Annotated in this window: 97 protein-coding genes and 1 pseudogene; 53 read left to right on the top strand and 45 right to left on the bottom strand. The window is 67.1% G+C overall.

The window, feature by feature from the left end; genetic code table 11:
- The first annotated feature begins 232 nt into the window (after positions 1-232).
- Both ACPCXD_RS17945 and ACPCXD_RS17950 read left to right on the top strand, forming a co-directional pair.
- Complete coding sequence (locus ACPCXD_RS17945) at positions 233-616, top strand: hypothetical protein (protein ID WP_423660583.1); 384 nt, start codon at positions 233-235, stop codon at positions 614-616.
- Positions 617-1160: 544 nt separating this feature from the next.
- Positions 1161-1304, top strand: a pseudogene (locus tag ACPCXD_RS17950) (ZIP family metal transporter); the annotation flags it as partial.
- Between the two features lie 39 nt (positions 1305-1343).
- Here ACPCXD_RS17950 and ACPCXD_RS17955 read toward each other — a convergent pair.
- From ACPCXD_RS17955 to ACPCXD_RS17975, 5 genes are all read right to left on the bottom strand, one after another.
- Positions 1344-2087, bottom strand: a complete 744-nt coding sequence (locus tag ACPCXD_RS17955; RefSeq protein ID WP_145692128.1) for a VIT1/CCC1 transporter family protein — start codon at positions 2085-2087, stop codon at positions 1344-1346.
- A 400-nt stretch (positions 2088-2487) separates the two neighbouring features.
- On the bottom strand, positions 2488-2979 hold the full coding sequence (locus ACPCXD_RS17960; protein WP_423660585.1) for a Rossmann-fold NAD(P)-binding domain-containing protein: 492 nt from the start codon (positions 2977-2979) through the stop codon (positions 2488-2490).
- A gap of 385 nt (positions 2980-3364) precedes the next feature.
- Entirely contained in the window at positions 3365-3895 is a 531-nt protein-coding gene (locus ACPCXD_RS17965) for a flavodoxin family protein (RefSeq protein WP_026060854.1), read from the bottom strand.
- A 653-nt stretch (positions 3896-4548) separates the two neighbouring features.
- A complete protein-coding gene (locus tag ACPCXD_RS17970) occupies positions 4549-5349 on the bottom strand; it encodes an HAD-IIA family hydrolase (RefSeq protein ID WP_016690736.1) in 801 nt (266 codons plus the stop codon).
- A 78-nt stretch (positions 5350-5427) separates the two neighbouring features.
- Complete coding sequence (locus ACPCXD_RS17975) at positions 5428-5682, bottom strand: hypothetical protein (RefSeq protein ID WP_016690737.1); 255 nt, start codon at positions 5680-5682, stop codon at positions 5428-5430.
- Positions 5683-6703: 1021 nt separating this feature from the next.
- Between ACPCXD_RS17975 and ACPCXD_RS17980 the strand changes: the two genes are divergently transcribed.
- The gene (locus tag ACPCXD_RS17980) at positions 6704-6883 is read left to right on the top strand and encodes an ANTAR domain-containing protein (RefSeq protein WP_326602914.1); all 180 of its coding nucleotides are present in this window, start codon (positions 6704-6706) and stop codon (positions 6881-6883) included.
- Between the two features lie 91 nt (positions 6884-6974).
- On the opposite strand, the gene ACPCXD_RS17985 is transcribed toward ACPCXD_RS17980, so the two are convergent.
- Entirely contained in the window at positions 6975-8165 is a 1191-nt protein-coding gene (locus ACPCXD_RS17985; RefSeq protein ID WP_423660588.1) for a flavin reductase family protein, read from the bottom strand.
- A gap of 40 nt (positions 8166-8205) precedes the next feature.
- Positions 8206-9639: an MFS transporter gene (locus ACPCXD_RS17990; protein WP_120282741.1), complete on the bottom strand. Its 1434-nt coding sequence runs from the start codon at positions 9637-9639 to the stop codon at positions 8206-8208.
- Positions 9640-9829: 190 nt separating this feature from the next.
- On the opposite strand from ACPCXD_RS17990, the gene ACPCXD_RS17995 reads away from it, so the two are divergent.
- From ACPCXD_RS17995 to ACPCXD_RS18005, 3 genes are read left to right on the top strand one after another with little or no spacing between them, the layout of a single operon-like run.
- Entirely contained in the window at positions 9830-11122 is a 1293-nt protein-coding gene (locus ACPCXD_RS17995; RefSeq protein WP_423660589.1) for an amidase, read from the top strand.
- A 40-nt stretch (positions 11123-11162) separates the two neighbouring features.
- On the top strand, positions 11163-11447 hold the full coding sequence (locus ACPCXD_RS18000) for a hypothetical protein (protein WP_026060857.1): 285 nt from the start codon (positions 11163-11165) through the stop codon (positions 11445-11447).
- A gap of 1 nt (position 11448) precedes the next feature.
- Entirely contained in the window at positions 11449-12105 is a 657-nt protein-coding gene (locus ACPCXD_RS18005; protein ID WP_423660590.1) for a response regulator transcription factor, read from the top strand.
- A 10-nt stretch (positions 12106-12115) separates the two neighbouring features.
- Here ACPCXD_RS18005 and ACPCXD_RS18010 read toward each other — a convergent pair whose 3' ends face one another.
- From ACPCXD_RS18010 to ACPCXD_RS18040, 7 genes are read right to left on the bottom strand one after another with little or no spacing between them, the layout of a single operon-like run.
- Positions 12116-13066, bottom strand: a complete 951-nt coding sequence (locus ACPCXD_RS18010; protein ID WP_423660592.1) for a PDR/VanB family oxidoreductase — start codon at positions 13064-13066, stop codon at positions 12116-12118.
- A gap of 51 nt (positions 13067-13117) precedes the next feature.
- The gene (locus ACPCXD_RS18015; protein ID WP_006552106.1) at positions 13118-13870 is read right to left on the bottom strand and encodes an SDR family NAD(P)-dependent oxidoreductase; all 753 of its coding nucleotides are present in this window, start codon (positions 13868-13870) and stop codon (positions 13118-13120) included.
- Positions 13871-13879: 9 nt separating this feature from the next.
- Complete coding sequence (locus ACPCXD_RS18020; protein ID WP_006552107.1) at positions 13880-14374, bottom strand: aromatic-ring-hydroxylating dioxygenase subunit beta; 495 nt, start codon at positions 14372-14374, stop codon at positions 13880-13882.
- The gene (locus tag ACPCXD_RS18025) at positions 14367-15647 is read right to left on the bottom strand and encodes an aromatic ring-hydroxylating oxygenase subunit alpha (protein WP_423660595.1); all 1281 of its coding nucleotides are present in this window, start codon (positions 15645-15647) and stop codon (positions 14367-14369) included. The genes ACPCXD_RS18020 and ACPCXD_RS18025 overlap by 8 nt, the downstream gene beginning before the upstream one ends.
- A gap of 41 nt (positions 15648-15688) precedes the next feature.
- A complete protein-coding gene (locus ACPCXD_RS18030) occupies positions 15689-16186 on the bottom strand; it encodes a nuclear transport factor 2 family protein (RefSeq protein WP_033098188.1) in 498 nt (165 codons plus the stop codon).
- Positions 16187-16188: 2 nt separating this feature from the next.
- Positions 16189-16548 carry a hypothetical protein gene (locus ACPCXD_RS18035; RefSeq protein WP_006552110.1) on the bottom strand — a complete coding sequence of 120 codons (360 nt, stop codon included), beginning with the start codon at positions 16546-16548 and terminating at the stop codon, positions 16189-16191.
- 56 nt (positions 16549-16604) lie between these two features.
- A complete protein-coding gene (locus ACPCXD_RS18040; protein ID WP_423660597.1) occupies positions 16605-17777 on the bottom strand; it encodes an acyl-CoA dehydrogenase family protein in 1173 nt (390 codons plus the stop codon).
- A gap of 163 nt (positions 17778-17940) precedes the next feature.
- Here ACPCXD_RS18040 and ACPCXD_RS18045 point away from each other — a divergent pair, with 163 nt between their 5' ends.
- Positions 17941-19431: an ATP-binding protein gene (locus tag ACPCXD_RS18045; RefSeq protein WP_423660599.1), complete on the top strand. Its 1491-nt coding sequence runs from the start codon at positions 17941-17943 to the stop codon at positions 19429-19431.
- 42 nt (positions 19432-19473) lie between these two features.
- Here the strand turns inward: ACPCXD_RS18045 and ACPCXD_RS18050 are convergent, their stop codons facing one another.
- Positions 19474-19908 carry a VOC family protein gene (locus ACPCXD_RS18050; RefSeq protein WP_106199649.1) on the bottom strand — a complete coding sequence of 145 codons (435 nt, stop codon included), beginning with the start codon at positions 19906-19908 and terminating at the stop codon, positions 19474-19476.
- Between the two features lie 150 nt (positions 19909-20058).
- Positions 20059-20370, bottom strand: coding sequence for a hypothetical protein (locus ACPCXD_RS18055; protein ID WP_106199647.1), 312 nt, complete (start codon positions 20368-20370; stop codon positions 20059-20061).
- A 300-nt stretch (positions 20371-20670) separates the two neighbouring features.
- Between ACPCXD_RS18055 and eat the strand changes: the two genes are divergently transcribed.
- A complete protein-coding gene (gene eat, locus ACPCXD_RS18060; RefSeq protein ID WP_423660600.1) occupies positions 20671-22125 on the top strand; it encodes an ethanolamine permease in 1455 nt (484 codons plus the stop codon).
- Between the two features lie 30 nt (positions 22126-22155).
- On the opposite strand, the gene ACPCXD_RS18065 is transcribed toward eat, so the two are convergent.
- Both ACPCXD_RS18065 and ACPCXD_RS18070 read right to left on the bottom strand, forming a co-directional pair.
- Positions 22156-22995, bottom strand: coding sequence for a sucrase ferredoxin (locus ACPCXD_RS18065; RefSeq protein WP_423660602.1), 840 nt, complete (start codon positions 22993-22995; stop codon positions 22156-22158).
- Between the two features lie 66 nt (positions 22996-23061).
- The gene (locus ACPCXD_RS18070; RefSeq protein WP_226949834.1) at positions 23062-24198 is read right to left on the bottom strand and encodes a cupin domain-containing protein; all 1137 of its coding nucleotides are present in this window, start codon (positions 24196-24198) and stop codon (positions 23062-23064) included.
- A gap of 46 nt (positions 24199-24244) precedes the next feature.
- Here ACPCXD_RS18070 and ACPCXD_RS18075 point away from each other — a divergent pair, with 46 nt between their 5' ends.
- Both ACPCXD_RS18075 and ACPCXD_RS18080 read left to right on the top strand, forming a co-directional pair.
- Positions 24245-24697, top strand: coding sequence for a hypothetical protein (locus ACPCXD_RS18075; RefSeq protein ID WP_423660604.1), 453 nt, complete (start codon positions 24245-24247; stop codon positions 24695-24697).
- A 45-nt stretch (positions 24698-24742) separates the two neighbouring features.
- Positions 24743-24994: a DUF6480 family protein gene (locus tag ACPCXD_RS18080; RefSeq protein WP_423660606.1), complete on the top strand. Its 252-nt coding sequence runs from the start codon at positions 24743-24745 to the stop codon at positions 24992-24994.
- Positions 24995-25025: 31 nt separating this feature from the next.
- Here the strand turns inward: ACPCXD_RS18080 and ACPCXD_RS18085 are convergent, their stop codons facing one another.
- A complete protein-coding gene (locus ACPCXD_RS18085; RefSeq protein WP_423660608.1) occupies positions 25026-25727 on the bottom strand; it encodes a TetR/AcrR family transcriptional regulator in 702 nt (233 codons plus the stop codon).
- Positions 25728-25822: 95 nt separating this feature from the next.
- Between ACPCXD_RS18085 and ACPCXD_RS18090 the strand changes: the two genes are divergently transcribed.
- Complete coding sequence (locus ACPCXD_RS18090; RefSeq protein WP_423660610.1) at positions 25823-26407, top strand: dihydrofolate reductase family protein; 585 nt, start codon at positions 25823-25825, stop codon at positions 26405-26407.
- Between the two features lie 77 nt (positions 26408-26484).
- Here ACPCXD_RS18090 and ACPCXD_RS18095 read toward each other — a convergent pair whose 3' ends face one another.
- The 4 genes from ACPCXD_RS18095 to ACPCXD_RS18110 all read right to left on the bottom strand — a co-directional run bounded on the left by ACPCXD_RS18095 (position 26485) and on the right by ACPCXD_RS18110 (position 32416).
- Positions 26485-28332 (bottom strand): flavin-containing monooxygenase, encoded by a 1848-nt coding sequence (locus tag ACPCXD_RS18095; RefSeq protein WP_423660612.1) that lies wholly within the window; start codon positions 28330-28332, stop codon positions 26485-26487.
- 232 nt (positions 28333-28564) lie between these two features.
- On the bottom strand, positions 28565-29575 hold the full coding sequence (locus ACPCXD_RS18100) for a cyclase family protein (RefSeq protein ID WP_423660614.1): 1011 nt from the start codon (positions 29573-29575) through the stop codon (positions 28565-28567).
- A gap of 29 nt (positions 29576-29604) precedes the next feature.
- Entirely contained in the window at positions 29605-31164 is a 1560-nt protein-coding gene (locus ACPCXD_RS18105) for a long-chain-fatty-acid--CoA ligase (RefSeq protein WP_423660616.1), read from the bottom strand.
- Position 31165: 1 nt separating this feature from the next.
- On the bottom strand, positions 31166-32416 hold the full coding sequence (locus ACPCXD_RS18110; RefSeq protein ID WP_423660618.1) for an acyl-CoA dehydrogenase family protein: 1251 nt from the start codon (positions 32414-32416) through the stop codon (positions 31166-31168).
- A 171-nt stretch (positions 32417-32587) separates the two neighbouring features.
- Between ACPCXD_RS18110 and ACPCXD_RS18115 the strand changes: the two genes are divergently transcribed.
- Both ACPCXD_RS18115 and ACPCXD_RS18120 read left to right on the top strand, forming a co-directional pair.
- Positions 32588-33229 (top strand): TetR/AcrR family transcriptional regulator, encoded by a 642-nt coding sequence (locus tag ACPCXD_RS18115; protein WP_016690765.1) that lies wholly within the window; start codon positions 32588-32590, stop codon positions 33227-33229.
- Positions 33229-34587: a phosphotransferase family protein gene (locus tag ACPCXD_RS18120; protein WP_145692134.1), complete on the top strand. Its 1359-nt coding sequence runs from the start codon at positions 33229-33231 to the stop codon at positions 34585-34587. The genes ACPCXD_RS18115 and ACPCXD_RS18120 overlap by 1 nt, the downstream gene beginning before the upstream one ends.
- Positions 34588-34762: 175 nt before the next feature.
- Here the strand turns inward: ACPCXD_RS18120 and ACPCXD_RS18125 are convergent, their stop codons facing one another.
- Complete coding sequence (locus ACPCXD_RS18125) at positions 34763-36109, bottom strand: 2-hydroxycarboxylate transporter family protein (protein ID WP_016690767.1); 1347 nt, start codon at positions 36107-36109, stop codon at positions 34763-34765.
- Between the two features lie 212 nt (positions 36110-36321).
- On the opposite strand from ACPCXD_RS18125, the gene ACPCXD_RS18130 reads away from it, so the two are divergent.
- Genes ACPCXD_RS18130 through ACPCXD_RS18140 form a run of 3 tightly spaced genes read left to right on the top strand, consistent with a single transcriptional unit; the run spans position 36322 to position 39140 of the window.
- Positions 36322-37548, top strand: a complete 1227-nt coding sequence (locus tag ACPCXD_RS18130; protein WP_026060863.1) for a CaiB/BaiF CoA transferase family protein — start codon at positions 36322-36324, stop codon at positions 37546-37548.
- Positions 37548-38492, top strand: coding sequence for a hydroxymethylglutaryl-CoA lyase-like TIM-barrel protein (locus ACPCXD_RS18135; RefSeq protein WP_088898994.1), 945 nt, complete (start codon positions 37548-37550; stop codon positions 38490-38492). Before ACPCXD_RS18130 ends, ACPCXD_RS18135 begins: the two co-directional genes overlap by 1 nt.
- Before the next feature lie 24 nt (positions 38493-38516).
- Entirely contained in the window at positions 38517-39140 is a 624-nt protein-coding gene (locus tag ACPCXD_RS18140; protein WP_423660621.1) for a GntR family transcriptional regulator, read from the top strand.
- 19 nt (positions 39141-39159) lie between these two features.
- Here the strand turns inward: ACPCXD_RS18140 and ACPCXD_RS18145 are convergent, their stop codons facing one another.
- Entirely contained in the window at positions 39160-39852 is a 693-nt protein-coding gene (locus tag ACPCXD_RS18145; RefSeq protein ID WP_423660623.1) for a helix-turn-helix transcriptional regulator, read from the bottom strand.
- A gap of 92 nt (positions 39853-39944) precedes the next feature.
- Here ACPCXD_RS18145 and ACPCXD_RS18150 point away from each other — a divergent pair, with 92 nt between their 5' ends.
- Both ACPCXD_RS18150 and ACPCXD_RS18155 read left to right on the top strand, forming a co-directional pair.
- Positions 39945-40400 (top strand): hypothetical protein, encoded by a 456-nt coding sequence (locus ACPCXD_RS18150; protein ID WP_423660625.1) that lies wholly within the window; start codon positions 39945-39947, stop codon positions 40398-40400.
- On the top strand, positions 40397-41326 hold the full coding sequence (locus ACPCXD_RS18155; protein WP_423660627.1) for a patatin-like phospholipase family protein: 930 nt from the start codon (positions 40397-40399) through the stop codon (positions 41324-41326). Before ACPCXD_RS18150 ends, ACPCXD_RS18155 begins: the two co-directional genes overlap by 4 nt.
- Before the next feature lie 147 nt (positions 41327-41473).
- Here ACPCXD_RS18155 and ACPCXD_RS18160 read toward each other — a convergent pair whose 3' ends face one another.
- From ACPCXD_RS18160 to ACPCXD_RS18175, 4 genes are read right to left on the bottom strand one after another with little or no spacing between them, the layout of a single operon-like run.
- Complete coding sequence (locus tag ACPCXD_RS18160) at positions 41474-42772, bottom strand: MFS transporter (RefSeq protein ID WP_423660629.1); 1299 nt, start codon at positions 42770-42772, stop codon at positions 41474-41476.
- 31 nt (positions 42773-42803) lie between these two features.
- Positions 42804-44012 carry a CaiB/BaiF CoA transferase family protein gene (locus ACPCXD_RS18165; RefSeq protein WP_423660631.1) on the bottom strand — a complete coding sequence of 403 codons (1209 nt, stop codon included), beginning with the start codon at positions 44010-44012 and terminating at the stop codon, positions 42804-42806.
- An 11-nt stretch (positions 44013-44023) separates the two neighbouring features.
- Positions 44024-45484 (bottom strand): dihydroorotase, encoded by a 1461-nt coding sequence (locus tag ACPCXD_RS18170; RefSeq protein ID WP_423660633.1) that lies wholly within the window; start codon positions 45482-45484, stop codon positions 44024-44026.
- A 37-nt stretch (positions 45485-45521) separates the two neighbouring features.
- Positions 45522-46889 (bottom strand): FAD-dependent oxidoreductase, encoded by a 1368-nt coding sequence (locus tag ACPCXD_RS18175; RefSeq protein WP_423660635.1) that lies wholly within the window; start codon positions 46887-46889, stop codon positions 45522-45524.
- A gap of 264 nt (positions 46890-47153) precedes the next feature.
- On the opposite strand from ACPCXD_RS18175, the gene ACPCXD_RS18180 reads away from it, so the two are divergent.
- Genes ACPCXD_RS18180 through ACPCXD_RS18195 form a run of 4 tightly spaced genes read left to right on the top strand, consistent with a single transcriptional unit; the run spans position 47154 to position 51047 of the window.
- Entirely contained in the window at positions 47154-47948 is a 795-nt protein-coding gene (locus ACPCXD_RS18180; protein ID WP_423660637.1) for an IclR family transcriptional regulator, read from the top strand.
- Positions 47945-48787, top strand: coding sequence for an HpcH/HpaI aldolase/citrate lyase family protein (locus ACPCXD_RS18185; protein ID WP_423660639.1), 843 nt, complete (start codon positions 47945-47947; stop codon positions 48785-48787). Before ACPCXD_RS18180 ends, ACPCXD_RS18185 begins: the two co-directional genes overlap by 4 nt.
- On the top strand, positions 48784-49620 hold the full coding sequence (locus tag ACPCXD_RS18190; protein ID WP_423660640.1) for a cyclase family protein: 837 nt from the start codon (positions 48784-48786) through the stop codon (positions 49618-49620). Before ACPCXD_RS18185 ends, ACPCXD_RS18190 begins: the two co-directional genes overlap by 4 nt.
- Positions 49617-51047, top strand: coding sequence for an MmgE/PrpD family protein (locus ACPCXD_RS18195; protein WP_423660642.1), 1431 nt, complete (start codon positions 49617-49619; stop codon positions 51045-51047). The genes ACPCXD_RS18190 and ACPCXD_RS18195 overlap by 4 nt, the downstream gene beginning before the upstream one ends.
- A 149-nt stretch (positions 51048-51196) precedes the next feature.
- On the opposite strand, the gene ACPCXD_RS18200 is transcribed toward ACPCXD_RS18195, so the two are convergent.
- Together ACPCXD_RS18200 and ACPCXD_RS18205 are read right to left on the bottom strand one after the other, a co-directional pair.
- Entirely contained in the window at positions 51197-52855 is a 1659-nt protein-coding gene (locus ACPCXD_RS18200) for a class I adenylate-forming enzyme family protein (protein WP_423660644.1), read from the bottom strand.
- An 8-nt stretch (positions 52856-52863) separates the two neighbouring features.
- Positions 52864-53838, bottom strand: coding sequence for a cyclase family protein (locus tag ACPCXD_RS18205; protein ID WP_423660646.1), 975 nt, complete (start codon positions 53836-53838; stop codon positions 52864-52866).
- A gap of 68 nt (positions 53839-53906) precedes the next feature.
- On the opposite strand from ACPCXD_RS18205, the gene relB reads away from it, so the two are divergent.
- The 5 genes from relB (at position 53907) to ACPCXD_RS18230 (ending at position 58339) form a co-directional block, all read left to right on the top strand.
- On the top strand, positions 53907-54959 hold the full coding sequence (gene relB, locus ACPCXD_RS18210) for a type II toxin-antitoxin system RelB family anti-toxin (protein WP_315899253.1): 1053 nt from the start codon (positions 53907-53909) through the stop codon (positions 54957-54959).
- A 57-nt stretch (positions 54960-55016) separates the two neighbouring features.
- On the top strand, positions 55017-56270 hold the full coding sequence (locus tag ACPCXD_RS18215; RefSeq protein WP_145692004.1) for an acyl-CoA dehydrogenase family protein: 1254 nt from the start codon (positions 55017-55019) through the stop codon (positions 56268-56270).
- A 106-nt stretch (positions 56271-56376) separates the two neighbouring features.
- Positions 56377-56973 carry a hypothetical protein gene (locus tag ACPCXD_RS18220; RefSeq protein ID WP_088898981.1) on the top strand — a complete coding sequence of 199 codons (597 nt, stop codon included), beginning with the start codon at positions 56377-56379 and terminating at the stop codon, positions 56971-56973.
- A gap of 120 nt (positions 56974-57093) precedes the next feature.
- A complete protein-coding gene (locus ACPCXD_RS18225; RefSeq protein ID WP_088899020.1) occupies positions 57094-57534 on the top strand; it encodes a VOC family protein in 441 nt (146 codons plus the stop codon).
- A gap of 73 nt (positions 57535-57607) precedes the next feature.
- Positions 57608-58339: a DJ-1/PfpI family protein gene (locus ACPCXD_RS18230; protein ID WP_145692003.1), complete on the top strand. Its 732-nt coding sequence runs from the start codon at positions 57608-57610 to the stop codon at positions 58337-58339.
- A 13-nt stretch (positions 58340-58352) separates the two neighbouring features.
- Here the strand turns inward: ACPCXD_RS18230 and ACPCXD_RS18235 are convergent, their stop codons facing one another.
- Positions 58353-59420 carry a coiled-coil domain-containing protein gene (locus ACPCXD_RS18235; protein ID WP_229564878.1) on the bottom strand — a complete coding sequence of 356 codons (1068 nt, stop codon included), beginning with the start codon at positions 59418-59420 and terminating at the stop codon, positions 58353-58355.
- Here ACPCXD_RS18235 and ACPCXD_RS18240 point away from each other — a divergent pair.
- The 5 genes from ACPCXD_RS18240 (at position 59419) to ACPCXD_RS18260 (ending at position 62168) form a co-directional block, all read left to right on the top strand.
- The gene (locus ACPCXD_RS18240) at positions 59419-59604 is read left to right on the top strand and encodes a hypothetical protein (RefSeq protein WP_423660650.1); all 186 of its coding nucleotides are present in this window, start codon (positions 59419-59421) and stop codon (positions 59602-59604) included. The genes ACPCXD_RS18235 and ACPCXD_RS18240 overlap by 2 nt on opposite strands.
- Before the next feature lie 314 nt (positions 59605-59918).
- A complete protein-coding gene (locus tag ACPCXD_RS18245) occupies positions 59919-60479 on the top strand; it encodes an aspartate/glutamate racemase family protein (protein ID WP_229564880.1) in 561 nt (186 codons plus the stop codon).
- A gap of 15 nt (positions 60480-60494) precedes the next feature.
- Positions 60495-60641 (top strand): hypothetical protein, encoded by a 147-nt coding sequence (locus ACPCXD_RS18250; RefSeq protein ID WP_229564881.1) that lies wholly within the window; start codon positions 60495-60497, stop codon positions 60639-60641.
- A gap of 299 nt (positions 60642-60940) precedes the next feature.
- Entirely contained in the window at positions 60941-61396 is a 456-nt protein-coding gene (locus ACPCXD_RS18255; protein WP_059384457.1) for a nitroreductase family deazaflavin-dependent oxidoreductase, read from the top strand.
- Positions 61397-61466: 70 nt separating this feature from the next.
- On the top strand, positions 61467-62168 hold the full coding sequence (locus ACPCXD_RS18260; protein ID WP_226950123.1) for a LysM peptidoglycan-binding domain-containing protein: 702 nt from the start codon (positions 61467-61469) through the stop codon (positions 62166-62168).
- 27 nt (positions 62169-62195) lie between these two features.
- On the opposite strand, the gene ACPCXD_RS18265 is transcribed toward ACPCXD_RS18260, so the two are convergent.
- Positions 62196-62633: a carboxymuconolactone decarboxylase family protein gene (locus ACPCXD_RS18265; RefSeq protein ID WP_059384458.1), complete on the bottom strand. Its 438-nt coding sequence runs from the start codon at positions 62631-62633 to the stop codon at positions 62196-62198.
- 98 nt (positions 62634-62731) lie between these two features.
- Entirely contained in the window at positions 62732-63106 is a 375-nt protein-coding gene (locus tag ACPCXD_RS18270; RefSeq protein ID WP_059384459.1) for a winged helix-turn-helix transcriptional regulator, read from the bottom strand.
- A gap of 121 nt (positions 63107-63227) precedes the next feature.
- On the opposite strand from ACPCXD_RS18270, the gene ACPCXD_RS18275 reads away from it, so the two are divergent.
- The 5 genes from ACPCXD_RS18275 (at position 63228) to ACPCXD_RS18295 (ending at position 71156) form a co-directional block, all read left to right on the top strand.
- Entirely contained in the window at positions 63228-64073 is an 846-nt protein-coding gene (locus ACPCXD_RS18275; RefSeq protein ID WP_423660653.1) for an SDR family oxidoreductase, read from the top strand.
- Positions 64074-64123: 50 nt separating this feature from the next.
- Entirely contained in the window at positions 64124-66616 is a 2493-nt protein-coding gene (gene pepN / locus ACPCXD_RS18280; RefSeq protein ID WP_423660655.1) for an aminopeptidase N, read from the top strand.
- Entirely contained in the window at positions 66613-67743 is a 1131-nt protein-coding gene (locus ACPCXD_RS18285) for a site-specific integrase (RefSeq protein ID WP_160875356.1), read from the top strand. Before pepN ends, ACPCXD_RS18285 begins: the two co-directional genes overlap by 4 nt.
- A gap of 130 nt (positions 67744-67873) precedes the next feature.
- Complete coding sequence (locus ACPCXD_RS18290; RefSeq protein ID WP_423660657.1) at positions 67874-68575, top strand: DNA alkylation repair protein; 702 nt, start codon at positions 67874-67876, stop codon at positions 68573-68575.
- A 214-nt stretch (positions 68576-68789) separates the two neighbouring features.
- Positions 68790-71156, top strand: a complete 2367-nt coding sequence (locus tag ACPCXD_RS18295) for a phosphoketolase family protein (protein ID WP_423660659.1) — start codon at positions 68790-68792, stop codon at positions 71154-71156.
- 3 nt (positions 71157-71159) lie between these two features.
- Here the strand turns inward: ACPCXD_RS18295 and ACPCXD_RS18300 are convergent, their stop codons facing one another.
- The 4 genes from ACPCXD_RS18300 to ACPCXD_RS18315 form a co-directional block, all read right to left on the bottom strand.
- Positions 71160-71924, bottom strand: a complete 765-nt coding sequence (locus ACPCXD_RS18300; RefSeq protein WP_423660661.1) for an HAD family hydrolase — start codon at positions 71922-71924, stop codon at positions 71160-71162.
- Between the two features lie 16 nt (positions 71925-71940).
- The gene (locus tag ACPCXD_RS18305) at positions 71941-74358 is read right to left on the bottom strand and encodes a glycoside hydrolase family 65 protein (protein ID WP_183070707.1); all 2418 of its coding nucleotides are present in this window, start codon (positions 74356-74358) and stop codon (positions 71941-71943) included.
- A 49-nt stretch (positions 74359-74407) separates the two neighbouring features.
- A complete protein-coding gene (gene otsB, locus ACPCXD_RS18310; protein WP_423660663.1) occupies positions 74408-75259 on the bottom strand; it encodes a trehalose-phosphatase in 852 nt (283 codons plus the stop codon).
- 72 nt (positions 75260-75331) lie between these two features.
- Complete coding sequence (locus ACPCXD_RS18315) at positions 75332-76399, bottom strand: helix-turn-helix domain-containing protein (RefSeq protein ID WP_088898970.1); 1068 nt, start codon at positions 76397-76399, stop codon at positions 75332-75334.
- Positions 76400-76519: 120 nt separating this feature from the next.
- On the opposite strand from ACPCXD_RS18315, the gene ACPCXD_RS18320 reads away from it, so the two are divergent.
- A complete protein-coding gene (locus tag ACPCXD_RS18320; protein WP_088898969.1) occupies positions 76520-76981 on the top strand; it encodes a 6,7-dimethyl-8-ribityllumazine synthase in 462 nt (153 codons plus the stop codon).
- A 25-nt stretch (positions 76982-77006) separates the two neighbouring features.
- Here ACPCXD_RS18320 and ACPCXD_RS18325 read toward each other — a convergent pair whose 3' ends face one another.
- Positions 77007-77915: an SDR family oxidoreductase gene (locus ACPCXD_RS18325; RefSeq protein ID WP_088898968.1), complete on the bottom strand. Its 909-nt coding sequence runs from the start codon at positions 77913-77915 to the stop codon at positions 77007-77009.
- Between the two features lie 122 nt (positions 77916-78037).
- On the opposite strand from ACPCXD_RS18325, the gene ACPCXD_RS18330 reads away from it, so the two are divergent.
- Positions 78038-79054, top strand: coding sequence for an AraC family transcriptional regulator (locus ACPCXD_RS18330; protein WP_423660666.1), 1017 nt, complete (start codon positions 78038-78040; stop codon positions 79052-79054).
- Positions 79055-79207: 153 nt separating this feature from the next.
- Here ACPCXD_RS18330 and ACPCXD_RS18335 read toward each other — a convergent pair whose 3' ends face one another.
- Complete coding sequence (locus ACPCXD_RS18335; RefSeq protein ID WP_145691989.1) at positions 79208-80353, bottom strand: MFS transporter; 1146 nt, start codon at positions 80351-80353, stop codon at positions 79208-79210.
- Entirely contained in the window at positions 80350-81249 is a 900-nt protein-coding gene (locus tag ACPCXD_RS18340) for a PAC2 family protein (RefSeq protein WP_016690813.1), read from the bottom strand. The genes ACPCXD_RS18335 and ACPCXD_RS18340 overlap by 4 nt, the downstream gene beginning before the upstream one ends.
- Positions 81250-81300: 51 nt before the next feature.
- On the opposite strand from ACPCXD_RS18340, the gene metH reads away from it, so the two are divergent.
- From metH to hisG, 6 genes are all read left to right on the top strand, one after another.
- A complete protein-coding gene (metH, locus tag ACPCXD_RS18345; protein ID WP_423660669.1) occupies positions 81301-84870 on the top strand; it encodes a methionine synthase in 3570 nt (1189 codons plus the stop codon).
- The gene (locus tag ACPCXD_RS18350) at positions 84863-85570 is read left to right on the top strand and encodes an HAD family hydrolase (RefSeq protein WP_229564890.1); all 708 of its coding nucleotides are present in this window, start codon (positions 84863-84865) and stop codon (positions 85568-85570) included. The genes metH and ACPCXD_RS18350 overlap by 8 nt, the downstream gene beginning before the upstream one ends.
- A gap of 1 nt (position 85571) precedes the next feature.
- On the top strand, positions 85572-86432 hold the full coding sequence (gene trhO, locus ACPCXD_RS18355; RefSeq protein ID WP_229564891.1) for an oxygen-dependent tRNA uridine(34) hydroxylase TrhO: 861 nt from the start codon (positions 85572-85574) through the stop codon (positions 86430-86432).
- 4 nt (positions 86433-86436) lie between these two features.
- On the top strand, positions 86437-87324 hold the full coding sequence (locus ACPCXD_RS18360) for a pseudouridine synthase (protein ID WP_423660671.1): 888 nt from the start codon (positions 86437-86439) through the stop codon (positions 87322-87324).
- Between the two features lie 40 nt (positions 87325-87364).
- Positions 87365-87646 carry a phosphoribosyl-ATP diphosphatase gene (locus ACPCXD_RS18365; RefSeq protein ID WP_170318512.1) on the top strand — a complete coding sequence of 94 codons (282 nt, stop codon included), beginning with the start codon at positions 87365-87367 and terminating at the stop codon, positions 87644-87646.
- A 103-nt stretch (positions 87647-87749) separates the two neighbouring features.
- Positions 87750-88613: an ATP phosphoribosyltransferase gene (gene hisG / locus ACPCXD_RS18370; RefSeq protein WP_016690818.1), complete on the top strand. Its 864-nt coding sequence runs from the start codon at positions 87750-87752 to the stop codon at positions 88611-88613.
- Between the two features lie 48 nt (positions 88614-88661).
- Here hisG and ACPCXD_RS18375 read toward each other — a convergent pair whose 3' ends face one another.
- Positions 88662-89501, bottom strand: coding sequence for a thioesterase family protein (locus ACPCXD_RS18375; protein ID WP_423660673.1), 840 nt, complete (start codon positions 89499-89501; stop codon positions 88662-88664).
- A 47-nt stretch (positions 89502-89548) separates the two neighbouring features.
- The gene (locus tag ACPCXD_RS18380) at positions 89549-90400 is read right to left on the bottom strand and encodes a RecB family exonuclease (protein ID WP_423660675.1); all 852 of its coding nucleotides are present in this window, start codon (positions 90398-90400) and stop codon (positions 89549-89551) included.
- An 89-nt stretch (positions 90401-90489) separates the two neighbouring features.
- Here ACPCXD_RS18380 and ACPCXD_RS18385 point away from each other — a divergent pair, with 89 nt between their 5' ends.
- On the top strand, positions 90490-91341 hold the full coding sequence (locus ACPCXD_RS18385; RefSeq protein ID WP_060653154.1) for a tRNA (adenine-N1)-methyltransferase: 852 nt from the start codon (positions 90490-90492) through the stop codon (positions 91339-91341).
- Positions 91342-91362: 21 nt separating this feature from the next.
- On the opposite strand, the gene ACPCXD_RS18390 is transcribed toward ACPCXD_RS18385, so the two are convergent.
- Positions 91363-91842 carry an MTB12 C-terminal domain-containing protein gene (locus tag ACPCXD_RS18390; RefSeq protein ID WP_120282826.1) on the bottom strand — a complete coding sequence of 160 codons (480 nt, stop codon included), beginning with the start codon at positions 91840-91842 and terminating at the stop codon, positions 91363-91365.
- 187 nt (positions 91843-92029) lie between these two features.
- Between ACPCXD_RS18390 and arc the strand changes: the two genes are divergently transcribed.
- The 6 genes from arc (at position 92030) to prcA (ending at position 97832) form a co-directional block, all read left to right on the top strand.
- Complete coding sequence (arc, locus tag ACPCXD_RS18395; RefSeq protein ID WP_085470584.1) at positions 92030-93799, top strand: proteasome ATPase; 1770 nt, start codon at positions 92030-92032, stop codon at positions 93797-93799.
- Positions 93800-93877: 78 nt separating this feature from the next.
- Positions 93878-94264, top strand: a complete 387-nt coding sequence (locus tag ACPCXD_RS18400) for a nitroreductase family deazaflavin-dependent oxidoreductase (RefSeq protein WP_026060877.1) — start codon at positions 93878-93880, stop codon at positions 94262-94264.
- Positions 94265-94319: 55 nt separating this feature from the next.
- Positions 94320-95813, top strand: a complete 1494-nt coding sequence (dop, locus tag ACPCXD_RS18405) for a depupylase/deamidase Dop (RefSeq protein ID WP_006552172.1) — start codon at positions 94320-94322, stop codon at positions 95811-95813.
- A gap of 167 nt (positions 95814-95980) precedes the next feature.
- On the top strand, positions 95981-96172 hold the full coding sequence (locus ACPCXD_RS18410; RefSeq protein WP_006552173.1) for a ubiquitin-like protein Pup: 192 nt from the start codon (positions 95981-95983) through the stop codon (positions 96170-96172).
- Positions 96169-97023: a proteasome subunit beta gene (prcB, locus tag ACPCXD_RS18415; protein WP_423660679.1), complete on the top strand. Its 855-nt coding sequence runs from the start codon at positions 96169-96171 to the stop codon at positions 97021-97023. The genes ACPCXD_RS18410 and prcB overlap by 4 nt, the downstream gene beginning before the upstream one ends.
- Positions 97020-97832 carry a proteasome subunit alpha gene (gene prcA, locus ACPCXD_RS18420; RefSeq protein WP_229564896.1) on the top strand — a complete coding sequence of 271 codons (813 nt, stop codon included), beginning with the start codon at positions 97020-97022 and terminating at the stop codon, positions 97830-97832. The genes prcB and prcA overlap by 4 nt, the downstream gene beginning before the upstream one ends.
- Here the strand turns inward: prcA and ACPCXD_RS18425 are convergent.
- The gene (locus tag ACPCXD_RS18425) at positions 97733-99331 is read right to left on the bottom strand and encodes a bifunctional phosphatase PAP2/diacylglycerol kinase family protein (RefSeq protein WP_229564897.1); all 1599 of its coding nucleotides are present in this window, start codon (positions 99329-99331) and stop codon (positions 97733-97735) included. The two genes, prcA and ACPCXD_RS18425, sit on opposite strands and share 100 nt — an antisense overlap.
- 31 nt (positions 99332-99362) lie before the next feature.
- Here ACPCXD_RS18425 and pafA point away from each other — a divergent pair.
- On the top strand, positions 99363-100695 hold a 1333-nt coding region (gene pafA, locus ACPCXD_RS18430; RefSeq protein ID WP_423660682.1), incomplete at its 3' end, for a Pup--protein ligase.

Genomic DNA, 100695 nt, shown 5'->3' on the forward strand with positions numbered 1-100695 from the left:
GACCGGGACGCGGCCGCCCGGCCGATTACGCAGTAATCCTCATAGTCACGTCTCAACCGGTCGTTGCGCCGAACCGTTGCCTGTCACCAGGGCGCGTTTGTTCGGCCACCGTTGCGGGCGCGAAAGGGTAGCCCGCTTAGCGGGCAGGAGTCCCTCCGAGCGGGAACCGATCGAAGATCGGCGGGGTACACGCCGATGATGCCTGTGCTGCCGACCTTCGCGGCGCACGGGGGTGGCCCACCGCAGCGCCAGGTACCCACGTGTCACCGTCCGGACCGGCTTTGTGGCGATACGCGTCGACACCCACAGCATCGATGATCCGGTCGACGCCGATACCACCGTTCGACTCCAGCACGGTCTGCACCGGATCTTCGGTGCCGAAGTCGATGGGGTCGGCGTTCTGGGGGCGGGCCATCTCGAGGCGGGAGTCGATGCCGTCGACGACCACCCGCCGACGATCAGCGCCGCCCACAACACCGTGGCGATCATGCCCAGCGGTCCGGTCGAGCCGAGCGCCCGGCCGTGGCGGCGGATCTTGCCGGCGACCCACCAGGCACCCCGGAACACACCTCGGCTGAGCGTGCCCAACCCGTGCGGATGCTACAAAGTCGCATAGAGATCCCGTAACGCCATCGCGATGAGTGCCGCGCCGAGCACGCTGAGGATCCACGTCATCGATGCCGACCTTCGGGCGTTGTCCTACGCCGATCGAGCAACTCGCGCCGGTGTGCGAGCACCTTCGCGACCATGACGCTGTGACCCGGCGGACTCTCGAGCGCCACGCCACCGAGGTCCGCGCCGCCTTGACGCACCCTTGACGGGCGCCCGGGGTGCAACGCCCGGGTGCGTCGAGAGCCCGGCGCGTTACGCCCTCGCCGTCCGTGGATCGGCGCGGTACGGTGAGCGGCGGAGTGCCGGGAAGTCTGGTCGGCGATGGTGTTCGTGCTGTCCGACCCCTGGGAGTTGCCTTGACCGATCGGATCCTCACCGGCCGTGCGGTGACGCGGACCGCGGCGCTCACTCCGCCCTCGACCGGGAGGGACGTCTTCTGTGGCCGGTAGTCGGCGGATGGGCCGATGGTCCGATCTGCTCACCGAGCGCCCCGACTTCGCGTTGGTCGGTGTGCTGCGGGTGCCGCAGCAACAGCGCAGTCCGCGGCGGGCCTGATCCAGGCCTTCGCCGGCGGCGCCACCATCGCCGTCATGGCCGACTCGCTGATGCCCGAGGCCTATCGGGAAGGTGGCTGGTGGGTCGGTATCTGTACCGCGGCGGGATTCCTGATCGCCTTCGCGCTCGGCGCATGAACCGGCCTGCCGCACACGATCACGACGCGACGACCCGCGCTACAGGGCCACGTCGAACAACTGACCCACTGCATAGGTCACGGCCATCGCCAGCGCACCGCCGAGCACCACCCGCAGCACCGCCCGGCCCCGCCGCGCCCGACCGAGCCACGCACTGATCGATCCGGTCGCGGCCAGCGCACACAGCACCGCCACGAAGGTCACCGGGATCCGCACCGCTTCCGGCACCGACACGATCATCAACAGCGGCACCAACGCCCCGAGGGTGAACGACACCGCGGACGACAGCGCCGCCACCCACGGATTCGCCAGTTCGGTCGGATCGATCCCCAATTCCACCTCGGCGTGGGCCGCGAGCGGATCCCGGGCGGTCAACTCCTCGGCGGCGGCACGCGCCGTGACCGCCGACAAGCCCTTGCGCTCGAGCAACCCCGCGAGTTCGTCGAGTTCGGCCTCCGGCATCACGGCGAGCTCGCGCCGTTCGGTGTGCAGCGCCGCACGCTCCGTGTCGCGTTGCGTGCTCACCGACACGTACTCGCCCAGCGCCATCGACACCGCGCCCGCGGCAAGCCCGGCAACCCCGGCGGTGAGGATCGTCGACTCGTCCGTCGTGGCGGCAGCGACACCGACGACCAACCCCGCGGTCGAGACGATGCCGTCGTTCGCGCCGAGCACGCCCGCCCGCAGCCAGTTGAGCTTGCTCGCCAACCCGCCGGTGTGCGGTTCGACGCGCTCGTGCTGCCCGCCGGAATCCTTCGCCGACGGTGGGTTCGGTAGCGACATGTCGAGAAGCTAGCACCGAACCCCCGAGACGCGACAGGACGGACATCCTTACCTGACCCGGCCCCGAGGTCTCGGTCGTCGCGCCGGCGTATCCGCGCTCGGTGCCGCAAAGGGATACCCTGCGCCGAATACCGGCGGGCCTCCGTGGTGGCGCGACCGCCCAGTCCGGATCGCCGGGCAGTGGGTCCATCGGATCCCGATTCCTGTACGGGACGCTCGTGTCGGCGGGAAGCACCGCGCGCTGCAGCGCCCGCTCGATACCCAAGGGCCGGTGGTCCGACGCGACCAGGCCACCGATCCACCCGGAAGTCCCGGGCGGTCATGTCGTGACGCAGACTCTCCATCAGAGCCGCAACGGTTCCGGAGGGCACCTCCGTCAGCCACGACCCGATCCGACCGATCACCGATTCCAGCAGCCGGGAGAGGGTGACCTGTGCGCGCGGCATCCCCGTGATCCGGACACACCGGCCACCGCTGCGGTCAGATCGACGATCGCGACCGGTTCGACCTTCGAGTTCATCCAGTCGGGCACCACCGTCACCGGCAGCCGCCCCGCGAGCTGGCCCAGCACCTCGAAGCTCGTCGACCCGGATCCGAGCACCATTCCGGCCCGCAGGGTGATCACCGGTCGATTCGACCAGGACAGTTCCTGCTCGACCTCCCACCAGGAGAGCAGATGTTCGGACAACTCGTCCGGATCGCAGTCGGGGACGAAACCGGACACGTAGACGATGCAGGTCGCCGAGGACGCATCGACCGCGTGCCGCACCTCGTGAGCGGCCGCGAGATCGACCTCCCGGAAATCCGCCGAACGCATCCCGTGCACGAGATGGACCACGACGTCCACATCGTCGAGCGCGGCGGGAAGCGTGTTCCCGTCCGTGACGTCCACCTCGGTGGTCTCGACACTGTCGTGCCACCAGAAGCGCCGCAAAAAGAGGGGGCGCGGGCGACGACACCGCCCGGCGACAACGAAGTGCTCAGGGTCCACCGAATACTCAGTTGGCCGGGCACGGGCGTCGTGATCGTCCGGCCCGACGGCTATGTGGGATTCCGGGGCTCGGACAGCCGTCGCGCCGAGGCGTGGCTCGAGATGATCGGTGTGGATCGTGCCTCCCGTGCCCAGTGATGGTGCGGTGGGGTACGAACAAGTGGTGGATGCGCTCAGCATCGGGAGACATGACAGATTCACGTCTTCACGTTCGGCCTATGGCACCGTACCTGTCGGGACCGGGAGAATGGATGCACGCGCCGCAGGCTGGTAAGAGTCGTATGCGTCAGGTGTGTGCTGAAGTCTGCCTCGCCAGCCTCTCGCCCCATTGTTCCGCGCGTGCTTCCTCGTCCTCGACGAGTTGGGTGTGCGTATCGACCAGAAAGCTCTCTGGGTCGGCGACGATCGTGAAGCCCAGGTGACGTAGTTTTTTCGAGATTCCTTTCGACGCGCGCCCGGTGAGAAGGGCGGGCTTGTCGATTCGGGTGTCGAACGCGGCGGCGTTTCCCTTGCTTCGGGGAAGCCCGTCGAGCCATTCACGAATTCCCGCACTGGCCGCGTCGGGTTCGAGCGTCAAGTTGCTCTCCGGTTTCTCGGCGGCCTCGACGGCGCCGCGCCGGGTCGAGTCACGGCTCATTCCGTGCACGTGCGTGGGACCACCGACGATCAGCAGATCGTATGCCTGTACGTCCTCCTGGGATGCCTGGGACACAGGGATCGTGGCGACAGTACCCGTCGGTGCTATTCCTCGTGCAATTGCTTCTGCCACAGTGTGGGTATTGCCGTACATCGATTCGTAGACGATCAGTGTGCGCATGCCGCTTCCTCCTGACCCGAGTATCGGTGACACCGAACCGTAAGGGTGAGGTTCAAGCACCCGCGTCCGGTTCTCGTTCAGTCTTTCACCTCCTGCGGGGCACATCGAGCCTCGGGATGCGGATGCCAATCCCAGATGTTGTAGGAGTGAAGGTTGGGGCAACGGAGCCGCATTTTCCGAAGACAGGTCATTTACCAGTGGTGACACTGGTGGTTCCGAATGCCGGCGGGCAGGGCTTGCAGCGGGCACTTCGGCACGCAGGGCGGCAGCGGGACCAGCCATCTTGACGATGATGGTGGGGCTGGCAGAAACGTGAGTACCTATAGGCGGCGGCCGCGCTCGTACCCCTGCCGAGTGCGGCCGCGCTGTGGTCGAATGGTGTGTCATCGGGTGTCGGTGAGTGATCGTCGGCCACCCAATGCGGGGCCATCCGGATCGGACGCAGCCATAACGGCGCACCGAGCCCATCGACGAAGGGTTCGCCGTCGAAGCTGCCTGGTTCGCGACCACCGTTCCGACCGCAGGCGTGCGGAGCAGGTCTGGTGCACGGCGCGGCGGCGGACCAGTCAACGATGCCGATCGTCTGGTGCAGCTACTCGTCACCGGCGTCCTTGCCGGACCGGGTCGACAGGACCTATCCGACAATCTCGCAATCAGAACGGATCAGCTGTGGAGCCAACGAGATCCGCCACCGAATTGATGACGCGGGTCGGACGGTAGGGGAATCGTTCGACTGATTCACGGGTGGAAATACCCGTCAGGACCAGCAGCGTCTGCAGGCCGGCTTCGAGGCCGCAGACGATGTCGGTGTCCATGCGGTCGCCGATCATCAGCGTGTGTGCGGAGTGCGCACCGATCGCGCGCAGGGCCGAGCGCATCATCAAGGCGTTCGGCTTCCCCACGAAGTAGGGCTCGCGGCCGGTCGCGCGGGTGATCAGCGCCGCAACGGCGCCGGTTGCGGGAAGCGAACCCTCCCGTGACGGGCCGGTAGGATCCGGATTGGTCGCAATGAACCGGGCGCCGCGTTCGACCAGTCGGATCGCGGTGGTGATCGCCTCGAAGGAGTAGGTGCGTGTCTCTCCGAGGACGACGTAGTCCGGGTCGCTGTCGGTGAGGACGTAACCGATGTCGTGCAGCGCGGTGGTCAATCCGGATTCGCCCACCACGTAGGCGCTGCCGCCGGGACGTTGATTCGCGAGGAATGTCGCCGTCGCCAACGCCGAGGTCCAGATCGCCTTCTCGGGAACGTCGAGGCCGGAGAGCAGCAGGCGAGCCCGTAGGTCTCGGGGTGTGCGGATGGAATTGTTGGTGAGCACCATGAACGGCGTACCGGTATCGCGGAGTTCGGTCAGAAACGCGTCGGCGCCGGGAATCAGGTGATCCTCGTGCACGAGAACACCATCCATGTCCATCAGGTAATTCCAGACCGGCGCGGATGTGGGTTCTTCGCTCATTCTTCGAGTGTGTCACCGACTGTTCCAGTCGGTGGCCGATACAAGGTGATCACCCGGCGGCCGGTGTCGGCTCCGTACTCACCCGCCGAGGTTTGCGACGGTCGAGTCGAGCACGCCCGCCTGCAGTTCGAGGTCGCTCTCGTCGAAGTCGCGATCCTGCGGCAGTTGCTTCCGGAGGTCTTCCCTCGTGACCACGAGAAACGGTCGGTTCTGATCGGTCAGCTCCTGACCTCCGACAACGCGGAACCGTCCCTCCTCCAGAACGAGTGCGGGGTCGTCGAGCGTCGAATCGAGGAGTTCTCGAAGGTCGGTGGCGGTCAACTTGGTGGGCACATGTCCTCCTGCGCTTGCTCGTCTCTCGAACCGTTGTGTCCTCTCGGAGGTACCCGGTCGAGTGCCAGCTGAACCTGGTGTTTGTCGGGCGACGTGACGGGCCGGCAATCTCCTCGGGGAGGACATCGGCAGCGAATATTCCGTGTTGCGGTATGTGCCGCATCTAATTTCGAAATGTCAAGGGACCGGGTGCGTTCGGTCGCCTCTCGGCGAAAGGCGCAACACGGCTCCAGCCGAACGGAACTTCCGTGAAGGCAATGGGTTGAGCCCGGGGGACACGAATACGCACCCGATCCGCCCAGCACAACGCGACCCGATGGTTATCTATTCCCGGTGGGGACAAGCGTGCGGAAGCCGAACGCGTGCGTGACGGACTGTGACCGCGGACATCTTCGTTGATGCTTCAACCGGCATACGATCGAGACCACTCATGTACACAGACTTCGCCACACTCGGCGGAACTCTCATCTGGTTCGCCGCTCTCATCGCCCTTACCCACATCCTCGGCCATACCCTCTGACCTCCGACCCACCGTCGGCCACCCGATTCCTGAGGTGTCTGCCGTAGACCGCCGAGAGGACGGCACGATTTCGGCGAAGCGTTGCGCGCAGTAACCGCGGCTGCGGCTGCCACGATCGCGGGGGTCGAGTGCGCCGACATCGTCCTCATCGGCAAGGACACATTCGAATCCCACGGAGCGACCTCGTCGTTGTCCCGGGAACTCGGTCGGATCCAACGCGACGCCGGTGGCCCCTGTATCGATGCGGCCGGAGTTACGAGCGTGGTCTACAGCAGCGACCTCCGATCCGAGATGCGCGGGCCGCAGTTCACGGAAGAAGCCCTGATGGTCGGGGTCGGCAGCGTGTTGTCCTTCCAACTCCACACCCGCACCGACATTGCCGGTTCGCTGAACCTGTTCGCATCGAAACCGCAGGCCTTCGACGGTGCCGCGGTAGCGCTGGGCATCGCACTGGCGGCGCAGGCGGCCGCCGAGCGCACGGCTGCACGCGCGGAGCTGCATCTGCGCTCGGCGTTGGGCACCCGAGACACCATCGGCCAGGCCAAAGGTCTTCTGATGCAGCGCTGCGGTGTCGATGCCGCCCGCGCCTTCGTGATGCTGCGGACGCTGTCGCAGGATCTCAACGTCACCGTCGCTCGAATTGCCGAGCGAATCGTGGAGGACCACACCGCTTCTCTGTGATCGTTTGTCCGATCACGCACAGTCCGTCCGTCGGGCGGTCCACAGCGGTTCCCTCGAGATCGATGTAGGCACAAGAGGTGCATTCGACTGCCTACGAACCGTGGGGGTGTCTATCGCCCTCGAGTGCTGCGACGACGCTTCTGGCATGCGAAACCCATGCAGCGACCGTCGCGCCGGTGCTCCGAAGCGGGAGTTGAGCCAGACGCAAAGTCGAGGTGCAGCGGCCTTCCGGATCGCGTACAGGGAAGACGAGGGACCCGACATCGTAGCGACCGTCAGAATCGAGCTCCTGAACGCGATAGTCGACGTCCGACCCAGGGATCACGGTCCGGATGTCACGTTCCTCCATGGGTGTGAGCAGACCTGATTCGTAGCGTCGCGTCGCTTCGCACATCGTCTCGTAGGCGGTGCGGCCTTCTCGAGGAAGAAGCGAGAGCGCGTATCCGTGGGCGCGTACGAAACCGAGTCGCTGGCGGTAGACCCCCTTCGTGTCCTCGTCGATTCCGATGGCCCTGGACAGCCAGCGTTCCTGTTCGTCCTCGGACAGGTCGAAGACGATACTGTCGCCGATCGGAGGCACGATCGGGATACGTCGTGCGAGTCCGTTCGTCTGTTCCACGCCGGGACCGAAGGCCGACAGCACTCGGACCATCTCGTCCCGGCCGATCGTCGTATACAGCGCGATCTCGCAACCGATCGAGTGGGCGAGCGCTTCCACCTCCGGGCGGAGGGCCTCCGCCGCGCTGATCGAATCGGTGATCTCGTGCTGCAGCCGAGCGATCAGCGACGTACTCACGAAGCTGCCGTAACCGCCCTGGAAGTAGATCAGAGGCGCCACGGGGTTGGTGACCGCCAGATCGCTCACGGCGCAGAGGACGATCCAATGGTCGCCGGCATCGACCGTGTTCGTCACGCGTGCGTCGATCCAGGCGACCGATTGTTCGAGAACCGGGTTGCCGGACGGAGAGGTGGACCATTCGATGCCGTCGAGCTTGTTCTCCCAGCGCCGGGCGATCGTGGCGACAAGATCCTCCTGCTCGCCCCCGATGACATTGATGCATATCGACTCGCACCGCCGGAGTTTGTCGAAGGTCTGGGACGTCTTCATCGGCATGAACGAGACCAGGGGAGGATCGAGGGACACCGAACTGAAGGTCCCGACGACGAGGGCGAGCAGTTCGCCGTCGGCCGCGCGTCCGGTGATCACTGCAACGCCCGTGGGATAGTGGCCCATCACCTCGCGGAACAGGCCCTTGTTGATACTGGCGGTGTCGAGGGACATAAGCACTCCTTGGTCGGAACGACGATCGATCCGGCTCGGTTCAGCCTTTGCGGTGACGCGCCTGGAGGGTGCGTCCGAGGGCTTCGGGGCGGAGGAAGAGGATGCACAGCACGCCGCCGACGAGCAGGACGACACCGGTGATCGTGAAGGCTTGATGTACGCCTACGGCCATGTTGTTCGCCATCTCGGGGGTGAGGGGCGTGCCCGAGGGCGGCGAGACGTACCCCGCGCGCGTCATCAGCCATCCGACGAGGGTGGGGGAGATGATTGCGCCGATCGACGCGACACCGCCCAGCGTGGCCATCATGATCGGACGCTGCCGTGCGCCAACCGCGAATGCCAGCGCTGAGGCGGTCATCGGGTAGGCGAGGCTGCAACCTGCGGCGATGCAGAGCAACGCGACGGCGGCGACACCGGAGGCCGCCTGGACCAGGATGAAGCACACACCGGCAACGAGTGCTGCGATACCGAAGGGGATCGCGATGGACCGATGCGCGTTGTATCCCCGCTGCATCAGTCGGTGACCGAGGAATCCGAGGAAGAGAAGCACGAGCGCTCCCAGGATCCAGGGAATCGTGGTGACCGTCCCGACCTGGGACAACGAAAGTCCGACCACGGTCCCCAGGTACTGGGGTAGCCAGGTGGTCACGAACCCCTGCACCCAGAAGTTCGAACCTCCGCCGATGACCGCCGCGAGGAAAGTCAAGCTCGCGAATGCCCGCCAGAGCGAGACGGCCGGTTGTTTGTCGACATCATCCGTGGCGATTTCGTGAGCGGACTCGGCATCCGCCTCGGGGGCATCCTTGCCGGCGGAATCCTTCTTCCCGTGGCCCGCGTAGGGTCCGTCGCCGGCCAGGATCAACCAGGCGATCACCCAGACCAGACCGACGATACCGAGGACACCGAACGCCCAGCGCCATCCCCAAGCACCGATGACCCAGGCCAGGGCAGGTGCGGCGAGGACCGGACCGAGGGTCGAGCCCGCAGCGACAAGATTGGAGGGAAGCGCGCGACGTCGGGGTTCGAACCAGGAGTGGGCGGAGGTCAGTGACATCGCGGTGGCCGGGCCCTCGGCGCCGCCGAGAACGATGCGGGTGACCAGAAGAATCGCGGCGCCGCCACCGAGCAGCATGGGGAACTGCATCACGGCCCACACGACGCCCATCGTCAGGATGATCCACCGCACCGAGAACCGCGCTGCGAGAAATCCGGTAACGACCGAGACCACGGCGTAGAGGAAGAAGAACGCACTGCCGATGAAACCGAACTCGACGGCCGAGATTCCCAGGTCCGGGATCGCCTCTGACGCAACGAGTCCGAGTACGGCCTTGTCGGCGAACGCGACGATCTGAAAAAGAACGAGGAGTGCAGTGATCAACCAGGCCTTGCGGTTCATTCTGCCGAAGTCGATCTTCTTCGATGCCTTCGGATCGGAAGGATCGATGATCTTGTCCGGCGCCACGGTCGAAGCCATGAGAGGCCGCCTTTCTTGTGGGCTGGGAATGGGGCTGGAGTGAGCGGCGAGTGCTCCGTTGGTGATCGGAAGCCCAACGGTGTGGAAAACCTATGTCGCCTTGCGTCACTCGGGTAGGAGGGAAACCTTTACTGTCGGTACGTCCTTTTCCTGGGCAGAATGGGGAGGTCAGCGACTGCAGGAGGATGATGTGAACGCGCCCGTGGTTGACGTGTCCATCGAAGATCAGGTGAGGTCGGTCCGGACCGGTTCGACGACGGCGACGGAACTCGTGTCCCGAGCCAGAACGGCAATCGACGCTCAGGAACCCGTACTGCAGGCGTGGGTGCAAATGTCGAGCACTACTGCCGAGGACGTCGCGACGATCGATGCCGACCGCCGAGACCTGCCTTTGCGAGGGATTTCCGTCGGTGTGAAGGACCTGATCGACGTCGCCGGCATGCCGACCCGTGCGGGATCGCCGGTCACATCCGCCGCGGCAGCTGTCGCGGACGCGCCCTGCGTGGAACGATTGCGTTCGCTCGGCGCCGTCGTCCAAGGTAAGACCGTCACGACCGAGTTCGGTTACTTCCGTCCGGGTCCCACACGCAATCCTCATGCACCCGAGCACACGCCCGGAGGATCGTCGAGCGGGTCCGCCGCCGCGGTCGGTGCTGGCACCGTGCCGTTGGCGCTCGGTACCCAGACCGCGGGTTCCCTGACCCGACCGGCGTCCTATTGCGGCACGGCCGGACTGGTTCTCGCCCACGGCAGTACCGAGATGGCAGGAATTGTCGGCCTGAGCGACTCCCTCGATTCCCTGGGGCTGCTCACCCGCACCGTCGCCGATCTGCGTTACGTCCACGATGCGTTCCTCGGCTCAGCCGCCGCTGTTCAGTCCGGTCTTCCGGAATGTGCGTTCGTCTGGGGCGGAAGCTATCTCGGATATCTCGACCCTCCGATGATCGCTCTGCTGGGCCGTCTTCCGTCTCTTCTGGCCGGACTGGGCCTGCATTCGGAAATGCTCGACTGGGACGACCACGTGCAGACTCTCGCCGAGGACCACGCGACGATCATGGCCTTCGAGGCCGCACGCACCCGAGCTCGTGAGTTCGAACGGCAGCGGGACGATCTGAGCCCGCAGATCCGAGATCTGCTGCAGCAGGGACAGACAATCTCGGTCTCCGACCACACGGCTGCGTTGATCCGACGGGATCGCTCGCGGGAGTTGTTGGGCGAGATACTCGACGGATCATCCCTCATCGTCGGTCCTGCCGCGACCGGACCTGCACCGAAGGGATTGTCGGCGACCGGTTCGCCGATCCTCAGCCGCCCGTGGCAGTTGCTGGGCCTACCCGTGGTGATTGTGCCCGGAGCGCGCACCACTGCGGGACTGCCGCTCGGAATACAGCTCGTCGGCCTGCCAGGTAGGGAGGATGACCTGTTCGAGGTCGGGGAGAGACTCGAAGCAATTCTCCGCGAAAGTCCCCCGCTGGACGAGTGATTCGAAGACCATGCCCCTGATGACGACTGGAGAATTCTCGATGCTGAAACCGCGCCCGGTCAATCACCATCGGATGTTCCTCACCTGCTACGAGGACACCTTCAACTACGGATGGCATCACGTCGACCTGTTCGTCCACGACGAGTACGGACGCGAGGTCAACTGGGTGCATTGGACCGTGGAGGCGGATGGACCGGAAGCGGCCGACGTATCGATCCGTCGTGAAGAACCCCTGCTCCGCCGCACCACCGACTGGGAGCCGAAGACAAGCGCAGTCGGGGCTCCGTACTGGACTGCCGAAGCAGCGTGGGATGCGGACAGCTGACATGGCCGAGCATGTGACCGGCAACGATGCGCCGGCGTCCGAGGCCACCGTGTACGTCGTCGACGACGATCGAGCGTTGTGCGATTCCGTCGACTGGATTCTGGAGAGCATCGGCATCCGACCGGTCATCTGCCACAGTGCCGATGTCTTCCTCGATGCCTACGACGGCACGCATCCCGCTTGCATCGTGCTCGATGTGCGCATGCCGGGCATGAGCGGCACGAGGTTGCAGGAGCGGATCAACGAGTTCGCGCCGCATTTGGTGATCATCTTCGTCTCGGCGCACGGCGACATCAGGATGTCCGTCTCGACGCTACAGAAGGGCGCCATGGATTTCCTGGAGAAGCCGTACGATCCGCAACGGCTGCTCGACGCGGTTCAGTCCGGCGTCGAGCGCGCTCGGACGCGTTTCGCGGAGCATGCTGCACGCGTAGCGCTGCGGGAGAAACTCCAGGGGCTGACGCCGCGTGAGCGGCAGATCCTGGCCTTGGTCGTCGAAGGCCTGCCGAGCCAGAATATCGCCCGCAAGCTGGGGATGAGCGTGAAGACCGTCGATGTCCATCGGGCTCGGATCAAGAGCAAGACCGACTCCGACAGCATCGGCACCTTCGTTCGGGACCTCCTCCGCTACGGCGTAGAGGTCCCGAACGAAGCCTGACCACGGTCGATCAGTAGTAGTCGAGGACGAGTCGCTGCCCTCTCGTGCGCGACACGCACACTGCCATGACTTCCCCGGATTCCTTCTCGGCACGGGTGAGCACGTTGTCGCGGTGTTCGGGCGAACCCTCCAGGACCTGCATGATGCACGTTCCGCAGATGCCTTCCTGGCAGGAGGTGTCGACGTCGCAACCGTTGTCCTGGAGGACCTCGACGATGCTCTTATCGGCCGGAATCCGATAGGTCTCTCCGTCCAGCTCAACTTCGAATGCGGCGTTCGCCGACGCGTCGGGTTGCTCCGAGGCGTGGAAGTTCTCGAGGTGGATGGCGTCGGGGGAGACGTGCTCACGCGCGACGGCAAAGACCTTGTCCATGAACCCGGCCGGTCCGCACGTATAGATGTGAGTGTGTGGAGGCAATTCGGCGAATTCGTCCTTCAGGACATGCTCCTGGGCCTCGCGCGTCACTCCGAGATGCTGATGTAGCTTGTCCGGGCAGCGGTCGTTCAGCAGCGGCAGGAATGCCGCTTCGGATTCGGTGCGGGCGAAGTAGTGCAGTTCGAAGCTGATGCCGTGAACGTCCATGTAGCGGGCCATACTCAGCATCGGAGTGATGCCGATGCCGGCGGCGACGAGCACGTGGTGCTGTGCCTCTTCGGCGATGGCGATCAGGTTCCGAGGTGTGCTGATGCGGAGGGTGTCGCCGACAGAGAGTTCGTGCAGGGCAGCGGATCCACCGCGTGAGTTCGCCTCCTTCTTGACGGCGAAGACGAACGAGTCCGGTGCGTCCGGGGTGCTGCACAGCGAGTACTGACGTGTGATCGCTGTCGGGCCCTCGACGTCGATGTGTGCGCCAGGCAGGTACGGACCCAGCGGTGACCCGTCCGCCTTCACGAGCGTGATCGACTTGACGGTCGGTGTTTCCTGGGTGATGTCGGAGACGATGACGTCGATGAGTGTCATGTCAGGTTCTCCTCGTGTAGCGACGGGTGCGGGCCGATAGGGATGGAACGCTCAGCGCAGATACAGGCCGCCGTTGATGTCCCAGCAGGCACCGGTGACGAAGAAGGCGTCGTCGGAGATCAACAGCGCGACGGTGTCAGCGACGAACGATGCACTGCCGAGTCGCCCGACCGGAATACCGGCAACGATGCCGTCGAGTTTGTCGGCCGGAACCGTCTTGCGGACGACCGGCAAATCGTGTGGGCCCGGGGAGATCGCGTTGACCGTCACGCCTCGCGCGGCGAGTTCCCGCGCGAAGATCTTGGTGGCGGTCAGGATCGCACCCTTCGACGCCGCGTAGTGCCCGCCGGTGGCGGTGCCGCCGTTCTGGCCCGCGAGCGAAGCCATGTTGACGATGCGACCGAATCCCTTGTCGGCCATCGCCGCTCCGAACACCTGACAGCCGAAGAAGACGCTGTTGACGTTCGTGGTGAGCACGTCCGTGAACTCGTCTTCACCGAGTGTCATCAGGTCGGCCGCGCGGGTGACCGCGGCGTTGTTGACGACGATGGTGGGCGTGCCCCACAGGTCTTCACAGACTGCGAGGCCTTCCTCGAAGGCCGCCTTGCGGCCGACGTCCAACTTGATGCCGCGGGCTGTGGACCCGTCGGGGGACAGTTCCGCCGCGAGGGCGTCGACCGCGGCGGTGTCGAGGTCGGCGAGGAGCACCCGCCGGCCGTCGGTATGCAGTTTACGGGCGATGGCGGTGCCCATTCCGCCGGCGGCTCCGGTGACGACCGCGATACCCGGGGCATGAGGATTCATGGCGGCCTCTCAGAGCAGATAGCCGGACGCACTGACCGCGTCCTCACTGTCGATCAGACGGATCACCTTGAGCGCGATCCTGTCGTCGCCCTCGTCGTCGAACACGATCGTGTGCGTCAGATCCGCGCCGAGGGTCAAGAACTCGTTGCGTTTGAAGGCATTGACGATCTGCGCCGAGCGGAGGGTGACCGAGGTATCGGTGCGCTCCTGCACGGTGAAGCGGGAGATCACGCGGACGGTGCGTGCTGCGGCGACCGCGGACGGCGAGTAACCCTGGAGCATGCGTTGGACGCGCAGTCGGCGCATCCGTGCATCGTCGTAGACCATGTTGAGCGAGGACGCGAAGTCATCCGTGTCCGGGTCGATGGGGATCACGTAGATGCCATCATCGGTGTACATCTGCTCCCAGGACTTGTAGTCCTTCGCGTCGAGGGCCTCGGCCTCCTTCCACACCAGTTCTATGGCACGCAACACGCGGGGATCGGTCAGGCTCAGGTCAGTCATCGCTCATCAGCTTCTTCCACATTGCGTAGGCCTCGCGCATTCCTGTCTCGTCGGTGACATGTGAAGTGGGCCAACCTTCTTCGGTGAGGTATTCGCGCCCCTCGCCGCGGTTGACGAGGATGGGCATGTCGGGATTGCCGCCGGCACCGATCTGAACCCGGGTCCAACCCTCCGCATCGTCGGGGCTGCCGAAGCCAAACGGGCCCTGGAAGTGCTCGTGAATACGCAGACGCTCCCGGTTGACGGATTCAGGGCCGCCGTCCATGCCGATGGCCATGTGCCAGATCTCGGTCTCGTCGACGGAGATGGGAATCAAGACCCGGAAGAACGACGAGGACATCGCCACATTCGGAAAAGTGTTGAGGTTGAACCCGCAGCCGTGCATCGAGCGCATGTAGCGACGGATCCGCTCCGGACTCTCCCCGGCCTCGGTGAGTTCGTCGACGAGATGCTGGAAGCGTGGCTGGATCTCCTCGGTGCCGTCGTCAATATCGAGGTCGACGTGGGCAGCGGCCATGATCGCGACGCTGTGTCCGTTGCCGAGCGAATGTGTCTCGGCGGCCGGATCGTCCATGAACGACATCATGTCGGCGGTTTCCGCGTCGACGGAGGCCATCCATGACTTGTGCACCATCGGGAAGTGGTAGCCGTCCGTGGTGTTCTCCAGTTGGATCTTCCAGTTGCCCTTGAAGCGGAACTTGTGGACGCCGAGCACCTTGGTCGGCAGTCCGTTGCTCTGCTTGAAGAAGCGCTCCATCCAGAGCTTGGCGTCACCGAGGAAATCCTCGAGGGATTCGGCGTCCTGTTTGAAGGTTGCCCAGATCATGCCCAGGTAGCTCTCGGTGCGCAGCGTCTGGAGGGGGAAGTCCTTCTTGTCGATGACTCCCTCGTAGCCGTCCGGATAGGGGATACCGCGCAATCGACCGTCGAGAGCGTAGGACCAGTTGTGGTACGGGCACGTGAAGCCGTTGGCCTTGCCGCTGCGCTGGTCGCAGACGGTCGCGCCGCGGTGCCGGCAGCGGTTCAGGAGGGTGTTGAAGTTTCCCTTGCGGTCACGAGTGACGATCACCGGCTGATTCCCGACCTGAGTGGTCTTGAACGAACCGGGCTCAGGGATCTCGCTCTCGTGCGCGACCCACACCCACGTGCGGTAGAAGATCTTCTCCATCTCGACACGGAAGATCTCCGGGTCCGTGTAGAGCCGTCCGGCGACCCGATCGGTGCCGACGAGATCCCCGTAATTGTTCTGGATCGAATGTTCGATCGTCGTCATGTGTTTGCTTCCTTCGAACTCGTCACGTGCGGGTGTCCGCATCAGTGCAGATGACTCATCGCGTCGATGGGCAGGGGTGCCGCGAACATGCGCTGGGTGCGGAATCGGTGTATGCGGGCCGTGATGTCCGCCGAGCGGGTGATCTCGAAATCGATCTCGAGTCGGGCACACAGCAGTTCGGCCGTGCCGTCCGTGTACAGCGACAGTTGTTGCATGATCCATCGACCGTGAGCACTGTCGCGCTCGACCCGGATCCGTTCGCTGCCGAGCAGATGCGTGTTGCGAACGAAATGTTCGGCTGGTGGAAGATATCGAGAGACCAGAGCGACGATGTCCTCGCGCCCGTGAGCGATCCCGAACTTGTCTGTGTACTCCGATCCGATGCCTTCCCAAGTCGCATTGCCGGTGAACAGCGCGCCGATCTGTTCGGGATGCTCCAGGGAACCGGGGACGTCGCACAGGTCCATGTAGCGCATCAGGCATAGCCGGGCAGCGTCCTTGACTTCGAGCGCGGACAGTCGGTCCGACATGTCGGTCACGTCTACACGTCCACGTCGTCCCGAATGGTCAGCTCACGACCCATACGAGCTTCGATCTTGAAATACCTCCACAATGCAAACTCACCGATCATGGTGGTGCGCAACAGGTTGCACGCGTTCTTCACTGTCTCCTGGTCTTTGACGTCGGCGAGGACGTAGCACGTCCACGGCCACCCATCGGACGGTCCGACCATGTGGGCGTCGTCGTCGAAGGTGCCGATGATGTCGACGCCGTCCATGCGCTTGAGATCGGAGAGCATAGTGGAGATGCCGACCCAGACCGGGCCGATCTCCGCCTTGGGGAGATCGAAGAAGTTCTGGTTGTTGCCGATGCAGAACAAGGTGCGCAATGGTTCGGGCACGACAGGTGTCCTTTCGGTCGGGTGAGCCTTGCGGGCTCGCACGGTCGGAGAGGCGATCAGGGGAAGCTGGGGATATCGGCGTCGAGACCGAGCAGAATCGAACCGGCGGCCTCGAACGTGTTGGTCTGCAACATGGCGTGCTGGGCAGGAACGAGCGCATCCTGCAGATATCGCTGGAGAGGATGACTGTCGTAGATCGCGCCGGTGCCGGCGAGATCGAAGGCCGACAGCACCACGGTGCGACCGACATGCGCGGCATGTGTCGCTGCCAAGCGGAGCATCGCCCTGTGTTCGTCGGAGATCGGATCTCCCGCAAGCGCAAGACTCCACACTTCGTCGGTGACCTCGTAGAAGAATGCACGTGCCGACCGCAGATCGGCCTCGGCCCTGGCCAGACCGATCTTGTAGGCGGGACGGTTGCCCTTGGCGGCACCGCCGGTGATGCTGGAGCGCGCTGCACCGACCTCCTGCACGTAGTCGAGGGCACCGCGCGCTGCTCCGAGCGTGACCACCGCGAGCACCTGCGCGGCGTAGGGAAGCATCGGGTAGCGGGTGATCGGTTCGTCGACTTTCGGTGCGCCGCCGCGGACGAAGGTCATCTCCTCGGGCACGAAGAGTTGGTCAGCGCGTATCGAGTGCGAGCCGGTGGCTGCCATGCCCGCCACGTCCCAGTTCTCGACGATCTCGACGTCCGCTGGATACACCAGCGCGGTGAGAGGCATGCCGTTGGTGTCCGGGCCGCCGGCGAGACCGATCCCGAGGATGTCGGCGCCTCGGCAGCCGCTCGCGAACTGCCACAGCCCGCTGCACAGATAACCACCGTCGACCTTCTCGGCTTCCTGCATGGGGAACAAGCCGCCGGCGTAGGCGATGTCGGGGCCGTCAGCGTAAATCTTCGCCTGGGTCGCGACCGGGAGAGCGGAGAAGTACACCAGCGACGATCCGAAGCTGGCGACCCAGCCCGTGGCCGGATCGATCGCAGAGATCCGTTCGACGAGGTGCATGAAGGACGACGGCGCCATCGGTTCGCCACCGAACTGTGCCGGCGTGGATGCCCGGTACAGTCCGGCCTGTTTGAGCAATGCGATGTAGTCGGGGGGTACGAAGCGTTGCTGGTCGAACTCGTCGCGCCGGTCGCGGAGCACTTCGAGCGCGTGCTCGAACGCGCGATCCCGCGCCGGACCCGCCGGCGCTGCCTCGATCCGTTCGGTCGTGCTGGGGATGGTCATGCCGTCTCCGTTTCGGTACGTGTTCGCGCTGATGAACACGCTATGGACGAGCCGGTTACGGCGGTATCGGGACTTTCTCCCGAGGCCATAAAGTAATTCCTAATGGCGGTGACGACGTCGCTCGTCGGACGATGGACCGTCCTGCTCCCGGAGGTGTTGATCGATGTTCCCCACCCGACGTGACTTCCAGGCGATGGCGGAGCGAACGCAGACCGGCATCCTGATCCACGAGGCTGCGTCGAAGAACATCCTGTGGGCCAATCCCGCTGCGTGCCGGATGTTCGGTTTCACGCTCGAGGAGTTGCGGCCGCTCAAAGCGCACCACATGAGCAGTCAGGAACGTCAGTATCGCCGGGCCCTGGGAGTGGCGTGGCTGCAGTCCGCGGTCGTACATGGATCGAGTCGGCGGCAGTGGAAATATCGAACCAAGGAGGGGGTGGACTTCCTCACCGACGCCAACGCGTCCCTGGTGCAGTTCCAGGACGGTCCGGTGGTGATGGTCGAGTTCCGCAACATTTCCGAGGAGGTGGAGATCCAGCAGGAACTCAGCTGGGTGTCGCAGTCGTTGCAGCGGATCATGACGCACACCTCGGCCGGCATCCTGGTGCTCGACGACGGCAACTGCATCGACGACATCTCACCACTCGCGGCGCGGTTGTTCGGCTCGACCACCGACCAGTTGATGGGGGCCCACCTCGAGGGCCTGGGGCGATGCGATCCCTCGCTGGATTCCGAGCAGGTGGTGTCGAAGCTGGCGTCGGGCACCGGATCGGTGAAGATCCGGCAGAAGATCGAGAGGCCGGACGGCCGCGTCACCTGGCTCGCCGGTGAGCTCGAGGACGTGGTGCACGACGGCATGGTCTCGCGGGTGCTCGTGATCCGGGACGTGACCGACCGCGTCGAGTTGGAGCAGCGCCACGAATACCAGGTAGCGAACCTGCAGTATCTGAGCCGCTACAACGCGATGGGTGACATGGCGATGATCCTGGCCCATGAACTCGGGCAACCATTGGCGGCGTCGTCGAACTACCTGCGTGGTCTCCAAACGCGCGTTGCCGGTGGCACTCTCGACCGCGATCAACTCTCCTACGGTCTGGACATGGCGGAGAAGCAGTTGAGCCGTGCTGCGGAGATCGTGGCGTCGGTCAAACGGTATGTGCGGCGCATCGAATCGACGTCGTCGGCCATCGATCTCAACGACGTGATGGAGGAGAGCCTGTATTTCGTTCGGTTGCGCGCGGCTGAACGGGGCGTGCGGGTGGTGGTCGATCGGACCGTCGAGAGCTTGCCTGTGCAGGGGGAGAGCGTGTTGATCGGTCAGGTCATCATCAATCTGTGCTTCAACGCGATCGACGAGATCGTCCTGCCCACAACGGAGGCGAAGGAATTGAGGGTCACGACCTGCCGTGATGGTGACTGGGTATGCATCCGGGTGGCCGACGAAGGCCGAGGCATGGAACGAGCCCCGCGAAATCAACTCGTCTCAGGGGCGTTCTCCGCGAAGCAGGACGGCTCCGGGCTCGGCTTGATCGTGTCGGAGCACATCGTCGAGCGTCACGGCGGCGACATCGAGTTCTCTCCGAACGAGCCGCGGGGAACCGAGGTTCGTCTGCGGCTTCCGATCGCCGGTGGCACGCCATCGGTAGGTGTGTAGCGCCGTTCCTCGATCGCGACACCACCGGTTGCCGCGCGTCCTTCAGTCCAGACAGAACTCGTTGCCTTCGATGTCCTGCATGACGATGCAGGACTCGTCGACGCCGTCGGCATGCAGAACCTTCACCTGCGCAGCGCCGAGCGCGACCAGCCGGTCGGATTCGGCTTGCAGAGCAGACAGGCGTTCGTCACCCTCCAAGCCTGTCCCGACGCGGACGTCGAGATGCACCCGGTTCTTCACTACCTTTTCTTCGGGTACTCGCTGGAAGTGCAGCCGTGGCCCGGCACCGGTCGGGTCGGCGCACACGAACGCGCGTCCTTGCGACTCTGCGGGCAGGCCTGCGTCGTAGTCGGTCCGTGTCGCGAACCCGTCGGGCGGCGTGGGCACCTCGTAGCCGAGAACAGCGCACCAGAAGTGCGCGAGTCGCTCGGGTTCGGTGGAATCGAACGTGACCTGTACCTGCCTGACCGACGCCATGCGGGCCACCCTAGGGAGCAGTGCCGGAACGAGCAACCGCATTTTCGGACGCGATATCGCACTCGGTCGTCGAACCGAATGTCGGTGGTGGGCATCGATTCTCGCTACCACGGACGTGGACACCGACAGCTGACGGTCGTATCCGCAGTCTCAGCGCTCGTTCACGGGGTAGGCGAGGGTCTCACGAGTCAGATGGAACAAGCCAGGTATCAGCAGCGCAACGACGATCACCACGACCACCTTGTCCATTGTCGGTAGGAGCGCGATCGCCAGGCTCGGAGCTCCGACGACCAGTCCGACAACCGCAACATTTCGCCCTTTCTTCACCCGGGTACGCCCCGCGTCCGATAGCGGACCCTCGGATCGGCGCACGACACTTCGATGAGCCCGGTACACCACCGATGTGCCCCATCCGAACACAGCCACGGCCACGATCGCTACCGCCCACAGCAGCGCAGTCACTTCGAATCCTCCATGTGTCGTCGGTTGGTAGAAGACCGCCCGCAGGCTACATAACCGCGCGTTCCATTACGGGCTCGCAACAGAGTTGCAACAGTCTTCTCCGATACTCGAGAAACGAACAGACACCCTGTTCGCCCGGGAGGATGCTGGATCATCCGAGTTACACGGCTGCACTCCATCTCGTTGCGCGACTTCCACGACCAGGGGGTAGCCCATGAACGCCGGCCGCTGCTCGCGCGACGTTCCACCACCTCGGCGGCGTGACGCCGCCGTACGAACCGATCGCCTCAGGGAGACGGAATGTCAGTCGTAGAACCATCGAAGAGTTCGGGAACCCGTAAGCACCACGACGGCGCCGACTTCCACGCCGAGAAGAGCGAATACCTCGAAAAACGTTCACTGCGTAAAGGAACCGCAGGGTGGGTGCTCCTTGCAGGACTCGGTGTCAGTTATGTCATCTCCGGTGACTACGCCGGATGGAACAACGGACTCGCCGAAGGTGGATTCGGCGGCCTGCTCATCGCCGGCGTGGTCATCGCGGGCATGTATTTCGCGATGGTGCTCGGGATGGCGGAATTGTCGTCGGCCCTTCCGGCCGCAGGGGGCGGATACACCTTCGCTCGTCGCGCGCTCGGCCCCTGGGGTGGATTCGCCACCGGCACGGCCATTCTCATCGAGTACGCGATCGCCCCTGCGGCCATCGCGACGTTCATCGGCAGTTATGTCGAATCGTTGAACATCTTCGGGATCACCGACGGATGGTGGATCTACCTCGCTGTCTATGCCATTTTCATCGGCATCCACCTCACCGGTGCGGGCGAAGCGCTCAAGGCGATGTTCGTCATCACCGCCATCGCACTCGTCGGACTCGTGATCTTCGCGATCTCCGCGGTGGGACTGTTCGAGTCCGACAATCTCACGGACATTACGCCGACCGATGCCGTCGGTGCCTCGGGCTTCCTGCCGTTCGGCTACTTCGGTATCTGGGCCGCAGTTCCGTTCGCGATCTGGTTCTTCCTGGCGATCGAGGGCGTTCCTCTCGCTGCGGAGGAAGCGCGCGAGCCGGAGAAGAACGTGCCCCGCGGCATCATCTCCAGCATGCTGGTGCTCCTGGTGACAGGAGCGACGGTGCTGTTCCTCGCGACCGGTGCGTTGGGTGCCGAGGGGTTGTCGACCTCGGGCAACCCGCTCGTCGAGGCGCTGGGTGACGGGACAGCGGCGAAGGTCGTCAACTACATCGGGCTCGCCGGGCTGATCGCCAGCTTCTTCTCCATCATGTACGCGTACTCGCGGCAGACCTTCGCGTTGTCCCGCGCCGGCTACCTGCCGACGAGCCTGTCGGTGACGAATTCGCGCAAGGCCCCCATACTCGCGTTGATCGTGCCCGGCGTGATCGGCTTCGTCCTGTCGCTGACCGGTGAGGGCGCGATGCTCCTCAACATGGCGGTCTTCGGTGCCGCCGTGAGCTACGTGCTCATGATGGTCAGCCACATCGTGCTGCGCGTGCGCGAGCCCGGGATGCCGCGTCCGTACCGCACGCCCGGTGGTGTCGTTACGATCTCGTTCGCGCTGGTGATCGCCGCGGCCGCTGTGGTGGCCACCTTCCTCGTCGATCCCGTCGCGGCTCTGTGGACGTTCGCCGCGTTCGCGGCATTCATGGCCTACTTCGGTCTCTACAGCCGTCACCACCTCGTCGCGAACTCCCCGGACGAGGAGTTCGCGGCCCTCGCGAAGGCAGAGGAAGAGCTGGGGTGACGACCTGAAGCCGTCCGCGCGGCCGTGTGCTCACAGCGTGCGGACCGAGGTGGGTTCGTAGACCATGACCGAAGCCGTCGGCGCTCCACGGCAGGTCAATCGGCACGGGGGAGTGCGATGGGCCCGCAGTTCGACGTCGACACGCTCCGGGTGCGGTGCACGACCGGCGAGCCGGATCCGCCAGAGATCACCCTCGCGGGCACTCTCTGCGACTGTGTAATCACTGCGCCCGGCCGGACCGAAGCGTCGGAGCGTGGCAGCGAGCGCGGCCTGCTGAGGCGGCGACATATCGGTGTAGCCGCGTAGATGACGGTGGTGGATCCGGTCGAAGAAGTGTTCTTCGATCGTGAGGACGGACGACTCGGCGTCGAGACCGCCGTAGTAGACACCGTCGGGTACGACGACGACATTGGCGGCGAACCGGTCTCCGCCTACGTGCGAGCATTCCCAGACCTGGTCGGGCCAGCGCTCGGCCAAGGCGCGCGCGACCGGCCGTCCACGCACGGCGCAGCACGGGTCGTGGTGACCGTGAGCGCAGACCAGGAGGACGGAGTGGCCACCGAGGTCGCCGGGAGTCTCGAGGGCGGTGACGATCTGTGTCAGATCCTCCTCGCGATCCCACGTTCCCCATTGCTGACGCACCGCGCCCGAGGTCTCGCGGCGGAGCACCGCCCAATGGTCGTGTCCGCCGCGGCGGCGACGGCCCGGGCGCTTGACCAGCAGTATGCGTGCGCGGGCCGCCTGCGCGGCGGAGAACACGGCCGTCTTGGTCGCGGCGTCGAGCTCGAGCCCCTCGAACCCGTTCACCGGCCATCTGCCCCGGTATTCGACGAGGACCCAGGCGAATCCGCGCGGGGCCGTGCCGGCCATCGGATCACCCCGCAGGCGGGCATTGTCTGCGCAGAAGAAGCGTTCGGCTGAGACCACAGTGCACCGTCACTGTTCCGCGGGGACGAGGATCCCTGCGCGCAACAGCCGTTCGACCAGGTCGGTCCCGAGGGTTTTCGCCGGGTGGGATCCGCCGTCGAGCAGGCGCGTGACAGACGGCAGTTCCTCGTCCGCCACAGAGACACGGCCGACACGCGTGACCAGGTGTGAACCTTCCAGGCGCGCATACAGTGCGCTGCGGAGTTTCACCGTGGTGTCGGGGCCGAGATCGTGGACGGCGGCGAATTGGGCGAGCGGCCCCAGCGGTGCCGGACGGGCCTGCTCCCGCCGGGCACGATGGAACATGGAGGTGACGTCCGCTCTTGCAATCGCGGAGATGAGATGATCACGGACAGCGGCGATCTCGTCATCCGGGTCGTCGATGCCCATGGGCAGTGCGCCGCGCATCCCGGGATCGTCGCCGAGCGCAGCGAGTGCTGCCCGGGTCAGATGCTCGGCGAGTGCATGGCGCGTCCACGTGTGGATGCCGACGGTGAGGTGGATGGAGATCTCCCCTCGGGCCTCCGCGGCATGGATCCAGCCGCGCGGCAGATAGAGACAGTCGCCGGGTTCGAGCACGGTGTCGATGCACGCCGGCTCTGTCGCGGCTCGGGCGACAGCGGCGCGGTGATCGGTCCAGGGCTGATTGCGTAGCGGCGCCGGGTGGACGGGCTCGTGGATCACCCACCTCTTCGTTCCCTCGATCTGCACGACGAAGACATCGTGGACGTCGTAATGGTGGCTGAAACCCTGGTTCCGAGGTGGAGTGATGTACGCGTTGACCTGGACGGGATGTCCGAGTTCGTCGCTCAGAGCGGTGCCGAACTGCGAGATCGGTTCCCATGTGCGGTGCAGTGCCTGCAGGACGAGGGTGGCGCCGTCGGCGAGGTTGCGCCAGAGCATCGTGTCGTCGAGTTGGTCGGAGATGGTCGCTCCGACCCCGCCGGGGGAGGTGAACGACGAGTCCGGCAGTGTCGTCCCGTCCTTGGCGACGCGAAGGAAGGGCGTGCGGAGTCCTCGGCGCGAGATGAGTTCGTCGACCGCCTCGGCGGAGAACAGGTCGGTGAATGTGCCGGCGCGACGCGTCAGCAGTGGTGCACGTCCCCAGATTTCGGACGCGAACTTCTCCCGACCGATGTCGATCAAGCGTGTTTCCAGGACTCCGGCGTCCGTTTCGACGCCGGAGTCCTGGATGCGATATGAGGAGTCCTCATACCTAGCTGCCTCCGTCGGCTCCGCCATCGGCACCTCCGTCAGCCCCGCCATCGGCACCGCCGTCGCCACCGCTGTCGGCTCCACCATCGGCACCGCCGTCAGCTCCGCCGTCGCCACCGCTGTCGGCGCCCCCGTCAGCTCCTCCGTCGGCGCCACCGTCGTGAACGCCCGGGACGCCGACTGCGCCGCCGTCTGCCGGGCCTTCCTGGCCTTCGTCCTTGTTCGGATCCTGCTGTGGGTCGGTCATAATTCCTCCCGAGGTCAAAAGGCTTGGGAACAACGGCGTTACCGGCTCCCGGAGCCTGCAGCGGTGTATCGTTCGGCCGTTGTCAGCTTATCCGGGCGCATCGGTGGCCACGTCGATTCCGGGATCATCGAACCGTTGTCCCAGGCGTTGTACCCGCGCACTCACGCGCTCGGCGTCGCGTAGAAGAAAGTCGAGGCGTTGCGCGCCGATTATCGGGTACAGGAGAGTATGGCTGACGAGAATCCCGACGCGTCCGAGTTCGACCCGCAGAACCCCGATCCCGCGAACACTCCCGGTCTCGAACCCGGGGGCGGGGTGGCGCCCGGAGATACTCCGCCCGCCGAGACCTCTGTGGGCGGTCCGCAGCACGAACCGCCACAGCGCCGCAGTGCCGGCGCCCTCATCGCTATCGTGATCGCAGTGATCGTGGCCCTGATGGTGGCCGGTGGTCTGATCATTCGAGCAATCGGGCTGTTCTGAACAGTCGACCGAACGACGTCACGCCGCCGTATCAGTCGATTCGATGCGACGGCGGGTTCGGTGCGCCCCACGTTCCGAGCCAGATAGTCTTCACATTGGCCAGCATCCGTCTCGACTCGGCTTCGGACGGCCTGAGCGATCGGTCCTTGAAGAAGGCCATGACGATCATGTCGGTCAGTGTCGTGACGAGGCCTTCGTGGTCGTTCGACAGCGGGGTGATCTCCCCGGCGTCGGCATCCCGGCTCATCTGCGCCGCGAGTCGGCCGTTGAGATCGGTGACCAGCGACGTCCACCGAGCGCTGAGCTTGTCGTCGTAGTTGACCGCCTGCAGGCCGGCGACCATCACGCGGTCGCGCTCGACCCAGGCGCGATAGGACGTGCCGAAGAGCCGGTCGAAATAGTCGGCGTGGGACTCACCGGCGCGGCGGTGATAGCCGCCGATGCTGTCTGCCCAGTCGTCCCATGCTCTGCCGACCAGTTCGCCGAGAACCTCGTCCTTGGATTCGAAATAGAAGTAGAAGTTCGGGCGCTTGATTCCCGCAGCTTCGGTGATGTCCTTGACCGAGATGTCCACGGCCGGCATCTCGCGCAGGCACCGCTCGAACGCGTCGAGAATGGATTGCCGCTGGACCTCGCCGCGTGGAATCCGCCGCCGTCGCCCGACATCCTGGTCGGGTATCCGCGCTCCGGCATCCCCGCCGCTCACCGCTGACGGGGACTTGGTCGACTCCATGGCTCGCATCCTAGTGTCGCGTTGTGGTCGGATCGGGGCAGGCAGGACCGGCGCCGGGGGTAGCGTCGGGCACGTCGCGTGCCAAGGAGGGCTCCATGGGCAAAGTGGTCATGTACGCCTCGGTTTCGGTGGACGGCTTCATCGCGGACGAGAACGATCAGCCCGGACCGTTGTTCGACTGGTTGACCAGCGGCGACGTTTCGTTGGACGACAGCGGCTTCGTGAAGGTGTCCCGGACCTCCTACGACTACATCCGGCCGTACTGGGACGAGATCGGGGTGACGATCGCCGGTCGGCACGTCTTCGACATGACCGACGGCTGGGACGGAGAACCGCCGGCCGGGGTCGACCACGTGGTCGTCGTTTCGCACCGCCCGAGGCCCGATGGATGGCACCCCGAGGCGCCGTTCCACTTCGTCGACGGCATCGACGCGGCCGTGACCACGGCGCAGGAACTCGCGGGTGACCGCACCGTCGAGGTCGCGGCCGGCGAGGTCGGAGGACAGGTGCTCGCCGCCGGCCTGGTCGACGAGGTGCGCATGGATGTCGTGCCCGTTGTGTTCGGATCCGGGAAGCGCTACTTCGGTTCGGTCCACGCGCAGCATCTGCTGGAGGATCCCGATGTGGTGATCCAGGGCGACAGGGTTCTCCACTTGCGCTATCCGGTGCGCCGGCGGTAGCGCGTGTGGCCACTGCGCGGTCGACGACCGAACAGTGGCCACACGGCACAGCGCTTCACGTCCCGATAGAGACGGGATCAGGCCTGGACCTCGACGGGGACCGCCGAACGAGACGGCTCGAACGTCAGACCCTCGAACTCCCGGGCCTCCCACCAGTCCTCGATCATGTTCCAGAAGTCGATCTCGCTCGAGTTGTAGACCTCGTTGAATACCGCCTTCGACACGTCGCCCTGACCGTTGTAGTAGCCGGGCGTGCACGCCGCCCAGTACGCCACGCGCGGTTCGTTCGATGCGCGGACCTTCGCGACCCACGAGGACTCGGCCTCGACGGTCGGTTCGAACGCGCCGATCCCTTCGTCCAGCACGTGCCGGATCAGGCGCGCCGCGTGCCGGGCCTTCCGGTCGAGCATGTACACGAAATTGACGTAGTAGGCGGTCTGGCTCATGCCCAGTTCGACGAAGTTGGGGAAACCGTGCGTGAAGAAGCCGTGCATGGTCTTCGCGCCGTCGGAGAAGTACTCCTGCATGGACCGGCCGTCGCGTCCGAGGACGTCGTAGCCGTAGATCCCGGCGGGGCCGGAGCCGGTTTCGAATCCGGTCGCGAACACGATGCAGTCGACCTCGTAGTGCTTGCCGCCGACGACGATGCCGTCGACCGTGATGCCGTCGATGCCCGTCGGCGCGGCCGCGAGCGTCACGTTCTCACGGTTGAAGGCGTCGAGGTATTCGTCGTTGAAACAGGGCCGCTTGCACATGTATCCGAACCACGGCTTCAACCCGTCGGCGACGGCGGGGTCGGTGACGATCGAATCGATCCGACGGTGTGCGCTCATGAGCAGCTGCATGTCGGCGATCTCGGCGACGACGGCCTGGTCGGCCGGGGACAACTCCGCCATGGGCGTCTCGAGCAGATGCTGTCCCTTCAGAGCGGGGAACAGGTGTGTCCAGCCGTCGTCGACGTGGTTGCCCTCGACGTCGTGGCCGGAGATGATCCCGTTGAAATTGTCGTGTCGCTCGTACTGCCAGCCCGGCTTCAGCGACGCCGCCCAGGCGGGGTCGGTCTTCCGGTTGTTGCGGGGCTGCACGACGCTCGACGTCCGCTGGACCACGACGAGTTCCTTCGCGTCCGCGGCGAGGTAGGGGACGACCTGGACGCCGGTGGCGCCGGTGCCGACGACGGCGACGCGCTTGTCGCGCAGGTTCTCGAGGTTTCCGGCGGGCGATCCGCCGGTGTAGTCGTAGTCCCAGCGGCTGGTGTGGAAGATCTTGCCCGTGAAGTCGCCGATGCCGGGGACCTTGGGGAGCTGCGGCTTGGTCAGTGCGCCGTTCGAACGCAGGAGGAACCTGGTGAGGAAACGGTCGCCGCGATCGGTGGTCACCTCCCAGCGCTGCTCGGCCTCGTCCCAGGTGGCCTGCGTGGCGCGGGTCTGGAAGTAGGTCCGCTCGTAGAGGCCGTAGTGGCGTCCGATGCGCTGGGCGTGTTCGAAGATCTCGGAGCCGTCGGCGTAGCGCTGGGTGGGGACGTATCCCGTTTCCTCGAGGAGCGGCATGTAGATATGCGATTCGATGTCGCACTGCACACCGGGGTACCGGTTCCAGTACCAGGTGCCGCCGAAGTCGCCGCCGTATTCGACGATGCGGAAGTTCGTGATGTCGTTCTGCGTGAGGTAGGCGCCGGCGGTGAGTCCGCCGAAGCCGCCGCCGAGAACGAGGGCGTCGAGTTCCTCCGTGACGGGTTCGCGATCGATCGGCTCGACGAAGGGGTCGCGATCGTCGACCTCGAGCACGTCGGAGAGTCCCTGGAACTGGGCGAGGGTGTCGGGCCGGATCCGCTTCTTCTTGTCCACCTCGAAGCGCTCGCGCAGGTGGTGCGGATCGAAGTCGAGGTCGAGGGGGAGCTTCGAGTCGGGGAGGGTGAACGCCATGGGGGAGTCCTTTGTGTGCGTGCGTCCTGAGCCGAGTCGGGGCTGCAAATCGTGGGGAAACGCGGCTGGACGACCAGTCGAGATTACTTGACGGTGTGTCAAGTTGTGACCGAGGTTACGTCGAGTGTGTGATGGGCGCAACACCCGGAACGAAACGGCTGCGCCTCCGGCCAGGTTCTGTCGGCGAGAGGCGCAGCCGTTCGCTCCGGATTCGGAGGAGTCGAAGACAGCGTCAGAAGATGGCGGTCGGATTCACCGGCGTCCCTGCTCCACCGGTGATGTTCAACGGCGATGCGGTGAGGAAGAATTCGTAGCGGCCTTCGCGGGCGCACTCCGCGGCCAGTTCTTCGAGCCACCAGATCTCGCCGAGGGTGAGTCCGAGATCGCGGATCAGGCGTGCGTGCAGCGGGTAGACGCCGCCCTCCTCGGCCGGTTCCACCTCGACCGCGACGTTGTCCACGGCCAAAGCGGCGATCTCCTTCTCATGGATCCACGCAACCGTATCCGCGCCGAGGCCCGGTGCGCCGGCACCCCAGAACTCGCTCTTGTCGGTGAGCGAGTAGAACCACGGCACGTGTCCGGTGCGGATGGTGAGGATGTCTCCGGTTCGCACCTCCACGCCCTGGGCCTGCGCGCATCCGTCCAGTTGTGCGGCGGTGATCGGAACACCCGGTTCACAGCGCTCCACCCCGAGGTACTTCGGCAGATCGAGCAGGACGCCACGGCTGGTCAACGAGTCCTTGAGGTTGCTGATCGCGCACTTCTTCGCGCCGGCCACGCCCTCGACGTTGCCCATCCAGAACCCGTTGTACATGGCGTCGGAGCTGAAGATATGGGCGAGACCGTCCCACTGGGTGCTGCCCTGCAGCGGCATGAAGATGTAGTCGTCGGCGCCCTGGAAGCCGGGAGCGACGCGGCCGAGTTCGGTTCCGACCGTCCAGTCGGCGCCGCTGTAGCCGAAGAAGTGCACCACATTGGGGCGCGTCGGGTGCACGGGGCCGGTGGAGTCGAGGGGAACGGCGAGGCTGATGGACTTGCCGGATCGGATCAGTCCCGCCGCAGCGCGGACGACGTCGGGGGTGATGAAGTTCGCGGTGCCACGTTGGTCCTGGTCACCCCAGCGACCCCAGTTGTTCGGGGCGTTGTCGTTCGTCAGCCCGATGACCTTGCCGTTCTCGTCGACACTGAACACCGGCGGAGCCCAGGTCTGGTCGGTGAATGTGCCTTCGGCGGTTCTACCCATGAGATCGTGTCTCCGTTCGTGAAGCGGGATCAGTTCGCGGACAGGGATTCGCGCAAGCGGAACTTCTGGACCTTGCCGGTCGCGGTGCGGGGCAAGGAGTCGGTGACGACCACCGAGGTCGGCTTCTTGTAGGAGGCCATCCGGCTGCGGCAGAACTCGATGACGTCCTCCTCCGAGGGAGGATCGTTCGGATCGGTGGGCACGACGATGGCGACCGGGGTCTCCACCCACTTCGGGTGCGGCGCCCCGACGACGGCCACCTCCGCGACACCCGGATGCTGATCGATGACCGCCTCGACCTCGGCGCAGTAGATGTTCTCGCCGCCGGAGATGATCATGTCCTTCGCGCGGTCGACGACGAAGAGGAAGCCGTCCTCGTCCTGGCGCACAAGGTCACCCGAGTGGAACCAGCCACCCCGGAACGCTTCCTCCGTCGCGTCGGGTCGGTTCCAATAACCCTGCATGACAGTCGGTCCGCGATAGACGATCTCGCCGACGTCACCCTGCTGCACGTCGTTGCCGTTGCCGTCGACGACGCGGGCCTCGACGTTGACGATCGGTGTGCCGACCGACCCCATCTTGGAGATGGCGTCCTCACCGCGGAGGATGCAGGTCACCGAACTCATCTCCGTCTGCCCGAACACGTTGAGCGTGGGGATGTTCGGGAAGGTCTCGGCCATCGCCGAGAGCACCGAGGGCGGAGCGACGGATGCGCCCCACATGATGCGGCGCAGAGTCAGCTTCCGGTCGCGCACCCCGGGAACGGCACACAGTTCCTTCCACTGCGTGGGAACGAAATAGCAGGACGTGACCTGCTCCCGCTCGAGGGTGTCGATCGTCGAGACGGGATCGAAGTTGCCCGAGGGCGCGATGATCGACCGTCCGCCGGCCATGAGATAGATCAGGATGCCGTTGAGCCCACCGATGTGGAACAGCGGCAGACCCGAGTACCACACCTCACCTTCGGTCTTCACCTGGTGTTCGATCATCGAATTGACCGTGTTCATCGCAAGATTCAGGTGGCTGAGTACCGCGCCCTTCGGGCGACCCGTGGTCCCGGAGGTGTACATGATGAAGGCCGGATCGTGGTCGTCGACGACGATGTCCAACGAGGAGTCGTCCGGATCGAGCACCGACTCGTAGTCCAGCGCGGTCTCGGACACCCGGCTCGCATCACCGCCGGCGACCAGCACGGTCCGCACGAGCCGGGATGCGAGTTGCGCGGCGAGCGACGTCATCGGTTCGTCGACGACGAGCACCTCGGCGCCGCTGTCGGAGAGGATGTACTCGACCTCGGCGGCGACGAGACGGAAGTTGACCGGCACCACGATCGCCCCGAGTCGCAGAACGGCCAGATAGGATACGACCACCTCGAGCCGGTTGTGCATCAGGACGGCGACACGATCACCCTTCGACACACCACGAGCCTGCAGGGCCCGGGCCAGACGGTTGACCCGTTCGTCGAGTTGCCGGTAGCTGAGGTGACTGTCGCCGAAGCTCATGGCGATAGTCTCCGGCCGCTGTCGTGCCTGGCGGGCGAGCTGTTCACCGTGGGCGAGCGTGCGGTGCGCCGCGAGGGAATCGATCATGTCACTTCTTCTTTCCGGTGAATCCGAACAGGTGACCGGCTACCTTGCGGATCTGGATCTCCTCGGCACCCTCGGTGATCCGGTAGCGGCGATGGTGGCGGTAGATGTGCTCGAAGGGCAGGTGACGGCTGTATCCCATGCCGCCGTGGACCTGCATGGCCCGGTCGGCGGCATCGCACACGAGCCGGTTGGCGCGGTAGTTGCACATCGAGACGCGATCGGAGACCTCCATGTGCGAGCGTGTGTCGAGGTCACGTGCGGTGACGCGGATCAGCTCGCGCAGCATCGCGCCGTCGGTGTGCAGTTCCACCAGCGGCCACTGGATGGCCTGGCGGGCTGCGAGAGGCTGGCCGAAGGTCACGCGATCGCGGGCATAGGAGACCGCTTCGTCGATGCAGTACTGGGCTGCGCCGAGACTCGAGGCGGCCTGTCGGATCCTGTTCTCGTGCACGAAGTTCTGCGCGATCTCCAGTCCGCGACCTTCCTCGCCGAGGATCGCCGAGTCGGGTACCCGGACGTCGCGCAGTGACACGTCGGCGTGGTCGGTGGGCATGTTGAGCGTCCACCGGAACAGGTCGACGGAGAACCCGGGCGTGTCGACGGGGACGAGGAAGGCGGTGATGCCGCGGGCCTGTCCGGGTTCGCCGCTGGTGCGCGCGAAGACCAGATCATGGGTGGCGATGTGCATCCCGGTGTTCCACCGCTTGGCGCCGTTGATGATCCAATCGCCACCGGAGCGGACGGCAGTGGTCTCCATCCACGTCGCGTCCGATCCGTGGTCGGGTTCGGTGAGGCCGAACCCGAGGAAACGCTCGCCGGTGATCAGGGCTTCGGCGAACTCGCTGCGCTGGTCGCCGGTGCCGAACTTCCAGACCAGGTGGAAGCTGGGAAAGTTCCCGATGATCGACGATTCGTCCTGCAGGTCGTTGTGCAACCCCAGGCCGCGGTGCGCGAGGTGCTCGCGCACGACCGCCATCTCGAAGTTGCTCGCGTCGGCGCCACCGACCTCGGTGGGCAGGTCGCGGCGGAGGAAACCGGCCTTGTCGGCGCGACTTCGCATTTCGGAGAGCAGTTCGTGCCATTCGGGGCGGGGGAGGCCGCCGGCTTCGAAGTCGGTGCGCGCCCATTCGCGTCGATGGTCGAAGAAGCGTTCGTTGTCGTTCTCCGCCTGCAGGGGTGCGATCTCGGTGTCGATGAAGTGGTCGATGTCGTCGAGCAGTTGCTGCATGTCGTTCGGAAGATCGGATCTCATGCGTGGTCCTCGAATACGAAGTCGAATGAACGAATGTTCAGAGTGACCGTAACCACATCCGGAGTGATTTTCAACGCCTTTGGCGTAGATGAGCTCTGCGAAGATTGCCGAATCCGATTGACACCTCAGCGACCGTGAGCGATCGTTCATGGTGAATTCACCAGGAGGAACATGCCCCGCTCAACCGAGAAGAACCCGCCGCGCGCGATGTCCTTCGCCGTGCGCGAGACCGACGACAAGGTCGCCGCCACGCTGATCACTGCCGCGGTGGCGACGATGGCCGCCAAGGGCTACCACGGCACTTCGGTGCGCGATATCGCCTCCGAGGCCGGGGTGGCGGTGGGCTCGCTGTACAACTACTTCGGCTCGAAGCAGGAGCTGCTCGCGCTCATCCTCAACCGAGGGCTCGACGCCCTCGTGGAGGAAACCGAGGAAGCACTGCTCGCCGCGGGCAGTGATCCCGTGGACCGGCTGCGCGCGATCGTCGGCGTTCACGTGGGGCAGCACACGAAGGCACCCCGGGAAAGCCTGCTCGGGAACAGTGAATTGCGCAGCCTCGAACCGCAGCACTACGCCGTGGTGGTGACCAAGCGTGACGTGCAGCGACGAATGTTCGACCGCGTCGTCGTCGACGGCGTGGACCGCGGGGTGTTCACGACGAAGACCCCGGTGGACACCGCGCGCTTCATCGTCAGTGCCTGCACCGCTGTCGCCGGGTGGTTCCATCCCGACGGGCCGCTCACCGCACAGGAGGTCACCGCCCGCTACCAGGACATCGCTCTCGACGCTGTCGGGTACCGACAGGATCCGTGATGAGCATCGACGACCTGCGCGCGGCGCTGACCAGGCACCTCTCCGGACTCGACGGCGTTCGGGGGACGCTCACGGACCTGGCTCGTCTGACGGGCGGCGCGAGTCGTGAGACCTGGCTCCTGACCGTCACCGAAGATGCCGGCGCCGAACGTGACCTGATCCTGCGACGCGACCCGCCCGGGGCCGAGGATCCGGCTCGTATGGCCCGCGAAGCGACTGTTCTCCGCGAGGCCCACACCGCGGGTGTTCCCGTCCCCGAGCTGCTCGATCACAGCGACGGCCACCGGGTCGAGGGTCTCGGCGCAGCGTATCTCCTCATGGAGAAGGTCCCCGGCGAAGCGCTCCCGCAGCGCCTGCTGCGCGACGACCGGTACAGCGCGGTGCGCAAGAACCTCTCCTACGCATTGGGCCGCGCGCTCGCCCGCATCCACCGGATACCGATCGACGCACTGCCCGACTTCCCGGCCGGAGATCAACTCGACGAGCTCTTCGCCCGGTATGTCGAGACAGGGCCACCGCTGCCTAGCCTCGAACTTGCGTTCCGCTGGTTGCACGATCATCGGTCACCGTCCACGCGCACCACCGTTGTCCACGGCGACTTCCGCAACGGCAACGTGCTCGTCGACGAGTCGGGCATCCGGGCCGTCCTGGACTGGGAGCTGACGCACCTCGGGGATCCGATGGAGGATCTCGGCTGGTTGTGCGTGAAGACCTGGAGGTTCGGTGCCGCCGAGCCCGTCGGAGGTTTCGGATCCCGCGACGAACTGTTCCGCGGCTATGAAGACGAAAGCGGAATTGCGCCGGATCCCGAGGCGGTGCGGTGGTGGGAGCTCTACGGCACCCTGAGGTGGGCGGTGATGTGCCGGATCCAGGCCAACCGCGCTCTCGTCCACGGCGAGGAGAACGCCCTCGAACTCCTGGCCATCGGCCGGCGCATCGCCGAATGCGAGCACGATCTCCTGCAGATGCTGGAACCGGCCGAGGACATCGAGCCGGCCACCATCACTTTCGCCGACGAGCCTCGGCAGGATCTGTTCGGGATGCCCTCGGTTGCGGAGTTGTCGCGTGCGGTCAAGGCTTTCGTCGTCGACCATCCGGCGACCGACGCACCGACCCGTTATCAGGCGCGAGTGGCATCGAAGGTTCTCGATATCGTCGCTCGGGAAGCAGAACACGGTGCGCGTCTGCGGGCGCAGCATCGGGCTGCGCTCGACGCGGTTGGCGTGGTCGACGAAACCGAGTTGGCGCTGGCGCTGCGGGAGGGGAAGCGGACGATGTCGGAACCCTCCGTCGAGGAGGCGGTGCGGCAGGCTGTTGCAGCTCGTCTCGTGATCGCGAATCCCGAGTACGCCGCCTGACCTTCCCGGCCGGACGGCGAGCCCGCCCCGGTGGCATCGGTGCTCCGGCAACGGGCCGAGGACCGGCATGCATACGCAGAAGCACCCCGACACAGGCGGTATCCGGATCGGATATACCACTCGTGTCGGGGTGCGGTCGTGTCGACGGATGGTCGGGGTGGCTGCGGTGCCTAGCTCAGAGCAGTACCGGCCCGAGCAGGGAGAGCGTCAGAACGACGAGCCCACCGCCGATTCGCGAGGAGATGGACAGGAAGGGGAGCAGCTCCAGGCGATTGGCCGCTCCGAGGACGGCCAGGTCGCCGCTCGACCCGAAATCCGCGAGCCCCAGCCCACCGGAGATGGCGGATTCGATGAAGTACAGCTTCACCAACCAGCCGATGAAGCCGGCGGCGAGTGCGGCCACGAACACGACCGCGATGGTGGAGAGCATGTAGACGGGGTCGCCGAGCAGGGAGATCACCTGATGGAAGTCGATGGCCACGATGCTCACCGACACCAGGATGGCGGGGATGAAAGCGTTGGCCACCATGCGGTACCACAAGTCGGCTGCGTCGACGATCGCGTCGGGAATCGGCAGGAAGATCTTGGCGATCGCGCACAGCAGGATCAGGAAGACATAGGTGTGGATCGACGGCAGGAACCCGGAGATCGCGTCGGACACCATGAAGAGCACTCCGGCGGTGAAAAGTCCGATGATCGTGCTGTTGACGGCCTCGACAGGCTTGACCTTCGCCGGTTCGGGCTTACTGAGATCGGTCTTGGCGTCGGCGAGCTCGCCCTGGCCGTTGAAGTTGCGGAAGAGATCGGCTCGGCGTCGACCCAGCCATGCCAGGGTCCCCGCGACCACGATGCATACCGTGTTCGCCACGACGACGGCAGGCACGAGTTGGGTGAGGTACTGCTCCGATGTCCCACCGGAATTCGTGGCGATGAGCTCCGAGATCGGGATGGCGCCGGCCGCGACACCGCCGCCGAGTACGGGACCGACGACGAAGAACAGCATCTTGCCCGCACCATAACCGGTGAGATAGCCGATCACGCCGAACAGAGAGAAGCACACGGCGATCGTCGCGACGATGGGCAGGATGATGCGCGTGCCTGCCTTGATGAGCACGGATCTGTTCATGCCGAGGATGCTGCCGACGATCAGTGCGGCGACGACGAATTCGCCGAACTGGGACAGGCTGTAGAAGTTGTCGATGGCTTCGGCTGCGTGGTCGGGCATCACATTGTAGGTGTGCAGGACCGCCGGTATCAGGATCGCGAGAATGACTCCTCCACCGATCCTGTTGAGTCCGGGTATCGCGTTGCCGATCACCATCAGCAGGCCACCGATAGCCATCGTGATGGCGAAACCGCTCGTCATCCCGGGAGCCGGGGTGAATATGAAGGTCAAGGCGACCACGAGCAGCGCTGCTGGAGCGAACCATTTCAGTGGCAGGCCCAGCGTGGCGTTCATATCGGGCTTGCGTGTGGGTTCGGCGCGCTGGGCGTCGACCCGACTCTCGCGAGCGGTGGTCATCGTGCTCCCTTCGGATTGCGGTGCGGCCGACGCGGCCGGACGCCTCCGTCGTCGAGGCGGGATGCCGGCTGTGAATGGCACAGGGGGCAGGCTATGTGTCGTCCGTCACGAAAGTCAACCAGTTGTATACATCAGAGATCTTCATCTAGGGTTTTCTGTAGTCGATTCGGGCATAATGCATACACAACGCGATTGGTGGGGAGAACTCCCAGATGACGCAGCACATCCACGACACCCGCCCTACCGCCACGGGACCCCTTGCGGGACTCCGGGTGGTGGAGATGGGGCAACTCATCGCCGGCCCCTTCTGCGGGCAGATCCTCGGCGATCTCGGCGCCGAGGTCATCAAACTCGAACAACCCGGCTCGGGCGATCCGATGCGCGTGTGGGGCCGCAGTCTGCCGCAGGGTGAATCCATGTGGTGGTCCGTCGTCGGACGCAACAAGCAATCCGTCACCGTCGACCTGCGTACGCCCGAGGGGCAGGACATCGCCAAGCGCCTCATCGCCGAATCCGACATCGTGGTCGAGAACTTCCGGCCCGGCACGCTGGAACGATGGGGCATGAGTTACGAGGAGTTGTCGGCCGTCAACCCGGCGCTGGTCCTCACACGGGTGTCGGGCTTCGGGCAGACCGGTCCGTACTCCTCCCGGGCGGGCTACGGGGCGATCGGCGAAGCGATGGGCGGACTGCGCTACGTGGTGGGCGACCCCTCGACTCCGCCCTCCCGAATGGGTATTTCGATCGGGGACACCCTGGCGGCTCTGTTCGCTGCGCTCGGCACCCTCGGCGCGGTGTACGAACGCACCCGGAGCGGCCGCGGTCAGGTGGTCGATTCCGCGATCTACGAGGCCGTGCTCGGTGTCATGGAATCGATTGTCCCCGAATGGGTCATCTCGAACTATCAGCGCGAGCGCAGTGGCGCGATCCTGCCGAACGTGGCGCCGAGCAATGTCTACCCGACCAAGGACGGTGCCTGGATCCTGATCGCCGCGAACCAGGACACGGTGTTCGGCCGGCTCGCTCAGGCCATGGGACAACCCGAACTGGCGACCGACGAACGCTTCAGCACCCACGGCGCGCGAGGAGAACGCCAGCAGGAACTCGACCGGATCGTCGCCGAATTCACCATCGAGCACGAGTCCAAGGAACTCGAGGAGCTGCTCCTCGAACACGCCGTTCCGGTCGGCAAGATCTATCGTCCCGTCGACATGCTCGAGGACGAGCAATTCATCGCACGGCGCAGCATCATCGAGACCGAACATCCCGTCTTCGGGTCCGTACCGATGCAGAACACGTTCCCGCGCCTGAGCCGCACCGACGGAAGCGTGCGCTGGCCCGGGCCCCGGCTGGGCGAACACACCACCGACGTGCTGACCCGGCTCGGTGGATTCGACGACGACGCGATCGTTCGCTTCACCGAGAACGGAATCATCTGATGTTCGGCGATCGAATTCCCTCCGCCGCACGACTTGTCGACGTCGGACTGCGCGACGGTCTGCAGGCCGTCCCGACGTTCGTCGGCACCGACGACAAACTCGCCATCCTCGACGGGTTGTTGGCCGCGGGATTCACCACACTCGAGATCACGTCCTTCGCGCACCCCCGTGTGCTCCCGCAGTTCGCGGATGCGGAGCAGGTCATCGCGGGCGCACCGCGTCCCCCCGGTGTCACCTACAAAGCTCTGGTGCCGAACCTGAAGGGCGCCTTGCGAGCCGTCGAGACGGACATCGACGAAATCGTGATGGTGGTACCCATCGACGAGGAGACCGCCCGGCGCAATCAGAACGCCACCCCCGAGCAATTGTTGTCTGCTCTGGTCGAGGTCGTCGGTCATGCCCATGCGGCGGGCAAGAAGGTCACCGCCGCCCTCGCCACCGCATTCTTCGCGACCTGCCGCGGCCCGGTCGGCATCGACGAGCTGGAGAACGCGATCCGGCGTGTGGTCGATGCCGGTGTCGACTCGCTGTACCTGGCAGGTACCAGCGGCATGGAAACCCCCGTCGAGTTCGAACGCGGCGTCCGGCGTTGCAAGGCCATCGCACCCCACCTGCCGGTGGGCGTGCACCTGCACAACCGCAACGGGTTCGGTCCTGTCAACGCCCTTGCGAGCCTGGTTGCCGGTGCCGACTGGATCGAAGCGTCCTTCGGCGGTCTGGGCGGGGACATGTGGTTCCCTGGTGACAACTCGGTTCTGGGCAACGCACCCATGGAAGACGTCGTCAACCTGCTGCACAGCTTCGGTGTGGGCACCGGAATCGACCTCGATCGGTATCTCGACGTCGTCCGGTTCGCCGAGAAGGCCACCGGTATCGGGTCGTACTCCTTCGTCACCCGCGGCGGAACCCGCGACGAAGTGGCTCGTGCACAATGGTCGGATTGAGATGACACAACAAGGGGTGCGCCGTTGTCCGAGCTGAGCAATGCGATCTTCGACCTGATCGTGGCCGGCACCTTCCGTCCGGGCGAGAAGCTCAACGAGATCGAACTCGCGGAGCGGTTCGGAGTGAGTCGCACCCCCGTGCGCGAAGCGCTCAAGACTCTCGCGAGCAGCGGCGTGATCACCATCGAACGCAACAAGGGCGCCCGGGTGGTCGACCATTCTCCGGACTCGGTGGAGGCGATGTATGCCGCGCGCTCGGTGATGGAGCCGTATGCTGCCAAACTCGCTTCCGAGACGATGAGCGATGAGGACATCGCGGAACTTCGCCGATTGGCGGAGGACATGTACGCCAAGGTGTCCGACGATCTTAATCTCGCCGAGATCGCAGCGCTGAACAATGCTTTCCACTCTGCGATCGTGTCCAAGTGCCCGAACACGCGAGTCGCCGAGATGACCATGAGCATGCTCAAGCCGCTTGTCGCGTCGCGAACGTTCCGGGTGTACACGGAAGCCCAGTTGATGCGAAGCGCACTGCATCATCTCGAGATCGTCGATGCGATGGCGCATCGCGATCCGGAATGGGTGGAAGCGATCATGCGTGCGCACATCAGGTCGGGTTATCACAGCGCGATAGCCGGTCCACCGTGATCCGGACGGCGTCGGACTACTACCGAGGTCGCTCCTGTTCGGTTCCGGCGTCGTACCGGATCACCACGCAACACCGATCCGGCTGCGGGTGCAGTTCGGCATGCGCGTCGGGATGGTCGCTGTCGGCGATCACCCCCTCGATGAGGCGTAAGTTCAATCCGCACACCACATCCAGATGATCCTGGGCGACGAGGTGGAAGGGGCAGTTGCGTAGGTGGACGCGGCCGTCGTCCTCGGCCCGGGGCAGGTATCCGCAGCCGCGCAGCGCCTCCAGGAGATCGCCTCCCGAGTCGGCGACCGCTCGTCGTCCGGCGTCGCGTGCGGCTTCGTCCACCGCCGCTCGCACCGTTCCGTCGGTGTCCTGTTCGACCGCGGAGACGAGTAGCCTGGCGAGCAGTTCGTAGTCGCGCGGCGGCACACTGACGGTCATCTCCGTCGTCGTCCTCGTGTAGACCTTCGCCGGGCGTCCCGCGCCGGGGCCGCCGCGCCCGGCAGGCCGCTGATAGTCGACCTTGACCAGGCCGGCGTCGGCGAGCTTGTCGAGGTGATAGGCCGCGAGGGTCCGGCCGATATCGAGAGCGGCCGCCACCTCCTCACGCGAGACCGGTTCCTCGCTCTCGGCCACGTACTCGAACAACCGGCGCCGCAACGGATCGTCCAGATTGCTCAACGCTGCCAGCGCCGCCGAGGCGGCAGACCGGGGAGTGGACATGTCCCGACTCTAACACCAAAAAGTATTGACAAATAGGGACTGTGGGGCGATTCTAAAAACATAAACTTTTGTTTTTACAAAGGGGGTCCGTGATGACCACTCCCGCAGCTCACTCGTCTTCCACAGCGCCCGTTGCACCTGCTCATGGTGACGTGATGCACCGCGCCCGAAGTGATCCCGCGTACGGGGCATTCGTATTGCTACGCATCGGGTTCACCGTGCTCCCGATCGTCATGGGCATCGACAAGTTCACCAACGTGCTCACCTCCTGGCAGGGCTACCTGGCGCCGTGGATCGTCGATCTCGGTCCCCTCGGCGCGCAGCAGGTGATGCTGGTGGTCGGGGTGATCGAGATCGTCGCCGGCATCGCCGTCGCGATCAAACCGCGATACGCGGCGTATATCGTCGCCGCTTGGCTCGCGGGAATCGTGATCAACCTACTGAGCTATCCCGGCTTCTACGATGTTGCCCTGCGAGACGTCGGACTGCTGCTTGCGGCTCTGACCCTGGCGCGGTTGGCGTCCGTGTACGACCCGCCCTGGCGATGACCACCGCCTTCGTCCTCGGCGGCGGCGCCGGTCTCGGTGCCGTGGAGGTGGGGATGCTCTATGCGCTCACCGAACGAGGCATCCGTCCCGATCTGCTGATCGGGACATCGGCCGGTGCGCTCAACGCCGCCTATGTCGCCGGTCGCGGTACCGGCTTCCCGGCTCTGGACGAACTGGCGGCGATCTGGCGGAATCTGCGCCGACAGGATGTCTTCCCCCTCGATCCGGTACGTCAGCTCCTGGCCGTGACCGGACTCCGTTCCTCGCTGTGTTCCGACCGGAACCTGCGGCAGCTCATCGAATCCCACCTGCCGTACCGTGATCTCGAAGACGCGGCGATCCCCGTGCACCTGGTTTCCACCGACCTGCTCACCGGGCGAGAGGTGCTGCTCTCTACGGGTGAGGTCGTCAGTGCCGTGCTCGCCAGTGCTGCCGTCCCCGGTGTTCTGCCCACCGTGCAACGCGAGGGCCTGAGCCTGGTCGACGGAGGAATCGCCGACGATGCGGCCCTGTCCCAAGCAGTGGCCCTCGGTGCGGACGACGTGTGGGTGCTGCCCGCCGGCTACGCATGTGCCCTGCCGCGTCCCCCGGCCACCGCGCTGGCCACCGCGGTGCAGGCTCTGACGCTGCTCACTCACCAGCGCCTGTTGCTCGAGGTCGCCGACTTCTCTGCACGGGTCGACCTCCACGTGCTCCCTCCGCTGTGCCCGGTGTCCGTCTCGCCGATCGACTTCAGTCATGCCGGGGAACTGATCGAGCGTGCCCATCGGGCGACGGAGGACTGGCTCGCAGCCGCCGGGGAGCGGCAGGCCCATCCCGAACGCATCCTGTCCCTGCATCGACACCGACCCGGTCCCGCTTCGGGAGGTAAGGCATCGGTGACTCGATCGCCCACCTTCCAGCTCAGGGGCGCCGAGCGACAATAGAGACCGGTCGGTGAGGTGGCGCGGCTGAACCCGCTCCACTTACCGTGGAGCTACGACGAAGGACCGGCCCGATTGTTCGGGCCGGTCCTTCTGTGTGGACGTCACCGTTCGAGGCGCCGACCGCCCTGCCTGGCAGGGGAACCACTGTCAGACGCGCTTGACTGCCTCGCGATGGCCGACGGAGTCGTCCGATGCCGACAGTCGCGGCGGTTCCTTGGTGAAGAACAGCATCGCGACAGCACCGATCAGACACAGTGCGGTCATGACGAGGAATCCGCCGTCGTAGGTGCCGGTACGAGCGACGCTGAAGCCCATGACCGACGGGGCGACGATGCCGGACAGTGCGAAGCAGGCATCGGCGAAACCGGCGGCCGTGCCGGGCTGGCTCGGAGCGGCATCGATCGACGCGACCCACCAGATACCGCCGGTGATGAAGCCGAAGCCCACACCCGCGGAGATGCAGATCAGTGCGACGACGATGTTGCCGCGGAAGAACAGGATCGGTGCGATCGACGCGCCCGCCAGCAGTAGTGCGACACCGATGATGATGAATCGCGAGCGGATGCTCTGCGTGCGCTTGTACACGCGGTCGACGAGAATTCCGCCGAGCAGTGCGCCCACCACACCGGCTGCCCACGGCGCCACCGAGAAGGCGCCGACCTCCTTGATGGACAGGCCGAATTCGTGCTCGAGGTACTGCGGGAGCCAGTACATGAAGGCCCAGAACATGAAGCCCCACGAGAAGTAACCGAGACCGACGAGCCAGAGATTGCGGTTGCGGAGGATCTCGCCCCAATCGGTGCTCGACTCGTGACCGGTCTCCTCACCGTCCAACTGGCCGGCGCGGATGTAGTCCAGTTCTTCCTTCGACACGAACTTCGCCTCGCTCGGCGAGTTCTTCAGCGTCGGATAGGCGATCACGACCCACACGACTCCGACGATCGCCAGAATCCAGAACATTGCCTTCCAGCCGGTGAGGGCGATCAGCTGGGTGAGGATCGGTCCGCCGACGAGCAGGCTGCCGGAGACCGCCACACCGCCGATCAGAGCCAGCGCCTTCCCTCGTTCCTGCGCCGGCAGCCAACGGCTGACGAGGCGGGTCGCCGCGGGGAAGCATGGCGCTTCACCGGCTCCGAGGAGGATGCGTAGCAGGATCAGGCCGATGAACCCGCCGGCGAACGGGGTCAGTGCCGTGGCGGCAGCCCAGATGAACATGCCCACGATGAGCACGCGCCGGGAACCGTAACGGTCGACCAGCGGTCCCGAGAGCAGGGCGAAGAGCATGTAGCCGATCGAGAATGCGGAACTGATGATGCCGTACTCACCGGGAGTGATCCCGAACTCGGAGCGCAGATCGGATGCTGCGAACGAGATGGCACTGCGATCGATGTAGTTGACGATTACCAGGCCCAGAATGATGGCGATGGTCCACCAACGCGATTTCATAGCGAACTCCTCGGATGACGCAGTCGCAGGGTCAGATGACGCCCCGGGCCCGCAGTTCGTCGATGTCCTCGGGACTGCGCCCGAGGTGGGAGAGAACCCTGTCGGTATCGGCACCGGCAGGGCGACCGGTGTGTCGGATCGCACCGGGGGATCGGCCCATTCGCCACATGATGTTCTGCATGCGCACGGGACCGAGATCGTCGTCGTCGACAGTGGTGACCATGTCGGTCGCGACGACTTGCGGATCTGTCAGCAGGTCACTGGGTCGGTAGACCGGTGCCACGGCGGCGCCGGCCTCCTCGAAAGCGACGACGACCTCGTCGCGAGTACGGTCGGCGATCCAGTCGCCGACGTACTTGTCGAGCAGGTCCGCGTGCTCGGCGCGGGTGCGGCCGGTGGCGAACCAGTCTTCGTCGATGACCTCGGGATGCCCCACCAGGCGCAGTACCCGTTCGGCGATCGCCTGTGCGCTCGTGGACACGGCGACCCAGTGGTCGTCCTTGGTGCGGTAGAGATTTCGCGGGGCATTGTTCTGCGACCGGTTGCCGGTGCGCTGCTGGTCGATGCCCAGCTGATCGGCGTAGATCACCCCGGGGCCGACGGCGGTCATGATCGGTGTGAGGAGATCGAGGTCGATCTCCTGACCGGTACCGCCGTTGCGTTCACGCTCGAACAACGCCATCGACACCGCCGAGGACCCGGCGACTCCGGCGATGGAGTCGGCGAGGCCGAATGCCGGCAGGGTGGGAGGGCCGTCGGGGTGGCCGGTGAGATGGGCGAAGCCGCTCATCGATTCCACCAGCGTGCCGAACGCGGGACGTGTCGCATACGGTCCCTGCTGTCCGAAACCGGTGACCCGCAACATGATCAGTGCGGGATTCCGCTCGGCGAGTTCGGCATAGGACAGGCCCCAACGCTCGAACGTGCCGGGTCGGAAGTTCTCGACCACCACGTCGGCTTCGGCGGCGAGATCGCGGAAGATCTCCTGACCGTCCGGTGTGCTCAGGTTCAGCGTGACGGTCTGCTTGTTGCGGCTGACCATCTTCCACCAGAGCGGGACACCGTTCTTGTCCAGGCCGTGCCCGCGCATTCCGTCCGGCTTCGCCGGATGTTCGATCTTGATGACCTCGGCGCCGAAGTCACCCAGGATCTGTGCGGCGAGCGGCCCGGCAAGGATGGTGGACGCGTCGAGGACCTTGATCCCGCGCAGGGGACCGGCAGGGAGCTTGTCGTCGGTCAACGGGTGTCTCCTCAGTACGGGCGGGCGAGGTAACGGCCCGCGGGCGTGCCGGTGACCGCTCCGTCGGCCAGGACCCGGTTACCGCGCACGAAGGTGTCGGTCACAGCAGCGGCGAGCTCGAATCCCTCGAACGGCGTGTACTCCTGGGTCGATTCGGAATCCGCCGCGCGCACGGTCCAGGTGCGGTTGGGATCGACGATCGCGATGTCGGCGTCGACGCCCTCGGCGAGTCGTCCCTTGCCGGGCAGACCGTAGCGGTCGGCCGGGTTGGTGGAGAGCAACTGCGCGATGCGGCGCAGGGACAGTCCGCGCTTGCGGCCTTCGCTGATCAGGCCCGGCAGGAGGTATTCGGTTCCGCCGAAGCCGGACTTGGCGGCGAACACGTCGTCGCGGTCCTCACCGAACTTGACCTCGTCCTTGCAGCAGGCGTGGTCGGAGACGACCCAGTCGATGTTGCCGGCGAGCAGGTGCTCCCACAGCGCCTCGACGTCCTCGCGCGGACGGATCGGCGGGTTGACCTTGGCGCCGAGCCCGTTGGCGTTGTCGATGTCGGTGAGCAGGTGACCGATGGTGACCTCGCGACGGAAGTTCACGTGCGGGAAGGCCTCGGCCATCTTCATGGCAGCCTTCAGCGCCTTCGCCGAGCTCAGGTGCAGCAGGTTGATGTTCGGCAGGCCGGTCTCGTCGGCGAGGAAGGACGCAATGGTCACGGCCAGGCCTTCGGAGTGCTGAGGTCGGGAGGCGCTGTAGGCGGCGAGGCCGCTGAGCTTGCCCTCCTGCTCGACGATCTTGGTGTAGGCGCTCATGATCTCAGCGGTCTCGCAGTGCAGTGACAGCGAGATGTGCGGAGCGAGCTCGGGGAACTGTTCGCGGGCCTTCTGGACGCCGCGCATGACGAACTCGAAGTGCGCGATGTCGTAACGCTCGTCCTCGGGGATCATCAGGAAGTCGCTCTGCGAGGTGGAGCGTCCGTGCAGGCCGTGGCTGCCGTAGAACATGAAGATCTTGAAAGACGTGACGCCCTGCTTCGACGCGAGCGCGGGGATCTCACCGATGTGCTGCTTGGACATCGGGGCGAGATGGAACGCGTAGTCGATGTAGCTGCGCCCGGCGGAGGCGTCGAGGACCTCGGGGAAGAAGTCGGCGTACGCGCCGCCCTTGTTCAGGTAGTACTGGCCGGTGCGCATGTAGGTCAGAGCAGTGGTGACGCCGCCCTGCGCGCTGGCCCGGGACTCGGTGTGGGTGTCCTCGGAGAGCGGGTTGTAGATGCCCCAGTGCTGATGGGCGTCGACGACACCGGGGAACACCAGCTTGTCGGTCGCGTCCACGATCTCGGCACCGTCGGCCTGGAGATCGGGGCCAATGGCGGCGATCTTGCCGTCGACGACGAGGACGTCGGCGATGTCGCCTTCCGCGGCCGCGGTGTCCTCGGTGCGGACGACGGTGCCGTTCTTGATGAGGTAGCTGGTCATGTCATCTCCTGGGGAGTATCGGGACAGGTGGTGCGTTTCAGACGGTTACGGTGCTGCTCACGTGCTCGGCGGCGAGAAATGCCAGACCGAGCGCGGTGATCAGGCCGTTGCCGGCGAGGTAACCGCCGGCTCCGTGGCCGGAGATTCCGACGGCGGCGCCGCCGGATGCGTACAGGCCGGGAATCGGGGCTCTGTGGGCGAGTACGCGGGCGTGTTCGTCGACGACGAGCCCGCCCTGGGTGTGGAACAGTGCCGGTTTGACGGCGATCGCGATGTAGGGCGCGGTCAAGGGGTGTCGGGTATCGGTGCGTCCTTGCCGATCGGGCTCGAGTCCGGCCGCGGCGCGGTGGGCGGCAGTGAGTTCGTCCTCGAGTGCCGATGCGGGCACCCCGATGGCGTCGGCGAGGTCGGTGGCCGTGGCGGCCCGCACCAGCGACCCGCTCTCGGCGACGGTGCGGAAATCGTCGAACACCGAGCACAGTTCTTCGATGTGCTCGTCGATGATGATCCAGCCGGCAGATCCGGGTCGGGCGGCGAGCAGGGCGGCGAACTCCGAGTAACCGGTGGTCTCGGGGGCGAATCGTCGGCCGGTGCTGTCGACGACGATACCGCCGTGGACGACCGTCGCCCAGCCGACGAGCGTCTGACTGCGCGATGAGAGCGCAGCGTGGCCCTGGTAGGCGTCGAGGAAACCGGTGTCGGCTCCGAGTCGCCCGCCGATGCGGAGCGCGTCGCCGCGGCTGAACTGGCCACCGTGGTAGTGGGCGTCCGCGATCTCGGGCATGTGGGCCCGGACCAGGTCGCGGTCGGCACCGAAGCCGTTCGTCGCCAGAAGGACGGCGCCGGTCGTGAGTTGTTCGGTGTTTCCGTCCGGGGTGGCGATCTCGACGCCGGTCACGCGGCCGTCGACGATGTGGACCTCGCGCAGACTCATCGGGGCGATCAGCTCGATCCGCGGATGCGCTTGGGCGCGCTGCACCAGGTGACGCAGCAGGTGGGAGCCGTGGCGGCCGGGAATGCTGTGGCAGCGGTCGGCGGTGTGTCCCGGATAGCGGAAGTCGGTGACGAGCTCGAGGTCGAGGCCCTGGACGTCGGCCAACCAGGTGACCAGTGCGCCGCTGACCTCGGTCAGAGCCCGAGCGACTCGCTGATCTGCCGTTCCTGCGGTCTTGCGGGTGATGTCGTCGAGGAAACGGCGCGGATCGTCCTCGACACCGGCCGCATCCTGCCAGCGTGTCCCCGCGGCGGGAATCATCGCCGTGCACATCGAGGTGTTGTTGCCGCGCTGGAAGTGTTCGTCGGCGTCGATGACCAGAACGTTCGCGCCCAGTTCCGCGGCACGCAGGGCCGCGACGAGTCCACCGCCCGCGCCGGCGACGACGAGGTCGAAATCCTGACCTGCCACACTGCCTCCTTAGTGTGTTCCGCTGAGCGAAACATAAGAAAGTGATCTCCTGCACTATGCGCCTCGGTGAATCGATGCGCAAGTGCGAATTGCGCGCATTTCCCTACGAAACCTGGATGTAACTTGGCGTCATGCGTCTGGACAATCGTTTCGCTAAGCGGTACAAAGTCTCCAAGGCCTCGAACGGTCGTGCCGCTCCGGCAGCATGTCCAGCAGACCTGTCAACGTGTTCACCACCCGAACCGACCGGGGAACGGAGCCACAATGGAGCCCTCGACTGGCGGCACCACCTCCGCCGCACGAGCCGCGGAAGTACTGCTCGAGTTCGGTCGTCGCTCGAGCGCGCTCGGCGTCTCGGAGATCGCCCGCTCCACGGGGATCTCCAAGGCGGTCACCCACCGCATCCTCACGACCTTCGTCGAATGCGGCCTGCTGCTCTACGAGCCCTCGACGCGCCGCTACCTGCTCGGCCCTGCCGCTGCCACGCTCGGAGCCCGTGCGCTGGATGTCTCCCCGCTGCGCCGCGTCGCCCGCAGCGCCCTGGAAGACCTCCAGCGCGCCACCGGCGAGACCGCGACGGTGACCGGCCGCTTGCCGGGCGGGCGCGTCTACCTCGACCAAGTCGAGAGCACCCAGGAGATCAAGATGACCGTCGAACTGGGGCGCCGCTTCGAGCTGTACAGCGGGTCGTCGGGACGCATCATCCTCGCGTACCTGTCGGAGTCCGAGCAGGAGGACGTGCTGTCCCGGCAATTGACGCGACTGACAGGGAAGACCATCACCGATCCTGCCGCGCTGCGTGCGGTGCTGCAGGAGGCGCGTGAGCGCGGTGTGTGCCGATCGACCGGCGAACGCCAGGAAGGCGCGGCCTCGATCGCCGCGCCGGTCTTCGGTGCCGACGGCACGGTCGTCGGCTCGCTGTCGGTCTGCGGACCGAGCTACCGCATGACCGACGAAGCATTCGACCGCTACGAGGACGCGCTCGTCGAAGCGGCGCAAAGGGTTTCGCGTGCGCTCGGGTACCGACAGGTTCACGCCCCGGTGGGAGAACCGGTATGACGCCCCGCAGCTGGTTGTACGTTCCGGGCCATCGCGCAGACCGCATCGACAAAGCGCTCGCCAGCGACGCCGATGCCGTCGTCATCGACCTCGAGGACGCAGTGCCCGCCGATGCGAAGAAACGCGCACTCGACAACGCCATCGCGGCCGTGCACAGCGCACCTGCGGACCGCGTCGTCTGGTTGCGGCTCAACGCCATCGGATCGCAGTGGCTCGACGACGAGATCGCCGCGTTGTCGTCCGCCGATCGAACCCCGGCCGGCGTTCGACTGCCGAAGGCCGACGATCCCGATACGGTTGCGGCGACCGCGGATCGGCTCGACTGTTCGGTCCACGCGATCATCGAATCCGCTGCGGGCCTGCTCGCCGCACCGCAGATCGCGCGATGCCACCACCGCGTCACCGGAATCGCACTCGGCGAAGCCGACCTCGCCGCAGACCTGCGTACCGAACCCGACGGACTGACCTGGGCGCGCGGCTGGATCGTCACAGCCGCACGCGCAGCGGGACTGTCGTCGCCGATCCAGAGTGTCTGGACCGCAGTGAACGACCTGGACGGGCTCGCGGAATCGTCCCGAGCTGGTCGCATCCAAGGATTCTTCGGACGCTCCGTCGTCCACCCGAAGCAGATCGACATTGTCAACGAGGCCTACACGCCATCGGCCGAAGAACGAGAGCGCGCGCAGCGAATAGTCGACGACGCGTCCGCGTCCTCGGCAGCGGGGGAGTCCGCAGTTCTCGACGAGAACGGCAGATTCATCGACCCGGCGGTCGTTGCGAACGCTCGCGTCGTACTCGACCGAGCCCAGGCCATCACAGTACGAGGAGCCACATCATGACCGAACAAACCATCGCCGGTCCCGACGCACTGCTGAACGCGGTCATCGACACCGACGTCGACATCGTCGAGCTGGGGCATCCCCACACGACCGGTATGCCCTGCTCACCGAACCACCCCGGATTCCGGATGACGCTCATCCGCCGGCACGGCGACATGGTCCGACCCGACGGCGGATCGGCATCGAACGAAATAATCGTGACCGGCGGACACGTCGGAACCCACGTCGACGCGCTCTCCCACGTCAGCCACGAGGGCAAGCTGCACGGCGGCATCGACGCCGAGGAAGCCCAGCGCGGTGGCAAGTTCTCCCAGCTCGGCGCCGAGTCCATCCCCTTCATGCTTCGTCGCGGACTGCTCCTCGACGTCGCCCGGGTCCGCGGCGTCGACTCCCTCGAAGCGGGGCAGGCGGTCACCGAACAGGACCTGCGCGACGCGGCCGACGCCGCCGGTGTGACACCGCGCCGCGGTGATGTCGTGCTGATCCGTACCGGATGGGCCCGGTACTTCGACGATCCGCAGCGTTATCTCGGCCAGCAGGACGGTGTTCCGGGCGCCGATGTCGGTGCAGGCCGGTGGCTCGCGGCGAGCGGCATCGCAGCCGCCGGCGCAGACACGACCGCCTTCGAACACATCCCGGCGGGCAAGGGACACAGCGTTCTTCCGGTTCACCGAGTGCTGCTGGTGGAGAACGGAATCCACATCATCGAGCACCTCAACCTCGAGGACGCCAGCGCCCGCGGCCTGACCGAGTTCACGTTCGTCATGGCACCGCTGCGCATCACCGGCGGTACCGGTTCGCCCGTGCGCCCCGTCGCGGTGGTGGCCTCGTGACCAGCACCGAGACCCGACACGACCTGACCGGAACGGTCGTCGGCCGGCTCGCCGCTCTCGCTGCCGACATCCGCACCACGGGACTGCCTGCAGAACTGCGCAAGGACGTCGCGCGGCGGGTACTCGACCTGCTCGGAAACTCCCTCGCGGCGCACGACCAGCCGTCCGCTCGCGCCGTCACCGAGGTGGCACGCAACTGGTCGGGCGCAGCCGCGGCCACCGGCATCGGCACCGGAGAACGGTTCCCGGCGGCCACCGCCGCGCTGGTCAACGGCACACTCGCCCACTCGATGGACTCCGACGACACCCACCTGCCGTCGGTGTTGCACCCGTCCGCCTCGGTGATCCCGGCGGCGCTCGCCGTCGGTGAAGCCGTGGGAGCCTCCGGTGCAGCCGTTCTCGATGCCGCGGGTGTAGGTATCGAGATCGTGGTTCGCCTCGGTATGGGCGGCTACGACGAGGAACTCGGCAACTCCGAATTCTTCGAACGTGGCCAGCACGCGACCTCCATCTGCGGTGCCGTCGGTTCGGCTGCCGCCGCAGCGATGCTGTACGGACTCGACGCCGAAGGCATCGCGGACGCCATGGGCATCGCCGCGAGCTTCGGAGCCGGATTGCTCGAAGCCAACCGCACGGGTGGCACGGTCAAGCGGACTCACTGCGGATGGGCGGCGCATTCCGGCGTCACCTCGGCAGAATTCGCTCGCGCTGGGCTCACCGGACCGCCCACCGTGATCGAAGGACGCTTCGGCTTCCTGCACGCCTTCTGCGGCGACCGAGCCGATACCGCGAAGGTCCTGGACGGACTCGGTGAGCACTGGGAACTGCCAGGCATCTTCTTCAAGCCCTATCCGTGCAACCACTTCACCCACGCCGGCATCGACGCCGCGCGGGCGCTCGTCCGCGACGGCCTGGACCCTGCCGAGATCGTGGAGATCCAGTTGGGCGTACCGAAGCCGGTACTGCGCACGATCGCCGAGCCGCCCGCGTCGAAGGCTGCTCCCGAATCCGGTTATCACGCGGCCTTCTCGGGCCCGTTCACCGTCGCTCGGGCACTGCTCGGCGGCTCGGGACTCGGTGTGGGACACGCCGATTTCACCGACGAGGCCGCAAAGGATCCGCGCACACTCGAATTCGCGCGGCTGGTCACGAGTTACAGCGACGACCGCTGCGACGAGATCTACCCCCACCAGTTCCCGGCGGTGCTCCGGGTACGTACCCGGGACGGCTCCTGGCACGAAGCTCGCGTCGACCACAATCGTGGTGGTCCGGCGAACCCGCTCTCCGACGACGAACTCACGATGAAGTTCGATCTCAACGTCGAAGGACGGTTGTCGCCGGAGAGTGCCGCAGAGGTCGCCGGAGCCGCGCTGGCGCTCCCAGCCGCCGAGTCACTCGATGCCCTGATGGCGACCGTGCGCGGTTGATCGGCGCAACGTGCGGGTCGGGATTGCGTGCCGTCCGGCCTGCACGCGAGAAGGCGGGCCTTCTTCGGTAGCTCTTGTACCGAGAAGGCCCGCCTTCGCCGCAGGACCCTGAGGATCGCGCATGCGAACGAGGAACGCTGCGACCACCGTCAGGACGGTGTCGTCGTTCGTAGCTCGCGGCGCAGCAGTTTGCCCGTTGCCGTCTTCGGAATGTCGGAGATGATCTCGACGAAGCGCGGGCACTTGTAGGCGGCCAGTCGCTTCTTCGTGAACGCGATCAGCTCCTCGGGTGTAACCGTGGCTCCGGGGCGGAGGCTGACGAAAGCCTTGACCGTCTCCCCGCGGTACTCGTCGGGCACACCGACCACCGCTGCTTCGCGCACGGCGTCGTGTTCGTAGAGCACGTCCTCGACCTCGCGAGGCCAGACCTTGTAGCCACTGGCATTGATCTGGTCCTTCTTGCGGTCGATGATGTAGAACCAGCCGTCGCTGTCCATGTAGCCGACGTCGCCGGTGTGCAGCACTCCGTTCGGGATCGAGTTCGCGGTGGCCTCCGGCTTGTTCCAATATCCCGCCACCACCTGCGGTCCCGCCGTCACGAGCTCCCCGACCTCGCCCGGGGGAAGGTCGTTGCCGTTGTCGTCAACGATCCGAACGATGGTGTCGTAGACCGGCACGCCCACGGATGTCGCTCCGGTCAGCTCGTCGACCGGTGCCCGCCTGCCGAGCGGCACCCCGTGCGACGGGGAGGTCGTCTCGGTGAGGCCGTAGATGTTGTGGATGTAGTGGCCGAACCTCTCCTCGAACGCCGCGATGGTGCTCGGTGGAATCGGCGCCCCACCCGAGTAGATCTTGGTCAGGCTCGCCAGGGCCTCCTTGCTCGCGTTCGGGGCGTTCATCAACGCGATGAACACCGTGATCGATCCGACGGTGAACGTGGCGCGTTGCTTCTCGATGGTGTCGATGGTGTCGGCCGGATCCATGCGGTACATCAGGACCAGCGGTGCGCCGGTCAGCAGCGACAGGGCGATGTGACCGACGAGCCCGGTGATGTGGAACAGCGGTGCGACGCCGAGGACGACGTCGCCGGGGCCGATGTCGATCCAGTCCCGGTAGGTCTGCGCGTTGAACGCCACGTTGCGGTGGGTGGTCATCGCGCCCTTCGGTGGGCCGGTGGTCCCGGAGGTGTACGTCAGGAAAGCGACCGTGTCCGGGCCGATCTCGGCAGGAGGAACGGTCCGGCCCCGGAACGCCGCGAGCATCTCCGCCATGTCCGTGGTGCCCGCGCACGCGATGCGTTCGACGCCGGCGAGGGTGCCGCTGTTCGCACTCTGGTACTCCAGTTCCGACGTCGTGATCACGGTGCGCACGTCGGTCGACTCGACGACCTTCGCTGCCACGTCGGTGTAGAGGGATTGCAGCGCCACGAGGACCGTGGCACCGGAGTCGCGCAGGATCTCCTCGAGTTCGCGTTCGCGGTACATCGGGTTGGCGGACACCGCGATACCGCCGGCCTTCCACGTTCCGAGCTGGGCGATGACGAACTGCGGCACGTTCTGTGCGTAGATCGCGACCCGTTCACCCGGACGGAACCCGGCGTCGAGGATGCCGGCGGCGAAGGCGTCGCTCAGCTCGTCGAGTTCGCCTGCGGTGATCCGGCCGTCGAAGTAGCGGATGATGTCGGCGTCCGGATTGCGGTCGACGGTCGCCCGGAACATCGCCAGGGCATTGTCGAACTCGATCGTGCGTGGTTGCCGTTGCGCAGCGTCGTACTGCGACAACCACACCTTGTCGTCGTAGATGGTCATGGTTCGCCTCAGCGGATGACGATGGGATTCACCGGGGCGCCGGTGCCGTTGACGATCTTCAGTGGCGCGGCGGTGTAGAGGAAGCTCCATCGGCCATCCGCAGCGCAGGCGTCGGCGAGGTCGTCGAGCCAGGCGATCTCCGTCAGCGTGACACCGAGATTGCGCATCAGCGCGCAGTGCAGTGGCAGCGCAACGCCGCTGTGCGGGTCGTAGGTCACCTCGTTGGCGATCGTGTCGGTCACCAGGTTCGGAATCTCCTTGTCCTGGAACCACTCGACGAGTTCGGGGGAATAGGTCAGGCCGGGTTCGCAGAATCCGTCGTAGAACTGTTCGGGGTTGTTCAGCTCGTACCAGTACTTGAGCCATCCGGTGCGGATGATCAGGATGTCGTGCGGCTCGATGGTCACACCCTGTGCGGTCGCAGCTTCCTCGAGGTCGCGGTGGTCGAAGGTTTCACCTTTGTCGAGATAGGGCTTCCCGCGATGGCGGGCCATGTCGATGAGGACGCCGCGGCCGACGACGCCCTTCTCCGCGATCGGGAGGACGGAGGCCTTGTCCATTCCTCCGACGGTGCTGCGGGCGTCGTAACCGTTCCAGAGTTTGCCGTCGTACCAGACGTGGCCGAGTGCGTCGTACTGGGTCGATCCCTGGAGGAAGACCAAGGCGGTGTCGTCGGCGTAGTGCAGGCCACCCGGGAAGGCCGGAGCCCCGTCGCCGTCCCAGGAGCTCTCGTCGAGCACGTTCTGCCGCTTGATTCCTTCGCGACCCGGCCAGAGCGGGTCGCCGGGGCTCTCGGCGCGTCCCATGTGGATCTGGAGTGTGAAGGTCTCGCCCGACTTGACATGCTGGACGCCGCGCAGAACCTCTGCTGCGTCGAGGTAGTTCAGTGCACCCAGCTCGTCGTCGGGTCCCCACTTGCCCCAATTGCTCGGCGCGTTCTCTCCGAGCAGTTCGCGCATTGCGGGAGCGTCGACCTCGGTCATGTTGTCCTCCATCGGGTAAACAGCGGGAGCGAGCACACGCTCGGTGCCGCCTATGGTGCACGTCACACTTGCCGACGTCAACGGTTCGATATTTTCCTGAAAAGGCCTGCGAGACAGCCGTGCAAATGGATACGCTGCCCGGAACGGCCGAGGGCCGGGTGGGCAGTGTTCAGTTATTCCAAACACAGGAGTTGTCGGTGAGCGCGGTTTCGGTCGACAGGTCGGCGTCGGTCGGGGCCGGGTTGCGCCAGGTACGGACTGCGCGCGGCATGACGCTGCGGGGCCTGGCCCAGCGCATCGACGTCAGCCCGGCCACGCTGAGTCAGATCGAGAACGACAAGACCGGATTGACCGTTGATCGCTTGAACCGCATCGCCGACGCACTCGGAGTGCGGCCGGCGGACATCCTCGAAGCCGGTCGGACGGCACTTGTGGCACCCGCAGTGGAACCCGAAACCCTCGTTGCGGCCCGGCCAGACCGCCTCGGACAGACCGAAACGCGCCGGCAGTGGCGTGAGTACGAGCCGTTGCCGCTCGCGCCCGTGGTCCAGGCCGCGCTCGAGGAGATCCTCGCCGTGGGTTACCACGGCACGAGCATGCGCGAGATCTCCAAGCGCTGCGGCCTGTCGGTTCCCGGCATCTACAACTACTTCACCAGCAAGCAGGACATCCTGATGACGATCTATCAGGTGACGATGGACGATCTGGAGCAGCGCACGCGCGGCGCACTCGCCGAAGGGGCCGGCCGAGATCCTGTCACGGTCTTCACATTGTTGATCGAGAACCTGGCGCTGTACCACACGCACCGGCGCGAACTCGGCTTCATCGGTGCCAGTGAGATGCGTTCTCTTACAACGGAGAATCGACGGATCATCGCCAACAAGAGGAACTGGCAACAAGCGGTCGTCGACGAGAAGGTGCTGGCCGCCGTGCGCGCCGGATCGTTCCGGGTCCGCAATCCCGAGGACGCCGCTCGCGCCGTGGTTTCGATGTGTACCGCTCTCCCCACCTGGTGGCGACCCGGCGGGCGGATGAGCCCGGAAGAAGTCGCGAACCTCTACGTGGAGTACGCCCTCGATCTCATGCAGTACCGAGGCTCAGACCTCGACCGCAGTCCCTGACCGAACCTCGACCCCGTTTCACGACGTCCCCGACCGAACCTTCGAGGGAGAAACCGTATGACCGACGTAGCCAACAGCATGCTCACCGCGCAGACGAACACCGGATCACTGGATCTTCGACCGTCTCCCAGAGCACTCGAACTCGAACAGGCGCTGGTGGAGTTCATGCACAGCCACGTGTTCCCCGCCGAACACGAATACGAGACCTATCGCCGCAACGTCGGCCCCGACGACCACACCGTCCCGCCCGTCATCGAGACCCTCAAGCAGGAGGCCCGCAAGCGGGGCCTGTGGAATCTGTTCCTGCCGTCCGAATCCGGCATCGGGCAGCTCGACTACGCCGGACTCGCCGAAATCACCGGCTGGAGCCTGCATCTCGCCCCGGAAGCCACCAATGGGCAGGCTCCCGATACCGGCAACATGGAACTGCTCCACCTGTTCGGCACCGATGATCAGAAGAAGCAGTGGCTCGACCCACTGCTGAACGGCGAGATCCGGTCCGCTTTCTCGATGACCGAGATCGCCGTGGCCAGCTCCGATGCCACCAACATCGAGACCAGAATCGAGCGCGACGGCGACAGCTACATCATCAACGGTCGCAAGTGGTGGACCAGTGGCGCCGCGGATCCTCGCTGCAAGGTGCTGATCGTCATGGGCAAGACCGATCCGAGTGCCGACACCCATCGTCAGCAGTCCATGATCCTGGTGCCGATCGACACTCCGGGGGTCACGATCGTCCGCGACCTGCCGGTGTTCGGACGACACGACCAGCACGGTCACTGCGAAGTCGTCTACGACAACGTCCGCGTTCCCGCCGAGAACCTCCTCGGGGAGGAGGGCGGCGGCTTCGCCATGGCGCAGGCACGTCTCGGACCCGGCCGCATCCACCACTGCATGCGCGCACTCGGCGCCGCCGAACGAGCCCTGGCATTGATGACCACGCGCGCGCAGGGACGTGTCGCCTTCGGCAAGACACTGGCCGAGCAGGGTGTCGTGCAGCATCAGATCGCCGAATCGCGCGTCGCGATCGAACAGGCCCGGCTGCTGTGCCGTCTCGCGGCCAAGACCATCGACGAACACGGCAACAAGGCCGCCGCCCCGTACGTGTCCGCCGCGAAGGTCGCAGTGCCGCGCATGACCCTCGAGGTCATCGACCGGGCGATCCAGGTGCACGGCGGCGCGGGTATGAGCGACGACGTCCCCCTGGCCGCAATGTACGGCTGGCACCGCGCCATGCGCATCTACGACGGGCCCGACGAAGTGCACCTGCGCACGATCGCCAAGAACGAACTACGCAAGTACCCGAAGTGACCGCGCTCCTCGTACGGATGGGGACGCAGCCGATCGAAGGGCCGGCACCGTAGGCCGATCACGACCGTGCGTCGGACTTTCCCTCCCCTCGACATAGTGTCTGCCTATGGCCGCCGGTTTCGAATTCTCCTGGGCTCAATTCCTGTGGATCGTGCTCATCTTCGTGGGCGTGCCGACCCTGATCGGCGTGAGCACGGTGTGGGTTGCCTGGCAGCGGGAGCGTGCCGGTGTCCGGAGTCCGACGAGCGACCACGAGCAGACCGGTGATCGACCCGTGGGTCTCGGCCGGCGCGGCCTGTGGGCGACCGGTGCAACCGCATTCGCACTCGGATTCTTGTCCTGCGCGGGATGGTTGAGTTGGTCGGCAGAGCACGACGGAGAATTCCGAGGCCCCGGCCTGCCCGCACCGAACGAGTTCCCCACCTGGCAGGTGATCGCCTGTGGAGTGACCGCCGTGCTGGCGTGCCTCCTTTCCGCTCGTCGATCTCGCTGGGTGGTGAGCGGCGGACTGGCCGCCGCAATCGGCACGGCGGCAGGATTCACCACCGCCTTCAGCGTGGTGGCCAGTACCGACGACACCGGTCAGGCGGGAGTGGGTGTGATGCTGTCGGAGATCGGATGGGGCATCGGGCTGTGCCTGCTGATGCTTGTCAGGGCCGCTTGGATCAGAGTTGCGCGTCGCAGAGCGGTGGGCGCGTCGTAGCTCATCGATGCGGTGGTGGGAAACGATCCGGTGTCCCGCCGAGTCCGTGGAATGTCGAGATCCGAGCACCGGCTCCGTCCCAGCAGCAAACGGACGAGACAACATCGAAGGATGGATCCCATGGCACACGTACGACGCTTCGATCATGTCGGCCTGACCGTCTCGGACCTCGACGCCGCGACGGCGTTCTTCGTCGGCCTCGGCTTCGAGGTCGAAGGCACCGGCACTGTGCAGGGCGACTTTCCCGCGACCGTCTGCGGTCTGCCCGGCACGCACTGCGACATCGTGATGCTCCGACCGCCGGACGGAGGAGCCCGGCTCGAACTCTCGAGGTTCATCGCACCCGACCACCTTCCCGGCTCGCCGACGGCGATGCCCAACGAGCTCGGGATCCGCAATGTGTCGTTCGAGGTCGGCGATCTCCACGCTGCCGTCGATGCTGTCGCCGAGCGGGGATACGGCCTCGTCGGGGGCATCGGTGAGTACGAGAACAGTGTGCGAATGGCGTACGTGCGGGGACCCGACGGGATCATCGTCTCGCTGTTCGAACAGTTCGGTTGACGCTCGTCCCTACCCGCGGAGATCGGCACCGAAAGTCTGAGTACATGCGTGCGCAGACTGCTAGGGTGCCGGAGTGCAGATCGCCATCGTCGTCTTCCCGGGTCTGACCGCACTGGATGTCGTCGGACCGTACGAAGTGCTCCGGTACCTTCCGGAGGCGGACGTGCGCTTCGTCTGGCACGAGACCGGACCGGTCGTTGTCGACAGCGGAATGCTCGCGCTCGGCGCGACACACACGTTCGACGAGACACCGTGCCCGGACATCGTGCTCGTACCCGGGTCGGGGACAGCCATCGCCGTCGCCGCCGAGGACAACCGTCTCCGCGAATGGCTGCGCAGCGCACACCGGACATCGACGTGGACCGTCTCCGTATGCGGCGGCGCGCTGATTCTCGCCGCGGCGGGACTCCTCGAGGGCCGACGCGCGGCGTCGCACTGGCAAGCGCTGACGGCGTTGCGCGCGTTCGGAGCGGTTCCGTGCGGTGACGAACGGGTGGTCTTCGACGGCAAAGTCGTCACCTGCGCCGGCGTCTCCGCCGGAATCGACCTGGCACTGTCGCTCGCGGCCCGGATCGCGGGGGAGGAACGCGCGAAGGCGATCCAGTTGATGATCGAGTACGACCCCGCCCCGCCGTTCGACAGCGGTCACACCAGTTCGGCGTCGCGGCATACGAAAGTGCTGGCCAACGCACTTCTCACCCGCGACGCCGTTCGCGTTTCCAATATGACCGCGGCAAGTCGTTTGGCGTGGTCGACGGTGATCGACGGAGTGCGCGCTCGCCGATCGCGGACACGCGCTCGATGATCGGCCGGCCGGTTCAGCTCGTCCCGGCCGTTCTCGCTGCATCCAGTTCGGCACGGAGAGAACTCGATTCGGTCTTCAGCGTCAGATTCTCCGCCTGAAGCGTCCTCGTCTCGTCGCGTAAGGCGGTGATCTCGTCGCGCAGTGCCGACAGTTCGGCCCGCAGTTCGTCGCCACGCGCCCGTGCTGCGGTCTCGGCCGCCTGGGCCGTCGCGGCGGTGATGCGCGATTCCTCGAGTCGGCTCCGTAGCTCGGAGGTGCGGTCGCGCTCGGTGGTGAGCTCGGTGTCGAGGCGTTCGCGGGTCGCGACCTCCCGGTCGAGCGCGGCCTGCAGGCGCGCGAGCTCGGCTCGCAGATCGGTGATCTCGACGGTCGCGCGCTCACGCTGGGCAGCCGCGTCGTCGAGTTCCCGTCGCTGTGCGGTGAGCGACTCGTCCTGCTGAACGATCGTCGCTCGCAGGTCGCCGACAGTTCGTGTGTGCTCGGCGGTCGCTGCCTCGAATTCGTCCTTCCACCGCTGCAGTGTTGCCGCGTGCTCGTCCTTCAGCCGAGTCAGCTCGGCGTGATGCGCTTCCTCGAGTCGGCGCACCTGTTCGGTGTGTGCGGTACGAGCGTCGGCGAGTTCGGCATCGACGGCGGCCACTGCGGCGTCGGCGTTGTCGCGGTCCTCGATTGCCTGGGCGAGTTGTTCGCGTAGCCGGACGATCTTCGCGTCGGCGTCGGCTTTGACCTTCGCGAGTTCGGCGGCCGACCGCGTCATCTGAGCCTCGACGGCCTCGGCGTCGGTGAGCTTGTCGACCGCGGTGGTGATCCGCTCGGCGATCGCCGAGTACTGCTCGACGGTGTTGGTGGCCAACGCGCGTAGTGCAGTGGTGGCGGCCGTGAGCGCGGAGACCGCATCGTCCGGGCTCTCGACGACCGGTGGGGCCATGCCGGCAGCTTCCTTCTTGGCGCGCTCGCGTTCGCGATAGGCGCGCACGCGGTCGGCTGCGGTGGCGTACTTCCGGGGGCGTCCCACCCGAGGCTTGCTCGAGTCGTCCTCGTCGGTGGTCGCTTCGCGGGCGGGGGAGTGTGCGTCGGTCATGGATGTCCTCGTCGTGGCGCCGAAATCGCAGGTCGTAGGTATCGTACCGCATTTAGTTACGTTATTACAGAACAAGACCGTAATGAAACGAAACGATATGAAAAATGCTGAACTGGCCAAACAACGTACGATTTCCGGTTTCGTAACTACTATCGCCATTGAAACCGCTCGCTTTCGTCCATGATCGAGTGAGAGCACTGATCGTCATAATCCCCACTTATGACGATCAAGTGCCGACACGGGTCGAAAACTGTGCATCCCTCCGATCCGGGGATCGGGGAGCCGGCAGAAAAGTGGGACCCTCGGCTCCGGCGCCGGTCGTCAGGTGCGCGGAACGCGAGTCGTCAACTGTGTGCCCGGGCCGGCGGAGGCGATGAAAGGCATTGCAGCGCTGGAATTCTGCGCTCGGTCGAGCGTGCATGTCGATGAAGGAGGGATAGTCGAACGGGCTCTGCATACGAAGGGTGATCTCAGGTGCAGGACAAAGGGGGTACAGGGATGAGACATGTCGGAATCCTGGGCCACAGCTGGGAAGGTGCCTCGCTGTGCTGGCGCGAGGTGTGTCAGCACAGCACCCGTGTCGGGCATCCGGCACATCCGGACGTCACCATGGACTGCATCTCCTTCGAGCGCTGCATGCCCGCGTGGGAGCGCGGGGACCACGAGGCGGTGCGCGCCGTACTTGCGACCAGCGTCGATCGTCTGGCCAGGGTCGGATGCGACTTCTTCGTGTGTCCGGACAACACCGCCCATCTTGCGCTCGAAACGCCCGGCGATCCCCTCGCGATTCCCGGGCTGCACCTGATCGACGTTGTCGCCGACGCGGCGCAGTGCGCCGGGCACCGACGCGTCGGCATCCTGGGAACGCGGTTCACCATGCAGGGCCCTCTGTACCCCCGCGAACTGGCGGCACGAGGAATCGAGGCCGTCATCCCGACGGACGACGATCAGGCCCTGGTGCACGCGGCGATCTTCGACGAATTGGTGCACGGCGTCTTCCGGGACGAGACCCGGGCGTCCTTCATGGACCTCATCGGCAGACTCGCGGACTCCGGGTGAGACGCGGTCGCGCTGGTGTGCACCGAGATCCCGCTGCTGGTCTCCCCGGACGACTCGCCGTTACCGGTACTGGATTCGACACGGCTGTCCGGACGAGCGGCCCTCGAGGTGGCACTGGGAACGCGCGACCTGCCGACCTGGCGCGGCGGACAGTTCCGGTGATAACAGGCAGGTAGCCACAGCGGGTCGTAGCATCGAGCACATGGTCCTCTTCTACGAGATCGCCCTCGTGATCGCGTCGGTGCTCATCGCGTGGTTCGCGGTATACGTGCTGTATCGCCTCGTCACCGACGAGTCCGCCGACCGGCGCTGACAGGTCGCCGCCCGACCGGCCACATGCGGACATGTCGGCCACACTGCCCCGGCTCAGCGAGCCCGGGGTACGTCGGCTGTCGGCGTCCCGGCTTGTCGAGCACGGGCCGCGGGCCTTCGGGGTTGCGTGGCCGGGGTGGGGGCGGACGATGACCGACAGTTCGTTCCGCCCCGAGCGCACCTACCGACCGAGCCGGTGGCGGCACCTCGAGAACGCCGTGATGAGCGCTCTCACCCGCGCGGGGTTGGTGCCGCACTCCAATCTGTTGACCACGCGCGGCAGGCGCACCGGGAAGATCCGCCGCAACCCCGTGCTGATCGTCGATCTGCACGGAAAACGTTGGCTCGTGGCCCCGTACGGATCGGTGGGGTGGGTGCACAACGCGCGTGCTGCCGGTGAGGTCGAGCTCAGCAGGCGGCGGGACACGCACCGCTACTCGATCCGTGAGGTGTCGGCGGAGGAGGCCGGGCCGGTCCTGCAGCGGTACGTCGAGTTGGCGTCCGCCACCCGACGGTATTTCGAGGCGAGCAGGAACGACCCGGTGGAGCGGTTCGTCGCGGAGGCCGATCATCATCCGGTCTTCGAACTGCTGCCACCGACGTAGTCGACGGACATCTCTCGTACGAGATTCGGGTAGCGCACTACGCGTGTGCATCGTGCCGACGGTGAGCACCATGATCCTCGTCGATTCGATTCGAATCGACGACCCTCCACACCACCGAGGCACGGTCATGGTTACGAAATACGAAGTCGTCGCAGGCGACACCCTCTCGAAGCTGGCACAGTGGTTCTACGGTGACGCGACGTTGTACCCCGTGATCGCTGTTCCGAACGGCATCGTCGACCCGGACGACATCACCGTCGGACAGGAACTGCTCATCCCGTACATCACCGACCGGCACACCGTTGCGCCCGGCGAGACACTGTCGGGATTGGCGCAACACTTCTACGGCGACGGGACCCTGTTCCCGGTGCTCGCGGCGGCCAACCACATCACCGACCCGAACGTCGTCCGGGTCGGCCGGTCACTGCTGGTTCCCGAACTCGGGGACGTGGGGCACCACACCGTGGTCACCGGTGAGACCCTCTCGGGGCTCGCACGTCGCTGGTACGGCGAGGCGCAACTGTATCCGGTGATCTCGTTTCCGAACCACATCACCGACCCCGACCACGTCGAGGTCGGACGGGTGCTGATCCGTCCCGGGCTCAACTACCGGCACACCGTCGTCGCAGGCGATACCCTGCGGGCTCTGGCGGAGGACCACTACGGGAACGCGGAGATGTTCGCCATGATCGCGGCTGCCAACCACATCGCCGATCCGGACAGGATCACCGTCGGGCAGGTGTTGTTCTTCCCGAACCTCACCGACTTCTGAGGAGGGATGCCGTGGGGCCGGTGCGGGTCAGGGGCCGACGGGGTAGTGGCTCCGGACGGCGATGCGGTTCCACGCGTTCATGACGATCGCAAGCCACGTGACGGCGGAAACCTGCTCGTCGCTGAGCGAACCGTTGTCCCACTCGTGCCGACCGGGTTCCATGGGGTGCGTGACCTCTTCCGCCAGGGCGAGCGCGGCCCGCTCCTGGTCGGAGAAGTACTGCGACTCCCGCCAGGCCGCGAGGACCGCGAGACGATCGGTGGTCTCGCCCTTCTCCAGGGCGTCCCGCGTGTGCATGCGCAGGCAGAACGCGCACCCGTTGAGCTGCGACGTGCGGATCTTCACCAGTTCGGCGAGCTTCGCATCGAGACCGGCCTGCGCGACGGCCTCCTCGACCTCCTTGTTCAATGCCAGCACGCTCTTGTAGGCGGCCGGGTGCTGCTTACCGAGATTGACGTGCGCCATCGTGGATGTCCTTCCGGCGAGCGACACCGGCCGGAACGACCGGCCGCTCCATTCTGTCAGCCGCATCCGGGCCGGTGGGGGCGGTTCGCGCTGCCGGATCAGTGGCCGCGGTCGTACTCGTTCTGCGCGGCGGCGATCTCGGGCATCGACTCCTCCACGACGTCGATGAGCGTCAGCAGTGGCGCGGTGATGCGGCGTCCGAGGTCGGTGAGCGAGTACTCGACGTGCGGAGGGATCGTCCCCAGGACGGCTCGGTGGATCAGGCCGTCGCGTTCGAGGGTCTGCAAGGTCTGCGACAGCATGCGTTCGCTCACGCCGTCGACCCGGCGACGCAGTTCCGAGAACCGACGCGTGTCGTCGACGAGGGCCGCCAGCACCAGCACACCCCAACGCCCGGTGATGCTCTGCAGCACCGGACGCGACGGGCACTCGCGCGCGAAGACATCGGCTTCGGGGAGGCGATCGGTGCTCATGAATGCCGAGTATACGGCGGCTATGCGAGCGATGGGTACTGACTCGAACGGTTGCACTTACTAAAAGTAAGTGATGAGATGGTGGGGTTCCCGAGCCCGCTCGACCACTTCGAGGAGTCCCATGACCATCGCTGTCACCGGCGCCGCCGGCCACCTCGGCCGCCTGACCATCACCGCCCTCCGCGCCCGCGGAATCGCCGCAGGCGACATCGTCGCCATCGTGCGCGACGCGGCGAAGGCCGCAGACCTGGCCGCCGACGGGGTGCAGGTCCGTGTCGCGGACTACGCCGATGCGGCGGCCCTGCGCGAGGCGCTGGCCGGTGTCGACAAGCTGCTCCTCATCTCCGGCAGCGAAGTGGGACAGCGATTGCCCCAGCACAACAACATCATCGACGCCGCCAAGGCCGGCGGCGTCGCGTTCATCGCCTACACCTCGATCCTGCGCGCGGCCACGAGCCCGCTGATCCTCGCCGGCGAACACAAGGCCACCGAGGAACTGCTCGCCGCCTCCGGCATCGAGCACACCCTCCTGCGCAACGGCTGGTACTGGGAGAACTACGACAACTCGGGCACCGCAGCCGCTGCCACCGGGGCGCTGTTCGGTTCGGCCGGCACAGGCCGCGTCGCCGGAGCGGCCCGCAAGGACTTCGCCGAAGCCGCCGCCGCGGTCCTCACGACCGAGGGACACGCCGGTGCCGTCTACGAACTCGGCGGTCAGCGACTGACCTACGCCGACCTGGCGGAGGTCCTCTCCGGCATCGTCGGCGTACCCGTGACCTACAAGGATCTGCCGAAGGAGGAGTACGCGACGATCCTCGAGAACGCCGGTGTGCCCGTACAGTTCGCGGCAGTGCTCGCCGACTCCGACGCGGGCATCGCCGTCGGCGCGCTCGACACCGACAGTGGAGATCTCGAACGCCTCATCGGACGCCCCGCCACGCCGGCAGCCGAAGCGATCGGTGCCTGACACCCGCTAATCCCGTCGAGTCCGGGCGCGTGATGGCAGGATCGGGACTCGTGAGCTCCGCGAATCTGACCCGTGCCGAAACCGCCGCGCGCGCCCGCGCACTCGACGTGCACTCCTACCGCGTCGAACTAGACCTTCGGGGTGCCGTCGACGCCCGACGCACCGGATTCCCCACGGTCACGACGCTCGAATTCACCGCCTCCACCGACGAGGCCTGGCTCGATTTCATCGGCGACTCCGTCGAGTCGGTGACGATCAACGGCGAGCTCGTGCCCGTCGTCTACGACGGCGCGCGGATCACCATCGGTGGTCTGAAGGAGATCAACGTCGTCACCGTCGTCGCGACCGGCCGGTACAGCCGGTCGGGGGAGGGGCTGCATCGCTTCGTCGACCCCGTCGACGGCGAAACCTACCTCTACACCCAGTACGAACCGGCCGATGCCCGACGCGTGTTCGCGTGCTTCGAACAGCCGGATCTCAAGGCGCCGTTCACCTTCGTGGTCACCGCCCCGCGGCGCTGGCAGGTGCTCTCGAACGAGGCCGCCGAGCGCACGGTGCAGCGCGACGACACGCAGACCGTGACGTTCGCGCCGACCCAGCCGATCTCCACCTACATCACCGCGATCGTCGCCGGCCCGTACCACCGGATCGACGCGTCGTGGAGCCGCGACGAGCTGACGGTGCCGCTGGGGGTGCTGTGCCGCGCCTCGCTCGCCGAGCATCTCGACGCCGACGAGATCGTCGAGGTGACCCGGCAGGGCATGGACTTCTACGCCGAGCACTTCGACTATCCGTATCCGTTCGGCAAGTACGACCAGGTGTTCGTGCCCGAATACAACCTCGGCGCGATGGAGAACCCCGGCTGCGTCACCTTCACCGAGGCGTACGTCTTCCGTGGCGCCGCAACCGCCGCCCAGCACCAGGGGCGCGCCAACACGATCCTCCACGAGATGGCCCATATGTGGTTCGGCGACCTGGTGACCATGAAGTGGTGGGACGACCTGTGGCTCAAGGAGTCGTTCGCCGACTTCATGGGCTCCTTCACCAGCGCCGAGGCCACCAAGTTCACCGACGCGTGGGTGGCCTTCGCGAACCGCCGCAAGGCCTGGGCGTATCTGCAGGACCAGCTGCCCACGACGCATCCGATCGTCGCCGACATCGTCGACCTCGAGGCCGCGAAACTGAACTTCGACGGCATCACCTACGCCAAGGGCGCGAGCGTGCTCAAGCAGCTCGTCGCCTATGTCGGCCGCGACGCCTTCTTCGAGGGTGCCCGCCGGTACTTCCGCAAGCACGCCTTCGGCAACACCACCCTCGACGATCTGCTCGTCGAACTGTCGAGCACCTCCGGCCGCGACCTGACGTCCTGGGCGCAGGCATGGCTGCAGACCACCGGCGTATCCACCCTGCACCTCGAGGAGTCCGGGACCGGGTACGAGATCGTGCAGAGCGATCCGCGCCCGCATCGCCTCGCCGTCGGCTGCTACGACCCCGACGACTCCGGCGACCTCGTCCGCACCCACCGCGTCGAGGTCGACCTCGCCGACGAACGCACCCCCGTCGACCTGCCCGAGGCGGCGCTGGTGCTGCTCAACGACGACGACCTCACCTACGCGAAGATCCGCCTCGACGCCCGGTCGCTCGACACGGTCGAGTCCTCCTTGGACCGCGTCCGCGAACCGCTCGCGCGCGGCCTGCTGTGGTCGGCGCTGTGGAACGCGACCCGCGACGGGGAACTCGCCGTCGACCGCTATCTGTCGATGGCCGCCCGGTTCGCCCCGCACGAGGCGGACATCGCGCTGCTCACCGCGGTGCTCGCCAACGCCGCCCAGGCCGTCGAACACTATGTGCCGGACTCGGCGCGCACCGATGCGCGGCGTCGCTGGCTCGACGCGGTCTGGGACGGGATGCACGGCGCCGCACCCGGCAGCGACGCCCAGCTGGCGTTCGCCCGCGCCGTCGGTGTCGCGGCGAGCATCGACGACCGGCACGCCGCCGACCTGCGAGCGATCCTGTGCGGCACCGTCGCACCGCCGGAGGGCCTGCGCCTCGACCCCGACCTGCGATGGAGCTGGTGGGCGGCGCTGACCACCACCGGCGACGCCGACGAGGCCGACCTCGACGAGGAACTGCGCACCGACGACACCGCCTCGGGACGCACCGCGCACCTGCGCGCACTCGCCTCCCGTCCCCGCGCCGAGGTCAAGGCGCACGCGTGGGCGACGATCCTCGCCGACCACACCCTCACCAACGACCACCTCGACGCGACCATCGCCGGGTTCCGCGCCGGGGCGCGCCGCGACCTGATCTCCGCCTACGACACCGACTACTTCGCCGTGCTGCAGGAGACCTGGACGAGCCGCAGCATCGAGATCGCCCGCCGCATCGTCGTCGGGTTGTTCCCCGCGGCCGACAGCCTCGAACCCGTCGACACCTGGCTCGAGGCCCACACCGACGCCCCGGCCGCGCTGCGGCGGCTGGTGATCGAACAGCGCGACCATCTCGCCCGCGACCTGCGTGTCCAGAGGATCAACACGCCGTGACCAGCCCGGATCTGCCCCGTCCCGAGGTGCCCGCGGTCCCGGATACGGTCGCCACCGCGATGCGGCGGCTGCGGGAGAAGGCGACCTCGGAGAACACTCGCGCCGCCCAGATCGGCGACTGGACGATCTTCACCCGCTGGTGCGAACGCACCGGGCACAGTCCGATGCCGGCCACCGCCGAGCAATTGAGCTGGTTCCTCACCGAGAAGGCCGCCGAAGTGCGCCCGGACGGGCGCTGGGCGTACGCGCCGTCGACGCTGTCGCGGTGGGTGTCGACCATCAACAAGATGCACGCCCTCGCGGGCCTACCGAAACCCGGTGGGCACGAATCGGTCCGCGACCTCCTACGCGGCATCCGACGCGACCGGGCCACCCCGCCGGCGCGCCGGACCCCGCTGCTCACCGACGACATCCGCACCATCCTCACCGCGATGCGCTCCGAGGCGGCCGACGCCGGGTGGGCCGAACGCGTCGCCGAACGTCGCGACGCGGCGCTGCTGCTCATGGGGCTGGCCGGGGCGCTGCGCCGCTCGGAGCTCACCGGCCTCGTCGTCTCCGATGTCGTCCCGCACCGCGCCGACGGGCTCTACGTGACGGTCCGCCGCTCCAAGACCGACCGCAGCGCCCGCGGCCGCACCGTCACCCTGCCGTACGGGTCCGATCCGCACACCTGCCCGGTATGCGCCTATCGACGCTGGCGGGAGGTGCTCGACGCGTGGGACGAGTCCGGACGCGAGGCCGTCGTCGACCTGCTCGGCACCGCCGCGGCCGACCCGGCCGAGCACTGCTGCCGCGGTCTCGCGGCCGGGCGCACACAGGACGGCGACCGGTCCCTGTTCCGGCCGGTGCACCACAGCGGCACGGTGGGGACGACCGCGCTGTCGGGACAGTCCGTGCACTCGATGATCCAGCGCCGCGCCCGCCGCGCCGGATTCAGCGACGACCTCGTCGCCACCCTCGGCGGGCACAGCCTGCGGGCCGGGTTCGTCACCCAGGCGGTGCGCGGCGGCGCGACCACGCAGACGATCATGACGCAGACCGGGCACGCGGACGAACGGATGGTCGCGCTGTACAGCCGCCACCACGCCGGTCTCGTCGGCAACGCCGTGACCCAACTCGGCCTGTGAGCGGATTCGGGTGGATCCGACCCCGCTCAGCGGGGCCGAACCCACCCGAATCGACGACGGAACCGGCACATGCTGTCGCCCGGCGCTCGTAGGCTGAGGCGCGACCGACACCCAGGAACAGGAGATCGCGGTGGCACAGACGACAACGGACGCTCCGACCGTCGAGGAGTTGCTCACCGAACTCGCCGCGCTCGACGACCCGAAGATCCGCGCGGTGAACGAGAAACACGGCGACGACCACGGCGTGAACCTCTCCGCCCTGCGCGCCGTCGCCAAGCGGGTGAAGACCCAACACGAGCTCGCGCAGCAACTCTGGGCCACCGGCGACACCGCCGCCCGGCTGCTCGCGCTGCTGATCTGCCGCCCCAAGGCGTTCACCGTCGACGAGCTCGACGCGATGGTCCGCGAGACCGGCACCCCGAAGGTGCACGACTGGTTCGTCAACTACGTCGTGAAGAAGAACCCGCACACCGAGGAGCTGCGCGGTCGGTGGATGACCGATCCCGATCCGGTCGTCGCGAGCGCGGGATGGGCGCTCACCGCCGAGCGCGTCGTCAAGAACGCCGACGGCCTCGACCTGTCCGGCCTGCTCGACACCATCGACGCCCAGATGCGCGACGCCCCCGAACGATTGCAATGGGCGATGAACACGTGCCTGGCGCAGATCGGCATCGAACACCCCGACCACCGCGCCCGCGCGCTCGACATCGGCGAACGCCTCGAGGTGCTGAAGGACTATCCGACGTCCCCGGGCTGCACGTCGCCGTACGCGCCGGCCTGGATCGGCGAGATGGTGCGGCGGAAGAACGAGGCGAAGGCCACCCGGCCGTAGCTCACGCGACGTCGAGTGTGCGTTCCTGTGCGGTCCTGGCCCAGGCCATACGCATTCGAGTTCCCACGTCGGATCGTTCCGGTCGGTACCGGGAGTGGGCACCTCCCCGAATGGGTACCGTTCCGAGCGAGGGTACGCGGCAGGCCGGGCCCCGCATGCGCTGTCGCGGGAAAGCCCTGGCCGAGGCCGGATATCACCGACGACGAGGAGAACGATGCAGCTCCCCACCAGCGACACCGACTTCGACACTCTCGACGCGTGGTGGCGGGCCGCGAACTATCTGTCCGTCGGGCAGATCTATCTCATGGACAACCCGCTGCTGCGCGAACCGCTGCGGCCCGAACACATCAAACCGCGACTGCTCGGACACTGGGGCACCACACCGGGATTGAACTTCGTCTACGCACACCTCAACCGCGCCATCACCACCCGCGACCTGGACATGATGTACGTCATGGGTCCCGGTCACGGCGGCCCCGGACCCGTCGCCGCTGCGTGGCTCGAAGGCACCTACAGCGAGGTCTATCCGGACGTCTCCCGCGACGAGGACGGCATGCGGCGTCTGTTCCGCCAGTTCTCCTTCCCCGGCGGCATTCCCAGTCACGTCGCCCCCGAGACCCCCGGATCCATCCACGAGGGCGGTGAACTCGGCTACGCCCTCTCGCACGCCTACGGCGCCGCCTTCGACAATCCCGACCTGATCGTCGCCGCGGTCGTCGGCGACGGCGAAGCCGAGACGGGGCCGCTGGCCGCGAGCTGGCACTCGACGAAATTCGTCGACCCGCGCCGCGACGGCGCGGTGCTGCCTATCCTGCACCTCAACGGCTTCAAGATCGCCAACCCGACGGTGCTCGCCCGCATCGGCGAGGACGAACTGATCTCGCTGCTGCGCGGCTACGGGCACGAACCGATCGTCGTCGCCGGTGACGATCCCGCCGACATGCATCGGCGCTTCGCCGCCGCCCTCGACGCGGCGCTCGACCGCATCTCCGAGATCCAGCAGACCGCCCGCAGCTCGGGAAACGCGACCCGCCCGGCGTGGCCGATGATCGTGCTCCGGTCCCCGAAGGGCTGGACCGGCCCGGTGGAGGTCGACGACGCCCCGATCGAGGGCACGTGGCGCGCCCACCAGGTGCCGATCGGTGATCCGCGCAGGAACGACGAGCACCGCCGCCTCCTCGAGGAGTGGCTGCGCAGCTACCGGCCGAAGGAGTTGTTCGACGACGACGGCGTTCCCGTCGCGGCCCTGCGCGACCTCGCGCCCCGTGGCACCCGGCGGATGAGCGCCAACCCGCACGCCAACGGGGGAGCGGTGCTGCGGGATCTGATCCTGCCCGACTTCCGCGACTACGCCGTCGACGTTCCCGAACCGGCCACCGCCACCGGCGAGGCCACCCGCATCCTCGGCACCTTCCTGCGCGACGTCATGCGGCGCAACGCCACGAACTTCCGGATGTTTGCGCCCGACGAGAACAACTCCAACCGCCTCGACGCGGTCCTCGACGCCACCGACCGCACCTGGAACGCGCGCATCGAGCCGGGTGACGACCGGGTCGCCCCTGACGGCCGCGTCATGGAGATCCTGTCCGAACACACCTGCCAGGGCTGGCTCGAGGGGTATCTGCTCACCGGCCGGCACGGATTGTTCTCCAGCTACGAGGCTTTCGCGCACCTGGTCGACTCGATGGTGAACCAGCACGCCAAATGGCTGCTCACCACGAACCGGATCCGCTGGCGCCGCCCCATCCCGTCGCTGAACTACCTGCTCACCTCCCACGTGTGGCGGCAGGACCACAACGGCTTCTCGCACCAGGATCCCGGATTCATCGACCACGTCGTCAACAAGAAACCCGAAGTCGTGCGCGTCTACCTGCCGCCGGACGCCAACACCCTGCTTTCGGTGGCCGATCATTGCTTGCGCACCCGCCAGTACATCAACGTGATCGTCGCCGGGAAGCAACCGGCCGTACAGTTCCTCGACATCGACGACGCGATGACCCACTGCCGCAAGGGCATCGGGATCTGGCAGTGGGCCTCGACCGACCGCGACGTCGAACCGGATGTGGTGCTCGCCTGCGCCGGCGACATCCCCACGATGGAAACCCTCGCAGCCGTCGACATCCTGCACCGCCGCTTCCCCGACCTGCGGATCCGGGTGGTCAACGTCGTCGACCTCATGCGGCTGCAGGACGACCGGGCGCACCCGCACGGGTTGCCTGATGCGCACTTCGACGCGCTGTTCACCACCGACAAGCCGGTGGTCTTCGCCTACCACGGTTATCCGTGGCTGATCCACCGTCTCGTCTACCGGCGCACCAACCACGAGAACTTCCACGTCCACGGCTACATCGAGGAGGGCACGACCACCACACCCTTCGACATGTGCGTGCTCAACCGCATCGACCGCTACCACCTCGCGCTCGACGTCCTCGACCGCGTCGAGCGGATCCGGCCCATCGCCGGGCACGCCCGCGAGGAACTCGAGAACATCCTCGCCGAGCACACCCGCTACGTGCGCACCCACGGCGAGGACATGCCGGTGATCACCGACTGGCACTGGCAGGGCGTCGGAATCGACTGAGCGTCAAACTGATCCGCGACGGGCCAGTCGTCCGGCGGTGAAGGCGTCGACGTCGACCTCGTCGAGGGAGGCCACCACCAGATCGGCGCCCGCGTCCTCGAGATCGGCGGAGTCGTCGAAACGGGCGACACCGAGCGCCCGCATGCCGCCGGCCTTCGCCGCCCGGATCCCGCTGATCGCGTCCTCGACCACCACGCACGCCTGCGCGGGCACCCCGAGTTCGTCGGCGGCGGTGAGGAACAGTTCCGGGTCGGGTTTGCCGTGGGCGACCGGGCGCCCGGACAGATCGGCGTCGAAGCGGTCGAGCAGCGTCTCGCCGGGATGGTTGTGGGCGGGGATCGCCCGCAGGAACAGTCCGGCGTTCTTCGACGAAGACGCCGCGGCCACCGCGATCCCCGCCGCCTGCACGGCCGCGACGAAGCGCACTCCGTCGTCGTAGGCGCGGAACCTGCGCTCGTCGATCAACCGCAGCAACCGGGCCTGCTTGCGCTCGGCGTAGTCGACCGCGCGACGCTCGGCGTCGGGCACCGCGAAGTACTCGAGGGCGGCGCGGGCACCGTCCATCCGCGGCCGGCCCGACAGCACCTGCCGGTACACCTCCGCGGTGAACGCGTCCTCCTGCCAGGAGGTCTCGGGCTGCAGGTCGCACCAGTCGCCGGCCATCAACTCCGCCAGCGCTTCCCGCCACGCCGTCTCGTGCGGTGAATCGACGAGCACCCCGTCGACGTCGAAGATCACCGCGCGGAACCGCGACTGCGTCTCGGCCACGATGTCCTCCTCGCGGTCAGGCCGGGACGGCGGCGAGCCGGAACTCGTGCGACTCGCCGGCGCCGAGCTCGACGAGTTCGCCGTCCACCGCGACCCGCACCGGCACCCGGAAACCCTCGGTCTCGGCGCGCACCGACAGCTTGTCGCCGTCGATCCGCACCCGTAGGGGAGTGCCGCGGTACCGCATGGAGAACGACACCCCGTCGAGGTGCGAGACCAGCTTGGGCCGGAAGACGAGCACGTCGCCGTACGCACGGGCACCGACGTAGTAGCGCTGCACCAGATCGAGGGTGCCGCCCATGACCCCCATGTGGATGCCCTCCTTGGTGGTGCCGCCCTGCAGGTCGCTGACGTCGCTCTCGAGCGCGAGCTTGAACCGCAACCACGACGACTGCGGATCGAAGGTGGCGAGCACACCGGCGAACGTCACGTGACTGAGCGTCGACCCGTGCGACGTGCGCTGGTCGTAGTAGTCGACGGTGCGGCGCACGAGGTCGCGACCGAACGGATAACCGAGCTGCTCGAACACCTGCCGCAACTCGGCATCGTCGAACAGGAAGAACAACATCACCGTGTCGGCCTGCTTGGCGACCTTGTAGGCATCCGGATCGCGGCCCTCGGCGCGCAGGATGCGGTCCATCCTGCCGATGTTGCCGTACTCCGTGCGGTAGTGCTCCCAGTCGAGCTCCTCGAGATCCTCGTAGCCTTCGAACTGGCTGATCACCCCGTCGTGGTAGGGCACGAACATCTTCCGGCTCATCTCCGACCAGGTGCGCAGTTCCTCGTCGGTGACCCGCAACCGGGCCCGCAGGGCCGTGCGCCGGCTCTTCGACAGCACCTCGAAGACATCGAGGGCGCGCGCCGCGATCCACGCGACCATCACGTTCGTGTACGCGTTGTTGCGCACACCGCCCTCGGTGGCTCCCGGATACCGTTCGTGGAACTCGTCCGGGCCCATCACCCCGTGGATCTCGTAGCGGTCCCGATCCGGGTTGTAGTGCGCGATCGACGCCCAGAACCGCGCGATCTCGAGCATCATCTCGGCGCCGTAGTCGGCGAGGAAGTCGACATCGTCGGTGGCCTGGTAGTAGTGCCACACGTTGTAGAAGATCGCGGCGCTGACGTGACGCTGGTTCCGGCTCAGGTCCGGATCCCATTGACCCGACATCGGGTTCAGATGCACCGTCTGGGTCTCCTCGGTGCCGTCGCTGCCGCTCTGCCAGGGGAACATCGCGCCGCGGTAACCGGCCTCGCTCGCCGCGGCCTGCGCCTCACCCAACCGGCGGTAGCGGTAGAGGATCAGGCCTTTGGTGATCTCCGGGACCCGCAGGTTCAGGAAGGGATAGACGAACATCTCGTCCCAGAACACGTGCCCGCGATAGGCCTCGCCGTTGAGTCCGCGCGCCGGCACTCCCGCGTCGAGGCGCGCGGTGTGCCGTGAGCAGACCTGCAGTACGTGCGAGACGTGCAGGCGCAGCAGCAACTGCGCGCGCGACTCCCGCGGCAACCGGATGTCGCAGATGTCCCACAGCTCGTCCCACGCCGCGACGTGCTCGTCGTACGCCTCGGCGAAATCCGGATAACGCAGCACGTGCCGGCCCGCCGACGCGAGGGGCTCGGTGATCGCGTCGTCGCGGGAAGTGAACATCGCCACCATCTTCTCGATCCGCACCGTCGAACCCTCGGCGATGTCGAAGGAGAGGACCTGCTGGATGTAGTCCTCCATCTGGTACAGATCCCGGTCGACGAGCATCGCTCCTCCCGAACCCTCCCGGAACACCCGGGTGCGTGCGGCCTGGGCGATGTAGGTGTCGGACTGGCGGATCTGCACCTTCAGCGCGATCGTCTCGGGACCGTAGGTGCGCGGCGAGACCGGATCGAGGTGCCGCGCCTCGAGATCGCGGTAGCGGGCGACCGCGCGATTGGAAACCCGGCCGTCGAGGGCGGTGACGATCTCGACCCGCCCCGACCAGTTCTCCGGGGTCAGCGACCATTCGAGCGCTCCCTGGTTCGGATGCTCCATGCTCACGAACCGTCTGCTGCGCAGCGACGTCTCGCGGCCGTGCCGGTCCCGGAACCGCAGTTCGCGGACCACGGTGGCGGTGCGGATGTCGTAGACGTGCCGGTAGTCGAGGATCTCCACCTGCGCCAGGCGGATCGCCTCACCGCCGTCGATGCGCAGCTTCAGCACGAGCCAGTTCGGGAGGTTGACCAGATCCTCGTTCAGGACCGGGCTGCCACCCATGATGGTGGTCTCGCGGTTGTAGCAACGATGCGCGTAGGTCCCCGGATAGTGGACCTCGCCCATGTCCTCCCACTCGGCCGTGCCGCGTGAACAGAAGTAGCCGTTGCCCGTCGAGGTCAGGGCTTCGCGCAGGGGTTCGTCGTCGGGATCGAAACCGTCGTAGTCGAGGGTGAACTCCGGGTCGTACACGCGAACCTCCTGGCGGGTCGTAGTCGACACGAACTGTCCGGTAGCGCTGTCACCTGCCCAGAGTCGACAGGAAATGTTCGACGTCGTCGACCGACGCGAGGACGAACTCGGCGTCGGTGCGGCGCCCGGCCATCTCCGGGTCGTCGGGGCTGCCGACGAGGATCCCGATGCCACGACCCCGCAACGCCCGGAAGGCGTCCTCGTCGGTGATGTCGTCGCCGAGATAGAGCGGCACGACCTCGTCGGAGGCGAGACCGAGGACCTCGATCAGGTGCAGGACCGCCTTGCCCTTGTTCCAGTCCACGGCCGGTTTGAGTTCGTAGACCATCTTTCCCGGCACCACGGCGAGTCGGTCGGGGTTCTCCTGCAACAGCGTCTCGACGATCGCGCCCACCCGCTCGTGCACCTCGGGGGAGGCCTGCCGGTAGTGCACGGCGACCGACGCGCGCTTCGGTTCGATGCCGACGCCGTCGAGACCGTCCAGGCGGCTGCGCAGGGTCTCGGTGGTCTCGGTGATCAGATCGGTGAAGTCGGCGAGGACGTCGTGGGCGATCTGCCCGTCGGTGGGGCTCCAGATGTCGAAACCGTGGCTGCCGGCGACGACGAGATCGTCGACACCCATGAGTTGCTGGACGACGTCGCGGTCGCGGCCGGTGACGATGCACACCGACACGCGGTCGGCGAGTTCACGGACGGTGCGGCGCATGGTGTCCGACCACACCGCGTCCTCGGGGCGGGCGACGATCGGGGTGAGCACGCCGTCGTAGTCGAGGAAGACCGCGGGCCGGCGGCCCGCGAGACGGTCGGACAGGGCGGCGCCGTCGAGTGCCGACGGTAGGTCCTCCACGGTGCGCGGCGCGGTCATCTGATCGGTACTCCTGTCGTCGCGGCGACCCGTCATGGTTCGCACCGTACACAAAGATCGAAATGCTCGGCCGGGGATCCGGGGAGGCGGATCGGCCGGATGCAGCGGTCAACGCACCGGGCGTCGCCAGTGCTCGTCCGCGGTGAGTCGGGAGCGGACGTGTTCGGCGGCATCGTCGTTGCGGAACGGGCCCGCCAGCAGGTCGGCGTAGACGTGTGAGATGGCGGCGTGGCGCAGTCCGCCGCGGCGGTCCATCCGTTCGAAGACCACCGGCGACCAGGGAATCGCCACCACCACGTCGCCGCCGTGCTCGACCGGGCGCAGACCGAGACTGTCGGCGAAGTCGTCGGGGTCGTCGGCGTAGACCTCGAGCAGCGCCGGGGCCGCGTAGTCGGTGGCGCCGACGCCGGTGAGCGCGTAGGGGATGTCGATGCGTTCGGCCAGTCGCGCGCGGGTCGCGGTGACGCCCTCGGGGGCGGTGAACCGCCGGACCGCGCACACCTTCCGCTCGGCAGCCCAGGCCCGCAGCATCGGTTCCCAGCGCACCTCGACGATCGGGCCGCGCGGGACCCGGCGCACGAGCTCGCGTTCGACGAGCACCTCGACGACGCGGTAGGTCGCGCCGGTGGACGCGCCGGACAGCTTGATCAGCTCGGGGACGGAGATCTCCCCGACGTGATCGGCGAGTGCGCGCACCACCCGGTCGGACGGTTCGCCGGTGAGCACCCCGGACGGGCGGCCCGGGCCGCGCCACGGGTCGGCGTCGGCGCCGCGGTCGCGGACCCACACCGCCGGGCGGTTCGCGACGAGCGAGAGGTTGCCGGTCGCGTCGGCGTAGGAGATGCCGTGCCGGTCGAGCTGGCGCCGCACCGGATCGGACAGATAGTGGGCGCACACGAAGCCGCGGTCGGAGTCGGACAGGTCGGCGGCGATGCGGGCGACGTCGCCGGAGAGCACACCGCGGGAGGCGACGACGGAGAAGGACACGGTGTCGCCGTCGGGGGCGGTGACGAGCATCCGGGTGGGTGCCTCGGGGGAGCGGGGGCGGTCGCTCGACAGCGACCAGCCGAGCGGCAGGCACGCCTCCAGTCGGGCGGTGGCGCGGCGGTAGATGTCGATGTACCGCTCGGGGCGGGGACCGACGGTGTTCTCGGGGGCGGGAGCCGGCTGTGTCACATCCACCACGGTAGTCACTCTGTGCATGACGGAAAAGAGAAATAAACGAAATCTCATAGGACGAAACAGCGCCCCTCCCGCACCACAAACTATGACGGGGCATGCGCTAGTTTCGTGACCATGACCGACATCACCGGGCGCATCGCGTTCGTTCAGGCGACCTGGCACCGCAACATCGTCGACCAGGCACGTACAGGCTTCACCGACGAGATCACCCGCCTCGGCGTCTCGCAGGACGCCCTGGACTTCTTCGAGGTCCCCGGCGCCTTCGAGATCCCGCTGCACGCCCAGCGACTGGCGAAGACGGGGCGCTACGACGCGATCGTCGCGGCCGGACTGGTCGTCGACGGCGGCATCTACCGGCACGACTTCGTCGCCACCGCGGTGATCGACGGCCTGATGCGCGTCCAGCTCGACACCGATGTGCCGGTCTTCTCCGTCGTGCTCACCCCGCACCACTTCCACGAGCACGACGAGCACGTCGAGTACTTCACGCGGCACTTCGTCAAGAAGGGCGCCGAGGCGGCTCGCGCCGTCGACGCCACAGTGCGCTCGCTGCGCGCGCTGCCGACCGGAGACTGAGCCCCGACCGGCAGCGCGCGTCGGATCAGCGTGCGCTGCCGGAAGGATCCTTCGCCACCGGGCCCTCACCGGCCGTTGCCGCGTCGGGGGCCTCGGTGCGCCGACGATAGGCGGCACGTGCCGTCTCGTCGGTGTTCAGTGCGAGCGACTGGAGACCGAACGCGGCGGAGATGCGGTGACGGGTCGCCTCCGGCACCGCCTTCAGCGCTCCGAGGATCGCGCCCGCCGTGCGGGGCACGTACCGCAGGCCGGGACGGGCTGTCGCGATCACTCGCACGATCGCGGCGGCGACCTCCTCGGGGCCGACCATCGCGAGCTTCTCGATGAGCGCGTTCGGCTTCATGCCCGCGATCAACTCGGTGCGCACGAAGCCCGGGGCGATCGTGGAGACCACGATGTTCGAGCCGGCGAGCTCCTGGCGCAGCACCGATCCGAGGCCGATCACGGCGTGCTTGGTCGCGGAGTACACCGCGAGTCCGGGGGCACCTTCGATGCCCACGACGGAGCCGAGATTGACGATGTGTCCGTAGCCCTGCTCGGTGAACCGGGCGGCGGCCAGCTTCGAGCCGAGGATCACGCCGCGGACGTTGACGTCGATCTGCCGATCGGTGACCGTGTCGGTCTCCTCGAGGAACGCGCCGGTGGGCATGATGCCGGCGTTGTTGACGAGCACGTCGATCCCGCCGAACTCCATGTGGGCCAGGCTGAGGAATTCGTCGAAGGATCCTCGGTCGGTGACGTCGAGAGGCAACCCGAGCACCGTGGTGCCGAAGCGCGCACCGATCCGGGCAGCGGTGTCCTGCACCAGATCCTTGTCGATATCGCCGATGGCCACGCGCGCGCCGGCCGCGACGAGGGCTTCGGCCGTCGCCTGTCCGATGCCGCGCGCTCCACCGGTGATGACAACCCTCTTGCCGTGCACGTTCAGGCTCATGCCGTGTCGTCCTTTCCTCGCTGTGCTGATGAAATCGACGCTACGAACCGAGCTCTCCGTGATCCATGCCACTATCGGCAAGTTCTTGTGAATTTCGGCCACGCTGCCGAGGATGGAGCCTCGTGAACCCCTGGACCTCCCGCCGCGCGGCGACGAGCGCGGCCCTGATGGTGTCGTTCGGACGCGAGCGCGGCCTCGACGCCGAGACATTGCTGGCGGGTACCGGGTTGGGGGAGGAGCAGATCACCGATCCGGGCGGGGAGATCACCGACGACCTGGAACTGGCCGTGATCGCGAATCTCGTGGAGGCGCTCGACGACCGGCCCGGGGAAGGGTTCGCCCTCGGTCTGCGGTACCAGGCGGCGGTGCACGGGATCTTCGGTTACGCCCTCATGAGCTGTGCGACGGTGCGCGACGGCATCGAGGTGGGCACCCGCTTCTTCGACCTCACCTTCGCCTTCTCGCGCGCGGCCCTCGAGTATGCGGGTGACGAGGTCCGCTTCTGCCTCGACGACCGGCACGTGCCGGCGCACCTGCGGGGTTTCCTGCTGGAGCGGGACGTCTCGGGGATCCTCGCGCACTGGGGTGCGCTGTGGGGGCAGCCGTCGGAGGTCCGTCGCATCGAGGTGGCCGAATCGCTCGGTGAGCGGGTCCCGCCGGTCTTCCGCGACCGGGGTTTCTGGGTGGAGACGACGGCGTCGACGCATGCGGTGGTGGTGGACGCGCGGGCATTGGACCGGCCCATGCCGACCGCGAGCCCGGAGGCCGCCGCAGTACTGCTGCGGGAGTGCGCGGAACTGCTGCAGCGCAGACAGAATCACGGCGCGCTCGGTGCCCGCGTGCGAGAGGTGCTGCTGCGCCGGGCCGCCGAGGGTCCCACGCAGGACCAGGTGGCCGCGGAGTTGGGTTCGAGTGTGCGCACCCTCCGGCGGCAGTTGGGGGAGGAGGGGACCTCGTACCGGGCGATCGTGGCCGAGACGCTGGGGGCGATGGCGGGGGAGTTGCTGGATGCGGGCCTGCCGGTGGAGAGGGTGGCGCACCGTCTGGGCTACGCCGATGCGTCGAGCTTCTCGGTGGCATTCAAGCGGTGGACCGGCCGCACGCCGGGTGGGCGACGACGGGAAAGACGCTCGGTCTGAGGCTACTGCGGAGCCAGCCCGAAGAGCCCTTGGAGATATTCTGGACAATACGGAAATCATAGAAAAACAGAATTCCTCCTCCTTCTCATCCCCGTCACCACCCATCGAGGCCACCGCCACCAACACCTCAACAGCCGAGAGGGCAGGCCGCCATCAGCGGTCCGAAGCCTCCGGACGCCGAGTCATGGCCAGGGGGACGAGCACACCGAGCAGTGCGGCGGGCAGCAGGAACGCGAGGACCGGGTCGGCGCCGTACACCGGTGTCAGCAGGAGAGGGGAGAAGGCCGCACCGCCGAACCGGAAGGCCTGCACGACGGACACCGCGCCACCGCGGTTGCCGCCCGGCCCGCCGAGTACCGCGGCGTTGACCCCGACGAGGATGAACTGCGAAGCGATGCCCGCCAGGAACCATGCGACGCCGAGCACGACGAGCCACGGGACGGTACCGACGACCACGACCAGCGCTGCGCCGCTCACCGCGCCGATGAGCACGATCGCGCGGGCACCGACGCGGTCGATGAGCATCCCGACCGGTCGGGAACTGAGGATGCCGGCGAGACCGAACACGGTGAGTACCACGCCGCGTTCGGACGGGGACAACCCGAAGTCGTCCTCGACCCGGAAGGCGAGGAGGAACCCGAGTCCGCCGAGCGCACCCCAGCCGAGCAACGCGACCAGCCCGATACGCAGAACGCGCGGAGTGAGCGCGTCGCGCAGACGGACCCGGGTGGTACCGGACGGGTCGTCGCGCACCGAGTCGGGCAGCCCGGCGAGCGCCAGGAGCAGCGCGGCGCCGGCGAGCACGACGAACGCCCACCGCCAGCTCACCTCGGCGGCGAGACCGCCGATCAGCGGGGCGACGGTCTGGCCGGCGGCCTGCATCGCCCCGAACAACCCGAGCGCGCGCCCGAGCCTGTCCTTCGGGGTGATGACGGCCAGCGCCGCGAGCAGCAGCGGTGTGGTGAACGCGTTGGCCGCGCCCTGCAGCATGCGGGTGCCGATGAGCACCGAGAAGGTCGGCGCCAGCGCCGCGGCGATCGAGACCGCCGCGTAGACGAGATAGGCGGTGCGCACGGTGCGGACGCGTCCCCACCGTGCGCCGAGCGTGCCGGAGAACAGCATCGCGGCGGCGAACACACCGAGATAGGCGGTGACGGTCGTCGCGGCCGTGCCGGTGGAAACACCGGTGTCGGCGCCGATCTCCGGGAGCATCGACACCACGACGCTGCCGCCGAAGGGGCCGAGGAATCCTCCCGCGTACAGCGCCGTGCGCTGCAGCGGTTCGCGCAGATCTCTCACCTGTTGAAGCCGCCGGGGCCCCGTCGCCGCAGATAGCGTTCGAACTCGGCGGCGAGGGCGTCGCCGTCGATCTTGGCGATGACTTCGGAGATGTCCTCCTCGGCCTCGGCGTCACCGCGCTCCTCGAGGGTGCGCACGTACTCGGCGATCTCCTCGTCGTCCTCGATCATGTCGGTGACGGTCTGCTCCCACTCCTCGGCGAGGAGGGGGAGTTCGCCGAGTGGCACCTCGAGGTCGAGGACGTCCTCGACGCGGCGCAGCAGCGCGACGGTGGCCTTGGGGTTCGGCGGGTTGGACACGTAGTGGGGGATCGCCGCCCAGAACGACACGGCGGGGATGCCCGCGCGCACGAAGGCGTCCTGCAGCACACCGGTGATGCCGGTGGGTCCTTCGTAGCGGGAGGTCTGCAGCTTGAAGCGTTCGGCGGCCTCGGAGCTGTAGGCGGTGCCGGTCACCGGGACGGGGCGGGTGTGCGGGGTGTCGGCGAGCAGTGCGCCGAGCAGGACGACGGTGTGGACCTCGAACTCGTCGACGAGTTCGATGATGGCGTCGCAGAAGCTGCGCCAGCGCATGCTCGGCTCGATGCCGTGCAGCAGGACGACGTCGCGGTCGCTGCCGGGCGGGGAGCACAGCGACAGTCGGGTGGTGGGCCAGTCGATCTCGCGGGTGACGCCGTCGACGAGACGGACCTGTGGCCGGTTGACCTGGTAGTCGTAGTACTCCTCGGAGTCCAGCTCGGCGAAGGGCTCGGCGTCCCAGATCAGCTCGAGGTGCTCGACGGCGCCGCTGGCGGCGTCGCCGGCGTCGTTCCACCCCTCGAAGGCGGCGACGAGCACCGGATCGCGCAGGACGGGGACGTCCTGGTCCGGGGTCTCGGGATACTCGGGTGTACTCACTCGTCCAGCCTACGACCCGGGCCGATCCGGGCGCCCACTAGTCTGAAGGGCATGTCCACCCCACTTCATTCTGTCCTGCTCGATGCGCTGACCCAGCGCGTTGTCATCGGAGACGGGGCGATGGGCACCATGTTGCAGGCCGCGGATCTCTCGCTCGACGACTTCCGCGGTTTGGAGGGGTGCAACGAGATCCTCAACGAATCTCGTCCCGATGTGATCCGGGGGATCCACCGGGCGTACTTCGAGGCCGGCGCCGACGTCGTCTCGACGAACACCTTCGGCTGCAACCTGCCCAACCTCGCCGACTACGACATCGCCGACCGCATCCGTGAGCTGTCCGAGCTCGGTACCCGCCTCGCCCGCGAGGTCGCCGACGAGATGGGTCCCGGTGCCGACGGCATGGCCCGCATGGTGATCGGGTCGATGGGTCCGGGTACGAAGCTGCCCACCCTCGGCCACGCGCCGTTCGCTGCGCTGCGCGACGCCTACGGTGAGGCGGCGCTGGGCATGCTCGACGGTGGCGCCGACGCGATCCTCGTGGAGACCTGTCAGGACCTGTTGCAGGCGAAGGCCGCGATCATCGGCAGCAAGCGGGCGATGGAGCAGGCCGGTCGCCGGATCCCGATCGTCACCCACGTGACGGTGGAGACCACCGGCACGATGCTGCTCGGCTCCGAGATCGGTGCCGCTCTGACCGCCCTCGAACCGCTCGGCATCGACCTGATCGGGTTGAACTGCGCGACCGGTCCGGCGGAGATGAGCGAGCACCTGCGGTACCTGTCGCAGCACGCGACGATCCCGGTGTCGGTGATGCCGAATGCGGGTCTGCCGGTGTTGGGCGCGAACGGTGCCGAGTACCCGCTGCAGCCGGAGGAGCTCGCCGAGGCGTTGGCCGGTTTCGTCTCCGAGTACGGGCTGACCTTCGTCGGTGGCTGCTGCGGCACCACCCCCGAGCACATCCGGCAGGTCGCCGAGGCGGTGCGCGGGGTGCAGCCGGCGCCGCGCGCCGCGCAGCCGGAGCCGGGTGTGTCGTCGCTGTACACCTCGGTGCCGTTCGAGCAGGACGCGTCGATCCTGATGATCGGTGAGCGCACCAACACGAACGGGTCGAAGGCGTTCCGGGAGGCGATGCTCGCCGCGGATTGGCAGAAGTGCCTGGACATTGCGAAGGACCAGATCCGCGACGGGGCGCACATGCTGGATCTGAACGTCGACTACGTCGGGCGCGACGGGGCGGCGGACATGGCGGAGTTGGCGTCGCGGTTCGCGACGTCGTCGACGTTGCCGATCATGATCGATTCGACGGAGCCGGACGTGATCAAGGCGGGCCTCGAGCATCTCGGTGGCCGCTGCGCGGTGAACTCGGTGAACTACGAGGACGGTGACGGCCCGGGTTCGCGGTTCGAGCGGATCATGGAGCACGTCGTCGAGCACGGCGCAGCGGTGGTCGCGCTGACGATCGACGAGGAGGGCCAGGCCCGAACCGCCGAGCACAAGGTGCGCATCGCCGAGCGGCTGATCGCGGATCTGACCGGCAAGTGGGGGTTGTCGCCGCAGGACATCATCGTCGATGCGTTGACCTTCCCGATCTCGACGGGTCAGGAGGAGGTGCGGCGCGATGCGATCGAGACGATCGAGGCGATCCGCCGCATCCACGAGGCGCATCCGGAGGTGCACTTCACCCTCGGTGTCTCGAATGTGTCGTTCGGTCTGAATCCGGCGGCGCGGCAGGTGCTGAACTCGGTGTTCCTGAACGAGTGCACCGAGGCGGGGCTGGACACGGCGATCGTGCACGCGTCGAAGATCCTGCCGATGGCGCGGATCCCGGAGGAGCAGCGGCAGGTCGCTCTGGATCTGGTGTACGACCGGCGCAGCGAGGGTTACGACCCGCTGCAGAAGCTGATGGAGCTGTTCGAGGGGGTGTCGGCGGCGTCGGCACGCGAGTCGCGGGCGCAGGAGCTGGCGGCGTTGCCGTTGTTCGAGCGGCTCGAGCGGCGCATCGTCGACGGCGAGCGCAACGGTCTCGAGGACGATCTGACCGAGGCGATGGAGACCACCCCGCCGCTGGCGATCATCAACGACACGCTGCTGTCGGGCATGAAGACGGTCGGTGAGCTGTTCGGGTCGGGGCAGATGCAGTTGCCGTTCGTGCTGCAGTCCGCCGAGGTGATGAAGACCGCGGTGGCGTTCCTGGAGCCGCACATGGAGTCGACCGGTGACGAGGGCAAGGGCCGGATCGTGCTGGCGACGGTCAAGGGCGATGTGCACGACATCGGCAAGAATCTCGTGGACATCATCCTGTCGAACAACGGCTACGAGGTGGTCAACCTCGGTATCAAGCAGCCGATCGCGACGATTCTCGATGCGGCGGTGGACAAGCGCGCCGATGTGATCGGCATGTCAGGTCTGCTGGTGAAGTCGACGGTGGTGATGAAGGAGAACCTCGAGGAGCTCAACGCTCGCGGGGTCGCCGAGCAGTTCCCGGTGTTGCTCGGTGGTGCGGCGCTGACCCGTAGCTACGTCGAGAACGATCTGGCGGAGGTCTACGAGGGCAAGGTGTCGTACGCGCGCGATGCGTTCGAGGGTCTGTCGTTGATGGATCGGGTCATGGCCGAGAAGCGCGGTGAGGGTCCGGCGCCGGACAGCCCGGAGGCGATCGAGGCCGCCCGTAAGGCCGCCGAGCGCAAGGAGCGGCACGAGCGCAGCAAGCGGATCGCGGAGAAGCGCAAGGCCGCGGAGACACCGGTGGAGATCCCCGAGCGCAGTGATGTCGCGAAGGATCTGCCGGTGCCGACGCCGCCGTTCTGGGGCACCCGGGTGATCAAGGGCATCCCGCTGGCGGACTATGCGGCGCTGATCGACGAGCGTGCACTGTTCCTGGGGCAGTGGGGGCTGCGCGGGCAGCGCGGCGGCGACGGCCCGAGCTACGAGGAGCTCGTGGAGACCGAGGGCCGGCCGCGGTTGCGGTACTGGCTGGACCGGTTGGCGACCGAGGGCATCCTGCAGCACGCCGCGGTGGTGTACGGCTACTTCCCGGCGGTGTCCGAGGGTGACGACGTGGTGGTGCTGACCGAGCCGCGTCCGGATGCTCCCGAGCGCTACCGGTTCACCTTCCCGCGGCAGCAGCGTTCGCGGTTCCTGTGCATCGCCGATTTCGTGCGGTCGCGGGAGGATGCGATCGCGTCGGGTCAGGTGGATGTGTGGCCGTTCCAGCTGGTGACGATGGGCCAGCCGATCGCGGACTTCGCGAACGAGCTGTTCGCGTCGAACTCGTACCGCGACTATCTCGAGGTGCACGGCATCGGTGTGCAGCTGACCGAGGCGCTGGCCGAGTACTGGCATCGGCGGGTGCGGCAGGAGCTGGCGTTCGCCGAGGGCGGCACGGCCGCGGACGAGGATCCGGAGGAGGTCGCGGAGTACTTCAAGCTCGCCTACCGCGGCGCCCGGTTCGCGTTCGGTTACGGCGCGTGCCCGAATCTCGAGGATCGCATCAAGCTGGTCGAGTTGCTCGAACCCGAGCGGATCGGGGTGGAGCTGTCGGAGGAGCTTCAGTTGCATCCCGAGCAGTCCACCGATGCGTTCGTGCTGCACCACCCGGAGGCGAAGTACTTCAATGTCTGATCGGGTGGAGGCGCCGCTCGCGGTGCAGACCGGTGCGCTGCGGGCGGTGCTGTGGGACATGGACGGCACCCTGCTCGAATCGGAACGCTTGTGGGACATCGGGATGCACGAGTTGTCGTTGCATCTCGGTGGGCCGATGAGCGACGAGACCCGCATCTCCACGATCGGGGGTCCGATGGATCTGGCGGTGTTGCGCACCTTCGCCGGGTTGGGTCTGGACCCGACCCCGGACGAGGCGGCGGCTGCGGCGGCGTGGCTGACCGACTACATGGGCCGGTTGTTCGCCGACGGGCTCACGTGGCGGCCCGGCGCGCAGGCCGCGCTGCGCACCGTCCGTGAGGCCGGATTGGGGTCGGTGCTGGTGACCAACACCGAGCGGGCGTTGTGCGAGGTGGCCCTCGAAACTCTGGGCCGTGAGCTTTTCGATCATTCGGTGTGCGGCGACGAGGTGCCGGCCGGCAAACCGGATCCGGCGCCCTACCTGCGGGCGGCGGAGCTGCTCGGTCTGGATCCGGCGCAGTGCCTGGCGGTGGAGGATTCCCCGACCGGGGCGGCCGCGGCGGATGCGGCCGGGTGCACGGTGCTGGTGGTGCCGTCGCTGGTGGATGTGCCCGGCTCGGAGCGGCGGGTGTTCCGATCGACGCTCGAGGGGTTGAGCGCCGAGGATCTGCACGAGCTGCACGGTGCGGGGGTGCCCTGAGGTGGCGGTCCCGAAGATCGTGCTGTTCTACAAGTTCACCCCGCTGCCCGACCCGGAGGCGATCCGGTTGTGGCAGCACACTCTGGCGTCGTCGCTGGGGTTGACCGGGCGGATCCTGATCTCCGAGCACGGCATCAACGGCACCGTCGGCGGTGACATCGCCGACGTGAAGAAGTACGTACGCGGGTTGCGCGGCTATGCGGCGTTCAAGGACACCGACATCAAGTGGTCCGACGGCACCGGCGACGACTTTCCGCGGCTGTCGGTGAAGGTGCGTCCGGAGATCGTGACGTTCGGGGTGCCCGACGAGGTGAAGGTCGACGAGCACGGCATCGTCGACGGCGGCACCCATCTGTCGCCGCACGGCGTGCACGAGTTGGTCGCCGAGCGCGGCGACGAGGTGGTGTTCTTCGACGGCCGCAACCGCTTCGAGGCGCAGATCGGCCGGTTCCGGGATGCGATCGTGCCGGACGTGGCCACGACCCGCGATTTCGTCGCCGAGCTCGACAGTGGACGCTACGACCATCTCAAGGGCCGCCCGGTGGTGACCTACTGCACCGGTGGGGTGCGCTGCGAGGTGCTGTCGGCGTTGATGCGCAACCGCGGGTTCGAGGAGGTCTACCAGCTCGACGGTGGCATCGTCCGCTACGGCGAGACCTTCGGCGACGAGGGTCTGTGGGAGGGTTCGCTGTACGTCTTCGACGGGCGGATGAACGTCGAGTTCAGCGACGAGGCGACGGTGATCGGCCGCTGCACCCTGTGCGGGACGCCGACCTCGCGGTACCGGAACCATCCGGAGATCCACGGCCGGGAGTTGACCCTGGTGTGCGAGGGCTGCGTCCCGGACCCCGTGGAGGCGTAGACCGGTGCGTGCTGCACCGCTGCCGGTGCGCGACGGGCTCGGCCCCGACCGCATCCGGATGCCCGCCGACGTCGACGCGGCCACGATCGTCGAGTTCCTGCAGGCCGGCCATCCCGAAGAGGACTGGGCGGCGCACATGGCCGCGGGCGAGCTGGTCGACGAGCACGGCCGCCGCATCGATGGGCGCACGCCGTATCAGCCGACGCGGTTCGTGTACTTCTACCGCGATCCGGCGCCGGAGGTGCCGGTGCCGTTCCCGGTGCGCGTCCTGCACCGGGAGGACGGTCTCGTCGTCGTCGACAAACCGCATTTCCTGGCGACGATCCCGCGCGGAGCGCACATCCGCGAGTCGGTGGTGGTGCGGTTGCGGCGCGAGCTGGAGCTGCCGCATCTGGTGCCGGTGCACCGTTTGGACCGGATGACCGCCGGGGTGCTGCTGTGCACCACGGATCCGGCGTGGCGGCGGCCCTATCAGGAGTTGTTCGAGCGGCAGCGGGTGCGCAAGGTGTACGAGGCGGTCGCCGGCTACCACCCGGACCTGTCGTTCCCGCAGGTGGTGCGCACCCGGATCGTGAAGCGGCACGGGGAGTTGACGGCCGAGCAGTTCGCCGACGAACCGAATTCGGAGACGCGCATCGAGTTGGTCGAGCGGCGGGGGGAGCTGGCCCGTTATCGGTTGTTCCCGCGTACCGGCCGCACCCATCAGTTGCGGCTGCATCTGGCGTGGTTGGGGGTGCCGATCGTGGGGGACAACTTCTATCCGCGGTTCCGGCGGCGCCGCGCGGACGATTTCACCGATCCGCTGCGGTTGCTGGCGCGGTCGCTGGAGTTCACCGATCCGATCAGCGGGGTGGCGCGGCGGTTCGTCAGCGGACGGGAACTCGACTTCTGAGCGGGTGGTGGTGTCCTGGCTGTAGGGCCGGTGGCGGGGCATGAAACAATCGACCCCTGTGAAGACCTTCGATTCCCTGTTCGCCGAGCTGTCCGAACGCGCCGCGACCCGCCCCGAGGGCTCCGGCACCGTCGCCGCCCTGGACGCCGGCGTGCATTTCCAGGGCAAGAAGGTACTCGAAGAGGCCGGTGAGGTGTGGATCGCCGCCGAGTACCAGTCCGACGAGGAACTGTCCGAGGAGATTTCGCAGTTGCTGTACTGGGTGCAGGTGCTGATGGTGGGGCGGGGTCTGAAGCTCGAGGACGTCTACAAGCATCTGTGACGGCCGGTGGCCCGCTGTGTCGGTGCCGCCGTCCGTGCCCTGTAGGTGCCCTGTAGATCCCTTCCTCGCTTCTGCTCGTCGTTCGAAAGGACCCAATTCCGTCATGCTGCGCGTCGCAGTCCCCAACAAAGGTTCGCTGTCCGAGTCCGCCGCCGAGATCCTGCAGGAGGCCGGTTACCGTCGGCGCACCGACTCGCGGGATCTGACGGTCATCGACCCGGTCAACGACGTCGAGTTCTTCTTCCTGCGGCCGAAGGACATCGCGATCTACGTCGGTTCCGGCGAGCTGGATCTGGGGATCACCGGCCGCGATCTGGCGATGGATTCGGGGGCTCCGGTCACCGAGCGGCTGTCGCTGGGCTTCGGGTCCTCGCGTTTCCGGTACGCCGCCCCGAAGGGCCGCGATTGGTCGGTCGAGGATCTGCAGGGTCTGCGCATCGCCACCTCGTACGCGAATCTGGTGCGTCGTGATCTCGCCGCCCGCGGCATCGAAGCCGAGGTGATCCGGCTCGACGGTGCGGTGGAGATCTCCATCCAGCTCGGCGTCGCCGACGCGATCGCCGATGTGGTCGGCTCGGGCCGGACGTTGCGCCAGCACGATCTCGTCGCCTTCGGCGAGTCGCTGTGCGATTCGGAGGGTGTGCTGATCGAGCGGGAGGGTTCGGATCACTCGGATCGGGCCCGCAACCAGCTGATCGCCCGCCTCGAGGGTGTGGTCTTCGCGCAGCAGTACGTGATGATCGACTACGACTGCCCCAAGCACCTGCTCGAGCAGGCCGTCGAGGTCACGCCCGGTCTCGAGTCGCCGACGATCTCGCCGCTGGCGAACGAGAACTCGGTGGCGGTGCGGGCGATGGTGCCGCGCAAGGGCCACAACGCGGTGATGGACCGGCTCGCCGAGATCGGTGCCCGCGCCATCCTCGCGTCGAACATCCGCTCGTGCCGGGCGATGCGCGCCCCCGAATAGACGCGCACCGATCCCGACATCTTCGATCTTCTGGTGCGGCCCCGCTGATCAGCGGGGCCGCACCTGCACGTTCTGGGCGATGCGGCCGAGCGCGCCGGTCTCGTCGTAGAGCAGACCGGCGGTCGTGCCGATCCCGTCGGGTCCGACGGACATCTCCGCGGCGATCCCCACCCAGTCCTGTTCGCGGAACTCGGGGGCGCGGAACAGGTGCACGGTCAGTTCGGTGTTGAGGAAGGTGTACTCGCGGGCGTCGAGTTTGGATCCGACACCGTTGGCGACGTCGGCGACGCTCATCAACCGGTCGAGTCCGCTGGGGGTTTCGCCTTCGACGAGGGCGATCTCGCTGCGCACCCACGCCGACGACAGGCCGGGAGCGCCGAAGGGGACGATGATGCGCCAGTCGACGGTGCCGATGTAGCCGCCCTTCCAGGCAGGATGCGGGGCACTGGCTTCGAAGTGGCCGGGGGCGGGCAGCGGGGTCTCCGAGGTGCGCGCGACCTGCGGCAGGTCGACGGTTTCGAGGCGCCAGCCGGTGCCGCGCGCGACCGCGCGGTGGGTGCCGTCGGGGGCGGTGGCCCACAGTTCGGCGACGACCAGTTCGATGCGGCGGCCGGGTCGTTCGATGTGGGTGCGCACCTCGAGGTCGGTGAGGGGGACGGGGCCGAGCAGTTCGACGGTGAGCCGGCTCAGGCGGGTGTCGGGGCGCGGCCGGTGCCGTTCGATGGCGCGGGCGAGCAGCGCCGAGGGCGGGGCGCCGTGCTGCAGGTGCGGTCCCCAGGTGCTGACGGTGTGTTCGGTGGGGCGGAACACCGCGATCTCGACGTCGTCGACCGGACCGGTGGGGGTGGTCGGCCGGGGGACCGGCACGTAGTAGGCGGCGTCGCTCACTCGGGATTCTCCTGCTGCTCGATACGGTGGGGCGCACCCGACGTCGACTAAATCGACGGTGTCGGCTGGATCGACTGCGTCGCAACGCCGTCGAGGGGATACGGCGGTGGGGTACCGCCGAACGCCGGGCACAATGCCCGATGATCGCACCACCGGCAACCGGGGCCGGGATTGGGGCGGAAGTCGCCGCTTCTGCGCAATTGCCGGATCGTCGCCCACATCGCGCGCACGATCCGTTCGAAGCGGCGCAGTTCCTCGGGGTCGGGCCGGTAGTGCAGCACCTGTCCGTCGCCGAGATACAGCAGCCGCAGCGAGGCCGGCACGATGCCGCGCTGCCGCCACACGATCAGCGCGTAGAACTTCAGCTGGAACAGCGCCGCCCGCTCGCCGCGCAGCGAGGGGGCGCGGCCGGTCTTGTAGTCGACGACGTGCACCGCACCGGTGGCGTCGACATCGAGGCGGTCGATGATGCCGCGCAAGGGGACGTCGCCGTCGAGGGTGGTCTCCACCCGCAGTTCGCAGCCGTCGGCGGTGACGGCGGTGGGGTCCTCGACGGTGAAGTAGGTATCCAGCAGCGCGGCGGCCTCGGCGAGGAAGGCCGCGTCGTCGGTGTCGACGCCGAGATCGGGGGTGGCGGCGAGGACCCGGGCCAGGGCGTCGGGCAGCAGGGTCTGCGCGGCGGTGGCGGTGCGGGCCGGTCCGTCGAGGCCGAACAGCGCTTCGAGGGCGGCGTGCACGACGGTGCCGCGCGCCTGGGCGCGGGTCGGGGGTGCGGTGAGCCGGTCGACGGCCTTGAAGCGGTAGAGCAGCGGGCAGCGGGTGAAGTCGGCGGCGCGGGAGGGGGACAGGGCGACCGGCCGCACCGTGTCGGTGGGGGGTGTGGGCGCAGCTGTGGTCACACCTGGCAGGCTAGGACGCGGGTCCGACACGGTGCCGGACCCGCGTGCCCGATCCCGGGTGCGGGGCTGGAACGAAGGTGGACACGGCGATGGCAGTAGGCGGACTCGGGCGCAGCGGACCCTTCCAGGTGGGGGACCGGGTGCAGTTGACCGACGCCAAGGGCCGCAAGTACACCGTGGTGCTCGAACCGGGCAAGGAGTTCCACACCCATCGCGGCGGGATCCTGCACGACGATCTGATCGGCACCGACGAGGGTGTGGTGGTCACCTCCACCAACGGCACCCCCTATCTGGCGTTGCGTCCGCTGCTCGTCGACTACGTGATGTCGATGCCGCGCGGCGCGCAGGTGATCTACCCGAAGGACGCCGCGCAGATCGTGCAGGAGGGCGACATCTTCCCCGGTGCGACGGTGCTCGAGGCCGGCGCCGGCTCCGGTGCGCTGACGTGTTCGTTGCTGCGCGCGGTCGGGGAGAGCGGCCGGGTGATCTCCTATGAGGTGCGCGAGGACCATCTCGAATACGCCGAGCGCAATGTCGACACCTTCTTCGGGGAGCGCCCGGCGAACTGGACGACGGTGCTCGGGGATCTGGCGGACTACGACGTCGAGAAGTACGGCCGTGTGGACCGGGTGGTGCTGGACATGCTCGCCCCCTGGGATGTGCTCGAGACGGTGAAGAAGGCGCTGGTACCCGGCGGGGTGCTCATCGTCTACGTGGCGACGACGACGCAGCTGTCGCGGGTGGTCGAGGCGATGCGGGAGCAGACCTGCTGGACCGAGCCGCGCTCGTGGGAGTCGATGGTGCGCGGGTGGCACGTGGTGGGGCTGGCGGTACGTCCCGAGCATCGGATGCAGGGGCACACGGCGTTCCTGGTCAGTGCCCGGCGTCTGCAGGACGGGGTGGAGACCCCGAAGCCGCAGCGTCGGCCCAGCAAGGGCTGAGCCGACGCCGACCGGCGGGGGTCATTCGCAGCTGAGCGTGCCCATGGCCAGGATCGAGCAGGCGCTCTCGTCGGCGATGACCCAGGTGCCGTCGATCTGCTCGAAGGTCAGCGGCATCGGGGCGCCGCCGTGCGGGCCGGCGACCTCGGTGGTCGCGGTGACGGTGTCGGCGTCGACCGTGGTGATCTCGCCGACGGTGCCGGTGAGCGGGTAGCCGGCGAGCACTCCGGTGAACTGGTCGAGCACGGCGGTGCGCGCGGTGCCGTTCTCCACGACCGCGGCGCGGTCCTCGGTGGTGGCGGCCGGGTCGAAGAACACGTCGATCTGTTCCTGCAGCTGCTCGACGGTGACCGCGGCGGTCACGGTGGTGCTGGTGGTCGTCGTCGCGCTGGTCGTGGTGGCGGTGTCGTCGCCGGCGTCGTCGGAGCTGCAGCCGGTCAGGGCGGTGAGGGCGGCGATCGCGGTGGCGGCGCAGAGTGTGCGGACTGGACGTGGGGTCACGGAGGAGTACCTTTCGAGAGAAACGGTCGACGCACGATATTTAGGGCAGCCTAACAGCGTGTCGGGTGTGCGGTGCCATGGCGCGTCCCACACGCGACACATGTTCGGAACACGACTGTTTCGTGTCCTCCCCCATGTGGGGCGATGTCCCGGTAGCGTGGAATGACCGACAGTGGAGGGAGTCGCTATGAGCTCGTCAGAGAAGCCGGATGCGGTTGCGGCGGCACGCGAAATCGAAGAGTTGCGCGCAGAGGTGGCGACCTTGCGTCGTCGGCTCGGCGAACCGTCCGATCAGGTACGCGACCTCGAAGCCCGGCTCGAGTCCCTCACGGTCCGCAACGGCAAACTGCTCGAGACCCTCAAGGATGCGCGCCAGCAGCTGATCACGCTGCGCGAGGAGGTCGACCGGCTGGCCCAGCCGCCGAGCGGCTACGGGGTGCTGCTCGAGACGTTCGACGATCAGACCGTCGACGTGTTCACCTCGGGCCGCAAGATGCGGGTCGCGGTGTCCCCGAATCTCGAACTCGACACCTTCCGGCCCGGTCAGACGGTGCGGTTGAACGAGGCGTTGACCGTCGTGGAGGTCGGTGGGTTCGAGCGCGTCGGCGAGATCACCACCCTGCGGGAGGTGCTCGACGACGGCACCCGCGCGCTGGTGGTCGGGCACGCCGACGAGGAGCGCATCGTGTGGCTGGCGGCCCCGCTCGCCGCGGCCGCCGCCGACAACCGGACCGATGTGCTCGTCGACGACGAGAACTCGTTCACGCTGCGCCCGGGCGATTCGCTGCTGGTCGACAGCAAGGCCGGTTACGCCTTCGAACGGATCCCCAAGGCCGAGGTCGAGGATCTCGTGCTCGAGGAGGTCCCGGACGTCGACTACAGCGACATCGGTGGCCTGGGCCGGCAGATCGAGCAGATCCGCGACGCGGTGGAGCTGCCGTTCCTGCACAAGGATCTGTTCCGCGAGTATTCGCTGCGCCCGCCGAAGGGTGTGCTGCTGTACGGCCCGCCCGGTTGCGGTAAGACCCTGATCGCGAAGGCGGTCGCGAATTCGCTGGCGAAGAAGATCGCCGAGGCCCGCGGTGATGATTCGAAGGAAGCGAAGTCGTTCTTCCTCAACATCAAGGGCCCGGAGCTGCTGAACAAGTTCGTCGGCGAGACCGAACGGCACATCCGGTTGATCTTCCAGCGGGCCCGGGAGAAGGCGTCCGAGGGCACCCCGGTGATCGTGTTCTTCGACGAGATGGACTCGATCTTCCGCACCCGCGGCTCCGGTGTGTCCTCCGATGTGGAGACCACGGTGGTGCCGCAGCTGCTCGCCGAGATCGACGGTGTCGAAGGACTCGAGAACGTCATCGTCATCGGCGCCTCGAACCGTGAGGACATGATCGACCCGGCGATCCTGCGGCCCGGCCGCCTCGACGTGAAGATCAAGATCGAGCGTCCGGACGCGGAGGCCGCGCAGGACATCTTCTCGAAGTACCTGACCGAGAGTCTGCCGGTGCACGCCGACGATCTCGCCGAGTTCGGCGGCGATCGGGCCGCGTGCGTGCGGGCGATGATCGAGCGGGTCGTCGAGCGGATGTACGCCGAGTCCGAGGACAACCGGTTCCTCGAGGTCACCTACGCCAACGGTGACAAGGAGGTCCTGTACTTCAAGGACTTCAACTCCGGCGCGATGATCCAGAACATCGTCGACCGGGCGAAGAAGTACGCGATCAAGTCGGTGCTCGAGACCGGGGCACCCGGTCTGCGGGTGCAGCACCTGCTCGATTCGATCGTCGACGAGTTCGCCGAGAACGAGGACCTGCCCAACACCACGAATCCGGACGACTGGGCCCGGATCTCGGGGAAGAAGGGCGAGCGGATCGTGTACATCCGCACCCTGGTCACCGGCAAGAACGCCAGCGCGAGCCGCGCGATCGACACCGAGTCGAACACCGGCCAGTACCTGTAGGAATCCACCCGCGACGGCCGGGCCTTCCCTCCTCCGGAAGGTCCGGCCGTCGCGGCCTATCCAGGGGGAGGACCGACCGTGCCGTTGCCGCGCACCATGGCCCGGTTCAACAAGATCGTCACCAACCGGGTCACCACACCCTTCGCGCAGCTGCTGCCGGGCACCGCGGTGGTCGAACATCGCGGGCGCCGCTCGGGCCGGGTGTTCCGCACCCCGGTGCTGCTGTTCGGTGTCGGCGACGATCTGCGGATCGCGTTGACCTACGGCGCCGACACCGACTGGGTGCGCAACGTGTGCGCCGCCGGCGAGGCGGTGGTGCACACTCGGGGCAGGGCCATCCCGGTGCGCGACCCGCGGCTCGGGACCGACCGGCAGGCGAGCTGGGCGCCGCTGCCGGTGCGGGTGGCGCTGCAGGCGATCGGGGCGCACGGCTATCTGGACTGCACCCCGCAGCCGCACCGCTGACCGGTGGCGGGGCTGTTCACGACCGTGAGCGTCCGGATCGCCTAGGCTCGAGGGCATGCAGCGGATCATCGGTATCGAGGTCGAGTACGGGATCTCCTCACCCAACGAGCCATCGGCGAACCCGATCCTGACCTCCACGCAGGCGGTGCTGGCCTACGCGGCCGCCGAAGGGGTGCCGCGCGCACGGCGCACCCGCTGGGACTACGAGGTCGAATCACCCCTGCGCGACGCGCGGGGCTTCGATCTGGGCCGGTTCAACGGCCCGGCCCCGGTCATCGACGCCGACGAGGTCGGCGCCGCGAACATGATCCTCACCAACGGCGCGCGCCTGTACGTCGACCACGCCCACCCCGAATACTCCGCCCCGGAGGTCGCCGACCCCCTCGACGCGGTGATCTGGGACAAGGCCGGCGAACGGGTGATGGAGGCCGCCGCCCGGCACGCGTCGAGTGTGCCCGGCGCACCCCGGCTGCAGCTGTACAAGAACAACGTCGACGGCAAGGGCGCCTCCTACGGCACCCACGAGAACTACCTGATGGACCGCGAGACCCCGTTCTCCGCGGTGGTCGCGGGCCTGACCCCGTTCTTCGTCTCCCGGCAGGTCATCACCGGCTCCGGACGCGTCGGCATCGGCCAGTCCGGTGACGAGCCCGGTTTCCAGCTCTCGCAGCGCGCCGACTACATCGAGGTCGAGGTCGGTCTCGAGACCACCCTCAAGCGCGGCATCATCAACACCCGCGACGAACCACACGCCGACGCCGACAAGTACCGGCGCCTGCACGTGATCATCGGCGACGCGAACCTGGCGGAGATGTCCACCTACCTCAAGGTCGGCACCACCGCGCTGGTGCTCGACCTGATCGAGGCCGGCATCGACCTGTCCGATCTGCAGCTCGCCCGCCCGGTCACCGCGGTGCACCACATCAGCCACGACCCGTCGCTGCGCAAGACCGTCGCGCTCGCCGACGGCCGGGAGCTGACCGGTCTGGCGCTGCAGCGGATCTACCACGAGCGGGTCGCGAAGTTCCACGACGGCACCGAGGACAAGCGGATCCTCGACATCCTCGACAAGTGGGCGATGGTGCTCGACCTGCTCGAACGCGACCCGATGGAATGCGCCGACCTGCTGGACTGGCCCGCGAAGCTGCGGCTGCTCGAGGGCTTCCGCAACCGCGAGGGACTGTCCTGGTCGGCGCCGCGCCTGCACATGGTCGACCTGCAGTACTCGGATGTGCGCCTGGACAAGGGCCTGTACAACCGGCTCGTGGCCCGCGGGTCGATGCAGCGGCTGGTGTCCGAGCAGCAGGTCCTCGATGCGGTGCACACCCCGCCGTCGGACACCCGCGCCTACTTCCGCGGCGAGTGCCTGCGCCGTTTCGGTGCCGATATCGCGGCGGCGAGCTGGGATTCGGTGATCTTCGATCTCGGTCGCGAGTCGCTGGTGCGCATCCCGACGCTCGAGCCGCTGCGCGGCAGCCGCGCGCATGTCGGGGAGCTGCTCGAGACGGCGCAGTCGGCGGCGGAGTTGGTCGATCAGCTCACCCACTGACCCCCCCGCCCGGCAGGGGTGCGGTGGCCGGATCACAGGTCGCGAGTACGCGTGTCGCCACCGGTGGACCGCTTCGCTGGGTAGGGTAGGAGTTCGAAGCAGCGGTGACCACACCGATCGTCGACCGGTGACGGTTCCGCGCCGAGTACAGGAGGAGGTCGGCGGCTATGGCACAGGAGCAGACCACACGCGGTGGCGGCGGAGACGACGACGAGGTCGTCGGTGACGGCGGTGCCGGTCAGGAGCGTCGCGAGAAGCTCGCCTCGGACACCGACGATCTTCTCGACGAGATCGACGACGTGCTCGAGGAGAACGCGGAGGACTTCGTGCGGGCATATGTGCAGAAAGGTGGCCAGTGACAGCCGAACGATCCTCTCTTCCCTACCGCGAGGTGCAGCCGAAGCTGCACCTCGCGTCGCCCTTGTCGTCGTTCTCCGACCACCTGCGGATGCACGCCCCGGAGATGCTGCCGGAGAACCGGTTCCGGTTCGAACGAGGTGACCACGTGGACCTCGCCCCGCACGGCACCACCATCGTGGCGCTGACCTTCGACGGGGGTGTGCTCATCGCCGGCGACCGGCGCGCGACCATGGGCAACCTGATCGCCTCCCGCGACGTCGACAAGGTGTTCATCACCGACAACTATTCGGCGGCCGGCATCGCCGGCACCGCGGGCCTGGCGATCGAGCTCGTGCGACTGTTCGCGGTCGAACTCGAGCACTACGAGAAGATCGAAGGTGTGCCGCTGACCTTCGACGGCAAGGCCAATCGGCTCTCGTCGATGGTGCGCGGCAATCTCGGTGCGGCCATGCAGGGCCTGGCCGTGGTGCCGTTGCTGGTCGGTTTCGACCTCGACGCGTCCGATGCGCACCGCGCCGGGCGGATCGTGTCCTACGACGTGGTCGGGGGCCGCTACGAAGAGCGCGCCGGCTACCACGCGGTCGGCTCCGGATCGTTGTTCGCCCGCTCGTCGCTCAAGAAGCTCTACCGCGCCGACGCCGACGAGCAGAGCGCGTTGCGCAGCGCCGTCGAGTCGCTGTACGACGCGGCCGACGACGACACCGCCACCGGTGGTCCCGACACCACCCGCGGGATCTACCCGACGGCGGTGGTGATCACCGCGGCCGGGGCCGTGGCCGTCGCGGAGGAAACCCTGTCCGAGCTGGCCCGCACCATCGTGGCCGACCGCACCGCAGGAGATGCCCGGTGACACTTCCGTACTATGCGTCCGCCGAGCAGATCATGCGCGATCGCTCGGAGCTGGCCCGTAAGGGCATCGCCCGGGGCCGGTCGGTGATCGCGTTGACCTACGCCGACGGTGTGCTGCTGGTGGCGGAGAATCCGTCGAAGGCGCTGCACAAGATCAGCGAACTGTACGACCGGGTCGGTTTCGCCGCCGTCGGCAAGTACAACGAGTTCGAGAATCTGCGGCGCGCCGGGATCATGCACGCCGACATGCGCGGCTACTCCTACGACCGGCGGGACGTGACCGGGCGGGCGCTGGCGAACGCCTACGCGCAGACCCTCGGCACGATCTTCACCGAGCAGCCCAAGCCGTACGAGGTGGAGATCTGCGTCGCCGAGGTCGGGCGCGCCGACACCGAGGACGGCCCGCAGCTGTACCGCATCACCTACGACGGGTCGATCGTCGACGAACCGCAGTTCGTGGTGATGGGCGGCAACACCGAACCGATCGTCACCGCGCTGCGCTCGTCGTACACGGGGGGTCTGCCGCTCGACGAGGCGGTCGCCGTGGCGGTGACCGCGCTGCAGCAGCCCGCCACCGCCGATGCGGCGCCGCGGGTGCTCGGCCGCGGGGAACTCGAGGTCGCGGTGCTCGAGAAGCAGCGGCCGCGCCGCGCCTTCCGGCGTATCTCGGGGGCGGCGCTCGACGCGCTGCTGCCCAGCACCGGGTCTGCTCAGGCGGCGCCGTCGGAGACGCCCGCCGATCCGGCCCCCGAGTCGGGGTCCGAGACCGCGACCGGCTCGGAGACCGGGTCCGGTCCCGACGCGGGCTGATCCGCCGCGAGCCGATAGACCGTCAACGCCGACGGCACCACCTCGAAGTCGAAACCGGTGCCGTCGGCGAGGACCTCCCCGTCGGTGGCCAACGCCACCGGATCCCCGATGACCTCCACCGACAGGCCCGGGATGTGCCGCTGCCGATACATCGGTGACGCGCCGAGGGTGCCGGTCGCCGCAGCGAGGAGCAGTCGCAGCCGCGAGAACCGGCTCTCCGCGGGCAGATACCGCACGTCGAGGGTGCCCCGATCCAGATGGGCGCGGGACATCGGCACCTGATCCGCCGGGGTGTAGTGGCCGTTGCCGACGAACAGCAACCACACCGCCCGCCCCGCCCCGTCGATCCGCACGGGCATCGGGCTCGCCGTGCGCAGCACCGCGAGCATCGCCAGGCCCGCCGCCGGCCACTTGCCGATCCGCGGTTCCCAGTGCTCCCGCAACCGCACCGCATCCGGATAGCCGCCGAGGCTGGCGGTGTTGACGAACCGCCGCACCGTGCGCCCGTCCGGCCCGGTCACCGTGACCTGACCGAGCCCGACGGCCACCGCCTGCCCGGCGGTGACCGCCCGCACCGTCTCCTCCAGGTCCACCACGCCGAGGTCGAGCGCGAAATGGTTGAGGGTGCCGCCGGGGAACACCGCCACCGGCAGCCGCGCGTCGACGGCGACGTCGAGCACCGCCGCGACCGTGCCGTCCCCGCCGCACACCCCCACCGCCTGCGGCCGATGTTCGGTCAGCAGACGTTCCAGCTGCTCCGCCGGATCGCCGTCGGGATCCAGATCGACGCGCCGCACCCCCGGCAGCGCGGCGGTGACGGCCGCGGCGATCTCCTCGGCGGTCCCGGCGTCGCGGTTGACCACCAGCAGCATCCCGTCGCCGCCGGGCAGGGCGGGCGCGGCGGCCGCGACCTGCACGGTCGCCGGTTCGCGGCTGCGCACCGCCCACCAGCGGCGCGTCGACCACGCCACCGTCGCGCCGACGGCGGCGCCGACGACGACGTCGCCGGGCCAGTGCACGCCGGTGTGCACCCGCGAATAGGCCACCGCCGCGGCCAGCGGCGCCAGGACCGCCCCGGCCGCAGGGGATTCGAGCGCCACCCCGGTCGCGAACGCCGCCGCCGACGCGGCGTGCCCGGACGGGAACGACGACGAGCGGGGGATCGGCACACTGCGGCGCCGGAACTTCGGGTCGGTGCGCGCCGGGGGCCGGCGGCGCGGCAACAGCGGTTTGAGCAGCCCGTTGGTCAGGGCGCTGGCCCCGGCCACCGACAGCAGACCCCGCACCGCCCCGCGGCGGGCGTGACCACCGACAGCGGCGCACACCGCGGCGCACGCCACCCACAGCACACTGTGGTTGGCGGCGCGCCCGAGATCGCGCAGCAGTGGGTCGGCGGGGGACGCGCGCAGCGCCCCGGTGCGCTCGAACAGGGCCCGGTCGGCGGTGCGGTAACGCTCGGGAACGATCACACCTCGACCGTAGATGTCGTTGCGACCCATGGGGGTCGGGTTCGCGCGGTACTGTCGAGGTGTGCAGCGACGAATCATGGGTATCGAGACGGAGTTCGGCGTCACGTGTACCTTCCACGGGCATCGTCGGTTGAGCCCCGACGAGGTGGCCCGCTATCTGTTCCGCCGGGTGGTGTCCTGGGGGCGCAGTTCGAACGTCTTCCTGCGGAACGGGGCGCGACTGTATCTCGATGTCGGTTCGCACCCCGAGTACGCCACCGCCGAGTGCGACGACCTGCTCCAGCTCGTCGAGCACGATCATGCCGGTGAGCGGGTCCTCGAGGAACTGCTCATCGACGCCGAGCAGCGTCTCGCCGAGGAGGGCATCGGCGGCGACATCTTCCTGTTCAAGAACAACACCGACTCGGCGGGCAACTCCTACGGCTGCCACGAGAACTATCTCGTCGCCCGTGTCGGCGAGTTCTCCCGCATCTCCGATGTGCTGCTGCCGTTCCTGGTGACCCGCCAGTTGATCTGCGGCGCCGGGAAGGTGCTGCAGACCCCCAAGGCCGCCACCTTCTGCCTGTCGCAACGCGCCGAGCACATCTGGGAGGGTGTCTCCTCGGCGACCACCCGGTCGCGGCCGATCATCAACACCCGCGACGAGCCGCACGCCGACGCCGAGAAGTACCGGCGCCTGCACGTGATCGTCGGGGACTCGAACATGTCCGAGACCACCACCATGCTCAAGGTGGGGTCGGCGGCGCTGGTGCTCGAGATGATCGAGGCCGGGGTGCCGTTCCGGGACTTCGCGCTCGACAACCCGATCCGCGCCATCCGCGAGGTCTCCCACGACCTGACGGGCCGGCGTCCGGTGCGCCTGGCCGGCGGCCGGCAGGCCAGCGCCCTGGACATCCAGCGCGAATACCACGCGCGGGCCGTGGAATATCTGCACCAGCGCGAACCCGACCCGCACGTCGCGCAGGTGGTGGACCTGTGGGGCCGCGTCCTCGACGCCGTCGAATCGCAGGACTTCGCGAAGGTCGACACCGAGATCGACTGGGTGATCAAGCGCAAGCTGTTCCAGCGCTACCAGGACCGCTACAACATGGAGCTGTCGGATCCGAAGATCGCGCAGCTCGACCTGGCCTACCACGACATCAAACGCGGCCGCGGTGTGTTCGACCTGCTGCAGCGCAAGGGTCTGGCGGCGCGGGCGACCGACGACGAGTCCGTCGACGCGGCGGTGAACACCCCACCGCAGACCACCCGGGCGAAGCTGCGCGGTGATTTCATCGCCGCCGCGCAGGCCGCGGGCCGCGATTTCACCGTCGACTGGGTGCATCTGAAGCTCAACGATCAGGCGCAGCGCACCGTGTTGTGCAAGGACCCGTTCCGGTCGGTGGACGAACGCG

The sequence above is a fragment of the Rhodococcus sp. AB351 genome (assembly GCF_049538275.1).
Lineage (GTDB): Bacteria > Actinomycetota > Actinomycetes > Mycobacteriales > Mycobacteriaceae > Rhodococcus.

Excerpts from the sequence above, each read along its gene's own strand:
- ACPCXD_RS17955 (WP_145692128.1), bottom strand. The coding sequence starts at position 2,087 with ATGTCGCTACCGAACCCACCGTCGGCGAAGGATTCCGGCGGGCAGCAC.
- ACPCXD_RS17965 (WP_026060854.1), bottom strand. The coding sequence starts at position 3,895 with ATGCGCACACTGATCGTCTACGAATCGATGTACGGCAATACCCACACT.
- ACPCXD_RS17970 (WP_016690736.1), bottom strand. The coding sequence starts at position 5,349 with ATGAGCGAAGAACCCACATCCGCGCCGGTCTGGAATTACCTGATGGAC.
- ACPCXD_RS17985 (WP_423660588.1), bottom strand. The coding sequence starts at position 8,165 with ATGTCCCTCGACACCGCCAGTATCAACAAGGGCCTGTTCCGCGAGGTG.
- ACPCXD_RS17990 (WP_120282741.1), bottom strand. The coding sequence starts at position 9,639 with ATGGCTTCGACCGTGGCGCCGGACAAGATCATCGATCCTTCCGATCCG.
- ACPCXD_RS18000 (WP_026060857.1), top strand. The coding sequence starts at position 11,163 with ATGCTGAAACCGCGCCCGGTCAATCACCATCGGATGTTCCTCACCTGC.
- ACPCXD_RS18005 (WP_423660590.1), top strand. The coding sequence starts at position 11,449 with ATGGCCGAGCATGTGACCGGCAACGATGCGCCGGCGTCCGAGGCCACC.
- ACPCXD_RS18010 (WP_423660592.1), bottom strand. The coding sequence starts at position 13,066 with ATGACACTCATCGACGTCATCGTCTCCGACATCACCCAGGAAACACCG.
- ACPCXD_RS18015 (WP_006552106.1), bottom strand. The coding sequence starts at position 13,870 with ATGAATCCTCATGCCCCGGGTATCGCGGTCGTCACCGGAGCCGCCGGC.
- ACPCXD_RS18020 (WP_006552107.1), bottom strand. The coding sequence starts at position 14,374 with ATGACTGACCTGAGCCTGACCGATCCCCGCGTGTTGCGTGCCATAGAA.
- ACPCXD_RS18025 (WP_423660595.1), bottom strand. The coding sequence starts at position 15,647 with ATGACGACGATCGAACATTCGATCCAGAACAATTACGGGGATCTCGTC.
- ACPCXD_RS18040 (WP_423660597.1), bottom strand. The coding sequence starts at position 17,777 with ATGACCATCCCCAGCACGACCGAACGGATCGAGGCAGCGCCGGCGGGT.
- ACPCXD_RS18045 (WP_423660599.1), top strand. The coding sequence starts at position 17,941 with ATGTTCCCCACCCGACGTGACTTCCAGGCGATGGCGGAGCGAACGCAG.
- ACPCXD_RS18050 (WP_106199649.1), bottom strand. The coding sequence starts at position 19,908 with ATGGCGTCGGTCAGGCAGGTACAGGTCACGTTCGATTCCACCGAACCC.
- eat (WP_423660600.1), top strand. The coding sequence starts at position 20,671 with ATGTCAGTCGTAGAACCATCGAAGAGTTCGGGAACCCGTAAGCACCAC.
- ACPCXD_RS18065 (WP_423660602.1), bottom strand. The coding sequence starts at position 22,995 with ATGGCCGGCACGGCCCCGCGCGGATTCGCCTGGGTCCTCGTCGAATAC.
- ACPCXD_RS18075 (WP_423660604.1), top strand. The coding sequence starts at position 24,245 with ATGCGATATGAGGAGTCCTCATACCTAGCTGCCTCCGTCGGCTCCGCC.
- ACPCXD_RS18080 (WP_423660606.1), top strand. The coding sequence starts at position 24,743 with ATGGCTGACGAGAATCCCGACGCGTCCGAGTTCGACCCGCAGAACCCC.
- ACPCXD_RS18085 (WP_423660608.1), bottom strand. The coding sequence starts at position 25,727 with ATGGAGTCGACCAAGTCCCCGTCAGCGGTGAGCGGCGGGGATGCCGGA.
- ACPCXD_RS18090 (WP_423660610.1), top strand. The coding sequence starts at position 25,823 with ATGGGCAAAGTGGTCATGTACGCCTCGGTTTCGGTGGACGGCTTCATC.
- ACPCXD_RS18095 (WP_423660612.1), bottom strand. The coding sequence starts at position 28,332 with ATGGCGTTCACCCTCCCCGACTCGAAGCTCCCCCTCGACCTCGACTTC.
- ACPCXD_RS18100 (WP_423660614.1), bottom strand. The coding sequence starts at position 29,575 with ATGGGTAGAACCGCCGAAGGCACATTCACCGACCAGACCTGGGCTCCG.
- ACPCXD_RS18105 (WP_423660616.1), bottom strand. The coding sequence starts at position 31,164 with ATGATCGATTCCCTCGCGGCGCACCGCACGCTCGCCCACGGTGAACAG.
- ACPCXD_RS18110 (WP_423660618.1), bottom strand. The coding sequence starts at position 32,416 with ATGAGATCCGATCTTCCGAACGACATGCAGCAACTGCTCGACGACATC.
- ACPCXD_RS18115 (WP_016690765.1), top strand. The coding sequence starts at position 32,588 with ATGCCCCGCTCAACCGAGAAGAACCCGCCGCGCGCGATGTCCTTCGCC.
- ACPCXD_RS18120 (WP_145692134.1), top strand. The coding sequence starts at position 33,229 with ATGAGCATCGACGACCTGCGCGCGGCGCTGACCAGGCACCTCTCCGGA.
- ACPCXD_RS18125 (WP_016690767.1), bottom strand. The coding sequence starts at position 36,109 with ATGACCACCGCTCGCGAGAGTCGGGTCGACGCCCAGCGCGCCGAACCC.
- ACPCXD_RS18130 (WP_026060863.1), top strand. The coding sequence starts at position 36,322 with ATGACGCAGCACATCCACGACACCCGCCCTACCGCCACGGGACCCCTT.
- ACPCXD_RS18135 (WP_088898994.1), top strand. The coding sequence starts at position 37,548 with ATGTTCGGCGATCGAATTCCCTCCGCCGCACGACTTGTCGACGTCGGA.
- ACPCXD_RS18145 (WP_423660623.1), bottom strand. The coding sequence starts at position 39,852 with ATGTCCACTCCCCGGTCTGCCGCCTCGGCGGCGCTGGCAGCGTTGAGC.
- ACPCXD_RS18150 (WP_423660625.1), top strand. The coding sequence starts at position 39,945 with ATGACCACTCCCGCAGCTCACTCGTCTTCCACAGCGCCCGTTGCACCT.
- ACPCXD_RS18155 (WP_423660627.1), top strand. The coding sequence starts at position 40,397 with ATGACCACCGCCTTCGTCCTCGGCGGCGGCGCCGGTCTCGGTGCCGTG.
- ACPCXD_RS18160 (WP_423660629.1), bottom strand. The coding sequence starts at position 42,772 with ATGAAATCGCGTTGGTGGACCATCGCCATCATTCTGGGCCTGGTAATC.
- ACPCXD_RS18170 (WP_423660633.1), bottom strand. The coding sequence starts at position 45,484 with ATGACCAGCTACCTCATCAAGAACGGCACCGTCGTCCGCACCGAGGAC.
- ACPCXD_RS18180 (WP_423660637.1), top strand. The coding sequence starts at position 47,154 with ATGGAGCCCTCGACTGGCGGCACCACCTCCGCCGCACGAGCCGCGGAA.
- ACPCXD_RS18185 (WP_423660639.1), top strand. The coding sequence starts at position 47,945 with ATGACGCCCCGCAGCTGGTTGTACGTTCCGGGCCATCGCGCAGACCGC.
- ACPCXD_RS18190 (WP_423660640.1), top strand. The coding sequence starts at position 48,784 with ATGACCGAACAAACCATCGCCGGTCCCGACGCACTGCTGAACGCGGTC.
- ACPCXD_RS18200 (WP_423660644.1), bottom strand. The coding sequence starts at position 52,855 with ATGACCATCTACGACGACAAGGTGTGGTTGTCGCAGTACGACGCTGCG.
- ACPCXD_RS18205 (WP_423660646.1), bottom strand. The coding sequence starts at position 53,838 with ATGACCGAGGTCGACGCTCCCGCAATGCGCGAACTGCTCGGAGAGAAC.
- ACPCXD_RS18215 (WP_145692004.1), top strand. The coding sequence starts at position 55,017 with ATGACCGACGTAGCCAACAGCATGCTCACCGCGCAGACGAACACCGGA.
- ACPCXD_RS18220 (WP_088898981.1), top strand. The coding sequence starts at position 56,377 with ATGGCCGCCGGTTTCGAATTCTCCTGGGCTCAATTCCTGTGGATCGTG.
- ACPCXD_RS18225 (WP_088899020.1), top strand. The coding sequence starts at position 57,094 with ATGGCACACGTACGACGCTTCGATCATGTCGGCCTGACCGTCTCGGAC.
- ACPCXD_RS18240 (WP_423660650.1), top strand. The coding sequence starts at position 59,419 with ATGGATGTCCTCGTCGTGGCGCCGAAATCGCAGGTCGTAGGTATCGTA.
- ACPCXD_RS18235 (WP_229564878.1), bottom strand. The coding sequence starts at position 59,420 with ATGACCGACGCACACTCCCCCGCCCGCGAAGCGACCACCGACGAGGAC.
- ACPCXD_RS18245 (WP_229564880.1), top strand. The coding sequence starts at position 59,919 with ATGAGACATGTCGGAATCCTGGGCCACAGCTGGGAAGGTGCCTCGCTG.
- ACPCXD_RS18255 (WP_059384457.1), top strand. The coding sequence starts at position 60,941 with ATGACCGACAGTTCGTTCCGCCCCGAGCGCACCTACCGACCGAGCCGG.
- ACPCXD_RS18260 (WP_226950123.1), top strand. The coding sequence starts at position 61,467 with ATGATCCTCGTCGATTCGATTCGAATCGACGACCCTCCACACCACCGA.
- ACPCXD_RS18265 (WP_059384458.1), bottom strand. The coding sequence starts at position 62,633 with ATGGCGCACGTCAATCTCGGTAAGCAGCACCCGGCCGCCTACAAGAGC.
- ACPCXD_RS18270 (WP_059384459.1), bottom strand. The coding sequence starts at position 63,106 with ATGAGCACCGATCGCCTCCCCGAAGCCGATGTCTTCGCGCGCGAGTGC.
- ACPCXD_RS18275 (WP_423660653.1), top strand. The coding sequence starts at position 63,228 with ATGACCATCGCTGTCACCGGCGCCGCCGGCCACCTCGGCCGCCTGACC.
- ACPCXD_RS18295 (WP_423660659.1), top strand. The coding sequence starts at position 68,790 with ATGCAGCTCCCCACCAGCGACACCGACTTCGACACTCTCGACGCGTGG.
- otsB (WP_423660663.1), bottom strand. The coding sequence starts at position 75,259 with ATGACGGGTCGCCGCGACGACAGGAGTACCGATCAGATGACCGCGCCG.
- ACPCXD_RS18320 (WP_088898969.1), top strand. The coding sequence starts at position 76,520 with ATGACCGACATCACCGGGCGCATCGCGTTCGTTCAGGCGACCTGGCAC.
- ACPCXD_RS18325 (WP_088898968.1), bottom strand. The coding sequence starts at position 77,915 with ATGAGCCTGAACGTGCACGGCAAGAGGGTTGTCATCACCGGTGGAGCG.
- metH (WP_423660669.1), top strand. The coding sequence starts at position 81,301 with ATGTCCACCCCACTTCATTCTGTCCTGCTCGATGCGCTGACCCAGCGC.
- ACPCXD_RS18350 (WP_229564890.1), top strand. The coding sequence starts at position 84,863 with ATGTCTGATCGGGTGGAGGCGCCGCTCGCGGTGCAGACCGGTGCGCTG.
- ACPCXD_RS18365 (WP_170318512.1), top strand. The coding sequence starts at position 87,365 with ATGAAACAATCGACCCCTGTGAAGACCTTCGATTCCCTGTTCGCCGAG.
- hisG (WP_016690818.1), top strand. The coding sequence starts at position 87,750 with ATGCTGCGCGTCGCAGTCCCCAACAAAGGTTCGCTGTCCGAGTCCGCC.
- ACPCXD_RS18385 (WP_060653154.1), top strand. The coding sequence starts at position 90,490 with ATGGCAGTAGGCGGACTCGGGCGCAGCGGACCCTTCCAGGTGGGGGAC.
- arc (WP_085470584.1), top strand. The coding sequence starts at position 92,030 with ATGAGCTCGTCAGAGAAGCCGGATGCGGTTGCGGCGGCACGCGAAATC.
- dop (WP_006552172.1), top strand. The coding sequence starts at position 94,320 with ATGCAGCGGATCATCGGTATCGAGGTCGAGTACGGGATCTCCTCACCC.
- ACPCXD_RS18410 (WP_006552173.1), top strand. The coding sequence starts at position 95,981 with ATGGCACAGGAGCAGACCACACGCGGTGGCGGCGGAGACGACGACGAG.
- ACPCXD_RS18425 (WP_229564897.1), bottom strand. The coding sequence starts at position 99,331 with ATGGGTCGCAACGACATCTACGGTCGAGGTGTGATCGTTCCCGAGCGT.